This window comes from Devosia sp. P3_B2 (assembly GCF_056402875.1).
In genome coordinates this window covers 56,316-164,729 of sequence record NZ_JBFUGO010000007.1, presented here as the reverse complement: position 1 = coordinate 164,729, position 108,414 = coordinate 56,316, and the positions used below count along the sequence as shown (strand labels likewise).

The following is a 108,414-nucleotide window of genomic DNA, read 5'->3' as shown; positions in this document are numbered from 1 at the left end:
GAGACCGCCACGCCCGATTGCGACATGTCGATGATGAAGCACTCGAACCGCTTGCCACCGCCCAGCACCAGGCTGGCGCGGGTCTCCCGCGGCAGCACCCGCCTGTGGCCCCGGCGGTCGCTCACCGTCTTGAGCGTCCGACGCTTCAGCCAGTCGATCCGCGCCCCGAGCGTCACCTGTTCCTGCTCGGTACAATCGAAGGCCACCGCAAATCCGCCCTCGAGGATGCGACTGATCCGCCCATGGAGAATTCCGAGACCTTGCAAGGTCATGGTCAGTGCATCGCCGGGGGCACCGGCGACCGGAGCATTAAGGACGGCTTCGTGCGGCGAGATGCTGCGTGAACGGCAGGCGAACACCTTGACCGCTCCAGGCGTCTGCGCGCGGCTCGCGAGCACGTAGCTACCCATCACATCGCCGATGAAACGCACGTCCTTGCGGCTGGCCGGGCTGGGGCTGCGTAAGGTCCCGTCTTGCTTCGTCTGAGCCATAGCCGGACAATCCCGCGTGTCGTCGTACGCAAGTTTGCATATGCAGCTATGAACCAGACCTTACCTGCTGCGTGGACGCACAGTATTTCGGCGGGGCAACTAATGACATCGCACCGAAAAGTACAGCCAGCTCTCATCGGGTGGAGTTAAGCAGCCCCGCCGTAGGTGATTTGTACTACGACCAGGCGACTACCTTTCATCCACCTCCAGCATCATCGCCTCGAAGAACGCCTCCGGTCCCTCGACTTCCTTGAGTCGCTTGCCGTCGATCTGCAGGTATCTCGTCCCGACGTTCCTGACGAAGCTGCGATCGTGAGACACCAATACCGCGGTCGCTTCGTGCGCCAGGATCTCACCCTCGAGTGCCTCGCGACCAGGGATATCGACGTGGTTCGTCGGCTCGTCCATCAGGTAGAAGTTCGGCTCCGTCAGGCGCAGGGCCAGCAGCCCGAGCCGGGCGCGCTGCCCGAAGCTCAGCTGGCCGATCGGCCGCGTCTGCTTCTCGATGACGAAACCGGTCGCGGCGAGGAGGCTTCGCACGCGCGCGTCCGGCTGCTTGAAGGTGACCGAGATGAAGCTGTCCGGCGTCTCCTTCACCGGCAGTTGCGACATGTCCTGGTCGGTGTAGCCGAGCACCAGCGACGGCGTCACTCGGATGCCCGGCACGCCTTCCGGATCGGTCATAGCGCGGTGGATCAGCTTCACCAGCTGCGACTTGCCGGTGCCGTTTTTGCCCAGCAGCACGATGCGATCGCCCTGGAAGACGTGGAGCTTGTCGATCTTGAACAGCCCCTGCCCCGCGGGCGTCGTCACGGTAACGTTCTCGATCGCCACAAGGAGCTTGGCATGGGTGCCCCGGTTGGCGAGCTTGATCTCGCCCGAGCGCTCGCGATGCGCCGGACGCACCGCCTCCTCGATCTTCGCCGCCCGCTCCCTGAGCTGCTTGGTTTTCACCACCAGCAGGTCGCTGCCTGAGTTGATGCCGATATTGTTGAGCTTGGCCGCCTGCTTCCTGAGCTTGCCCGCCTCCTTCAGGTCACGCTCGTTCTGCGCCTCTTGCGACGCATCCTCGCGCTCGATCTCCCGGCGCGCCGCAGAGTAGGCGAGCGGCAGGTAGCGGGAGGTTCCGGGTCTCAGGAACAGCGTGCGGTTGGTCACCGCGTCGAGGAAATCCCGGTCGTGGCTCGCAACGATCAGCGGCAGGTTGCGCGCCTCGCGGTTCAGCCAGGTCTCGAGCCGGAACAGCTTTGACAGATCGAGATGGTTGGTGGGCTCGTCCATCAACAGCGCATCGGGATCAGTCACCCACACCCGTGCGATTAGCATCAGCCGCTGCCAGCCGCCGCTGAGCGCCGAGACCAACCGGTCACGCAACTCATACGGCGTCTCGAGCCCGTCGAGTGCCACATCGGCACGCCAGGCATCGGAATCGCGATCCGCTTCCGGCAAGGCGCCCAGCACGGCGTCGCGCATCGTCAGCGACATCAGCTCGGCCGGCACGTCCTGCTCAACATAGCCGATCCTCAGGCCACGCGAACGCACGACCTCGCCGGTCGTCGGCTCGGCCAGCCCGGTGATGACCCGCAGCAGCGAAGTCTTGCCCAAACCGTTGCCGGCGACGAGCCCGACGCGATCGCCATCGGCGACAACGAGGCTCAGGTCGTGGAACAGCGGATCGGTGGCGGTGATGGAGAGGTTCTTGAGGCTGATCGAGCCCATTTTCGTCTCTTCTGGATATCGGGGCGCGTATGCGCCGGTGCCGTCAATGGCTCACGCAGAAAGCGGAGCCGGCTTGGGCAGACCAGAATGGTGAGACGACGAAGACGTCCGGACCCCTTCGGCCAGCCCTGCAACTAAAGCTGCAGGGCCGAAACAGGGCCGCGACTGCGGTGCTGGTCATGACGATAGCCCACGCGACCCTCCTTGGTTGGCATTGCGGACGAGGCGTTTAGAGCATCAGGCAGGATTGAAGGTCAAGTGCCAGCTCCCGCTCACGCCAGATAGAACAGCGCGGCAATGGCGGTGAGCATCAGCGGGCGAGGCAACGCAAGATGGGCAAGCCGGTACGCAAAACTATTAAACCCGGCCTGCTGCCATCCGCTGTCGCGTGGCGCCCGAAAACCGGTCTCAAGGTACGCGAGACCGCTCTTGGCTTGGGCGCGCATACGGCTACTCCAGACACGAAAACCGTATGTGAAATTTATAGTCGTGAGCGCTTAAGAAAGTGCTTCGAAGAAACGAACGAAGTCTAAACGGAGTGCTCCAAAACAACGCGTCCGGCCCATTGTACGGTACCGGACGCTCTGGATTCACTGAGATTTCGATCAGCTGCGGCGGAGCCGCTCGCGATCGAGGATAGCACCCGTGCAGGTCGATACCCTGAGCAGATAGACCCAGCCGCCACGGGTCGCCCGTACCTGGATGCGGCGGTTATTGGCGACGTTGAGCGAGATGTTGCTGTAGCCCTGGTCGCGGACGGCGTTGCGGATCTGCCGGTCGGTTAGCTCCAGGCAGAGCAGCGGCCGGCGAAAGCCGAAACCGTCGGTGCCGAAGCCGAACTGGAACTGCATGCTCTGCGCCTGCACGGGGAGTGCCGAAGCGCTGAGCGCCAGACCGAGCACGGCGGCGCGGATAAGCGTGGTGGCTTTCATAACGTTCTCCTTTGCGGCTCCCGAAACAAAAAAATCCCGGCCTTGTGGGGCCGGGACCTGGCGGGAGCGCGAGGGAGGATCCGGCTCCCGCCGGTAGGTGGCTCAGTAGCCCATGCTTCCGCCGCCAAAGTTGAACTGCAGCCCGACGCCAGGGCGATCGTCGCGGTCGTAGCCTCGGTCACGGCGCACCCGATCGATGTCGATCACGCGGCCGGTGCAGCGGTTGATGGTCAGAATGAAGGCCCGGCGGCCGAACTCGGCATAGACCTTCACCCGCACGCCACGGCGATCGAGGAAGCGGATGTCTTCGAAGCCGTTGCGGCGCAGGCCGCGACGGATCTCATTGTTGGTCAGGCATTCACGCTTGAACTTCCGGCCATCGCGGAGTCCGAAGGCGAAGTCGGAGCCTCCACCATTGATGCCGAAGCTGAAGCTGAACGACTGAGCCTGGACCGGCAGCGCCGTGACCGTGGCGGCGCCCAGCGTCAGAGCCACGATCGCGGCACGTCCGGACTTCAGCACGGTGTTGAGCATCGTTGTCATTTTTAGTCTCCTTGCGAGTCGCTACAGGTGCCAGGTCCACTAGCGTGCCACGACCCTAAACGTTGCATTCTTAACCAATGCGGTATCGCCCGTTCATCCTCCGTTCATGTTGCAGGCAACACGGCGGCGGAATCCCGAGTGATATCAGGCGCAAACGTTGTGAGATTGCCGAACCCCCTGCCCGGACACTGCCTACCGGCCCCAGCAAGGCGCTCCGCAATCTCGAGCGGTGGATTAGCCTCCCGCCGTTGAACGCTCGCGGAACCGTGCATTCACTTGCCGTTCACGACCGGTTGACAGGGGCCGCGGGGCGCCCTACCTCCCGCTTAACCCACCCTAAGCGGCAAGTATGCTAGAGCTTGTGAGGCGCTTGATTCGCGCCTCGGACGGAGATTTCATGGCGGCGATCGAAGACCTTTTCGGCCCTGAGGACGAGCCCCCTGCTCCGCAGCGCGCGAGCACGCCCACGCCGCCAAAAGCGTCTGCCCCTGCCTCGCCGCCGCCCAGCGTCGCCCACGCCGCCTCCTACTCCGCCGCCGACATCGAAGTGCTCGAAGGGCTGGAGCCGGTACGCCGCCGCCCCGGCATGTATATCGGCGGCACCGACGCCAACGCGCTGCACCACCTGTTCGCCGAAGTCATCGACAACTCGATGGACGAGGCTATTGCCGGTCACGCCAACCGCATCGAGGTGCACTTCGGCGAAGACGGGTTCCTAACCGTCACCGACAACGGCCGCGGCATCCCGGTCGAGAACCACCCGAAATTTCCGGGCGTGTCGACCCTCGAGATCGTCATGACGCGGCTACATGCCGGCGGCAAGTTCGACGGCAAGGCCTACGAGACCTCGGGCGGCCTGCACGGCGTTGGCGTTTCGGTGGTGAATGCGCTGTCCGACAGCCTCGTCACCGAGGTGGCGCGCGACCAGATGCTCTACCGCATCGCGTTTTCGCGCGGCAAACCGCTCGGCGGCGTCGAGACCGTGGGCAAGGTGCAGAACCGGCGCGGCACCACGCAGCGCTTCCACCCCGATCCGGAGATCTTCGGCGAGCACAAGTTCTCCGCTGCCCGCCTGTTCAAGATGACGCGCTCGAAGGCCTACCTGTTTGGTGGCGTCGAGATCCGCTGGACCTGTGACGAGAGCCTCGCCACTTCGGATGTGCCGGCCAAGGCCACCTTCCACTTCCCGGGCGGCTTGCGCGATTTCCTCGGCAACCGCATCGAGGGCGAGCCGCGCATCGCCGAGGACATCTTTTCGGGCACCATCGGCAAGCCCGGCACGCACGGCGCGGTCGAGTGGGCGGTCGCCTGGTGCCTCGGCGACGGCTTCGTCAATTCCTACTGCAACACCGTGCCGACCGGCGATGGCGGCACGCATGAGCAGGGCCTGCGCGTCGCCCTGCTCCGGGGCTTGCGCAACTACGCCGAGCTCAGCGGCAACAAGCGCGCCGCGCAGCTGACCGCCGAGGACGTACTGGTGCAGTGCTCGGCCATGCTCTCGGTATTCGTTCGCGAACCCGAGTTCGTTGGCCAGACCAAGGACAAGCTGAGTTCGCCCGAGGCCACCCGCATCGTAGATACCGCCCTCCGCGACCCGTTCGACCACTGGCTCGCCGCCTCGCCCAACCAGGCGAGCAAGCTGCTCGATTGGGCCATCGAGCGTGCCGAGGAACGGCTGCGGCGGAAGAAGGAAAAGGAAGTCGACCGCCAGTCGGCAACCCGCAAGCTCCGCCTGCCCGGCAAGCTGGCCGACTGCACGCAGTCGGCCGCCCAGGGCGCCGAGATCTTCATTGTTGAGGGCGACTCGGCCGGTGGCAGCGCCAAGTCGGCGCGCGACCGCAAGAGCCAGGCGATCCTCCCGTTGCGCGGCAAGATCCTCAACGTCGCCGGCGCCACCCGCGACAAGATACAGGCCAGCCAGGCTATCGCCGACCTGATCCAGGCGCTCGGCTGCGGTACCCGCGAGCGCTATCGCGAGGACGAGCTGCGCTACGACAAGGTCATCCTGATGACCGACGCCGACGTCGATGGCGCCCACATCGCATCGCTGCTGATGACGTTCTTCTTCCAGGAGATGCCCAAGCTCATCGAGGGCGGGCACCTCTATCTGGCGATGCCGCCGCTGTTCCGCATCAGCTCCGGCCCGAAGGTCGCCTACGCGATGAACGACGCGCACCGCGACCAGCTGCTGGCCACCGAGTTCAAGGGCAAGAAGCCGGACATCACCCGCTTCAAGGGCCTCGGCGAGATGCCCTACGTGCACCTGCGCGAGACGACCATGGACAAGAACAGCCGCACGCTGTTGCAGGTCCGCATCCGCCAGGACCTCGAGGATACGCGCGCCGCCGTCGACCGCCTGATGGGCAATCGACCCGAAGCCCGCTTCGACTTCATCCAGGAGAACGCGGCGTTCGTGACGGACCTGGACATCTAGCCAGTTCGTTCCCATCTAGCCGTTACCGCGGCAACCCCCGCGACCTATTGGCGCCGCGATTAATCACGCGGGCGCAAATCCCGTTGACTCGCAAGGGGTTTCCACTATGTTCCGGGCGCGTCGCGCGCAGCCCCGGACAGGGCGGAGTCCGGATTGGTTGCTGCAAGGCGAAGCCTGATTATCCGGCTTGTTCTTTGCGACAGTTCGTCGACCCGCACCTTCTCAAGTAGCTGCCCGTCGATCTGCCTTTCCTACTTGAGCGGACCACTGATTTGGCAAATGACTTTACCGGGCTCGGCCTCAGCGCCAAGGTGATGGATGCGGTTGCCGCCTCCGGTTACACCAAGCCCACCGATATCCAGGCGCAGGCCATCCCGCATGTTCTTCAGAAGAAGGACATCATCGGCATCGCCCAGACCGGCACCGGCAAGACCGCATCATTCGTGCTGCCGATGCTGACGTTGCTGGAAAGCGGCCGTGCCCGTGCCCGCATGCCCCGTACGTTGATCCTTGAACCGACGCGCGAACTCGCGGCGCAGGTGCACGAGAACTTCGAAAAGTACGGCAAGAACCACAAGCTCAACGTTGCGTTGCTGATCGGCGGCGTCAGCTTCGAAGACCAGAACAAGGTGCTCGATCGTGGCGCCGACGTGCTGATCGCCACCCCCGGCCGTATGCTCGACCAGTTCGAGCGCGGCAGGATCCTGCTCACCGGCGTCGACATCCTCGTCATCGACGAAGCCGATCGCATGCTCGACATGGGCTTTATCCCGGACATCGAGCGCATCTGCGGCCTGCTGCCGCCACGCCGGCAGACGCTGTTCTTCTCGGCTACCATGCCGCCCGAAATCCAGCGGCTCACCAGCCGGTTCCTCCGCGACCCGATCAAGATCGAAGTGGCGCGGCAGAACTCGACCGCCGAGACCATCGAGCAGCGCCTAGTGCGCGTCTCCGGTAAGCCTGAGGAAAAGCGCGACGCGCTGCGCCGGCTGATCCGCGACGAAGAGAACCTCAAGAACGCGATCATCTTCTGCAATCGTAAGCGAGATGTGGCGACTCTCGCCCGTTCGCTTGAGCGCCACGGCTTCTCGGCCGGAGGCCTCCACGGCGACATGGACCAGAAGAGCCGCACGGAGACGCTCGACAGCTTCAAGACTGACAAGTTGAAGCTGCTGATCGCCAGCGACGTCGCGGCCCGCGGCCTCGATATCCCGGCGGTGAGCCACGTCTTCAACTTCGACGTGCCGACCCATGCCGAAGACTACGTGCACCGCATCGGCCGAACCGGTCGTGCTGGTCGCTCGGGTGTTGCAATCACGCTGGCGACTCCGTCGGACGGCAAGTACATCGACGCCATCACCAAGCTGATCGCCAAGGACATTCCCGAGGTGAAGCTGGGCGGAGCGCCGGTCGAGCGCGCCGCGCCTCCGGCCGCCGAGGAAGGCACCGAGCCGCGTGCTCCACGCAGTGGTCGTGGCCGCCGCGGGGGCCGTGCACGTGAGAACGAGGCAGTGCCGGCCGAAGCCGCGCCGCAGGAGAACCGCGAGCCGCGTGGCCAGCATACAGAGCGCTCGCGCCGCCCGGCACACAACGACGCGCCCCGCAGCGAGGCTCCGCGTGCCGAGCGCAACCGCGGCAACGGCGCCGAGAAACCGGGTCGCGCACCGCGCAACGATCACGTGGAGGGGATCGTTGCCGATTCGCCGTTCGGTTCGGATGGCCCGATTCCGGCGTTTCTGCTCCGGAAATAGGCTCGATCAACAGACTTCGTCTGCCGATCTGCGTAGAATACCTAGCGGCCGAAGTGTTTTTACGCGCCGTTAATCCTGAAAGACAGACAATGGCGCCCGAACTACCGGCGTCGACCGGTGCTTGGGGGAACGGTGTCAGAGCAGGAATTCAGACGCGCTCTCGGTTACGCGAATTCGGCGATCGACCTGCTGAAGCGCGCGACGATTCCACCGTACCCGCAGTTTTATGAGCTGCTCTATACTTATGCGACCGGCATCAACCCGGCGCTAAACGCCCGCATCAACGCCATTTTCCGCGATGGCCACGCCAACGCCGACATCGCGGAGCGACTCTACAACGAGTTCCTCAAGGCGCAGGACGCCGACGCTCGCATCTCCAGCGTCTCCGAGCGCATGTCGCACCGCATCGTCGCCATCCATGACGCGATCGATACCGCCATGACCACCGCCAACGCCTACTCTGCAACGCTGCAGGTAGCCGGCGGCGATTTGGGGGCGGACCAGCTCGACGGTGTCCGGCTGCGCGAACTGGCTAACACTCTGCTGGCGGAAACCCGCCGCATGCAGGACGCCAACAACCTGCTCGAGATGAACCTCGCCGCCTCGCGCGACGACATCGAGGCGCTGCAGCGCGACCTCGACGACGTGCGCCGCGAGGCCCTGCTCGACCCGCTGACCAAGGTCTATAACCGCAAGGCGTTCGACGACGGCCTGCTGCGTGCAATCGGCCGGGCACAGGAGAGCGGCGACCACCTGTGCCTGATGCTGATCGACATCGACCACTTCAAGCGCTTCAACGATACGTGGGGCCACCAGACCGGCGACCAGGTGCTGCGCCTCGTTGCCATGACGCTCAAATCGAACATCAAGGGCAAGGACATCGCCGCCCGTTACGGCGGCGAAGAGTTCGCCGCGGTGCTGCCGGATACCGATCTCGAAGGCGCGATGATCCTCGCCGACAACATCCGCAAGGCAATCCAGGCCAAGGAACTGCTGAAGCGCTCGACCAACGAGAAGCTCGGCCGGGTCACCGCGTCGTTCGGCGTCGCGCTGTACCGGCCCGAAGACACGCCCTCGAGCCTGATCGAGCGCGCCGACCGCTGCCTTTACGCTGCCAAGCACCGCGGCCGTAACCTGGTGGTGGGCGAGAACGACCTCAAGGACGATGATATCGTCGCGGCCTAGGCCGTCTCCACCCCGAGCGACCGCAGCGTGTCCCAATAGCCTGGGTAGGTCTTTCCCACGCAGTCCGGGTCGAGAATGGTGATCCCGCCGATCTTCAGTGCCGCCAGCGCGAAGCTCATCGCGATGCGGTGATCCTCATAGGTCTCGATGCTGGTGCGGGCGTTACGGTGCTTCAGCTCGATCAGCCGCGGGTCCGACGACACCACCAGGTCATCGCCCTCTTCATGCGCCAGCCCTGGCCGAATCCGGTTGAGCTCGGTGGAGAGCGCCGAGATGCGATCGCATTCCTTGACCCGGAGATTGGCGATGCCGATGAAGCGCACTGGCGTCTCGTTGAACGCCGCCAGTACCGCGAGGGTCGGCACGGCGTCCTGCATCTGCGAGCCATCGATCACCGCCGGCATGCGGGGGAACATGCGGATCAGCTTCGCAGCCTCGGCGTCGGGCTGGGTGAACGCGTCCATCGGCACGCCGAGGTCGATCTTGCCGCCCGTCAGCGCTTCGGCGGCCCAGAGGTAGGTTGCAGCCGAGGCATCGGGTTCGATGTGAAAGTCCGTTGCCTGGTAGCCGGTGGGCTGGACCTTCCACGTCATCTCATCAACCTGCTCGACGCTGGCGCCGAACGCCCGCATCGCCGCGAGCGTCAGGTTCACGTAGCCGCGCGCATCGAGATCCTTGCCGGTCAGTGCCACCTCGATCGGACCTTCGCCGAATGGCGCCGCCATCAACAGCGCCGAGACGTACTGGCTGGAGAGGCCGCCATCGATCTCGACACGGCCGCTGCCGAACGAACCGGTGCCGTTGATCAGCACCGGCGGGCAGCCGGTCTCACTGGTGGCGTCGATGCCGAGGGAGCGGAGCGCGACGAGCAGCGGCTCGATCGGGCGCTTGCGCATGGCGTCGTCGCCGTCCACCACCACCCTGCCCTCGACCAGCGATACTGCGGCCGTCAGAAAGCGCGTGGCGGTGCCGGCATTGCCTAGCACCAGCGGTTCGGTCGGCGCCTTCAGCGTGCCATCGCTGGTGACGACGAAGCTGGTCGCATCCGGCTCCTCGACGCTGACGCCCATCTGGATCAGCGCCTTGGCCATCAGCGCCGTATCCTTGCTCTTCAGCGCCCCGGTGAGCCGGCTTGTCCCCTTCGCGAGCGCCGCCAGCAGCAGCGCGCGATTGGTGATCGACTTCGACCCCGGCGGCGTGACGCGGCCGACGAGCGGATGGTCAGGCGGAATGATGGTCAAAGCCTCGGGCTTTGAGGAAGCGGCGGCGGTCAATGGTGGACTCCGTCAAACAGGCGGCCGTGGCCGCACTCACTCCGGCTGCGCCGGACACATCGATATCCTGGATGGCCCGGTCCTTTGCCGGGGTGAGGTTGAAGCAAGCGGGATGGATGTAGCGCAACGCTAGTGGCGTGCCAAGCCCGGTCGCTCCGGATCAGGCGTGCTGCCGAGCCTCGGCCAATGCCTTCAGATCCGCAGGCTTCAGCTGCACGCTCTCGCCGCAGCCGCATTCGCCGGTCTGGTTCGGGTTCTTGAAGGTGAAGCCGGACTTGAGGATGTCTTCCTCGAAGTCCATCACGGTACCGAGCAGGAACAGCGTCGCCTTGGGCTCGACGAAGACGTGGACGCCCTTGTCCTCGATATGGTCGTCGCCCTTCACCGGCTCCGAGACATAAGCAAGCGTGTAGGACTGCCCGGCGCAGCCGGCATCCTTGATGCCGACGCGCACGCCCATTACCGGCGTGGCGCTGTCCTCGATGATCTCGTTGATGCGCTCGACGGCAGCATCGGTGAGGCTCATGATCTTCAAAGGCATCGGCTGCAGACCTTCATCGTAACAAGACGATATATAGACCTAACGCGTGAACTTTACCACCAGTTCAGTGCGACCTGCGCTTCCTCGCTCATGCGCGAGGCGTCCCATGGCGGATCGTAGACCATGTTGACGGTGACGTCCTGGATGCCCTCGACCGAGCGCGCCGCGTTCTCGACCCAACCCGGCATTTCGCCGGCCACGGGACAGCCCGGCGCGGTTAACGTCATGTCGATGGTGAGGTTGCGGTCGTCGTCGAGGTCGACCTTGTAGATCAGGCCCAGTTCGTAGATGTCGACCGGGATTTCCGGGTCGTAGACCGTCTTCAGCACCCCGATGAGGTCCTTGGTGATCCGCTCCACGTCCTCAGCGGGCAGTGACGCCGCGATAGTCGGCGAGATTCGCAGCGGCTCCTCCGCTGCCACCTCGACGGTGGGAGCAACGGTATCGGGAGCCAGTTCGTTCGCTTCGTCAGACATATCCAACCCTTACGCGAAAAAGCTTCGCGCCTTTTCGATGCCCTCGACCAAAGCGTCGATATCATCCTTGCCGGTATATAGGCCGAAGGAGGCCCGGCAGGTAGAGGTGACCCCAAACCTTTGCAGCAGCGGCATGGCGCAGTGCGTGCCGGCGCGCACCGCGATGCCGTAACGGTCGAGAATCGTCGAGACGTCGTGCGCGTGGGCGCCTTTGACCTCGAACGAGAAGATACCGCCTTTGCCCGGCGCAGTGCCGATCAGGCGCAGCGAATTGATCCGCTGCAGACGTTCCATCGCGTAACCGGTAAGTTCCGCTTCGTGCTCCTGCGCCGCCTCACGGCCGATCCCCTCGACATAGTCGATGGCGGCGCCGAGCCCGATCGCTTGCACGATCGGCGGCGTGCCGGCCTCGAAGCGGTGCGGCGGCTCGTTGTAAGTGACGGTGTCGCGGGTCACCACGTCGATCATCTCGCCACCGCCCTGGTAGGGCTGCATGTCGGCGAGCAGGTCATAGCGCCCGTACAGCACGCCGATACCGGTCGGGCCGTAGAGCTTGTGGCCGGTGAACACATAGAAATCGGCGCCCAGGTCCTGCACGTCCACCTTGAGGTGCACCGCACCCTGGCTGCCGTCGATCAGCACCGGGATCTTCCGCGCATGGGCAATCTCGATGATCTGCTTGATCGGCGTCACCGTGCCCAGCACGTTCGACATATGCGTGATCGCCACCATCCGCGTCTTCGGCGACAGGGCCGCCTCGAACGCATCAAGATCGAAGCTGCCGTCGTCGCGCACGTCCACCCACTTCAGCACCGCGCCCTTGCGCTCGCGATGGAAATGCCACGGCACGACGTTGGAGTGGTGCTCCATGATCGAGAGCACGATCTCGTCGCCCTCGCCGATCCGCGGATCGAGGAAGGACGCCGCGACCAGGTTGATCGCCTCGGTGGCCGAGCGGGTGAAGATGATCTCTTCAGGCCGCTTGGCATTGAGGAACCGCCGCACCGCTTCGCGCCCGCCCTCGTAGGCCTCCGTGGCCCGGTTGGCGAGCGTGTGGAGGCCGCGGTGGACGTTGGCATAGGCGTGCCTATGTGCCCAATCCATCCGGTCGAGCACCTGGTTCGGCTTCTGCGCCGACGCGCCGCTGTCGAGATAGACCAGCCGGTTCCCGTGGATCTTCTCTTCGAGGATCGGGAAATCGGCGCGGATCTGGGCGAGATCGAAGCTCATGTGCAAACCACTAGCCTCTTGCCAGCCAGTCCTCGATCACGGCCGTCAGCGCCTCGTTCAACGCCTCGTCCTCGATCGGGTCGATCAGTTCGGCGAGGAAAGCCCGAACCAGCATGGTCTCGGCGTCGGCCTTCGCGATGCCGCGGCTCACCAGGTAGAACAGCGACTCGTCGTCGAGCCGGCCACAGGTCGAGCCGTGGCCGCAGACCACGTCGTCGGCATAGATCTCGAGCTCGGGCTTGGTGAGTATCTCGGCTTCGTCCGAGAGCATCAGCCCCTGGCTCATCAGCTTGGCATCGGTCTTCTGCGCGTCGCGCGCCACCACCAGCCGGCCCTGCACCACCGCCTTCGACCGCCCACGGGCGATCGACTTGAACAACGGCTTGGACGAGGTGTGCGGCACGGCGTGCAGTGCATCCATGGTGATGTCGCTGTGCTGCCCGTCGCTGACGAGGTTGAGCCCGGTGACATCGGCGTGCGCTCCGGCGCCTTCGTAGCGCGGGAACAGCTGGGTACGGCTCAGCGCGCCGCCGGCGTTGATGATCAGGGTGCGCAACTGCGCGCCCTCGGCGAGGTGATACTCGTTCGAGGCAAAGTGCGTCGCAGTCTTGGCCGCGAGGTTCACCGTGATGTGGGTGACCTTGGCGTTCTTGCCCAGCGCCAGGTAGGTGGCGTGGTTCCCGAGGTGGGCTTCATCGCTGCCCGAATAGGTCTCGAGGATCACTGCGCTGCCGCCATCGGCAACGAAGATCTTCGCGGCGCTGGTCGAGTGACCGGCCGCGCCTTCGGTGCGACGGTCGATCTGGATCACCGGATCGACGGACCCGTCGAGATCGAGCGTCAGGCACTCCTTGGTCAGCGCCATGTTGAGACGCGTAACCACATCGTCACGGGTGTCGAGTACGCCACCCGCCGCCTTGCCGACGATGACGCCGGCCGGGGCCGTGCCGGTCTCCTGCACCACACCATTGGCGATCATCAGCTGATAGGCACCGGCGACGCGCAGCGCCGGAGCACTCGCCTCGGTGGCAGCACCCGCCAGTTCGGGAACCGAGCGCAGCAACTGCTTCAGGTCGGTATAATGATAGGCCTCAACGCGGCGCGTTGGCAGACCGGCACCAGTCAGGCGCTCGGCCTCCGCGACCGCACCGGCGGCGGCGAGCTGGTCGATGAGCTTCAGTTCAGCCGGCCCGAGCCGGACGGGAACATGCATGGTCATTGGTCCTTACGCCGCCGCTTCGTCGAAGCCGGCATAGCCCTTGGCTTCGAGTTCCAGCGCCAGCTCCTTGCCGCCGCTCTCCACCACCTTGCCGTCCGAGAACACGTGCACGACATCCGGCACGATGTGGTTGAGCAGGCGCTGGTAGTGGGTGATCACCAGCATCGAGCGGTCCGGCGAGCGGAGCGCGTTGACGCCCTCGGACACTACCTTGAGCGCGTCGATGTCGAGGCCGGAATCGGTCTCGTCGAGAATGCACATCTTGGGCTTCAGCAGCGCCATCTGCAGGATCTCGGCGCGCTTCTTCTCGCCACCGGAGAACCCGACATTGAGGGCGCGCTTCAGCATGTCGCTGTCGATGTGCAGCGATGCGCCGGCTTCCTTCACCGCCCGCATGAAGTCGGGAGTGGAGAGCTCGCCTTCGCCATTGGCCTTGCGCTTGGCATTCAGCGCCGCCTTGAGGAACGTCATGGTCGCGACGCCCGGGATTTCGATCGGGTACTGGAAGGCAAGGAACAGTCCGGCCGTGGCACGGTCCGACGACTCCATCTCGAGGATGTTGACGCCGTCGAGCAGCACTTCGCCGCCGGTGACCTCATAGTCCTCCTTGCCCGCCAGCACATAGCTGAGCGTCGACTTGCCCGAGCCGTTGCGCCCCATGATCGCGTGCACTTCGCCCTTGGGAACGACGAGGTTCACGCCTTTGAGGATCTCGCGTTCCTCGATGCGGACGGTGAGGTCGCGGATTTCGAGCATGGGGGTGGTCATTTCTCTGTGCCTTCTGCGCCGGGTTCGCCGTCCCAATAGTCGAGGCCATTGCCCAGACGATCGAGGTGGCGGACGGTGGACTTGTCGTAGGGGTTGCGGGTGGAGCGGCTGAACACGCCGAACTTGCCCGAGTCAGGGTATTCGCAGACGTCTGCGATCGACATCGTCGAGATGCCGTAATAGCGGAGCGGGCCCGAGCCCGTATTGATGATCTGGTGCGCCGTCTCGTGCCCGCCGGCCGGGGCGCCGAGCACATCGCCAGCCTTGATCGGATAGCTATCCGGACCGAACCGATACGTGCCCTCGCCTTCGAGGATGATGAACATCTCATCCTCGACGTGATGGTTGTGGAACGGGCAGGCCGACTTGCCAGCCGGCACCTCGGTATAGCTGATCCCGAGGTCACGGACCCCGATCATCGGCCCGATCCGGGCGTCGGACGCCTCGTAGAGAGAACCCTTCACCTCGTGATTGAGGTCGAGATCGGCAATGTTCACGATCGGCCTGCTCACGACTGGCGCCCCATGTCTTGGCTGGGTCTCTGGCGCACCCTGCCCGACTTGTAGTCGTCCACGGTGTGGTTCTTGTCGCCCTTCTGATAGGCGAGCGTCAGGAACGCCGTCATGCCGATCGACGACAGCACGATCAGGATGATGAAGCCGATCATCGGCTGCCGGAACGCGAACGAGGCGACGACCAGCCCGATGGCGCCCAGCACCATTGAGCCCACGAACGACCAGACCACCAGCCAGCCCTCACGGCTGACCGGACCCATCCGATTGGCGTTGACCTCGGTGACCGGAAACCGGCGCGCGAACCAGTACTTGGCCATCAGCCGACGCTGCCCTCGAGCGAGATCGAGATCAGCTTCTGCGTCTCGACCATGAACTCCATCGGCAGGTGCTGCAGCACGTCGCGGACGAACCCGTTGACGATCAGCGCCACAGCTTCCTCTTCCGAGAGGCCGCGCTGCTGGCAGTAGAACATCTGATCGTCCGAGATCTTCGACGTCGTCGCTTCGTGCTCGAACACCGCCGTTGCGTTGCGGCTTTCGATGTACGGCACGGTGTGCGCGCCGCACTTGTCGCCGATCAGCAAGCTGTCGCACTGGGTGAAGTTGCGCGCGCCCTTGGCTTTGGCGTGAGCCGAAACCTGCCCGCGATACGTGTTGTCCGAAAAGCCCGCCGCGATGCCCTTGGAGATGATCCGGCTCGTGGTGTTCTTGCCCAAATGCAGCATCTTGGTGCCGCTATCGACCTGCTGATAGCCGTTGGAGATGGCGATCGAGTAGAACTCGCCCGACGAGTTGTCACCGCGCAGGATGCAGCTCGGGTACTTCCAGGTGATCGCCGAGCCGGTTTCGACCTGCGTCCAGCTGATCTTCGAGCGGTCGCCGCGGCAATCGCCGCGCTTGGTGACGAAGTTGTAGACGCCGCCCTTGCCGTTCTTGTCGCCAGGGAACCAGTTCTGCACCGTCGAGTACTTGATCTCGGCGTCGGCGAGCGCGACGAGCTCGACCACCGCCGCATGCAGCTGGTGTTCGTTGCGGGCCGGTGCCGTGCAGCCTTCGAGGTACGAAACGTAAGCGCCCTCGTCGGCGATCAGCAGGGTGCGCTCGAACTGGCCGGTCTTGGCTTCGTTGATGCGGAAATAGGTCGAGAGCTCCATCGGGCAGCGGACGCCCTTGGGGATGTAGCAGAACGAGCCGTCGGTGAAGACGGCGGAGTTCAGCGTCGCGTAGTAATTGTCGGACACCGGCACGACGGAGCCGAGGTACTGCTTCACCAGGTCCGGGTACTCGCGGATCGCCTCCGAGATCGAGCAGAAGATGATGCCCATCTTCTCGAGCTCGGCGCGGAACGTCGTGCCGACCGAAACGGAGTCGATCACGGCATCCACGGCAACCTTCGGCTGCTCGATGCCCGCGAGAAGCTCACGCTCCTTCAGCGGCACGCCGAGCTTCTCGTACATCTCGAGCAGCGCCGGATCGATCTCGTCGAGGCTCTTGGGCCGGTTCGAGCTCTTGGGCGCCGCGTAGTAGTACATGTCCTGGAAGTCGATCTTGGGGTAGTGCACCTTGGCCCAGGTCGGCTCGTCCATGGTCAGCCAGCGCTTGTAGGCGTCGAGCCGCCACTCCAGCATCCACTCCGGCTCGCCCTTCTTGGCGGAGATGAAGCGGATGGTGTCCTCGTTGAGGCCCTTGGGCGCCTTGTCGACTTCGATGTCGGTTTCGAACCCGTACTTGTACTTGTCGACATCGAGCGCGAGCACCTTCTCGACGGTGTCTCCCTCGATCTCTTCCTTCAAAGTCGGGATATCGTAACGGGCCATTGTCTTCTTCCTATGCTGCGACGCGGCGGGACTTGTGACGGCCAACCACTTCGCCAAAACCTCTGAGATAAGCCTCGACGTCCTCGATCGTGGAGGACCAGCCGAAACTCACCCGCATTGCGCACTCACTCAACTCGGCCGGCACGCCCATCGCAGCCAGCACATGGCTCGGGCCGACCTTCCCGGAGGAGCAGGCGGAACCCGACGAGACGGCAAGACCCAGGAGGTCGAGCCCCATCATCGCCACCGCATTCTTCAGCCCCGGCACCGCGAAATTCGTCACGTTGCCGATCCGGTCGGCGTTCTCACCGAAGACAACGAGGTCGGGCGCAATCAGTCGCATCCCATCCTCAGCGGTACGCACCAACTCGCTCACGTTCGCTGCATAGAAGCGTTCGGCGAACACTTCAGCCGCTGCGCCGAAACCTGCGATCGCCGCGCCCGACTCTGTGCCGCCCCGACGTCCGCTTTCCTGGCCGCCGCCCGGGATCAACCGGACCTGGTCGGCGTGACCCTTCATCAGCAACGCGCCGATCCCGGCCGAAGCGCCGATCTTGTGGCCGCTCACTGCCATCATATCGGGTGCGCGGGAACTGAATTCGAGCCCCACCTTGCCAAACCCCTGCACCGCATCGACAAAAAGATAATGTGGGCTCGGGCCCACCAGCACCTCGATACGATCGACCGGCTGGATCACGCCGGTCTCGTTGTTGACGAGGTGCACTGCGACCAGCACGCGCATCCCGACGAGGTCCGCCGCAGCCAAAGCCGCCGCGATCTCCTCGACCTTGATCACTCCATCGGCATCGAGGCCGATCTTCTTCACCGGCAGCCCAGTCGCCTCAGCTGCCTTCAGGACCGCCGCGTGCTCGCCTTCCGACACTACGAGGGCATCGACATTGAACGCCTTGGCGCCGCCGACGATCGCCTGGGTGATGGCCTCCGTGGCTGATCCGGTGAACACCACCTGGTCACGCTCGGCGCCCGCCAGCCGCGCCACCTGTGCGCGAGCCTTGTCGATGACGGCGCGGAGCGCCCTGCCCTGGGCATGCACGGATGAGGGGTTGCCGACGAGGTCCAGCGCACCAATATGGGCGGCACGCGCCTCCGGCAGAAGCGGCGCCGACGCATTGTGATCGAGATAGATCGACTGTCGCGTCATGAACCCAAGGCTCGCCTGATCTGTTCCGAATGCAGGCTGCGACGCCGAGGCGCTCGCAGGAGCCCGAAACAATTCTTGAAATCGGGCGCTCACTTTCTCTACAAGGAGCGCTCACTAGCAACCGGAACTGCCGCCTGCGAAAACCCAGTTTAGAATTATTCGAAACTGGACTTTTCGACCCATGTTTTAGGGAGCGGCGCACCATTCGTCAAGCCGAGAGACCGGCCCGGGCGCGAGCATCAGCTATGCGCCTTAGTGTCCGGCGGGGCCCAAGGAAACGACGTTATGCCAGAAGTCATCTTCAACGGACCTGAGGGCCGCCTCGAAGGCCGCTACCAGCAGGGCAAGGACCCCAACGCCCCGATCGCCATCGTTCTGCATCCGCATCCACAGTTCGGCGGCACGATGAACAATCAGATCGTCTACAACCTGTTCTACATGTTCGCGCAGCGCGGTTTCTCGGTGCTGCGTTTCAACTCACGCGGCGTCGGCCGCTCGCAGGGCCTGTTCGATCACGGCATCGGCGAACTCAGCGATGCCGCGGCGGCGCTCGATTGGCTGCAGAGCCTCAACCGTGAGTCGCGCGGCTGCTGGATCGCCGGTTTCTCGTTCGGCGCGTGGATCGGCATGCAGCTGCTGATGCGCCGCCCCGAGGTTGAAGGCTTCATCTCGGTGAGCCCGCCGGAAAACCTCTACGACTTCTCGTTCCTCGCCCCCTGCCCGTCCTCGGGCCTGATCATCCATGGCGACAAGGACCGCGTCGCGCCGCCGCAATCGGTGCAGAAGCTGGTCGACAAGCTGAAGACGCAGAAGGGCATCACCATCGAGCAGCAGCAGGTGGAGGGTGCCAATCACTTCTACGAAGGCAAGATCGACGAACTGACCGAACGCTGCGCCGACTATCTTGACCGGCGCCGCGCGGAAATCGCGGCGGGCAAGGGGCGCTAGCCATACGCCCCGGACCTCCTCCTTCGGAAGGCTCGGGATGAGGTCCTCATGGGGGTGGCGTGCCCCCATGACGAGCCGGTCGATCAGATAGGGCAAGCCAATGGCCGCCAAGTTCAAGTCCGACTTCCTGAATGTCCTCGATCAGCGGGGCTTCATCCACCAGATCTCCGATCCGGAAGGGCTCGATGCCCTTGCGGCCAAGGAACGCATCACCGGCTACGTCGGCTACGATGCGACGGCGACTAGCATCCACATCGGCAACCTGATCACGGTGACGATGCTCTACTGGCTGCAGGAGACCGGCCATCGCCCCATCAGCCTGATGGGCGGCGGCACGTCCATGGTCGGCGATCCCTCGTTCCGCGATGACCAGCGGAGCCTCCTCAGCGTCGAAAAGATCAAGACCAACATCGACAGCATCAAGAAGGTCTACTCGCGCATCCTCCGCTACGGCGACGGCCCGACCGACGCCATCATGGTGGACAACGCCGACTGGCTGCTGAAGCTCAACTACGTCGAGTTCCTGCGCGACGTGGGCCGCCATTTCTCGGTCAACCGCATGCTGAGCTTCGACTCGGTGAAGCTCCGACTGGATCGCGATCAGTCGCTGAGCTTCCTCGAGTTCAACTACATGATCATGCAGGGCTACGACTTCACCGAGCTCAACCGGCGTTACGGCACGGTGCTGCAGATGGGCGGCTCCGACCAATGGGGCAACATCATCAACGGCGTCGACTTGAGCCACCGCATGGGTGGCCCGCAGCTCTATGCGCTGACCACCCCGCTGCTTACCAAGGCCTCCGGCGAAAAGATGGGCAAGTCGGCCTCCGGCGCCGTCTGGCTCAACGGCGAGCTCTTCAGCCCGTACGACTTCTGGCAGTACTTCCGGAATACCGAGGACGCCGACGTTGGCAAATGGCTGAAAATCTTCACCCGCCTGCCGCTCGACGAGATCGAGAAGCTTGCGGCACTGGGCGGGTCTGAGTTGAACGAGGCAAAGAAGGTGCTGGCGACGGAAGTCACCGCGATCGTGCACGGCCGTGAGGCCGCGGAGCAATCGGCTTCGACCGCTTCGGCTACCTTCGAGGCAGGGTCGCTCGACCTGTCACTGCCGACAGCCGAGGTTACGAAGTCCGATCTCAACGCCGGCATCGGCCTGCTTGCCGCGCTCGTGACCGCCGGCCTTGCCGCGTCTAACGGCGAGGCGCGCCGACACATTCAGTCCGGCGCCGTGCGCGTCAACGACGAGCCGGCAACCGACGACCGTGCCACTCTGGGTACGGCCGCCTTGCTGCCTGAAGGCGTGATCAAGCTCTCCGTCGGCAAGAAGAAGCACGCCCTGCTGAAGCCGGTCTGACCGGCTTCAGCGCGTCACCAGCACCGGGATGGTGGTGTGCGCCAGCACGTTATTGGTCTGGCTGCCGAGCAGCAGCCGGCCAAGCCCGCGGCGGCCATGTGAGCCCATGACGATCAAGTCGGCACCAACCGAGTTGGCCGTATTGATGATGCCGTCAGCCGGGAAACTGTCGTTGACGTAGACCGTCTTCGCGACGACCCCCGCGGCGGAGGCCGCCGTCCCGGCCTTCGCCAGGAGATCCTTGGCGGCTGCCTCCTGAGCCTCGATCAGTTCAGGAATCGGATCGAACGCGGTACCAGCGACGGAAGCGTAGCCCCCGCCAAGTACCGCCGTCGGTTCGGTCACCGTGACGATCGTCACCGCCGAGCCGAGCGCCTTGGCGAGACCGAGCGCATGGTCGAGAGCCCGTGAAGCCAGCTCCGAACCATCCGTTGCAACGAGAATATGTGCATACATTTCATGTACCTCCGCATGATCATGTGGAGATCCTAGGCCGTTCCGCCAACCTATACTTTGATTGAAATCAACCTACCCCGCCGGTCACTCGACGCGCGGAATTTCCTTCGCGCGGTATTCGAACATCCGCCGGAACGCGCCCGGCACCAGCGCCGACATGGGGTTGATCTTGAAGTCCGGCTTGTCGAGCGGCCCGCGGATGGCGAACGTCACCCCGAACAATCCCTCGCCATCGCGGCCGGCCAGCGGCCCGAGCAGCTTGGAGAACGCGTTGTTGAGCCCGAACAGCGGCACATAGGTGCCCGTGAGGTCATACTGGCGCTTGTCGGTATAGATGAAGCCACGCGCCGTGCCCCCGACGGTAGCGCCGGCCAGCACAGCATCGCGAATTTCCACCCGGTCGCTGCGGCGCACGAACTCTGCCTCCGCGCTCTTGAACTCGAGCTTGTTGGAGCGCGCAATCATCTGCTTGGACTCGGTGTGGTTGCCGAGGATCTGCGCCACGTTCCCCTCGTTGACGAAGGCAAAGTTGCGCAGCGCGAACTGCCCCTGGTCGATCTTCTGATCCTTGATGGTCTCAACCACCAGGCTGCCAACGCCTCCCTCGATATTGGGGTAGACGTTCATCAGCCGCAGGAGCGTTCCGAGGTCGTTGAACGCCACTGACATGACCTTGCCGTCGGGCGTCGGGTTGGTGGTAACCGAGACGCTGCGATCGCCGCCGAGATTAGCCTGCAGGTTCACCCTTTGCAGGTCCGCCCCGCGCAGCACCAGGTCAAGATCGACGTTGAACGCCGTGGTCTTGTAGAACCCGAGCGCGCGTTTCAACTCCACATCGACCGCGATGGTCTGATTGACCGCCGTCGCCTGCGGGCCGCCCGTCGAGTCGCCAGTGAGGCTGAAGAAGCGTTGCAGCATTGGCTTCAGGTCGAGCTGGTCGCCGCGCAGGCGCACCTGGTAGCCGTTGCGGATCGGCGTCAGCGACACCTGCGCCTGGTCGCCCGGACTGAGCGCGAACGACGTGAACTCAGCCGATTGCAGCCCGTTCTTGAGGTCGAAGTCGAGGCTGCCCTCGAGCTTCACGTCGCCGAAGCCGAGGCCGAGGTCGTTGATGGTGACGGCGTCGCCCGCCATCTTGATCTGCGCCTGCGCCGCTCCCTTGACGCCGGCCTTCTTGCTGATGCCGAGGTCCTTGATGTTGAGGCTGGCGGCGCTGAGGTCCGCGGCCAACTGGATGGTTCCGTCGGTGAGCGGCTTCACCGACACGGTCAGCGGCCCGTCGACGAAGGCCGAAGCATCGACGCCGAACTTCTTGAACGCGTCGGAATCCACTTTTGCGGTCAGCACCACGTCCGGCTTCTTGGGATCGAGTGTTCCCATGGCCGAGACCTCGGCGGGGACCCCGTCGAGTTCGGTGGTGCCGCCCACGTTGAAGCCGGCTTGGGTCAAGCGGAACTGCAGCTGCCCCTTGCCGATCGTGTGCCCCTGGATCGGCGAAGACGTCTCGAGGTCCTGCAGCGTGCCGTTGATGACATAGTCCATCGTCCGCGGCTGGTTGGTCTTCTTGTCCGTGACGAAGGTTGCCACCAGCCCCAGCGAGACCTGGCCGTTCAGGATGTCGAGATCGAACGGCAGCGCCACCTTTTTCAGCGCATCCGGCTGGTTCTCCTTGGTCCAGGCGATAAGCGCCGGAATGCCGCCCGACAGGTCGCCCGAGATCTCGTAAACGGCTTCGGTGTCGCTGTTGGATCCGATGATGAAGCCGGCATTGGCAATCGAGATGTTACCGTTGGGTGTGGGGATCGTCGCTCCGTCGCCGGAAATCTGGATGTCGGTGTCCTTCAGGCTCAGCTTCATCTCGCCTTCGATGGTGATCGGATCCATCGTGTCGAGCGCCTTGATCTGCACACCGGTACCGACGATGTCGATCGACATCGCATTCTTCGGCATCGGCTTGTTCTCCCCGGGCTCGCCGAGCGAACCGATCGGAAAGTCGTAGCGCATCGTCGATTTCTTGATCCGGCCGCCGACCACGTTCTTGACGAACCAGTCGCGCGACTCGGTCGCAAGGAAGGCGGGCCACAGCCGCTTGAGGTCGTCTGCCGACAGCCCATCGCCGGCGATGTTCATCTCGAAACCGGTGCCGCGCCGCACCACGTCGATGCGGCCGGTGGAAACGAGCTGGCTGCCATCGGCCTTCTTGGCCTCGAACTGATCGATGCCGGTGGCGCCATAGAGCGGCGCCGACCAGCCCTGGAAGTTGACCTCGGTGAACGGCGCTTCTGGCGCGCCCAGCTCGTTCGAGATGGAGACATCGCGCGCGGCCACTTTCATGCCGACGATCGGACCGTAAAGCGGGTCGAGGCCCAGCTTGAACACCCCACTGACATAGCCGGTGCTGCCAGCCACGCTCACCTGCATCTCACCCATGGTGAACTGCCCGATGGCCGGGTCCCAGACGACTTCCGCGATCGAGGTCGCGATGGGGAAGAACTGGTTGTTCACTCGCACGTCCATGCCGGTCAGATCGACATGGAACAGCCCATCGGTGATCTTCTGCACGTCAGTAAAGCCGACATCGATGGAAACCGACGCCGTGCCCACCACGGAGATCGCCGTCTCCTGCTCGCCGACGAACGGGGCGAAGGCGCCCGGATCGAGGTTGGTGATCGAGGCCTTGAGCCGCGCTCCGCCGTCGCCCGTCTCCACCCACTCGAGGATGCCGTTCATCACCGAGCCGCCAATGCCGGCGGAGAAATTGCCGGAGGCCGATTTGCCGTCCGCGTTGGGCGCGATGTCGATGTTGATCTCGGTGAAGTGCCGCAGCACGCCATAGAGCGCATCGTTCATGTCGAGTGCGCCGTTGCGCACCACCAGCCGCGAGAAGTTGCCGAGCTTGGCCTGCTGCACGATGCCGGCGATGCCCTTGGCGGCGGCCTCGAGGTTGTAGACCAGCCAGTCATTATCCGAGCGGATGCCGAGGCTGGCCTCGGGAACCTGGCCCTTTACGTCGACGCCGCCGGTCGAGAGATTCACCTCGGGGAACTGGTCCTGCCCCTCGATGATCCGCACCGTGCGGCCACCATCCGGCTCGTCGACATATTCGAACTTCGCCAGCCGCGGCCCGAACAGATCCTGGTTCACCTGCAAATGCGGCCCAACGATCGTCACCGTCGCGCCGGGCTGCCCGACCAGGGCGCGTATCGGCGAGAAGCCCACCTCCAGCGCGTCCATGCTGACCGTGCCGCCCGTCTTCACGTCGGTAAAAGTCACTGGCTTGAACTGGATGACCGGCCAGACGAACCCCTCGAGCGCCAGCGCCATGTCGCCAAGTTCGAGCTGGCTGCCGGCCGGCATCGAGCCGATCACCAGGTTGCGGACTTGCGAACTGACGAAAGGAAGCGGAATCGGCGTGATGAGCAGCACGGCGTACATGGCGACGAGCAGGATTACAGGCGCAGCGACTGTCGCCGCCGCGATCCTACCCAGGATGCGCCATGCCGAGCGCTTTCGGAGCTGGAAGCCAGGGGCTGGAGTAGGTTTCACTGCTTTCCGACTTGAGGCCGCTCGCTTTGCCGCCCTATTCTAGAATCAAAGCGAGCAGCGGTTCACTGCCTGATGATACCGGCTGCAATATGGCACTAACACCCCTTGGATGCGCCGCTTTTCCGGCGCTCCACTGTCTATCGAACCGGATTACATGACCGTACCCAGCCCCGGCAGCCCTGCCCCCGACTTCGAGCTCGTCACCGACAGCTACGAGAAGTTCCGCCTGTCCGATCATCTCGGGCACCCCGTGGTGCTTTACTTCTATCCGCAGGACGACACCGAAGGTTGCACGCTCGAGAACATCGAGTTCACCGACCAGATGCCCGAATTCAAGCGTCTCGGTGCGATCGTCGTCGGCATTTCTCCCGACAGCGTCGAGAAACACTGCTCATTCCGAGACAAGTTTAATCTGGGCGTGGTCCTCGCCGCCGACCCCGAGCGCAAAGCGATCGAAGCCTATGGCATCTGGCAGCTCAAGAAGCTGTGGGGCGTCGAGTATATGGGGGTGAAGCGCATCACCGTGCTGGTTGGCCCCGATGGCAACGTCGCCGAAGTCTTCCACGCCACCCGCATCAAGGGCCATGCCGAAAAGGTGCTCGCCGCGACTCGGGCGCTGGTGGAGCGCACCGGAATACCTGCTCCCAAACCCCGGCGCGCCAAGGCGTAGCGCCGGCGCGTAAGCCGCCTTTTCGCGTTTGTTAACCCTAACAGTTCATGATCGGGACCAGTTGAGTGGCGTCCCGGAGTTGCGGCGGTGCGTGCGAAATCGAACGGCGTACAGCCGGTTACCAAGGTGTTTGGCGCACCGCCCCAGAAGGCACGGCGCGACCACGGGCCCGGTATCCGGCCAATCTACTTCTACGCCGGCTTCACCGCCCTCTTGGCGACCAACATTCTCACCCTCGTCGGCTTCCTGATGGCGCCGGATGTCTCTGCCCTCCTGACCGGCCAGAGCGACGTGGTCGTGTCCGCCTACGAGGATCGCATTGCCCAGTTGCGCGTAGAGGTCGACCGGCTGCATTCGCGCCAGTTTGCTCAGGCTGGCGATATCAACCTGCAGCTGCAGGAACTGACCCAGCAGCAGGAAGTGCTGCTCGAGCAGCATCAGCTGGTGAAGCAACTTGCCGAGAAGGCCGCCGAGCTCGGTATCGAGACCGCCGCGGCGACGCCCGTCGACGACGATGACTCACCGCCTGTTGCAGCCGCCCTCGTCCCCACCGCCACCCCTGCCGGAAATCTTGCCGAGGTCAGCGCCTCGATGACCACCATGATGGACGACAGCCGCATGGCGCTGGCGGCTCTCTCCGAATCCGCCACCGAATCGACCGACACCATTCTCGATGAACTCAGCGGCCTCGGCATCAAGCCGAGCATGCCCGAGGGGCTCGCCGACGCCGTCGGTGGCCCCTACCAGCCGCCAGTGGATGGCCCCGACGCCGCCGGCATCGTCGATGACGCCAACGATGTCTACCTGGCGCTGGCTCGCTTCAAGGCCGCCCGCAGCGCCATCGACCTCGCGCCGATCCATAAGCCGATGGGGTCGCTGAACCGCATCAGCTCGACCTTCGGCAACCGCAAGGACCCCTTCACCGGCGGCCGCGCCTTTCATGCCGGCCTGGATTTTCCAGCGCCCCGCGGCACCACGGTCCTCAGCGCCGGCTATGGCAAGGTGACCTTCGTCGGCGAGAAGTCCGGCTACGGCAACCTGGTCGAGATCACCCACACCACAGGGCTCGTCACCCGCTACGGCCACCTCAGTGCCTTCCTCGTCAAGGAGGGCCAGGTGGTCAACACCGGCACGCCGATCGCCAAGGTCGGGTCCACCGGCCGCTCCACCGGACCGCATCTGCACTTTGAAGTGCGCCGCAAGGATGTTGCAGTGGACCCCGGCAAGTATCTCGCCGTCGGTAAGCGGCTCGCGAGGTTCCTCGGCGCCTAGCCGATTGCAACTCCGCAACGACTTAAGCAAATCAGCCATGCATTCGCCCAAGACCAGCTAGTTGCTCTGGTTTTTCGCCGGGAGCGGGTCTAGGTTCCCGACACAATGCTGATGACCTCAGACATTCCAACGATGCTGCGGCTGCACCGGGCGATGTTTCTCGCCCGAGAGATCGACCGCGTGGAACAGGACCTGGTCAAGCAGGGTCTTGCGCATTTTCACGTCTCCGGCGCCGGGCACGAGTCGACCGCGCTGATCGCCGACTATCTCGGCCAGCAGGATTGGCTCCACCTCCACTATCGCGACAAGGCGCTACTTCTGGCGCGTGGCCTGCCGCTGGTCGAATTCTTCCGCAGCCTGTTGGCAACTGGCCCGTCCCACTCCGCCGGCCGCCAGATGAGCGCCCATTATTCGGCGCGTGAACTGAACGTCGCCTCGATGGTCGGCCCGGTCGGCAACAACGCGCTGCACGCCGTGGGCAACGCCCAGGCGGTGAAGTTCCATCCCGATTCGCCGGTCGTGATCTGCTGCGTCGGCGACGGCACGACCCAACAAGGCGAGTTCCTCGAGGCGGTTGGCGAAGCCGTGCGCAGCGCGGCGCCGGTGGTCTTCGTCATCCAGAACAACAACTGGGCCATCTCCACCAAGACTCCCGGCCAGACCTTCTTCGACCTGCCCAACGGTCCGGCGGAAAGCTTCTTCGGCCTGCCGATCCGCCGCGTCGACGGTGTCGATCTGGCGGCCACCCGCGCCGCGTTCGAGTCGGCCGTGACTCATACCCGCGCCACGCGCGGCCCGACGCTGCTGCTGATGGAACTGGAGCGGCTGTCGGACCACACCAATGCCGACGACCAGGCGCTCTATCGTGCCGCCGACGACCTGAAGTCCGGCAAGAGCCGCGATCCGCTCGAGGCCATCCGCCAGTCACTGCGCGAGTCGCAGATGGGCGACACCGCGCTGGTGCAGCTGGAGACCACGCTGATCGGTGAAGTCGCAGCGGCAGTCCTCGAGGCACGCGGCGAAGCGGTGCCGCAGACCGCTGGAGAGGCCAAGGCGCCCTACCCGGCAGATTTCGCGCACACCAAGGAGTATCGGGGCGACCCCAAGGCGCCGAACCTCACCATGCGCGAGGCACTGAACCGCGTGCTGCGCGATCAGCTCGCCGCCAACCGTGAAGTGCACCTGCTCGGCCAGGACATCGAGGATCCCAAGGGCGACGTATTCGGCGTCACGAAAGGCCTCTCGACCGCCTTTCCCGGCCGCGTTCGCAACGCGCCGCTGTCCGAATCGACCATCATCGGCACCTCGATCGGCCGCGCACTGACCGGCCAGCGGCCTGTTGCTTTCATCCAGTTCGCCGATTTCCTGCCGCTCGGCTTCAACCAGATCATCTCCGAGCTCGGCTCGATGTACTGGCGCACCGATGGGACCTGGCAGGCGCCGGTGATCCTGATGGTCAGCTGTGGTGGCTACAAGGCCGGCCTCGGCCCGTTCCATGCGCAGACGCTTGAATCGATCCTCGCCCATGTGCCCGGCATCGACGTCGTGATGCCGTCGAGCGCCGGCGATGCCGCGGGCCTGCTCAACGCCGCGTTCCAGAGCAAGCGGCCGACAGTGTTCCTCTACCCCAAGAGCGGGCTGAACCTCTCGGATCGGCGCACCTCCGACGACACCACCAAGCACTTCGTCGCTCCTGGCCGCGCCCGTGCGGTGCGGCAGGGGAACGACCTGACGCTGGTCACCTGGGGCAACCCGCTGACCCAGTCGCTGCTGGCTGCCGAGACCTTGTCTGGCGCAGGCGCAGAACTCGACATCATTGATCTGCGCTCGATCTCGCCCTGGGACCAGGACGCCGTGCTGCGTTCCGTCCGCCGCACCAAGCGCCTCCTCGTCGTTCACGAGGACAACCACACCGCCGGCTTCGGTGCCGAGGTGATGGCGACGGTGATGGAGCACGCCGGCGTGCCGGTGAGCGCCAAACGCGTCACACGCGACGACATCCATGTGCCGTTCCAGTTCGAGCGGCAGATCGACACCCTGCCCTCCTACCGGCGGATTATGGAAGCCGCGGCAGCGCTCCTTGAATTCGATCTCGAATGGGAAGCGCCCAAGGCGGATGCGGGCCCTGCTGCCATCGCCGCCATCGGCTCCGGACCGGCGGACGACGAGGTGGAGATCGTCGAGCTGCTGGTGAAGCCGGGCGACATGATCAAGACCGGCGATCTCGTCGCCGTAGTCGAGGCGACGAAGGCAGCAGTCGACGTGCAGGCCACGGTCACCGGTAAGGTCTTGTCGATCCCGGTCGAGCTCAAGCAGAAGGTCCCGGTCGGCGCGCCGCTGATGTTCGTCGAAGCCGACGCCTCCGTCGCGCGGCTGCAAACCACCGTCACCGCCGAACGCATCGACAAGGCGATCCTGAAGCGCCGATCCGCTGCGCAGCCTGCTCCGGCGATCGTCGGCCGCGCCGATATTCCGGTTGGCGTCGCCGGCATTGCCGGCATCACCGGCGCCCGAAAAGTGCAGAACTCGGACCTCAAGGGCAACTGGCAGACGCGCGACGCCGGCGACATCGTCAAGCTCACCGGCATCGAGAGCCGCCGCTGGGTGCAGCCCGGCGAGACAGTATTCTCGCTCGCCGTCTCGGCGACGCAGAAGCTGCTCGATGAACAGCAGCTCGAGATCGGCGACATCGACCTGGTGATCGCTGCCACCGGCACGCCGGATGTGATCACCCCGTCGCTCGCCTGCCGGGTCGCCGACGCCGTCAGCACCGCCGGCCGCGCCAGCTTGCCGGCTTACGACATCAACGCCGCCTGCTCGGGCTACCTCTACGCGCTCGCCAATGCCCGCGACTACGTGACCAACAACCCGGATGCACGGGTGCTCGTCGTCACGTCCGAGGTGTTGTCGCCGCTGCTCGACCAGAACGACTTCAACACCGCTGTGCTGTTCGCCGATGCCGCAACCGCTTCGCTGGTGCAGGGGCCGGGCCATGATCAGCCGACGCTCTTCACCTTCGCCCAGCCGACCATCGCCGGCGCCCCGGAATCGGGAGAACTGCTGAGCGTGCCGCGCGCCGGTGAGGGCTACATCAAGATGAACGGCCGCGAAGTATTCGCCGATGCCGTCCGCGCCATGACAGCGACGCTGACCTCTGCCTGCGCCGCCGAAGGCATCACCATGGACGATATCGATCTGATGGTGCCGCACCAGGCCAACCAGCGCATAATCGACGCCATTGCCCGCCGTTCGGGCCGTCCTGCGCACTCGATCATTCGCAATCTCGGCAACACCAGCTCGTCGACCATACCGCTCGCGCTGATGGATGCGCTGCCGACCACCAAGCCGGGCGACCGGCTCGGGCTCGTCGCCTTCGGCGGCGGCATCACTTACGCGGCGGCGATTGCGACGGTGGAGACACCGCACTAGGCGACGGTGGAGTCGCCTGGCCAGCGGTCGGCGACAGTCCCTGCAGCAGGCCGACGAGCTCGGCCTGCCGATGCATCCCGGTCTTGCCAAACACTGCCTGCACCTGATTGCGCACAGTTGCTGCGCTCGCGCCGGTGGTGGCGGCGATCTGGCCTATGGTCATCCCGCCCCCAAGCGCGCGAGCAATCCTCGCCTCGGCCGGCGTCAGATCGAACAACCCCTGGATCACCGCAAGATCGGGCAACTCCCTGAGCGTCACCGGGGTCATCAGCAGTACCGCGGCCGCCCCCGTGAACACCTCGCGCGCCGAAGCCCGTATCGGCAGTATATGCGCCACCATTGCCGCGCGGCCCTCGCTGGCCGGCACCGCGATCGACCTCGAAGGCCCGGTGTGCAATCCCAGCTCGGCCGCTTCCAGCGCGTCGATCAGCATCTGGTCAGCCCGCGGATTGGCGAGCCCTAACCGCGTCGGCCGCGATTGCACGACATCGGGGCTCAGGGCATCCAGGAGCTTGTTGGTGGCGATTGCTGCCCCTCGCGGCCCCAGCACTGCAGCGGGGACGCCCACCATCTCCAACGCCGACACCGCTCCCTGCGCGCGTTCGAACGCAATACGCGCCGACATCAGCGCCGCCCGCGCCAGATGCGGCCGCAGCAAGTCGAGCCGCGCCACGACGTCGCGCCCCACCGGCCCGTCCTCGAGACGCCGCTCGCCGTGAAAGATCAGCAGGTCGCCGGTCGGCACCTTGATGCCGGTTGCCACTCCCCAGCCGTAGCCGCGTGGCACAAAGAACTCCTGCCGGATCGGATCGGCCTCCCAATCCTCCCGCGTGAACACGTCGAGATCGGTGACGAAGCCGGAGTGGTCGTAGGCCAACAACCGGGCAGTACGATCGTCGCGGCCCGGATAACCGGCCTCGAAATAGCCCTTCGACATATCGTGTAGACTTGGCGAGGCGGTCCAATGCGCCGACTCGCCGCGCACGGCGAACAATAGCGTCCCGCTGACCTTGCCGACCTTACCCAATTCCTCGAGCACGCTTGGCCACAAGTCGGGGATGGCCCCGGCTTCGTAGATCCTGTCGACTAGGTCGTCCTCCACCGCGAACCTCCGAAATGAGCTGCAGGCTGCAGCCGCGCCACGGTTCGAAACGTAGAATATGCACACTAGTTCAAATACATCATGCGCGCGTTACACGTAACCGGTAACACACAACCCATGCGCCAAGGTGGCCCTGGGCGCTCATTTCGATATTCGGGTCCTGACGGTTGATTGGCCGGTGACGCAAGTCGCCGGCCAATCGCATTAGTCGACGTCGGCGACCTTGTCGGCGTAGCCGCTCACGCGGGCCGCCAGCGACGCTTCCATGAAGTCGTCGAGGTCTCCATCGAGCACCGCCGAAGTGTTCGAGGTCTCGTGGCCGGTCCTGAGGTCCTTGACCATCTGGTAGGGCTGCAGCACGTAGCTGCGGATCTGGTGACCCCAGCCCACATCGGTCTTGGCGGCCGATTCCGCGTTCGCCGCTTCCTCGCGCTTCTGCAGCTCTGCCTCATAGAGGCGTGCCTTCAGCATGGCCATGGCCGTCGCACGGTTCTTGTGCTGGCTGCGTTCCTGCTGGCAGGCAACGATGATGCCCGACGGGACGTGGGTGATGCGGATCGCCGAGTCGGTCGTGTTCACGTGCTGGCCGCCGGCACCGGACGAACGATAGGTGTCGACCTTGAGGTCACTTTCGTTGATCTCGATGTTGATGGTGTCGTCCACCACCGGATAGACCCACGCGCTCGAGAAACTGGTGTGCCGCCGCGCAGCGCTGTCATAGGGCGAGATGCGAACCAACCGATGCACCCCGCTTTCGGTCTTCAGCCAGCCATAGGCGTTATGGCCGGTGACCTTGATCGTCGCCGACTTGATCCCGGCTTCTTCGCCGTCGTGGATTTCCATCGTCTCGACCTTGAACTTCCGCCGCTCCGCCCAGCGCGTGTACATGCGCAACAGGATGTTGGCCCAGTCCTGGCTCTCGGTGCCGCCGGCACCGGAGTGGATTTCGAGGTAGCAGTCGTTCGAATCGGCTTCACCAGAGAGCAGCGTCTCGACCTGGGCCGAGCGCGCATCTTTCAGCGTCTCCTGCAGCGCCTCTTCAGCTTCCTTGATGATGCCGGCGTCGTTCTCCGCCTCACCCATCTCGATGAGTTCGGAATTGTCGCGGACCGAGGCCTCGAACGCCTTCACCGCCTTCACCTGCACATCGAGCTCATCACGCTGCTGCATGATCGGCCGCGCCTTGTCGGGGTCGGCCCAGAAGTCGGGATGCTCGGTGCGAGCCGTCAGATCGTCGAGACGTGCTTCAGCTGTGTCCCAGTCAAAGATGCCTCCTCAGCAGGCTTACGACCTGCTCGATTTCGGCGATGACCTTGGTGATTTCGGCGCGCATTTCTGTCCTCAAATTCCTTGCCGCTCATGTAGTTGAGACGAAGGGCCCAATCAACCCGTTCTTCCCCGCGTCACCTGTGCATGCTAGGCAGCGGGCTTGGTAGCGAGGGGCCGGCAGTGACTGAACGCATCGAAGGAGTAAGCTTCGTATCGAGCGGCACGCCGGAGGCCGACCGCGCCGCGGACCTGCTGCGCGAGCGCTACGGCGACTGCGGCTTCGACAAAGCCACCCATGTCGTGGCGCTCGGTGGCGACGGGCTGATGCTGCAGACGCTGCATCGCAAGATGGGCAAGAACGTGCCGGTTTACGGCATGAACTTCGGCTCCGTCGGCTTCCTGATGAACGAATTCTCGTCCAACGACCTGGCCGCCCGGCTGGCGGCGGCACGTCCAACGCACATCTACCCGCTCGAAATGAACGCTCGCCTCGCGGACGGGTCCGAGCACAAGGCCCTTGCCCTCAACGAGGTGTCGCTCTTCCGTATGACCTATCAGGCGGTGAAGGTCGAAATCCTCGTCGACGGCCAGCCACGGCTCGAGGAACTGATCTGTGACGGGGTGCTGCTTGCCACGCCGGCCGGCTCGACCGCTTATAACCTCTCGGCCCACGGTCCGATCCTGCCGATCGACTCGCCTTTGCTGGCCCTGACGCCGATCTCGCCGTTCCGTCCGCGCCGCTGGCGCGGCGCCATCCTCAACAACCGGGCCGTGGTGACGTTCCGCACGCGGGAGGCCGAAAAGCGGCCGGTGAGTGCAGTTGCCGACAATGTCGAATTCCAGCGCGTCATCGAGGTGACGGTGCGGGAGAACCGCAGCCAGAAGGTGACGCTGCTGTTCGATCCGGGCACCGGGCTCGACGAACGCGTGCTGAGCGAGCAGTTCCGCTACTAGGCCGCCGGCAGCGCCAGCCGCTCGTCCACCGAGACCTGCGGTAGCGCCATCTCAGCCTGGGTCATCCCGGCGAAGGCTGACATCACGCCACGCGCAGCTCGCCGGGCGAGCATGACGTTCTGCTCGCTGAGATAGGCGAAGGCCTCCTCGAGGTCCGGCGGGATCACGCCATCATGCTCGACGATCAGTTCCTCGGTCAGCGCTGTCACGACGAAGTGCCGCGCCGCCAAGTCGTCCGCGAGGTTCGCCGCGCGGGCGTGGAAGATCAGCCGCGCCAGCATGTTGCGTACGGCCTCGCTGAGACCGCAGCGCGAGAACAGCGCGTTCAGCGCCGCGCGGCTGCCATGCTCGAGCAGGGTGAACACCTTCTCGCGCGGCGTTTCCGCCAGTTGCGCGACGCAGTCGGCGAAGAACAGCACGTGGCCCTGGACGATGGCGTGCAGCATGACGCGCGTGGACACACTCTCCGATTCCACCAGTTCCGCCGCGTAAGGCGCCCTGCCCGCGGCCGCTTCCCGTTCGCCGATCGCCGTCAGTGCGGTGTCTGTCGCGTCCCGGAGCAACCGGTCGAGCCGATGTGGAGCAACCGCGCCACTGATGACCCGCGCGCCGCGAAGCGCGGCGGCAACCGCCTGCACCAGCACCAGCCGCGCATCGGCCGGCAGGTCGTCCCGCGCCAGCAGCAGGCCACGCAACTCCGCATCCTCGGCGCCATCGCGATCCGCCACCTGCCGCAGCATCACCGCCGAGAACGGCACATCCGGCCGGTCGAGCAGCTTGGTCAGCAGCAGCCTCCCACCCTTGGCAACGAGCGCCTCGGCAACGCGTTGGCTGATCCGCTCGCGCGTTGCAGTCGCCAGCAGCATGGCTTCGTCGGCGCCCCGGATCAGCGCCATCAGGTCGGCATCCACCAGTGCCGGCGAATACTGCACCACGGCACGGGCGATCACCGGACTATCCTGCAGCAGCGCCAGGAGAATCGGCCGCGGCGCCTCCACGGCATGCAGCAACCCATAGGCCAGCGCGCCGCGCACGCGCACCGACGGATCGTCGAGGAAGCCGATCAGCGCGGCATAGAGCGCCGCATGCTCATCAGCCGGGCCGAAATGGTTGAGATAGGCCATGGCCGCGAGGTGGGCCGCCTGCCCCCGCTCCTCACTGTCACGCGATTGGCTCAGCGTGACGAAATCCTGGTACGCGACCATCAAGCTCTCCGGTAGGCGCCGAGAAAGACGCTATCGAGGAAGGCTTAAGGAACGGTTCACCATAACTTCGGGGGCTTTGGCAGGGTACCGTCCTGGCCATACATCTGGGTGAACAGCGCACTGCCCTGGGCCTCGCTGACCGGGCTCATCAGCGTCCGGCCCTGTACTTCACCCTCGTTGGAGAACAGCGAGGTGAACGACATGTCATCGGTCGAGAAGCGCGACGGGATTGGGGCCGCGTCCCATTTCCCCGCTGCCGCCGGATCGACCGCCAGTTGCTGGGCCTGGAAGCGAGGGTCGGCCGCGCCGTCGTGCTTTGCCACCAGCGCCCGGTACACCTGTCGTATCGTCCGCGCCTCGCCGCCTTCGTAGAAGATCGACCGGTTGGCCTTGGCCTGCTTCGGAAACAGCTTGGCGGCAATCTGGTCCGGATCCTTGAGGCCGGCGTTGAACAGCTTCTCTGCGCCCTGCGCCCCGAGGAAATGCGCGATGTAGAGCTCGCCCGGGCTCGGCATGCGGCCGAACTTCTCGAACAGATATGCCCCATTGCTGCGGGTGAAGGCGGCGGCCATGTCCGAGGCGATCTGCGGGTCTTCGCGCAGCTTCAGAACTTCCTGCCGGAGCGCCTTGTCGGCAATGTAGTAATCCCCGTCCGAGTCGACCTTGATGGCGTCTGCGTACTGTCCGTAGCCGAGCCGCGGGCCTTCCTGCTTCATGACCTGCAGCCAAGTGCTGTCGAGAAACTGGAACAGCCCGGTAGCGCTCGATGTCGGCGCCTTGGCCTCGGGATCGAGGCTGCTTTCCCGGATGGCGGTGCGCAGCAGGTAATCGAAGTCGACATCGCTCTTCGCCCCTGCCGTGTCCATGGCATAGGCGAGCGGCTGCGGCACCGATATCGGCTTCACGCCCATCGACTCGAAGGGTCCGTTGCTAACGTTCGATTAACCAATCACCTCTGACTGGTTAACGAATGGTTAGCCCTGCCACTTGCTCACGACATCTTCGAGGTTCGGCCGATCGCGATCCTCGATCACCGCCGTCGGCGTGCCGATATGGACGAAGCCCACGAACCGCTCCCCGCCGCGGGCGCCGAGCATGGTCTGGGCTTCCGTGTCGAACCCGTACCAGCGGTTGGTCCAGCTCGCGGCAAAGCCCATGGCGAACGCCGCATGTGAGAGGTTGAAGCAGACATTGCCGGCCGACAGCAGCTGCTCCATCTCCGGCGCCTTCGGGTTGGGCTTGGGCGACAGTAGCACGCCGATGGTCAACGGGGCCGGGAGGAACTGCCGCCGCTCGAGATCGAGACCAGCCTCGTCGAGTTCCGGGCGCTTGCGCTTGGCGATCTCGGCCAGCCGCTCGCCGGCCCGCACGCGATCCTCGCCTTCGATGAGAATCAGCCGCCACGGCACGAACTTGCCATGGTCAGGCACGCGCGTCCCGATGGTCAGGATTTCCTGCAGTTCCTCTGCCGTTGGGCCGGGGTCTTTCAGGAAACCGATGCCGACCGAACGGCGGGTCTTTAGATAGTCGCGCACTGCGGCGTTGATGGGCATGGTGTGGTCCTTGCGAGCGTCTGGTCCTTATGACACAGCTTTTCCCCAATCCAAGCGTAGGCACGCGAGGCATTTTGAAGCGATGCGCCAGAGGCGCGCGACTGCGGGGTCGTTAGGGTGAAACTCAGGTATTGGATCGGCATTCTCGGGATCGCGGCGTTGCTCGCGCCCATGCTGGCCATCGCCGAGGACCCGCCGGTCCCGCTGCCCCGCCGCGCCGACCGCATGCCGCAGGCGGTCGAACAACTCGCCGATACGCCAGCTCCTGCTGATACGCCCAGTCCCGACGCCGCCGACGCGGCCGCGCCCGAAGCCAGCCCCGCAGCAGCAGCGACCGCTGCCGTCGCTGCCATCAACACCACGCCGCAGCCGGTCACGCTGATGGCCAAGATCACCGACGACGGCAGCACCCTGCCCGATGGCGTGACCTGGCGTGTCTTCGAAACTCGCACCGACGCGGCGGGCGACCTGGTGCTGGCGAAGAAATCCGACGACGCCACTGCGCATCTCGAATTGCCGCCGGGCAGCTACGTGGTGCACGTCGCTTATGGCCGAGCCCAGACCACCGACACGCTGACCGTGGCCGAGGGTCAGAACTCGAAGCAACTCGTGCTGGATGCCGGCGCGATGCGGCTCAACGCAGCGGTAACCGGCGACGTCGCCATCCCGATCAACCTGCTCCGCTTTGACATCTACACCACCGGCAGCAGCGAAGCAGACCGCACGTTGGTGGCGCAGAACCTCAGCCCAAACGACATCGTTACCCTCAATGCCGGCACCTACCACATCGTCTCCTACTTCGGCGACGTGAACGCGGTCGTGCGCGCCGACCTGCGGGTGGAGCCCGGCCAGTTGACCGACGCCACGCTCTACCACCGCGCCGCCCAGGTCTCGTTCAAGCTCGTCAGCGAAGCCGGCGGCGAGGCCATTGCCGATATCGACTGGACGGTGAAGACGGCCGACGGCCAGACGGTGTTCTCCAATATCGGCGCCTTCCCCTCCACGGTGCTCGGAGAGGGAGACTACCTGGTCTTCGCCAAGCGCGGCGAACAGGTCTACAATCGCGAGTTCCAGGTGCAGCCGGGGGCAGCCAAGGAAATCGAGGTTCTTACGACGGTCTATTGACCGTCTGCGGATCCGTCCCGAAGAGAATCTGAAGAATCGTATCGGGCTGTGTCGATTCCACGCCCCCTCGCTCGTTGTGTCATTGAGGCAGGAAGAGGTCGCGCCGCTGGCGCGGTGCCTGCAACGGAACAAGGAGATCGAAATGCGCTTCATGATCATCGTCAAAGGCAGCCCCGAATCCGAGGCCGGCGTCATGCCCGCACCGGAAGTCTTCGAGGCCATGGGCAAGTTCAACGAGGACCTGATCAACGCCGGCGTGCTGCTCGCAGCCGAGGGACTCCATCCATCGAGCAAAGGCGCACGCGTGACCTCCGAAGCCGGCAACCTGGTCGTCCGCGATGGCCCCTTCGGTGAAGCCAAGGAACTCGTCGCCGGCTTCTGGATCATCAGCGCCAAGTCGCAGGACGAAGCCCTCGAGTGGGTGAAGCGCATCCCCTTCGACGATGGCGAGACGATCGAACTCCGCCGGGTCTTCGAGGCGGCTGACTTTGCCGAGGTCGTGCCCGAGGAGGCGGTTGCCAAGGAACAGGCCTGGCGCGACGCCACCCAGCAACCCATCACGAACTAACCTGCCCAGAAGGATCGAGATATGCGCTTCATGGTCATCCGCAAGGCGGACGCCGAAACCGAGGCGGGCGTTATGCCCGGCGCCGACCTGATCGCCGACATGACGCAATTCCACGAGGACGCGGCCAAGGCCGGCATCGTGATCGCCGGTTCCGGCCTGATGCCGAGCTCTCGTGGTGCCAAGGTGAAGTTCAGCAACGGCAAGCCCACTGTCATCGACGGGCCGTTCGCCGAGGCCAAGGAATTGATCGCCGGCTACACCCTGATCGAGGTTCCCTCACGTGAGGCAGCCATCGAATGGGTCAAGACGTGGCCCAAGCTCGACGGTCACGGCAACGTCGAGATCGAGATCCGCCAGCTCTTCACCGAGGAGGACTTCGGCGAGGCCTATACCGAAGCCATGGCGAGCAACGACGCGGCGCGCCGCGCACTTGACGCAGGATGAGCACCTTGCCGCGGCGGACCGGATTTGGTCTGATCTGCCGCGATGACCGAGAGAGAGACAAACCGCGCCATCGAGGCGGTATTCCGCATCGAGCAGGCCAGGCTGATCGCCGGCCTGACGCGAATCGTGCGCGACGTCGGCCTGGCCGAGGAACTGGCGCAGGATTCGCTGATCGTCGCCCTCAACCACTGGCCCGAGAGCGGCGTCCCCCGCAATCCGGGCGCATGGCTCATGCAAACCGCTAAGCGCCGAGCCATCGATTATTTCCGCCGCAACAAGATGGCCGCCCGTAAACTCGACGAGCTCGGCTACGACCTCCGCGAGGAGGAGGAAACACCGCCCGATCTCGACACGCCGCTCGACGACGATGTGGGCGACGACCTGCTGAAGCTGATCTTCACCTCGTGCCACCCCGTGCTGTCGCCCGAGGCGCGCGTCGCCCTGACGCTGCGGCTGCTGGGTGGCCTCACTACCGACGAGATCGCCCGCGCCTTCCTTGCGGCGGAACCAACCATCGCCCAACGCATCGTCCGCGCCAAGAAAAGCCTCGCCGAAGCCGGCCTGCCCTTCGAGGTGCCACGCGGCAGCGACCGCGCCGAACGGGTCGCCTCGGTCCTCGAGGTGCTCTACCTGATCTTCAACGAAGGCTACTCCGCCACGGCCGGCGACGACTGGACCCGACCGCAGCTCTGTGAGGAGGCGATGCGCCTCGGCCGCATCCTTGCCGGCCTCACCCCCGACGAACCGGAAGTGCACGGCCTTGTAGCGCTGATGGAAATCCAGGCCTCGCGCCTGCGTGCCCGCAGCGGCCCGAACGGCGAGCCGGTGCTGCTGCTCGAACAGAACCGCGCGCTGTGGGACCAGATGCTGATCCGCCGCGGCCTCGTCGGCCTCGAACGGGCGGAGGCCCTCGGCGGCACCGGCCCCTACGTGCTGCAAGCCTCGATCGCCGCCTGCCATGCCCGTGCCCGGCGCGCTGACCAGACCGACTGGAGCCGCATCGCCTCGCTTTACGACACCCTGGCCGACGCGACGCCAAGTCCGGTGATCGAACTCAACCGCGCCGTGGCCCACACTATGGCCTTCGGTCCCGCCAACGGCCTCGCCATTCTCGATGCGATTGCCGACGATCCGACACTGCGGAACTACCATCTGCTTCCCAGCGTCCGCGGTGATTTCCTGGTGAAACTGGGGCGCCTTGCAGAGGCCCGCCGCGAGTTCGAGCGCGCCGCCAGCCTCACCCGCAATGAGCGTGAGCGCATCCTGCTGCTGGACCGGGCCGCGGCGTGCGAACCCGCCGCCTGAGGCGTCGGCAAGTCCGTTGCGGCCAATCTCCTCTCGAATTGTTCGCGAGTCCCGCGCGCGCCCGCTATCTCCGTTACATTTCACAGTGCTATAGAGCGGAGGCTTGCAGCAGAAGCACAGAGAATGGCTCAGCCCGACCGTCGATTAGTCCCGATCGTGTCGCTGGACGTAGTGGGGTATTCCCGCCTCGTCGAGCGCAATGAACGTCAGACCCTGCGCCTCGTGCAGCGGGTCTACGATCGGCTGATCTCGCGCACCATCGGGGCCGCCGGCGGCAAAGTCTTCAAGACCATGGGCGATGGCCTCCTGGCCGAGTTCAACAGCGTCGTCGCCGCCGTCCAATGGACCGCCGACCTGCAGCGCCAGATCCATGAGCGCAAGATCCACGCGCCGGGTGGCGAGATGTTCCAGGTGCGCGCCGGCATCGTCCTGGCCGACGTTCTGGTGGCCGGCAACGACCTCTATGGTTCGGGCATCAACCTGGCGGTGCGCGTGCAGAGCCACTCGCCGGCCGGTGGCATGTGCATCACCAAGTGGATGTACCAGTACCTGGACGGCACGATCGAATTGCCGTTCATCGACATGGGCCCCACCGAGCTCAAGAACATCACCAAGACCGTCCGCATCTACGCCTGGCATCCGGCTGGAGTGGCGCGCCCGCAGCAAATCGAATCCCCACCCCCTCCGCCGCCGAGCAACCGCCCCTCGGTGGTGGTGCTGCCGTTCGACAACCTCTCGGGCGAGGCCGACCAGAGCTATTTCGCGGACGCCGTGGTCGAGGAGATCACCGCAACGCTGAGCCGGGTGAAGGACTTCTTCGTCATCGCCCGCAATTCGGCCTTCACCTACAAGGGCCGCGCCGGCGTCGATATCCGCCAGATCGGCCGTGAGCTTGGGGTACGCTACGTCGTCGAAGGTTCAGTCCGCCGGGTCGGCGAACGTGTGCGGATCACCGCGCAGCTCGTCGAGTCCGATGCCGGCAGCCACATCTGGTCCAACAAGGTCGATGGCGCCGTCGCGGACCTTTTCGACCTGCAGGATCGCATGGCCGCCGAGGTAGCGAGCGCCATCCAGCCGTCCATCCGACGCGCCGAGGTCGAGCGGGCCCGCAAGAAGCGCCCTGACACCCTCGCGGCTTACGACCTGGTGATGCGCTCGCTGCCCCACCTCTGGTCGCATAGCCCGGAGGACAATCGCGAAGCCATTACCCTGCTGACCCGGGCGCTGGGGCTCGAACCCCACTACGGGCTGGCGGCAGCCCTGGCCGCCTGGGCGCATGGGCAGCAGGTGGCCTATAACTGGACCACCGATTTCGCCGCCGAGCGACGCATAGCCGCCGAGCTGGTCGAGACCGCATCGCAGCATGTCGCCGACGATCCCACCGCGCTAACCGCCCTCGCCTCTGCGATGATGATGCTGGGCGGCAACGTGGCGCAGGCCGCTACCTTCGCCGACCGCGCGCTCGAACTCGATCCCAACCACGCCTGGGCCTGGATGCGCCGCGGCTGGGGCCATGTCTATCTCGGCACGCCGGAGGAAGGCCTTGCAGCCTTCGAGCGCGCTGCTCGTCTATCCCCGATGGATCCGTTCGCCTTCAACGTGCACCTGGGAATGGGGCTCGCCAATTTCGCTGCCGGCCGCCCTCAGGAGGCGATCGCCTGGGCCCAGCGTGCCATGTCGGAGCGTCCCGGCATCACCTGGCCCTATCGGGATCTCGCCGTGTACCAGGCTCACCAGGGCGACCTCGCGGCTGCCCGCGATTCACTGGAGCAGTTCCAGCGCGCCCACCCGGACGTGACCATCGCCTCGATCGGCGACGGGCTGCGGTTCATGTATCCGTCGCTGCTGGCGCGCTACCTGCAAGGCCTGCGTCTCGCCGGATTGCAATAGGCAACTCGTCGCACAAGTTTATCCATTCCATAAGCATTTCCCCAACGTCGCATCAGGCATTGTCCGCACGGGTTTTGGGGGAATTGACCGTTGGATATCCGTCTCGAAAAGCGACTTTCGCCGCGTCGCAACACCGTTATCGAAGCAACTATCGTATTCGATGGCGGCCGCACCCGCATTCGTTGCATCATCCGGAACCTGTCCGAGACCGGCGCCAAGCTCGAAGTCGCCTCGGTAACCCGCATTCCGCGCACTTTCGATCTGGTGGTCGACAAGGTCCGGCCGCAGGCCTGCATCGTCGTCTGGCGGGCCGTCAAAGAGCTCGGCGTGCAGTTCCGCGACCCCACGATCCGCTGAACCACCGCTGAACGGCAAGTTCGGAATCGGTTCAAGCAACCCCTCCTATCAGACCGGCCAACGACGCGAACGGTTCGTTCGCTTCGTGCCCGCCCACCGGCGGGCTGCTCGTCTAACAGGAGAACATAATGCACAAGATCATTGCGCTCGCACTGCTCGCCACCTCGCTCGTTGCCTTCCCGGTCGCCACCCCGTCTTTCGCCGTCGACAAGGGCATCCAGGCCCTGTGCGGCCCTGACGCCCCGGAAGCCTACAAGCGCGAGGGCGGCTACTGCGACCAGGTCGGCTCGAACAAATCGCTCGTCGAGTCCGAGGATTGCGACTTCACCTACTACTATCCGACTTTCTTCGACCTGAAGGCGCCGGCCGAGAAGGTGATCGTCGCCGAGAATTGCTACAACTATCTGCCGCTGCTGCTCTAGGCGCTCGCAGAAAGAGCGGCCGCCGCGCCGCTCTTTTCTTCTCCACTATTCAAATGCCGTTCATCTGCCCTATCTTAGATACGGCAGCACGTTTCGGACACATGTCCCTTGGGGGGGACCAGTCATGTCGAGGCATGCATTCTTCATCGCAGGCGATCGTGTCGTTCACGTCGCCAATCCGTCCGGTGCCGGTTTCCAGTACCAGGCGCAGTCGCACACGCTGCCGCCGCAGGTGCAGATCGGGCCGCAGCAGCACGATCTTGCCGAGACCGTGCTCGTGGTGAAGACAGGCACTCTCGAGGTGATGATCAACGGCGCCGCCGGCTTCGTCGCCGCCGGATCGTTCGTCCGCATCCCCGCCAAGACCTGGTTCGCCTACCGCAATGCCGGCGACGAACCGGCACGCTTGCTCTGCCGAACGGCCCCGGCCATGCCTGCCGGCAACGGCCGCCGGATCAGCATTCACATCGCAGCTGCCTGACAACTGCGGCTGAACATCTGCGAAAAGGGCGGCTCCATAGCCGCCCTTTCTGTTTGCGCGCAAACATTGCCCTTGGTCTCGGGGCTGAACCGAACCTGAATGGCAGGTTCCACGACGGTTCACGCCATTTTCCATACAAAGCCGTTCATTCGACGGATCATCATAACGATATCCGCTCACAGATCGCCGGACAGCACCAAAGGACGCACAATGTACAAATTCATCACCGTGGCTCTCCTGGCCACCTCCCTCGCAGCCTTCCCCATCGCAACTCCGTCTTTCGCGGTAGACACCAGCATCAGCGCCAAGTGTGGCCCTGATGGACCGGAGGCCTACAAGCGCCCCGGCGGCTATTGCGAGCAGATTGGCGCCAACAGCTCGACCTCGGATAGCGGCGAGAGCTGCGGCCTGTACTGCGTCGTCGATGACGGTGATGGCCCCGAAGATCAGTGACCGTTAGCCGTGTCGCGGCCACGACCGACGTAGATGCAAAGGGCCCGTCCTGATGGACGGGCCCTCGTCTTTGGCCGCATCAGTCGGTCACGTCGGCCCGAATCATCATAAGTCGTATTATGACTATGAACGACCTTTGAACGGCGAGTTCGGGTTCAATTCAGCGCGTCCTGAGTAGCGTTGCTCCATACCCGGCGGACCAGATGCCCGTCTTTCTCGCCAGTTTTCTGGCGAAACAACTCAGGAGAGAACCTTGAAGAACATCCTTGCCATCACCCTGCTCATCGCTTCGGCGGCGGCGTTCCCGGTTGCAACGCCGGCCTTTGCTGGCTCGAGCACCAATGCCCTTTGCGGCCCCGACGCGCCCGAAGGCTACAAGCGTCCCGGCGGCTACTGCGAGCAGCTCGACAGCAACGGCTCGCTCGTCGAGCAGGACGACTGCGACTATTACCCGGTGAAGGAATCGCTCGCCGCGCTGAAGCTGGGCGAGGTCATTCTCGTCGCCGACAACTGCTATGTTCCCGACAAGAAGTAGGCTGGCCAAATGAAAGGGGCCGCATCGCTGCGGCCCCTCTCTGTCCAGTCGATCAGGCCGCGGCCTTCTGCTTCAGGTCGGGCGGCACGGCTTCCGCCATCAGCTCGACGATCGCGTCGGTTGCCGGCATCACCTTCTGGCCTTCAGTGCCGAGACGACGAACGGACACCGTCCCCTCCTCAGCCTCGCGCTTTCCAACCACGAACATCAGCGGCACCTTTTGCACCGAGTGCTCGCGCACCTTGTAGTTGATCTTCTCGTTGCGCACGTCGAGCTCTGCTCGGATGCCGCCGGCGTTGAGCTGGGCGACCAGCTTCTTCGCATAGTCATCGGCCTCCGAGACGATGGTCGCGACCACCACCTGCACCGGCGCCAGCCACATCGGCATCTTGCCGGCATAGTGCTCGATCATCATGCCGATGAAGCGCTCGAGCGATCCAAGGATCGCGCGATGCAGCATCACCGCGTACTTGCGCGAGCCGTCTTCGGCCACGTAGGTGGCGTTGAGCCGCTCGGGCAGCACATAGTCGAGCTGCAGCGTGCCCACCTGCCAGGAGCGCCCGATGGCGTCCTTCAGATGGAACTCGAGCTTGGGCGCGTAGAAGGCGCCCTCGCCCTCGGCGATGACGAAGTCGTAGCCGGTGGCCTTGAGCGCATCGCCCAGGGCCTTCTCAGCCGCGTCCCAGCGCTCGATGGTGCCGCCGAACTTGTCCGGCCGCGTCGCGAGCTTGATGACGACATTCTCGAAGCCCATGTGCTCATACACCGAGTACAGCAGGTGGACGAAACGCTCCGTCTCCTCCTGGATCTGCTCCTCGGTGCAGAAGATGTGCGCGTCGTCCTGGGTCATCTGGCGGACGCGCAGCAGACCGTGCAGCGCGCCGTGGGCCTCGTTGCGGTGGCAGCAGCCGAACTCGGCCATGCGGATCGGCAGGTCGCGGTAGCTCTTGATGCCCTGGTTGAAGATCTGGATGTGGGCCGGGCAGTTCATCGGCTTGAGCGCCATGAGCTCTGCCTTACCCGATAGAACCGGACCTTCTTCCTCGGTGCCAGGGACCTCGTCGGGCACCACGAACATGTTCTCGCGGTACTTGCCCCAGTGGCCCGAGGCCTCCCAGAACTTCGACGACATCAGCTGCGGGGTTTTCACCTCGTTGTAGCCGTTCGCGTTCACCCGGCGACGGATGTACTCTTCCATCTGGTTGTAGAGCACGAACCCCTTGGGGTGCCAGAACACCGAGCCCTGCGCCTCTTCCTGCAGGTGGAACAGGTCGAGGTCACGGCCGATCTTACGATGGTCGCGCTTCTCGGCCTCCTCCAGCATGTGGAGGTACTCGTCGAGTTCCTTCTGGTTGGCGAAGGCAGTGCCGTAGATGCGGCTCAGCACCGGATTGTTGCTGTCGCCACGCCAGTACGCGCCGGCCACCTTGGTCAGCTTGAACGCCGTACCGATGTCCTTGGTCGAGCGCATGTGCGGGCCGCGGCAGAGGTCGAACCACTGGCCCTGCTTGTAGATCTTGATCATCTGGTCGGCTGGAATGGCGTCGACCAGCTCGACCTTGAAGTTCTCACCCTTGCTGGCGAACACGCGCTTCGCCTCGTCGCGCGTCCACACTTCCTTGGTGAAGGCGGCGCCGCGGCCGATGATCTCCGCCATCTTCTTTTCGATGGCCGGGAAGTCGTCCTCGGAGAACGGCATGTCGCGCTTGAAGTCGTAGTAGAAGCCGTTCTCGATGACCGGGCCGATCGTCACCTGCGTCTCCGGCCACAGCTCCTGCACCGCTTCGGCGAGGACGTGCGCCGAGTCGTGGCGGATCAGCCCGAGCCCATCGGCGCTGTCGCGCATCACGAACTCGATCTTGCCGTCATCCTCGAGCGGATCGGAAAGGTCCGACAGGACCCCGTTCCACTTCATCGCGACCGTCTTCTTGGCGAGGCTGGGGGAGATGCCCTCGACCACGGTGGTCCCGGTGGTGCCACGCGCATAGTCGCGTACTGCACCGTCGGGGAACGTCACCTTGATCATTTTCATCTCCAGAATTGGGAATTGTGCCGGCGGCATGCCGGCAAGGCGGCGTGTCTAGCACGGCCAGAGCAAAGGCAACAAGTTCGGCGCGCGCTCAGCGGCTCGGTGGAGGGCTGGACGCTCCGATCCCGCAACACACTCGCCCCTGATCGTCCGTCATCAGGGCGCAATCAGTGCCTTGTTCGGAGCCAGGAGGATGCGGCCGCCCGGCAGTTGCTTCAGGCTGGCGCCACCCAGGTCGCAGGTGCCGCCGGCACCTATGGGGTCGGGCTTCCAGGTCCCCTCGGCGGCCGCGCAACAGGCCTTGCCTGTCCCGCCGGATTTCTTGCACCGCAAGTAAATCGCAGCCTGCTGGCTCTGTGTCAGCTTGGTCGCCGCCGAGGCTGGCTGGATGACCGGAAAGACGAAAACTTGCGCAGCCAGTACGCCCGCTAGCACTGTCGTCACGAAGAATTGGCGCATAGTCCCACCTCCGTGCCCTCGCAAGGAAGGCTACGCGCCCGCCCAACGCTCCGCAATCGGTGTGAACTGCTACTTCCAGCGCCCATAAGTCCACGGCACATACCAATGCGCCGTCTCCGGCACCGCTTCCGGCACCGGATCGTACCCGTGCGTGCCGCCCGGCCGGCAGCGCACGATCCGAGCTACGCCCATCCAGCCCCCAGGCCAGAACCCGTGCCGCCAGATGGCGTCGCGGGTGAATTCCGAGCAGGTGGGCGAGTGCCGGCAGTTGCGGCCCATGAACATCGACAGCGAGTAGCGATAGCCTTGGATCAGCACGTAGGAGACGAGCTTGAAGGGCCAGTCGACGATGGTCCAGAACACGTGCACGGCGCGCTGCATCAGCCGGTGGCCGCCACCCGCGGAGCTTCGAGCTTGTCGAGCGCCTCGCACACTGCGTCGAACACCAGCAGCGTCGAGGTGTGGCGCGGACGGTACTCGCGGACCGGTTCGAGGTACTTGAGATCAGCCCACTTCTCGCCAGACGGCGGCGGGCCGTCGGCCTTGAGCATCGCCGTCATCTCGTCACGAACGCGCCGAAACTCCGCTACCGGGGTTCCAACTACGTGGGTCGCGACCACTGCGGCGGAGGTCTGTCCCAGCGCGCAGGCCTGGATGTCATGGCCATAGCCGGTGATCACCCCGTCGGCGACATTGATGTCCACCTCGATGGTCGAGCCGCACACCCGGCTGACCTTGCGGGCGCTGGCGTCGGGATCGGCGAGGCGACCCGGTCGTGGTTGATTGCCGGCGAGTTCGAGGATCCGGTCCGAATAAAGATCGCTGAGTTCCATCTTTTTCGCGAAACTGTTCCTTGGCCGCGTTCGTCGGCAACCTATATAATCATCGAGATGCAACAAGTCAGCGGCGTCCATCGTCACTGACAACACCGGGAACCGTGGGGCGACGTATTGCGTCTGTCGCCTGCTATTGACCGAGGAACCACAAGATGGACGCCAGCGCCAAGCCGCAGCACGCCAAGCTCGTCTCTGAAATCACCCGCCCCAGCCGCGCGGAGGCCGAGGAGGCCGTTCGCACGCTGATCGCCTGGGCGGGCGATGACCCAAGCCGCGAGGGCCTGCTCGATACCCCCCACCGCGTCACCGACGCCTATGGCGAGTTCTTCGGTGGCTACCACCAGAGCGCGCGGGAAATCCTGCAGACCACCTTCAAGGACGTCGGCGGCTACGACGACGTCGTGCTGGTGCGCGACATCCCGTTCTCATCGCATTGCGAGCACCACATGGTGCCGTTCTTCGGCAAGGTGCACATCGCCTACCTGCCCCATGACGGCGTGGTGGGCCTATCGAAGCTGGCTCGTCTGGTCGAGGTCTACGCCCGCCGCCTGCAGGTGCAGGAGAACATGACGGCGCAGATCATCGACGCGGTGAACGAGCACCTCAACCCACGCGGCGCCGCCGTGATGATCGAGGCCGAGCACATGTGCATGTCGATGCGCGGCGTGCGCGCCCACGGCGCCCTGACCATCACCCAGCGCTTCACCGGGGTGTTCGCTGAGGATCGCAACGAGCAGGACCGCTTCTTCGCCATGATCGGCAAGCGCTGAGCCGGAAGCCGGCGCTGCTCAGTCGAGGGCGAAGTTCAGGCCGAGCCGGATTGCGTTCGACGTGGAATGCGACGTCGACGACCAGAGTGCACCCTCGAACCACGTGTGCTCGCCGAGGTCGGTGTAGAGATATTCGGCCTTGACGGTCATGCTGTCGCTCGTCGCGAGCTCCACGCCCGCCCCCGCAGTCCACCCGAACAGCGTCGCGTCATCGCTGAGGTTACCGTCGGTCGCCTCAACCTTGACGTGTGCGCCGGCGAGGCCGGCGGTCAGGAACGGCAGGAACTCACCACCGTCGAAGCCGAGACGACCGCGCAGCGCGCCGGAAAAGTCGGAGGTCGAGGTGATGGTGTTGCCCAGGTCGCCGCGATAGGTCGCAAAGTCGTCCGCGATCGTGTCAGTGATGTTGCCGTAGGACAGGTCGCCCTCGACGCCGACGACAAGACCGCTGCTCATTGCCGCGTTGCCGCCCAGGGTGACGCCGACAAAGGCGCCCGTGGGGTCGCTGTCGAGGTTGAACGTGCTGAACGGCGCGAGGATATCCGGGGCATCGTAGGCCGCGTCGGAGTGGCCGACGCTGTAACCGGCGCTCACGCCGGCGTAAAAGCCGTTCCAGTCGAATGCCAATGCCGGCGCCACCTGTATTGCCAGCGCAAGGCCGGCCAATGATGCAATTGTCCGTTTCATTTTAGCCCCCAATACTGGCCGATATAGAGGCACCTGCAGGCAAGGCCGGCAAGTTCTCTGCCGATCGCACATCCGCTGCTGCTGCGAAATTGACGGCGCGTGCTGTCGCTGCAACACCCGGCTAAGTACTTCCACCGATCGAAGGGACCTAAGCTCACTCGGGACCGCAACTGCGATCAAGTGTGGTATGACTGCCGGGCATAGGGTGAGCCCATGTCCGCCGTCGCCAAGACCCTCTGGATGATCGAGTCCCGCTTCGGCATGCCGCTGACGCTCGAAGAGCTGGCGGTGCATGCCGGGGTGTCGCGCTATCACCTGTCGCGCATCTTTCCCGAAGAAACCGGCTACTCCATCAAGCACTACCTGCGCGGTCGCAGGCTTACCGAGGCCGCCAAGGCCCTCGCCGGTGGGGCGCCGGACATCCTGGGCGTCGCGCTCGATGCCGGATACGGCTCGCACGAAGCCTTCACGCGCGCGTTTCGCGACCTCATGGGGCTGACGCCCGAGGACCTGCGGCGCCGGCGTTCGCTCGCCGAGCTACCGCTGCTACAGCCGATGCGCCTCGACCCCATAACCCAGGTTACGCTCAGCGCGCCGGTCATCGAGAGGCGTCCTGCCATGCGCCTCGCCGGCATCATGGGCCGTCACAAGTTGCCGCTCGGCCCTTCGATTCCCGCCCAGTGGCAGCGGTTCAGCCACTATGTCGGCAACGTGCACGGCGCGATCGGCGACTGCAGCACCTATGGCACCTGTGGGCGCTACTTCCCCGAGGACGGAACGACCGAGTACATTTGCGCCATGGAGGTGGGGGAAGGCGCGGAGTTGCCGCCCGAGTTCGACGAGGTCGTAGTGCCGGCGCAACGCTATGCCCGGCTCACCCATCGCGGCCACATTACCACGATCTTCTCGACGCTCGACGCCATCTTCAGCGAGTGGCTGCCGAGTTCCGGCTATCGCAAGAAGCAGGCGCCCCATAGCTACATCGAGCACTATGGCGACGCCTTTAATCCACGGACCGGACTTGGATCGCTCGATATCTGGATCGCGCTCGAAGATTAGGCGCATGGATTGAGCCGAGGCCGTGCGCGGGATAGAACCGGCCCATGAGCACAACCTTTGCCGACCCCAACACCCTCGATCACGAGCAGCGCGACGAGGGCACCATCTTTGCCCCCAAGTTCGATGCGCACGGCTTGATCACAGCTGTGGCCCAGGAGACCGGATCGAACCGGGTCCTGATGGTCGGCTTCATGAACGCTGAGGCGCTGGCACGCACCATCGAGACGGGCGAGGTCCACTACTACTCTCGCTCGCGCAAGGCCCTCTGGAAAAAGGGGGAGACGTCCGGCGAGATCCAGCGGGTGGTCGAACTCTCGGTCGACTGCGACCAGGACGCTATCCTCATGCTGGTCGAACAGACCGGCCGCGGCGCCGCCTGCCACACCGGCCGGAAGAGTTGCTTCTATCGCATCGTCGAGGATAGCACGACGCTCCGCCACACCGGCGAGCCCCGGCTGTTCGATCCGGCCGAGGTCTACAAGCCTCAGTAATGCGGCGGCGGAGGCTCAACGCCCGGCGCTAGCGCCGGGTGGGATTCGACGTCGCGGAGCTGCGCGCCGAGATTATGCAGGTCGCGCTTCAGCGCCTCGATTTCCCTGAAGTGCTCGGCAAGAGCCGCGTTCAGTTCCTCGATGGCCTGATCCTGAAAGGCGATCCTCGTCTCCAGCGTGACGATTCGCTCGGTGAGTTCTGGGCTGTCGCTCATTTCGTACTCTCCTGCGGGCGGCGCTCGAACAGCGGCGTGAGGAACAGGCCGACGAGGAAACCGCCCAGATGGGCCTGCCAGGCGATGCCGATCGATTGCCCGATCAATAGGGGCAGGAACGGCACGGCAGCGTTGAGAACCAGCCAGACCACAATGAAGAAGGCCGCACGCTGGTTGCGCATCAACTCGCCAAGGCTCGCCATGCGGCGGCCCAGCACTAACTCCTCGCCGGTCTCGGGATCGCGAGCCACAATCACCGGCTGGAAGATGAAGCGGCAGGCAACGCCCGTGAGCCCGGCGACGCCCCCCGAGGCACCGATCAACAGTTGCACATCCGGCAGGGTCGTCGCGGCAAACGCCGCGGCGCCCGCGGCAGCAGTGACGAGGAAGAGAATCACCGTGGCGGCGGGGCCGTAGCGGCGGGCGACCGGGGTGCCAAAAATGGCCAACCAGGCGCAATTGATTAAAAGGTGGTCCCATCCGGCATGCAGGAAGGCGTGCGTGAACGGTGTCCAGAGGAGCGGTATCCACCCCCCTTCAAACTGCCCTGCGGCAATCGCGCGAGCCGGGATGAAGGCGAGCCAGTAGATCAGCTGAAGGTCCCCGGACTCGTTAAGAACGAAGGCTCTCGCGAGATGTACGGCCAGCATCAGGCCCAGCAGCGCGGTGATCACCCCGGGCAGCAGGATCGCCGGCTGATGGGGCTCAGGCCCCTGTGTTCCCTGGGTTTTTTGCTCGTCGGACATGAAAGCTCCCGGTTTTCCGGGCTTTGTAGCCCAATCCCCCGAATTATCCACACGGGGTCCGCCACGTTAACCCTAACAATTGTTTAAGGGCGATTTCCGCCGCCGGGTTTGACACTCTATGGCTCTGCGGCGGTCGTCCCTTCCCGGGAGACGATCCGGGGGTTTGGGAACAAGGCAAAAAGACTATGCAAAAGGCCAGCACCAAGGCGCTGTTCGACTATTGGAATGCGCTTCGTGGTTCGCGCAGCGCTCCGGATCGGCGGGACATCGACCCCACCCGCATCCGCACCGCACTGGCTAACACGTTCATTCTGGAACTCAACGATTCCAGCGAATTCGACTTCCGGCTTGCCGGCTCGCATCTCTGTTCGGCCTATGCCCGCGAGCTCAAGGGCCGCTCCTTTACGCGTCTGTGGCACGAACGTGACCGCGACGCCATCGACACCCTGGTCCGCGCCGTCACCGAGGATCATGCGGTTGCCCTCGTCACGTTCCAGGGCACGACGGCGGTGCACACGCGCCTGTCGGTCGAGACGATCCTCCTGCCACTGCGTCACAACGGCTCCACCCAGACGCGCCTGCTCGGCGCCATGACCTCGATCGACGAGCCCTATTGGTTCGGCGTGCAGCCGATCATGGAGCAGCGCATCACGGGCCTGCGGCTGATCTGGCCGGACGACGTGTCGCTGGCGGACATGACCGCGGAAATGGCGACCGCGGTGCCGGCCGAAGACCTGGTCTTCGCCAGCGCCGGTGCGTCGGTCCCTACCCCGATGAGCGCCACGGTTTTTGGCCGCACCGCCCGCCGCTATGCCCACCTGGCGGTGATCGACGGCGGGCGGCGCTAAAAATCGGCACTTTGGAGCATTCCGCGCCGCAAGCCTTACCTTCGGTTAACCAAGAGTGGACTAGCCTAGGCCAATCAATCGCTTGGCCCCCGGCAGGTCGTTCATATGCTCACCGAAAATACCCGCTCGGCGCGACCTGCCCGCTCTTACGCGCAGCTGCCACGCTTTCAGCGCGTAAAGGTATCGCTGCTCGGCCGCTACATGCTCAGCGATCGTCGTGAATTCCCCTGCCAGGTGCTGGAGATGTCTCCCGGCGACGCCGTGGTCATTGCCCCCATTTCGGGCGGACCGGGCGAGAAGGTGATCGCCTATATCGACCACCTCGGTCGCATCGAGGGCGACGTGACTGATATCATCGACGGCGGCTTCAAGATGGATGTCGTCGCGACCCTCCGCAAGCGCGACAAGATGGCGGCCCAGCTCACCTGGCTCGCCAACAAGGACCTGCTCAACCTGCCGGAAGACCGCCGGCACGAGCGCGTGGTGCCCGACAACCGCCATTCGACCGTCGTGCTCGACGATGGCCGCCGCTACAACTGCAAGATCATCGACATCTCGCTCTCCGGCGCTGCCATCGAGCTCGCCGTGCGTCCCGCCATGGGCACGCCGGTCACGCTGGGCCGCATGCGCGCCCGCGTCGTCCGCCATTTCGCCGATGGCGTTGGCGTCGAGTTCGTCTCAGCCCAGGAAATGCTGACCGTCGTGCAGCAGAACCTGCGGGTCAACTAACCCCCGTTTCCCAACCGCTTCGCTATGCCTAACGAGTCCTCACCGGGACCGTTCTAATTCGCATAAAAACTAGCTTGCAGTTTTTCGTTCGGGGCAATTTGGCCCGGGCATCGTGGCTTCCGTCAGGGGGCAACCACGATGTCGAAGTTCAAAGGGTTCATCGCAGCGGCAGTCGCAATCGGGATGGCGGCATTCATTCTCGCCATGCCGGCACGCGCCGACCAGGTCGATTTCACCAACCCTGCCTTCGCCCCCGCAGGCGGCATCACCAGCATTCCGGTGGGCGCCTCTGAGTTCTGCAAGACGCATCGCGGCGAATGCAAAGCCAACCCGCACGCGGTCCAGGCGATGGGCCTCAGCGAAGCGCGCTGGAACGAGCTGGTGCAGATCAACAACGTAATCAACAGCGCCATCGTCGCCGTAACCGACGAGGACTACTACAAAGTCGCCGAGTACTGGGCCTATCCCGACGGCTACGGCGACTGCGAGGATTTCGCCCTCGCCAAGCGCAAGGCGCTGATCGAGGCCGGCTGGAACCCCTCGACCCTGCTGATGACCGTGGTCCGCGAGACCAAGGGCACCGGTCATGCCGTGCTGATGGTCCGCACCGACCGCGGCGACCTCGTGCTCGATAACCAGGACAGCCGCGTGCTGCTCTGGAACGAGACGCCCTACCAGTTCCTCAAGCGCCAGTCGCAGGCCGACGCCAGCCAGTGGGTCGATATCGTCGATCCCCGCGCCACCTTCGTCGCCTCGAAGTAAACGTCAGCGCGCCGCAAGCGCTTCGGTCTCGGTCCGCTTCACCCACTCGCCCTTGCAATCGCCATAGGCGTGCGAGCTATCCGGGTGGGCCGCGGCGCAGCGCCGCTTGATCGCCTCATACTCGGCAACCAGATCCGGACGCGCGCGTAGATAGTCGCGAAACGCCAGGTGCCGGGTGATCTCCGGACTGGCCTCGGCATAGCAGTGCAGTTGTACAAGCCGCCTGCCCTGCACCGCGTCGTCGAGCGTCAAATAACGGCGACCCGGCAATCCGTACTCGCCCCACCACGCATAGCCGAGAGCTTCCAGCTTGCCCTGCGCTGCACCAAGCGCTGCGAGCGAGCGTACCACCGGGATCAGATCGAGGATCGGCTTGGCCACGAGGCCGGGGATCGAGGTCGATCCAATATGATGGACATGCAGCAGCCTGTCGCCCAGGACCCCGCGCAGCCGCTCGGCTTCACGCTCGGCTGCGCCGGCCCATTGCGGGTCGTGCGATTTCAGGACCACGGGAAAGGCGGGCGGCATCCATCATCTCCTCAGCGATGCGGCGGGCGCTGCAGACTGATAAGCCGGAGCCGCGAAGCCGAACGCGCTTTACGGGATGATGGCGAAATAGCTGCCGACGAACATCAGGCCTGTAATGAAAGCCCAGCCGAAGGCGATGAATGCCGCAACCAGCGCCATGCTGACCGACAGCGTACCCTTGCGGTCGTTCTGCCAGCCCATCTGCAGCATGATCATCGGGCCGCACACGAAGCTCAGGCCCAGGTTGCCGAGGCTATGGGCAAGGGTCTTGCCGTCGTAGCGCAGCACCGCCTGCGACTTGCTTACCCACTGATAGAGGTAGGTCCCTACCCCGGCGATGGCCAGCCCAACGGCCATGATCAGTCCTGCCAGCAGCAATTCCCTGAGCATACGCGCAACCCCCGCACCAATATCTTAACTCTTTGTTAAGCATATCCGGCGCCCATTGGACTGTCACCTGACGCACACAAGACTGGTTAATTCACACAAATGGCCGGTGAGGCTCAGGCTCATAAGGCGCAACACAGCGCCATCGGCTTCAATCTGGCGGCCATCGCGGTGGTGCTCGGCCTGCTGGGGATTGGCGTCGCCTACCTGATCGATGCGGCGGGCCGCGGCGCCCGCATCCAGGCACATCGCCTCGACACCGAGACGACGCTGACCCGCACCCTGGGCGGCCACGATCTCGAGATTCCCCTGTCCTGGTTCCGCTACGAGGAGCAGCGCGTCGAAGGCTTCGCCAAGCAGATCGACTTGCGCCTGGAGCTGCCGCTCGGCGTCGAGGGCCATATCGAACCGGTGGACGTGACGCTGCTGCCACGCAGCCGGGCCCGTCCCAGCGCGGCCCTGCTCGATGGCGTGTACCTCCACCAGTTCCTGCCCGAGCAGCTCACCGGTCCGCCCGGACTGGTGGGCAAGCCGTTGCGGCCCGATGGTGGCTATGCCGATGAGACAGTCTGGTACGATGCGCTATCGGCCGACCCATTTGTCGCCAAATGCTCGAAGCCGATTCCACCCGCGACTGCGGGACAGTGCCTGAGAACGGTGTATCTGGGCCCCGGCGTTGCGGCGGTTTACGCCTTCCCCGAGACCGCGCTGGCGCACTGGCGCGACTTCGATGCTCAGCTGAGCGCGCGCCTGGGCGAGATCGGGGCGCTGTAGCGCCCCCGATGCTACCTTAGTGGATCTCGTCCAGGTCGACGTCCAGGATGGCCATCTGGAAGTTGTACGAGCGGTCGCCGTCCTCGTCGTCGACATAGATCAGGCCAAGGAATTCCTCGCCCAGATACACTTCGACGCTGTCGTTCTGCTTGTTGCGCGGACGGACGTCGATCTGCCGGTTGCCGAACTTCTGCTGCAGAAATTTCTGGAGCTTGATGATTTCGGGATGGTTCATGGCGGCTCCTTCAGGGGCATTCTTGGGTGTCGATTTGGGATCGCCACAATAGGCATTGCGACCCGGCGAGCAATCCCGCGGCGTGCTTTTTCCTGCAGCGAATGGCGCAAATACGGCGGAGCCGAACCTAGGCAGGCCGCAGACTCAGCCGGTAAGGTCCTGCACCACCGCCAGTTGGTCCATCACCGAGGCCGGATGCGGGGTGCCCGCCTCGCCGATGATGCGTGCCGGCACGCCGGCGACGGTCACCCGCGGCGGCACTTCCTTCACCACCACCGAGCCCGCGCCGATGCGCGCGCAGTCGCCGACCTTGATGTTGCCCAGGACGACCGAATGGGCGCCGATCAGCACGCCATTGCCGATCTTGGGATGGCGGTCCTCCTCGGACTTGCCGGTGCCGCCGAGCGTCACGCCCTGGAGGATCGAGACGTTATCGCCGATCGTGGCGGTCTCGCCGACCACGAACCCGGTGGCATGGTCGAGCATGATGCCTTTGCCGATCCGCGCCGCCGGATTGATGTCGACCTGGAACACCGCGCTCGACCGGCTCTGCAGATAAAGCGCAAAATCCTTGCGGCCGTTCAGCCACAGCGCATGCGCGAAGCGGTGCGTCTGGATGGCGTGGAAGCCCTTGAAATAGAGGAAGCAATCGACCGCCTTGTGCAGCGCCGGATCGCGCTCCAGCGTCGCCGCGAGGTCAGCGCGCGACTCGAGCCCGATCTCTGGGCGCGCCTCCAGCGCCTCGCTGAAAGCCTGGCGGATCAGGTCGGCGGAGACATCCGGATGGTCCAGCCGCTCGGCCAGCCGGTGCGCCAGCGCACCCTCGAAGCTGTCGTGGTTGAGCACGTTGGAGTACAGCAGGTTGGTGAGCGAGGGCTCGCTGGCAACCACATGCCGCGCGCCCGAAACCACTGCATCCCAGACCGGATCCATGGCCGTAACATTGGCCGTCTTCAAATTCGTGCTCATCCGCATCTCCATCGGCGAACGCCGATATAAGACAAATCGTGCTCCGATACCAACCATTACCGCACAGATTGGTTCGCCGCCGCTGAACTCGCGTTGAATGGTTACTCCGCGGGCTGCCGCGCGAGGAATTCCAGTGCTGCCGTCTTGAACTGCTTGTCGCCCGTCGCACGCATGTGATCGCGCCGCTCGATGGTGAACGCCTCGCCACGCGGCAGGAGTTCGGCGAGTGCCGCAGCGGAGCCGGCCATGTCGTCGTCGCTGCCCACGGCGACCAGCACGGGCTGCTCGATGCGACGCACGTCGGCCTCGCGCATCGGCTCGCGCGAATTGACCATGCAGGCCGCCAGCGCCGCGCGGTCGGCCTTGTTGTGGTCGGCGAAGATGCGGAACTGCCGCCCGGTACGGCCGGTGACCTCCGCGAGCGACTCGGCGGTCAGCGCCTCGATGATCTCCTCGCTATCCTCGAGCCCCGAGATGAGGTTGAGCCCCATGCCACCCCAGATGGCGGCGCTCACCGCTTGCGGCTCCTGCAGCATCAGGTACGCGGCGATCCGAGCGCCCATAGAGTACCCCATGATCGGGGCCCTGCTGATGCCGAGGTGGTCGAGCAGGCGCTTGGCGTCCTTGGCCATCTCGTGGGCGAAATAGAGCTGCGCGTCGTAGAGCTTGCGCGACGCGCCATGCCCGCGATTGTCGAACGTGATGGGCTGGTAGCCGGCGCCGATCAGAGTCTCCACCCAGCCGGTGTCGATCCAGTTGATCTTCCCCGACGAGCCGAAGCCGTGGATCAGGAGGATCGGCTTGCCCTCGCCATGGACTTCATAGGCGATGGAGATGCCGGCGGAGTTGAACTGGAGCACGGGAGCAGCCTTTTCGGTTGGGGGCTGGGTTTAGCAAGTCGGTGCGACCAGTCAAAGCCCTGTGGCTGTGCACCCCACCCCTATCCCCTCCCCCTGCTGGGGAGGGAGAACCCTTCACCACTATCGCGGTCAGCGTCTCCCTCCCCATTCTTAGGGGGAGGGGACAGGGGTGGGGTTCAACGCGCACAAGGCAAGCGTATCTCTTGGCTTCCACCGCTCTCGCCGCTATGTTCCGCCCGAATTCGAACCGAGGACCATCCGATGGCGCACGAGAGCACCCCGCACTTCCACAATACCCAGGGTTTGCCGCGCATCGAGGTCGGCTCCAAGGAGTTCATGTGCGTCGGCGCCCTGCCCCCGTTCGATCACCCGCACATATATATCGACATGGGCAAGGACAACGAGGTCGTCTGCTCCTATTGCTCGACCCTTTACGTGTTCAACCCGGAGCTGGCGCCGGGCACCTCCGAGCCGCTCTCGGCCGTGTATCACTCCGAAGCCGCCTGATTTCCCGATGTCCGGCAACGGACGCACCGTCTACATCGCCGGGGCAGGCATTGCCGGCATGACGTTGGCGCTGGCGCTGGCCAAGTTCGGCGCCACCGTTGTCGTGCTCGAGCGCAATGCCGAGGTGCAGGAAGTCGGCGCCGGCCTGCAGGTCAGCCCCAACGCCCGCAAGATCCTCAACCGCCTCGGGCTCGACAAGGCCCTCGCGGCCAAGGCGTTCGAGCCCGATGGTATCGACGTCTATCCCTACGGCGCACGCGACCCACTGGTGACGCTGGAGCTTGGCCGCATCATGGAGCAGCGCTTCGGCGTGCCCTACACGGTGATGCACCGCGCCGACCTCGCCGACGTGCTGTACCGGGCCTGCAAGCGCTTCGCCAATATCGACATGTTGTTCGGCGTCCGCGCCTATGACGTGGTGAGCCATGCGCGCGGCGTTTCCGTCACTGTCGACGAGGCCGACGGCAGATCGCGCTCGGCCCGCGCCTTCGCTTTCATCGGCGCCGACGGCGTGAACTCGCGCACTCGGATGGGCGTGCTGATGGGGCCGGAGGCCACCTATTCGGGAATGGTCGCCTGGCGGATCACGCTGGCGCAGCACGACCTCGACAAGGTGCTGCTGCCCGGACGCACCAGCCTGCTCTGGGGACCGGGCTATCATGCCGTAACCTACCCGTTACCGCATCGCCGCCAGATCAATGTCGCGTTGTTCGCCAAGGTGAAGTCCGAGCGCGCCTTCCACGGCGAGCCGCCGAAAGCGCCCGACTTGCCATGGGCTGCCATGAAGAGCCGTGCTTTCGATGCCATCCGCGAGGCCGCCGGCGAGGACTGGGGCTACTGGCCGATTTCGACGGTCGCCACCCCGACCTGGTCGGAGGGCGGCGTCGGGCTGATCGGCGACGCGGCACACGCCATGCTGCCGTTCCAGGCACAGGGGGCCGCCATGGCGATCGAGGACGCGGCGATCCTCGCGCCGCTGCTTATGACCGAGGCCGATGCCACCTCGGCGCTCCGCCGCTACGCCGCGTTGCGCCAGCCGCGCGTCGAGCGGGTGCGGAAGCTTTCGAACGCCAATGGCGCCGCCTTCCACCTCGAGTGGCCATTCACGATTGCACGTAACGCCGTGGTGAAACTGCAGGGTCCGCGCGGGCATCTGAAGCGCCTAGGATGGCTCTACGGCTATGACGCGGCGCCCGATCCCGAGGGCCTGCCACCCGCACCGCGGCTACCGCGACAGGACGTCCACTGAGCCGCATGGCGCTTGCCTTCGCTGGGGGTGATGTGTCAACTGCCGCTCCAAATTGGGAATAGCGCCCCGCATGCCCGTCTCTCCGCAATCCAATCTCACGCTCGCCTGCGTGCTCATCACGATCTTCCTGGATATGCTGGGCTACGGCATCATCCTGCCCGTGCTGCCCCAGCTGATCACACAGCTCTCGGGCGGCAGCGTCGCGCAGGCGGCTGTCATTGGCGGCTATCTCGTTTTCGCCTACTCCTTGATGCAGTTTCTGTTCGGACCGGCGCTCGGCAACCTCTCCGACCGGTTCGGCCGCCGACCGATCATCCTGATAGCGCTCGCGGGCCTGACGATTGATTATACGATCATGGGCCTCGCCAACTCGCTGGTGCTGATCTTCATCGGCCACACCATCGCAGGCATTTCCGGCGCCTCGGTCGCAACGGCCACGGCCTACATCGCGGACATCACCCCCCGGGAGAAGCGCGCCCACCGCTTCGGGCTCATCGGCGCGGCGTTCGGGCTCGGCTTCATCTTCGGCCCGGTCATTGGCGGCCTGCTCGGCGAACTCGGCCCGCGCTGGCCATTCTACGCCGCCGCGGTGCTGGCCGGCGCCAACCTGCTGTTCGGTTTCTTCGTGCTGCCCGAGAGCCTCGCCAAGGACAAGCGTCGTCCGTTCGACATCCGCCGCGCCAACCCGTTCGGCGTGCTGTGGAGCCTCAGCAAGAACCCGGTCGTGCTGTGGCTGATGGCGTCGCTGGGGCTGTTCGTTCTCGCCAGCCAGTCGTTCCCGTCGGTGTGGAACTTCTTCACCATCGAGGTGCTGAAGTTCTCGTCGGCGCAGATTGGTGTCGCGCTGGGCGCCTTCGGCATCGGCTTCGCCATCAGCCAGGCGCTGTTGATCGGCCCGGTGACCAAGCGGATCGGCGAATGGTCGACCGTGCTGCTGGGCATGCTGGCGGCGGCCATCGCCTTTACCGGCACCGCCTTCATCCACTCCGCATTGCCGCTCTACGGCTTCCTGGTGTTCGGCTCGCTCGCCGGCCTCGCTGGCCCTGCCATCAACTCGCTGATGTCGCGCCAAGTGTCCGACGACGCGCAGGGTGAGCTGCAGGGCGCGATCAACGCCACGAACTCGCTCGCCTCGATCCTCGGCCCGCTGCTCGCGACGCAGTTGTTCAGCCATTTCACCCAGGCCGAGCCAGGCCAGCCTGGCTACTTTCCGGGCGCACCGTTCCTCGGCGCCGGCATTCTAGTGGTCTGCGCCGCGGCGCTATTCGTCTACACGGTGCGGCGCTTCGACCTGACGCATCGCCCTTCGGTCTCGAAGAAGCCGCACATCCACGAAATGGGCCAGCCCGGCCAGCAGCAGACGCCACCGCACGACGAGAACGGCGATCCGATCGAGCGCCCGGCGGGCGAGTAGCAAAAACGAAAACCCCCGCTTCCGCGGGGATTTCTTAGGCGCCGTACCCAGGGTTTACTTCCCCAGCGTCGACGGCCACTTGCCGTGCTGCTCGCCTTCGCGGTCGATCAGGATGAAGCCGTGGGCGCCGAAGAAGTCACGCTGGCCCTGGGTCAGGTTGGCAGTGCCGAGCGCCTGGCGGTAGCTGTCGAAGTAAGCCAGCGAGGCCGACAGGCAGATCATCGGGAACTCGCCGATGGCGGCCTCGGCGACGATCTTGCGCAGCGACTTGTGGGCGTCCTTCATGATGGTCACGAAATCCGGCACCATAAGCAGGTTGGTGGCCTCGCCCTTGGCATAGGCCGCCGACATCTGGTCGAGGAAGCGCGAGCGGATGATGCAGCCGGCACGCCATATCTTGGCGATGGTGGCGAGCGGCAGGTTCCAGCCGTGCACTTCGGACGCCTTGGCCAGCACCGCAAAACCCTGCGCGTAGGAGACGATCTTGCCCGCCAGCAGGGCCTTCTCGAGCTCTTCGAGCGACACGTTGGCCTTGCCGGCCGAACGCTTGCCGTAGACGCCCTCTGCGGCGATGCGCTCTTCCTTGCGCGATGAGATCGAGCGCGCCGCGACGGCGCCTTCGATGGCCGTCGCCGGCACCGCCAGTTCCTGCGCCGCGATGGCGGTCCAGGTACCCGTGCCCTTCTGCCCGGCCTTGTCGAGGATCAGCTCGACCAGCGGCTTGCCGGTCTTCGGCTCCGTCGCTTCCAGCACATAGCCGGTGATCTCGATGAGGTACGAGTTGAGCGGCCCGTTGTTCCAGCCCTTGAACACATCCGAGGCGGCCTTCGGGTCCATCCCAAGGCCGTCGCGCATCACGCCATAGACCTCGGCGATCATCTGCATGTCGCCATATTCGATGCCGTTGTGGATCATCTTGACGAAGTGGCCAGCGCCGCCTTCACCCAGATAGGCGCAGCACGGCTCGCCGTTGAACTTGGCCGAGATCGCCTCGAGGATCGGCTGGGCGTTCTTCCACTGCTGCTCGGCGCCGCCGACCATGATCGAGGGACCATGGCGCGCGCCCTCTTCGCCGCCCGAGACGCCGATGCCGAGATAGCCGATGCCCTTGGGCGTAAGATAGTCGAAGCGGCGCTGCGTGTCGGTGAACAGCGAGTTGCCGCATTCGAGGATGGCGTCGCCGGCTTCGAGGTGCGGCAGCAGCTGCTCGATCATCTCATCGACCGGCTTGCCGGCCTTGACCATGATGATGATCGAACGGGGACGCTTCACCGACTGGATGAACTTCACGAGGTCGGCCTCGGGCACGACCTTCTGATCCAGCCCCTGCTCCTTGGCCGTCGCAACGAAATCATCGATTTTGGAAGCGGTGCGGTTGTGGACCGCGATGGTGTAGCCCTTCTCGGCGATGTTGAGCGCCAGATTGGACCCCATAACTGCGAGCCCGATCAGGCCGATATCGGCAGACGCCATCATTATCTCCATTGGGAGTTATCAGGATTTCATTGCGCGGCTTTTTGGCACGGGCAACGCCCGAACGCCACCCCTCGAAGCCCGGCGCACGCCTGCCCTGTGTACGTCCCTCAGCGAGGTGGTCGCTTGGTCTTATCAAGCCGCGCTTCATCCACTAGTCTCGCGCCGCCTGAGCCTGGGAGGGCCACTGACTTTGGACTCGATTTCTCTTTTCAACCTGAGCGGCAAGCGCGCCCTGGTGACCGGCTCGAGCCGTGGCATTGGCTTCGGCATTGCTGCAGCGCTCGCCGGCGCCGGCGCCGAAGTGATCCTCAACGGCCGCGATCCCGAAGCGCTCGGCAGCGCCGCGGCCCGGCTCGCAGATGATGGCGCCCTCGGCATCAAGGCGCTGGCCTTCGACGTCACCAGCGAGGACAGCGTCGATGACGCCATCGCTCACGCCGAGAACGAGATCGGCCAGATCGATATCCTCGTGAACAATGCCGGCATCCAGCACCGTGCGCCGCTCGAGGAGTGGCCGCTCGAAAAGTTCAAACAGGTCATCGACACCAACCTGACCTCCGCCTTCATCGTCGGCCGGGCGGTGGCCCGCGGCATGATCGCGCGCAAGTACGGCAAGATCATCAATATCTGCTCGGTGCTGAGCAACTTTGCCCGCCCCACGGTGGCGCCCTATGCGGCGAGCAAGGCGGCAATCGCCAACCTCACCCGCGGCATGGCCGTCGATTGGGCCAAGCATGGCCTCAACGTCAACGGCATCGCGCCGGGCTACATCAGCACCGAGATGAACACCGCCCTGATCGAGAACCAGGAATTCAACGCCTGGATTGAAAAGCGCACGCCGATGGGGCGCTGGGGCGCACCCGCCGAACTGGGCGGCGCCGCGGTCTTCCTCGCCTCCGAAGCCTCTTCCTTCGTCAACGGACACATCCTTTATGTCGACGGCGCCTTCACTGCCACCGTTTGAGAATGCCCGCATCATCATCGCGATGGGCGTGTCGTCGTCGGGCAAATCCGCCACCGGCGCGGCGATAGCCCGGCGGCTGCATGCCCCGTTCCTCGATGGCGACGGCTACCACCCGCCCGCCAACAAGGAGAAGATGCGCAATGGCATCCCGCTCACCGACGAGGACCGCTGGCCCTGGCTGGAGACGCTGGCCGGCGCCCTGCACGAGGCCGCCGAGCAGAAGGGTGTCGCCGTCGGCGCGTGCTCCTCGCTGAAGCGCGCCTACCGCGACTTCCTCACCGAGAAGGCCGGCGAGCCGATCCTCTTCGTCTTCCTCGATGGCGACATCGACATGATCAGGAAGCGCATCGAGGCCCGCCAGCACGAGTTCATGAGCCCAAAACTGCTCGACAGCCAGTTCGCAACACTGGAGCGGCCAGGCCCGGACGAGAATGTGCTGGCAGTATCGATCGAGGATCCGGTGGAAGCGATCGCCACGAAGGTGGTGAAGCAGCTGGGGCATCTGAAGGTGTTCAAGCGGGGGCAGTAGTTCACTGCCCTCACCAGGCCAAGCCCCTAGAACCCGAACGAGAACTGTCCCGTCGGCGATGCGGCCTTCTCGAGCGCCAGCATCTCCATCTTCGCCCTGACGCCGCCCGGCGACGAGAATCCCCCGGTCCGGCCGTCCGCGGCCAGCACCCGGTGGCACGGGACGATCAGCGGGATCGGGTTGGCGCCCATAGCGCCGCCTACAGCACGCGACAGCGCCACATCGCCAAGCCAGCGGGCGATGGCCCCGTAAGTCGTGGTCTCGCCCCAGGCAAGCTCGCGGATATGCTCGTAGATGCGCCGGTTCACAGCCGGAATGCCCGCAAAGTCCAGCTCGACATCGGCGAAGTTGTCATTTGCACCCTCGGCATAGGCGAGGATACGTGCCGCAACCTCCGGCTGCCCGCCTGCATCCTCTACGCCGCCCGCCTTCTCCAGCCGCGCCCGCATCTCCTCCGGCGTATCGCCCGGCAGCAGCACGCGCGAAATCCCGGCATCGGTCCAGCCGATCGCCATGGGTCCGAGAGCGGTATCGAGCATCCGGTAGCGCATGACCTCAATGTAGTGCGACGGCGGCCTTCACCCAAGCCGGTTTTGACCCTACAGTCCCATTGCCGTGAGCCATTCGCGCAACTCCCGGCGCAGGAAGCTGCGCAGCGTGCCCTCGCGCGAAAAGCCCCACCACAGCACCGCGCCCTGCCACTGGCTGGCCATCAGCCGACCGAGCACCAGTTGCCGTGCTGGGTCGTCACTCAGCCGGCGCCCCAGTGCCTCGGTGAGCACCTTGTTCCAGGCCACGCCTCGCGTCCGCAGCACCGGATCGCGAAAATCCTCGCGCAGCAGCAACAGCCCCTGCCCGGCCTCATCGCCGACGCCGTAGCCCGCTGACATGCGAACCAGCATGGCGATGGCGCCCTCCGGATCGACCGAGTGGGCTGCGTCCGCACCGGCGGTGGTGAGATCGAGCTGGTCCCACATCCACAATAGCGCCGCGCGCAGCAGCGCCTCGCGATTGCCATAGCGCTGCACCAAGGTCGCAGGAGACAAGCCGGTTACCGCTGAGGCCGAGGCGAACGTGAGCCCAGCCGGCCCTTCGCGCGAGACCATCGCGGCCACCGCTTCGACGACATCCTCGTCCGAAATCTTCCTGGGTCTTGCCATGGCTTCCAATGTAAACGAATATTCGTTTATAAACGGCTACTGCACTCACGAACAAGGAGAATCGAAATGGCCCGCATCCTCGGCTACATCGCCAGCAGCCTCGACGGCTTTATCGCCGCTCCGGACGAGTCGCTCGCCTGGCTGACGCAGCGCACCGACATGCAGCTTGGCGAGTTCGACTACAACCTGTTCATCAAGCGCATCCGCACCGTGGTGATGGGGCGCGGTACCTATGACTGGCTGGTCAAGGAGAATATCCCCTGGCCCTATGGCGAGCAGCGCACCATCGTCGTCACTTCCCGCCCCCTGCCCGACCCGATCGGCGCGCTCGAGACCCGCACCGATATCGATGCGCTGGTCGCCGAACTGCGCGCCCTCGACGACGGCGACGTCTGGATGCTGGGCGGCGGCAAGCTGCAGATGGCGTTCATGGAGCGCGGCGCGCTCGACGAGATCGAGATCTACGTGATCTCGCAACTGCTGGGCGGCGGCTACCCGCTGTTCCCGCCGACCGGGTTCAACAAGAGCATCAAGCTGCTGTCGTCGAGTACGCTCGGCACGGGATGTGTGCGGCTACATTACAGCTTCGAGTGAGCGCGATGGTTCCTCACACGCGATGTCATTCCGGCGAACCTAGATCGGCTCGCTCTGCACGACGATTTCCCATTTGTCGCCAAGCGCGATCTGCAGTTCCGATACGAGGAAGGGCAGCAGCGCGTTGAACTCGTTGCGGTCGCGCTCCGACATGCGCCAGGTGGGGTCGCCCGGATCGTCCCAGTTGACCTGGCGATCGTAGAGCTCGTTGAGCCGTGTCAGCCGCCGGATGATGTCGCTGGAAAAGCCCCAGAAGCCGATCTCGGTGGCGTGGCCGTCGACGAACAGCGGGGCGAGCCCATGGCTCACCATGCCGAAGTCGACCAAGAAAACCACCTGCTTCACCGTGGGTCGCGCCTCAGTTTGATGGCGCGACCACGCACCGTCCCGCGTCGCGTCCGCCCAAGCCGCGGACAACTCTTTCCGCGAGTTCATTGAAGCGGCGCGATGCGCCAGAAATACGGCTGCTGCATTGCCGGTTACCCCTCAGATCACGCCCGCCGGATGGAACGTTACCCAAGTTACAGATGATGGGCAATTTCTGCCCTTAAGTAGTTGCCCTCCTGTGCATAAGCTCAGGCGAGCCACACAGCTATCAGCGCCACCACGGCGGGAATCGTCTGTACAAACAGGATCTTGCGGCTCGCGGTCACCGCCCCGAACAGACCTGCCACCGCAACGCACAAGAGGAAGAACACCTTGACCGGGTCGCCCGCCTCGCCCAGCCAGATGCCCCAGATCAGCCCTGCAGCAAGGAAGCCGTTGTAGAGCCCCTGGTTGGCCGCCAGCGTCTTGGTCTCGGCGGCAAAAGCCGACGCGGTGCCGAACGCCTTCATCCCCTGCGGCTTGTCCCACAGGAACATCTCGAGAATCAGGATGTAGACGTGAATGAGGGCGACCACCCCCGTGAGAATGCTGCCGATCATGCGCGCGACTCCGTGTTGCCTCGGGCGAGCCTAATGCAAGAAGGCCGCCACGAGGGCGGCCTTTTCGTCAGCAATGGGCAAGCGAACAGGTCAGTGCTTGAGCGCGTCGCGTGCCGCTTCCTTGACCTTGCCGGCGGCCTTCTGGATCTTGCCTTCGACCTTGTCCGCAGCGCCATCGGCCTGCAGCTTGCGGTCGCCGGTCGCCTTGCCGACCGCGTCCTTCACGTTGCCGCGGGCTTCCTTGGCGGCGCCTTTGATCTCGTCTTTGTGCATTTTTCCGGTCTCCCCAGAAGGTTGGCATTCGGGGCAGATAATGCGCTGCCGGAAACAAACGTTCCGGCCCTACGGCGAATTAACTCCTCGCCACGATCACGTGGCGAGGCGCCGCGCGTAGACCTTCATCGAACCCGACAGGTAGTCGGCGAACCCAGGCTCGATCGCCTCGTAGCGGGCAATGAAGTCGGGGTGCGATAGGTAGAGGTCCGCCAGTCCGGCATAGGCCTCCGGTGGGCACTGCTTGTCCCACATCCGGGACACCCACGCCCGATGCCGCCCGAGCAGCGGATCGAGACTGGGGGAGCCCATCGGCACGCCGCGACGCAAGCCTTCGGCCAGCCCTTGCTCCATATCGTGCAGTTCCTGGTTGAGCTGCTGCTTCTCGGCTTCCGACAAGCTCTCATACTCGCGCTTGCTGAGCGCGATGCGCTCCGGCATGTCGCCGCCAAACTGCTCCACCAGCCAGGCCTCATATTCGGCCTGGTTGTCGGGCGAGACGCCCTTGTACAAATCCGCGTTTCTCATCGCGCGATCTCCTTCAAGACTGGCGATCGTGCGGTCGATCGTCCTGACGAGTTGGGCATAGCGCTTCGCCTCCTCGCTCAGCCGTTGGCGCTGCTGGCGCAACGCCTCCAGCCGGTCGAAGCCCGGCGCATCGAGGATGGCGCCGATCTCTCCCAGCGGAATGCCGAGTTCGCGGTGCAGGAGAATCTGCTGCAGCCGCAGCAATTCCTCCTGCCCATAGTAGCGATAGCGGTTCTGCCCGGTGAAAGCGGGCCTCAGGAGGCCGATCTGGTCGTAGTGGTGCAGCGTCCGGACCGATACCCCGGATACCTTAGCTGCCTGCCTGACCGTCAAAACCTTCATCGCGCGCGTTCTCCGCGGGACGGTGGATAGTCCCTGACGCTACGTGAGGGTCAATATCGATTTGCGCAGAAGCTGTGACGGCTGGCTTCACACCGCGTCAACCAGCCCTCAGGCTATCGCGGCGAAATGTGGAAACTCGGTATTTCATCGGCCGTTCCTCACGCACTAAGAGAGTGCCTGCGAGGTGAAATGCCGCAACGTATCGAAATTCAGGACCTGCTCATCTGGGCCTTTCGCGTCCAGGCGGTGGAGAGCGCCAAGGCGGCCGATCCGGATGCGCTGACGGTCTATTGGGCCGTCCTCGCCCTGCCTGTCCCGCACGCCACGGTGATCCGCCGCTTCGCCCGCGAAGCCCGCCGTCCCGATTGGCATGCGGCCCATACCCGCTGCGTTTCGCTCGATGGCGTGCGCCGCTCGCGCCGCCTCTACACCGAATGGGTCCGGGCCCTCGTCGTCCTGCAGCGCACGCTCGAAGGCTCGCTCGGCCGCTATTCCGTCACCGGGCCGCATCTCGACGATCAGCCCTGGCTACGCGAACGCCTGCGCGCCTAGCGGCACTGTGCAACCAGTTTCCCCAGTGCCGCCGACGACCCAACCAGACTGAAGGTGTGCACGGGATAGCGCCCGTCGGCATCGACGATGCTCAGCCCCTCACCCGACTTCATCAGCGCCATCAGCGGTCCATTCGCGGGCACGTCCCCAGCATGCCGGCCATCCATTTCCTCGTAACTCATGGCGAGGCGCTGCGTGGAAACGCCAAAGGTGAAATCGACATCGGTCTGTTCCCCGAGATCCGGCAACCGCTCGGCACCCGCCGCTAGGTCGTAGCGCAGGTACACCTGCCCACTCGAACAGGTGAGCGACAGGTAGGCGTCCGGCCGATCGGTGGCACAGGCCGACGCGGTGTACACCGGGCCGCCCTCGTCCTCCTGCATTCCCGCCGTCCAGTTCGTGCAGGTCTCCTGCGCCATCGCCGGCGCCACCGACAACATCAGCATCAACGCCGCCACCCGGATCATGGTGCGTCCCCGAGGTAGCTCACCTCGATGCGCTGGAACAGCGGACCTTCCTTCATCGTGCCGAGCCACTTGCGGAACTCCGCCACATCCCTGAACCCTGCCCGCTTCGCGTCCGCCTCGGTCACCGCATCGGGCGACATGTCGACGATGCGCCCGATCTGCAGCAGCCCCACCTTGGTTTTCAACGTGCCGCCCGGCTTCACCGTCGGTCGGGTCCAGCGCCGGAACTGCAGCGAAATCTCGCCGCGCTTGATCGCCTCCAGCACGTCCAGCTTCAACAGCATCCGGCACTCCTCCAGCTCATGGTGCGGGCGGTGGGACTCGAACCCACACGGGTGTACACCCTCGGGATTTTAAGTCCCGTATGTCTACCATTCCATCACGCCCGCGCCGCTGAGCACTGCCACATCGGCTCCGACGCTGACAACCGGACAATTAACCGACATAAGTCGGTCGCCAACTACAGGAGAAAGCAAATTGCCGAGGCCGCGACCCAATGTGGTGGGAGTTTTCGTTTTCGGTGGGCTGGGAAACCAGATGTTTCAGTACGCTGCCGGCCTCACCATTGCCGAACGGCTCGGTGCTGAGTTGCTGTGCGATATCCGCCACTATGAGCGCAAGGACCGCGGCGACCGGCGCCTCGGTCTTCGGGATTTTGGTATCGAATTGCACTCCGCGCGCGTGCCCCCGTTCAAGCTAGGCCGGCGAGTCGGGACCGCCTTGGGCTTGATGCCCGACCCTTTTCGCGGTGGGACGCGCCTCAAGAGTATCGAGGGATTCGATCCGCGATCGCGCGAGGTCGCTGGCCCGGTCGCGCTATCGGGGCATTTTCAGTCCTGGCACTATTTCGAGGGGCACGAGGCATCAGTGCGGCGTGCATTCGACACCAGCAGGCTAGCGACCGCCCGAACCGCCAGTCTCGCGGCTGAGATTGCCGCCGCCAAGAACCCAGTGGCGGTCCATGTCCGTCGCGGCGATTACACCACGACGCCGGAGGCCATCGCCTTTTACGGATTGCTGCCGGCCGAGTACTACTTCGCCTCCAAGTCCGCATTGGAAGAGCGGGTCGAGGACCCGACCTACTTCCTGTTCACCGACGATCTGGCGCCGGCTCAGGAATTGCTCGCCGACTGGCCGGGGCTGCGACCCGTCATCGGCTTCTCCGGTCCCGAAGACATGTACCTGATGTCGCGATGCAAACACTTCATCATCGCCAACTCGACGTTCAGCTGGTGGGCCGCCTGGCTGGGTGGTGCACCTGACAAACAGGTGGTCGGACCTTACGCCTGGTTCGGGCCGTCCTATCCCCACACCATCGACCTCGACGACCGCCTCCCACCCGGCTGGATCAGGGTCTGAATGCCGCGTCGGCGAACGATGTCCCTGAAACCCTGACATCGCCCGTCAGGCACGTGCGCTATTGCTGCCGCCTCAACCGGACCAGCGAGGCCAGCATGCAGTACATCGACCGCTACCCCATCGTCGTCACCGACGCCTTCGCCGCCTGTCGCGATTTCTGGACCCGGCATCTTGGCTTTGCGGTCGTGTTTGAGAACGAGTGGTTCGCCTACCTGCAGGCCGACGGCGCCAGCATGGCGTTCATGTCGCCGAGCCACCCGTCCTACCCGCCCGGCCCGGAGGCTTACGCCGCCGGCATCAGCATGGAGCTCGAGGTGAAGGACGCGGCGGCGGCGCACGCCGAAGTGGTCGCCACTGGGATCGAGCCGGACTACCCGCTGACCGACGAACCCTTCGGCCAGCGCCGCTTCAGCCTGAAGGACCCATCGGGGCTGTGGATCAACGTGGTGCAGCAGCTCGGCTGACCTCAGTCCGTCGCGCCCGAGATCGGCGGCACATACGCGACGTCGAGGTCCCACGGGAAAAAGATCCAGGTGTCCTGGCTGACTTCAGTAATGAAGGTGTCGACCATCTCGCGACCCTTGGGCTTGGCATAGACCGTGGCAAAGTGCGCGCCGGGGAGCATGTCGCGCACCACGCGCGCCGTGGCCCCGGTGTCCACCAGGTCGTCGACGATCAGGATCTTGCCGCCGTTGCGGGCCTTGTCCAGCAGCTCCGGCGCGATCGGCTTCAGCACCTTGATGCCGGCCTGGCTCTGATGGTCGTAGCTCTTCACCGCGACGCTCTCGACCACGCGGATGTTCAGCTCGCGCGCCACGATCGCCGCCGGCACCAGCCCGCCGCGGGTGATCGCCACGAGCGCATCGAACGGACCCAGCGCCTGCAGCCGCCAGGCCAACGCCCGGCTGTCGCGGTGGAACTGGTCCCAGGTGACGGGGAAGGATTTCTGCTGGGTCTGGTTCAATTCGTTCTCCTGGGCGGCCCGGCCGCCTCGATCTTCACGGGGGCCATCGGCCCGGAAACTCAGTAGGCTTCGACTTCCGCCGACAGCCCGGCCGCACGATGCGCCTCGGCGACCATCTCGCGCACCCGACCCGCCGCCTCGGCCAGCCGCGCCTCGTCGGACGAGCGCAGCACCAGTTCGGTCATGACGAACGTCTGCCCCATCTGCGGGTAGCTGCCCATCTTCACATCCGGGAACTCTTCCTGGATCCGGCCGAGCGGCCCACCGATCGTCCCCTCGCCGACGCCGCAGCGGATGGTGATCGACTTGATCTTCTTACCGCCCTTCAGCGTCGGGGCGATGGATTCGAGCATCGCCAGCATGATCTTGGGGACGCCTGCCATCACGTGGACGTTGCCGATGCGGAAGCCCGGCGCGGCGCTGACCGAGTTGACGATCAGAGACGCGCCTTCGGGGATCCGCGCCATGCGCAGCCGCGCCTCGTTCACCTCGGTACCGGTCTGCTTCCAGCGCGATTCCAGCATCGCCCGCGCCTCGGCATTGATCGGCAGCGCTACGCCGAACGCCTTGGCGATGGCGTCTGCGGTGATGTCGTCATGCGTCGGGCCGATGCCGCCGGTGGTGAAAACGTAGGTGTAACGGGATCTTACGGCGTTCACCGCAGCCACAATGTCGTCCTCGACGTCAGAGACGACGCGCACCTCGGTGAGCTCGATGCCGAGTTCCGTGCAGAAGTCGGCGGTCGCGCCGATATTCACATCCTTGGTCCGGCCGGACAGGATTTCGTCGCCGATGACGACGAGTGCGGCGGTAACGGCTTCAGGCGACGGCATGGATGCCCCGGAATTTCAGAGGCACAATGCATTGCCTCACGAGGGCCCGAATGGTCAAGCAATCCAGTGCACATGCCACAGCATTGCTGACCTTCGCAGTGCCCTTTCCTAAATGCCGATGAACGCCTATTTTCGTCAGCTGAACGGAGTAGCCGATGATCACCTACGTCGAAGCCGAAACCAAGAGCCGCCGCACCTCGGGCGTAATCCCGATCCACGGCGAAGCCGGCTTCAACGGCATGCGCAGGGCCGGCCGGCTGACGGCGGAAGCGCTCGACCTCCTGGTCGATGCAGTGAAGCCCGGCGTCACGACCGCGGCGCTCGACCGGCTGGCCTACGAGTTCGCCCGCGACCACGACGCCATCCCGGCGACCCTGTTCTACAAGGGCTACCGCCACTCCATCTGCACCTCGATCAACCACGTCGTCTGCCACGGCATCCCCGAGGAGCGGCCGCTTCGTGACGGCGACATCGTCAATATCGACCTGACCCTGATCGTCGACGGCTGGTACGGCGACAGCTCGCGCATGTACCCGGTGGGTGAAATCACCCGCAAGGCCGAGCGGCTGATCGACGTCACCTACCAGAGCCTCGCTGCCGGCATTGCTGCCGCCAAGCCCGGCAACACGACCGGCGACATTGGCGCCGCCATCCAGACCCTTGCCGAGGCAGAGCGTACCAGCGTGGTGCGCGACTTCGTCGGCCATGGCGTCGGGCAGCTGTTCCACGACGAGCCCAACATCATGCATTTCGGCGTGCCGGGCACCGGCGTGCCGCTGAAGCCGGGGATGATCTTCACCATCGAGCCGATGATCAATCTCGGCCGCCCGCACGTGAAGATCCTCGCCGACGGCTGGACGGCGGTGACCCGCGATCGTACCCTCTCGGCTCAGGCCGAGCATTCGATCGGCATCACCGAGACCGGCGCCGAGATCTTCACGCTGTCGCCGCGCGGCCTGTTCAACCCGCTCGATGCCCGCCGCTAAACGATGAGCGAGGGGGACAAGCCATCGCCGGACGGACTCGGCGAGGCGGCCCCTCCGCACTATCTCGGCCATCGCGAACGCGCCCGGCAGAAGTTCCTCGCCGTCGGCGCCGATGCGCTCGCCGACTACGAACTGCTCGAACTGGTGCTGCAGATCGTCCTTCCGCGGCGCGACACCAAAGCGCTGGCCAAGGAACTGATCCAGAAGTTCGGCTCGTTCTCGGGCGTCTTCGGCGCGGCCCCTGCCCGGCTCGCCGAGGTGAAGGGGCTGGGCGAAATCTCGGGCACCAGCCTCAAGATCATCCAGGCCGCCGCCCAGCGCTTCGCCAAGGACCGGATGACACCGGACATGCCGATACTGGGCTCATGGACGGCGCTGATCGACTACTGCCACGCGCAGATGGCGTTCAACAACGTCGAGCAGTTCCGCATCCTCTTCCTCGACAAGAAGAACCGCCTGATCGCCGACGAGGTGCAGCAGACGGGAACGGTAGACCACACCCCGGTTTATCCGCGCGAAGTGATCAAGCGGACACTGGAGCTGAGTGCCACCGCCCTGATCCTCGTCCACAACCACCCTTCGGGCGACCCGGCCCCCTCCTCGGCCGACGTGCAGATGACCCGTCAGATCAACGACGTGGCGCGCCCGCTGGGGATCACGGTGCACGACCACATCATCATCGGGAAGTCGGGTCACTCGTCGATGAAGGGGCTGAAGCTGATTTAGCCAGCGTCGCGACGACAAGCGCGGCCACGATCAACAGCGCCGCCACGCCGAAGGTGCTGCGCATGCCGGCCGCTACCGCCTCGCCTCCCGCGTCCGCGATGTCGGTGGTTCCCGAGCCGAGTGCGAAGATCGCCCCCATCAGCGATGCGCCAGTGATCAGTCCCAGGTTGCGCGACAGGTTGAGCACGCCGGAGATAACGCCGCGCTGCTGCGGATCGACATCGGCCATGACCGCGGTGTTGTTGGCCGCCTGGAACAGCTGGTAGCCGGGCGTAAGCAGCAACATGGCCGCGACATAGCCCGCAACGCCGAACAATCCCGGCAACACTGCGAGCGCGGCGGCGCCGGCCAGCATGGCCCCGAGACCAGCAACGACTGCAAAGGCGGCACCGAAGCGATCGACGAGACGGCCGGCCGGAACGCCGCTCAGCGCCGAGATCGCCGGCCCGACCGACATGACGAGGCCAACCGATGCCGCATCGAGCCCAAGCCCAAGCAACAGGTAGAACGGCCCCACCACCAGCGTCGCCATCATCACCGTCGACACCAGCAGATTGCTCGCGAGGCTGCCGCCCAACCGGCGCTCGCGCAGCAAAGCCGGCCGCAGCAAGGGGGCCGCCACACGCCCTTCGACGAAGGTGAAGAGGCCCAAGCCTGCCATCGCTATCAAAAGCAGTCCGAGATTGAGCAGCCCGAAGCTCCCGCGACCGCTGGTCATGGCCATCGCATAGGCGGCGAGTGTTGCGGCCAGCAGCAATGTCCCGGCCATATCGATGCGCACGCGCTCCCGCCGTTTTTGCGGGTCGGACGGCAGATGCCGCAACAGCAGCAGGGCCAGCCCGCCCAGCGGCAGGTTGACGAGGAAGATTGCCGGCCAACCGGCCACCGCGATCAGCAGCCCGCCCAGCGACGGGCCGAGCGCCGTGCCAATCGCCGACATCGTCCCGAGGAGCCCCATGGCGCCGCCGATCCGCTGCTTGGGCAGCATGTCGCCGACCAGCGCCATCGTGAGCGACATCATGATTGCCGCACCGGCGCCCTGCACTGCCCGCGCCGCGATCAACACCGGCAGGCCAGGCGCTGCAGCGCACGACACCGACGCCAGCATGAACGACCCGATACCGACAACCAGCAGCCGCCGGCGGCCGAACAGGTCGCCGAGCCGGCCGACGCTGACGATCAGCGTGGTGACGGCGAGCAGATAGGCGATAACCACCCACTGCGCATCCTGGAACGAGGCCCCGAACGCCTCGGCCAGCGTCGGCAGCGCGACGTTGCCGATGCTGGTGCCGAGCGACGCCAGCAGCATCGACAGCGAAAGGCCGAAAAGCGCGAGCCGCGTTGGCATGTGGACACTCCATTTTTGGACCGCCCACAGGCTAGCTCCGGCCATGACATGGCGGAATACGCAACGCTTGCACGTAATCAGTGCATGAAACGCCACATCAGGCTAAGATCGCCCGATGTCGACGCCCGATCTGAACCTGCTTGTCACACTCGATGTCCTACTCGCCGAAGGCAGCGTCGCCCGCGCCGCCCGTCGGCTGCGGCTCAGCCCCTCTGCCATGAGCCGCACCCTGGCGCGGCTGCGCGCGGCAACGGGCGATCCGCTGCTGGTGCGCGCCGGCCGCGGGCTGGTACCGACGCCGAGAGCTCTCGAATTGCGTGAACATGTCGGCGGGCTGGTCGAAGCAGCCGAGGCGGTGCTGCGACCGGCAGAGGCGCTGGATTTGCAGCACCTGGTGCGCACCTTCACGCTCCGATCCAGCGACGGCTTCGTCGAGAACTTCGGCGCCGCGCTCATTGCCCGCATCTCTGCCGATGCGCCCGATGTGCGTTTGCACTTCGCACAGAAGCCGGACCGTGAGGACACCGCGCTGCGCGATGGTTCAATCGATCTTGAAACTGGAGTGGTGAGCGCAACACTTGGTCCCGAACTACGCACTCAAGCGCTGTTCCGCGATCGCTTCATCGGGGCCGTCCGTCCCGGCCACCCGCTGGCCGGGCACGCGTTAACGCCGGAGCTCTACGCAGCCGGCCGGCATGTCCACGTCTCGCGGCGCGGCCTGGAGCGTGGACTGATCGACGATGCGCTGGCGGCGAGAGGGCTGGAGCGCCAGATCGTCACCATCGTTGGCGGTTTTGCCGCGGCGCTCGCCCTCGCACGGGCCACCGACCTGATCGCCAGCGTGCCCGAGCGGCACACGGGCAATCTGCGCGACGGCCTGCACAGCTTCGCACTCCCGGTCCCGGTGCCGGAGATCACCGTGTCGCTGATCTGGCACCCGCGGCTCGACGCCGACCCTGCGCACCGCTGGCTGCGGGCTTGCCTGCGCGAGGTATGCGGCAGCGCCTAGTCGTCCGAAGCGACCGCCTTTGCCTGCATCATCCGCCCGCGAACCGCCTTCACCACACCCATCACGGCCTTATTCGCCTTGAGCTTCTGCCGCAGCAGCTGCCAGCCGACGTGGCCCTTGGCGGCGGCCGTGCCGAGCGTCGTCAGCGGCACGTAGTGCTGGCGCAGTGGCTGCTTGATGTTGCACCAGTGGCGCTTCTCGTCGGTGAAGCCGGCACCCATGTCGAAGATGCGGTAGCCGGCGTCGAACACCGTCTGCATCACCCGCAGCAGGCATTGCTTGCCCGGCGAGCCGGTCTGGACCGTCGCGTCGTCGCTCATCGAGCTGATCAGGCAGAACAGCCTGTCGCCCTGCGCGATGTTGTAGCGCACCGCGACGATCTCGCCGTTGAGCCGCAGCACGTGCAGGCGCACGTCGACGCCCGAGTCGGCCGCAACCGTCGCATCGTAGAACGCGCGCACCCCCGGCTCGACGAAGGGATCGGCGACGCCCATGGTGACGAAGCGCGCCGCACGCTGGCGGAACATCACCTCGAGCACCGTCAGGGCATCCGCCCCGTTACGCACTTCCTCGAACCCCACCTGCCCCAGCGCCTCGAGCCGCTCGCCCTGTTGGCGATCGTGCTTGCGCCGCGACTTCGAGCGCTGGGTGGTGTTAGCCTCGTCCCAACTGGCGAACTGACTGCGATAGAGCGTCTCTGCCTCGATCGACTCGCCGAGTTCGGCGAAGATGTCGACGCCGTCGACAAACAGCTGCGGCACCGACTTGAGATAGACCAAGTCAGCCCCCTCCAGCGTCCCCAGCATCGACGACCACAGCGCCGCCCGCTCCACCGAGCCGAGCGTCGCGAGCCGCGCCGCATCGGCCAGCGGCGCATTGCAACCGACATGCGCACCGGGAAACCACGACAGCAAGCGCACGCCCTTCACCCGCCGCCGCCACAGTGGCAACAGCGCCACGGCCTCGCCGTCGAGCTCGGCGGTCAGATAGAACTGATCGGCCTCGGCAATACCGCGCGCCGTGACCCAGTTGCGGATGAAAGCTGAACTCTGTCCCGGTGACTCGATCGTGCCCGCTTCGAGCACAGCCCAAACCGCGCTCACATCGTCGATTTGGTGCGCAAGCCGCACCGTCACGACCGGTACGACGGTCAGTCGGCTGCGTGGCGGTGTCGGCGGTGTGTCTTCGGCAAAGGCTTCGAGAGCCATCAACGCATCCTCGTCCAAGGTTGCGGCGACTATCGCGGCCGGCGGTGAATCGGCTGTTGACGAGCGCGTGAACGATGAAGCGACGGTCGGATTTCGACCGCGACGGTTAAGCCCCGCTTACCCGAACTGCTGCAGAACCGGGAAGGTTTCGAGGAACCAGTAGGAGATGCGGGTGAACTGGCCGGTGAGGAACAGCAGCCCCGTGATCACCAGGAACCCGCCCATCACCTTCTCGACGGTGCCCAGGTGCTTCTTGAAGCCCGAGAAGAACGTCAGGAACGGCCCGATGGCGATGCCGGCGAGCAGGAACGGCACGCCGAGCCCGAGCGAATAGAGCCCGAGCAGCGCGGCCCCATCGAGCGCCGTCTCCTTGGTCGAGGCCACCGCGAGGATCGCCGCCAGCACTGGCCCGATACATGGCGTCCAGCCGACCGCAAAGGCCAGCCCGAGCAGGAACCCACCCACAGGTCCGCTGGCGACGCCCGGCCCATTGTGCCGCAGCTGCCGGTCGAGGAAACCGATGCGGAACACGCCGAGGAAATGCAGGCCCATCGCGATGATGAACAGCCCGGCAATCGGCGTGATGATCGGCAGCGCCTGTCGGAACGCCTGCCCGAATGCGGTGGCCGTGGCGCCGAAGAGGGTGAAGACGATCGAGAAGCCCGCGATGAAGAACAGCGAGGTGAACACGCTCTTCCGCCAGATCACCCCTGCGGTGGCGCCATCGTCGCGCAACTGGTCGAAGCTCGCGCCGCTCATATAGGTGAGGTAGGGCGGCACCAGCGGCAGCACGCACGGGCTGAGGAAACTCAGCACCCCTGCCCCGAACACCAGCCAGAACGAAAACCCGTCCATCATGCCTCCGACAAATCGCGCGAAGTCATAGCCGGTTCGGGGCCGAAGGCAATGCGGCGGGCCGCCGCTCGCTCCGTTGTGAAGCATGGGCCGCAGGTTGGGTCCCTGCTTTCGCAGGGATGACATCGAGGTTGGGGCGGGGTAAGCAGCCACTGAACCATTTAATGGCCAGGCTGTTCATGACCCGCCCGATCCGCATCGCGCCTTCCATCCTCTCGGCCGACTTCACCCGGCTCGGCGACGAGATTCGCGCCATCGACGCGGGCGGCGCCGACTACATCCATGTCGACGTGATGGATGGCCACTTCGTCCCCAACATCACCATCGGCCCGATGATCGTCTCGGCCATCCGCCCGCTCACCAAAAAGATCATCGACGTCCACCTGATGATCGCCCCGGCCGATCCGTATCTGAGCGCCTTCGCCAAGGCCGGCGCCGACTCGATCACCGTCCACGTCGAAGCCGGCCCGCACCTTCACCGCTCGCTGCAGGCGATCCGTGCCGAGGGCAAGCGTGCCGGCGTCGCCATCAACCCGGCGACCCCAGTTTCGGCCATCGAGCACGTCATCGGCGATGTCGATCTGGTGCTGATAATGAGCGTCAATCCAGGCTTCGGCGGGCAGAAGTTCATAGCCGAAAGCTATACCAAGCTGCGCCAGGCCCGGACTTTGATCGGCAATCGGCCCATCGATCTGCAGGTCGATGGCGGCGTGTCCGCGGACAACGCCAAGGCCCTCGCCGACGCCGGCGCCGACCTCTATGTCGCTGGCACCTCAGTGTTTTCCGGCAACGATCCCGCCACCTACGCCTCCCGCATCGCGGCCATCCGCAACGCCGCCACCAAGATCAACGCGTAATCGATCCGTTACGCGAACAAAGAGCCATAAGCCCATGATTCCGCGCTATTCCCGCCCCGAAATGGTCGCCATCTGGTCACCCGAGACCCGCTTCAAGATCTGGTTCGAGATCGAAGCGCACGCGACCACCAAACTGGCCGAACTCGGCGTCGTCCCCAAGGAAGCGGCCGAGACGATCTGGGCCAAGGGCGGCGAGGCGACCTTCGATGTCGACCGCATCGACGAGATCGAGCGGACCACCAAGCACGACGTCATCGCGTTCCTTACCCACGTCTCGGAGATCGTTGGCCCCGAGGCGCGCTTCCTGCACCAGGGCATGACCTCGTCCGACGTGCTCGACACTTGCCTTGCCGTGCAGCTTTCGCGGGCCTCGGACATTCTGCTGCACGATATCGAGCGGCTGCTGGCGGCCGTCAAGCGTCGCGCCAAGGAGCACAAGTACTCGATCACCATCGGCCGCAGCCACGGCATCCATGCCGAGCCGACCACCTTCGGCATCAAGCTGGCGCAGGCCTATGCCGAGTTCGACCGCAATCGTGCCCGGCTGCTGAACGCCAAGGCGGAGATCGCCACTGCCGCCATCTCCGGCGCCATCGGCACCTTCGCCAATATCGACCCGCACGTCGAAGCCTATGTGGCCGAGCAGATGGGCCTCACCGTCGAGCCGATCTCCACCCAGGTGATCCCGCGCGACCGACACGCCATGTTCTTCGCGACGCTCGGCGTCATCGCGTCCTCGATCGAGCGGCTGGCCACCGAGATCCGCCACCTGCAGCGCACCGAAGTGCTGGAAGCTGAGGAGTTCTTCTCTCCCGGCCAGAAGGGCTCGTCGGCCATGCCGCACAAGCGCAACCCGGTGCTGAGCGAAAACCTCACCGGCCTCGCCCGGCTGGTGCGGGGCATGGTCACCCCTGCCCTCGAGAACGTGGCGCTCTGGCACGAGCGCGACATCTCGCACTCCTCGGTCGAGCGGATGATCGGCCCCGACGCCACGGTGACGCTGGATTTTGCCCTCAACCGCCTGACCGGGCTGATCGAGAACCTCCTCGTCTACCCCGACAACATGAAGCGCAACCTCGACCTGCTGGGCGGGCTGCACAACTCGCAGCGCGTGCTGCTGGCGCTGACCCAGGCCGGCATGAGCCGCGAGGACTCCTATGCCGCCGTGCAGCGCAACGCCATGCAGGTCTGGCAGGCCCGCGGCGACCGCGCCGGGCTGTTCGCCCAGTTGCTGAAGTCCGATCCCGAGGTTTCAGCCAAGCTGAGCGCCTCGGACATCGACGCCATGTTCGACGATTTCTACCATCTGAAGCATGTCGACGCGCTGTTCGAGCGCGTCTTCGGGCCGGAGGTGTGATGGCTGTCGTCTACGCACGCGAAGCCGCCCTGCCGATCGACGACTATATCGATGTCGTCGGCAACAGCGCGCTCGGACCGAGCCGGCCCATCAAGGATCGCGAGCGGATCGCCGCGATGATCGCCGGGGCCGACCTGGTGGTCAGCGCCCGGCTCGACGGGCGGTGCGTCGGCATCGCGCGCTGCCTGACCGATTTCGCCTGGGTCGCCTATTGTGGCGACCTGGCGGTGCACAAAGACTGTCAGGGCCGCGGCATCGGCCAGGGCCTGCTCCGCGCCTGCAAGCAGATCCTCGGCGACGGCGTGGGCATGGCTTTGCTGTCGGTGCCGGATGCGACCGGCTTTTACGACAAGAACGGCCCGGCGGTGGACCTCCACCGCTACAGCTACGCCTATTTCATGAACCGGACGCGTGGCGCATGAGAATCGCAGACGCAGACATCCTGATCCTGCCCGGCCTCGGCAATTCCGGCGCCGGCCATTGGCAGCGCCGCTGGGCCGAGCGCTTCTCCACCGGGCAGATCGTCGAACAGGACGAATGGGACGACCCCGATATCCGCGACTGGACCGCGGCCATCGTCGAGGCCGTCGAGGCGGCAGAGCGTCCGGTCGTCCTAATCGCCCATTCGCTCGCGGTCTCGGCGCTGGTGCACGCCGCCCCGCGCTTTCCGGCCGGCAAGGTGAAGGGTGCGTTCCTCGTCTCGCCGCCGGATCACGAAGGCCCGGGGTTTCCGCGCGAAGGCCGCAGCTTCGACAACGTCCCGACCGACCCGTTGCCATTCCCGTCGCTGCTGGTCGTCTCGACCAACGACACCTACGTGACTCCCAATCGCGCCGCCGACATGGCCACCGCCTGGGGTTCGGAACTGCATTTCGCCGGCGAAGCCGGCCACATCAACCTCGCCTCCGGCCACGGGCCGTGGCCCGAGGGCCTCTTGATGTTCACCCGGCTGATGCAGCGGATCTGACGGCTACATCGCCGAGAACTGCACCACGACCTTGCCGGTCTCGTCGCTGAGGAAGAGCTTCTTCTGCTCGACATCGATCCTGAAGGTGCGCGTGGCGCCCAGCGCGGCGTGGAACTTCATCTCCTGGTCCATTGCCGCCTCTTCGCAGGCCATCATGGTCGAACCCAGGTCGCCGAACTTGATGGTGTCGCCCTCGATCGCCGCATTGCCGGTGAACCGGTTGCAGCCGCCGGATCCGGAGACGGCTCCGTCCTCGGCGATCTCGAGCGTCGTCGGCAGGTCGTCGATAACGCCGGCACCGTCTATGCTTTCGGCAAGCCACGCCCCGGCCAATGGAAGGGCATTGCCCGTGGCGGTGGTGCCGTCCGCGAGCGCCGTGCCCGCCCCGGAAACGAGCATTACGCCGGCAATCAGCGCCAGGGCGCTGCGCCGTCCGATGAGCAGTTTGCGTGCCATCATCGATCTCCGTCCACTGAGAGGCGCAGACGGTGACGCCTCGCGCCCATCAGGCGCAAAGGCAAATCCGGATGATGGTTTCGGTTGGCTTACCGCGAGGGCATCAGCCCTCGTTGAGAACCTGCTCGCGCGCCACGGTGACCAGCTCGGCCATCTTCTGGCGAATCATGTCGTCCGACACCGAGGCACCCTTGGCCTTCAGGTCGCCCGAAATCTTGCGGAACACGTCCTCGTCGCCGGCTTCCTCGAAGTCGGAGGCAACCACCTCGGCGGCGTACTGCTTGGCGTGCTCTTCGCTGAGGCCCATGTGCTCGGCGGCCCACAGCCCGAGCAGCCTGTTGCGGCGCGCCTCAGCCTTGAAGCGCAGCTCCGAGTCGTGCGCGAATTTCGCTTCCTGGCCCTTTTCGCGATCGCTGAATCCCGACATCTACGCTCTCCGCATTTCTGCCCGGCAGTCGGGCGCCCTCGATTGGCTTGGACATAAGCTGGACGGCTGCCCAAATCAACGGGTGCCGGTCGCGGCATTTGGTCAATCTCATCAACGATCGTGCGGCCATTTAGATGCTCGCGGAGCCATGGCTCCCGGCCGATAGTGGCTCCGGCGGGCCATCGGATCGGCAGCGCCGGGCACCCCCGCGGCCGGTGAAAGAGCTTGCATTAGGCTGGCATTTCGGCGCATGAACGCCGCAATTCCCCACATTGTCCGAGAGGCAGGGCTCATATGAACCGTCGCCGCAAAATTTATGACGGCAAGGCCAAGACGCTCTACGAGGGCCCGGAGCCCGGGACGCTGATCCAGTACTTCAAGGACGACGCCACCGCCGGCAACGGCGCCAAGCACGAGATCATCGACGGCAAGGGCGTCCTCAACAACCGCATCTCCGAATACATCTTTTCGAAGCTGAACGGCCTCGGCATTCCGACCCACTTCATCCGCCGGCTCAACATGCGCGAGCAGCTGATCAAGGAAGTCGAGATCATCCCGCTCGAAGTGGTGGTGCGGAACGTCGCCGCCGGCTCTCTGACCAAGCGCCTCGGCCTCGAGCCCGGCACGCAGCTCCCCCGCTCGATCATCGAGTTCTACTACAAGGACGACGCGCTCAACGACCCGATGGTCAGCGAAGAGCACATCACCGCGTTCGGCTGGGCGACGCCGCAGGAACTCGACGACATCATGGCGCTCGCCATCCGCGTCAACGACTTCCTCACCGGCCTGTTCATGGGCGTCGGTATCCAGCTCGTCGACTTCAAGATCGAGTGCGGCCGCCTCTATGACGGCGACCTGATGCGCATTGTCCTCGCCGACGAGATCAGCCCGGACAATTGCCGCCTGTGGGACATCAAGACCCGCAACAAGCTCGACAAGGATCGCTTCCGCGAGAACCTCGGCGGGCTCGTTGATGCCTACCGCGAAGTGGCCCAGCGGCTCGGTATTCTTGTGGAAACCGACAACGCGTTGACCACCGGCCCGCGACTCGTGCAATAGCGCCGCACAGCGTGCTCAGGAGAAGCGGTGACGCTTTCCGGCTAGAGCGCGCGACCACTAAAACGGCGAGGCCATGAGCCTCGCCTCTTTCGGGAATTTTCGATGAAAGCCCGCGTCACCGTCACGCTCAAATCCGGCGTCCTCGACCCCCAGGGTCAGGCCATCCAGGGTTCGCTGAAAAGCCTCGGCTTCGCCGGGGTTGGTGCCGTTCGGCAGGGAAAAGTGTTCGACCTCGAGCTGGGTGAATCCGATTTGTCACAGGCCGAGGCTAATGTCCGGGCGATGTGCGACAAGCTCTTGGCGAACACCGTCATCGAAAACTACACGATAGAAATCACGCCTTAAGATTCACCGCGTATGGTTCTGCCGCTCGCGTAACCCTGAGCCAGTACCAGTAAAGACCATCCCGATGCTCAAGACATTTTCCCTGTCGATCGCCTTCTTCCTCGCGCTCGGGCTGCTGTTCGCAGCATACGCGTCGGTCCCCGTCTGAGGCGCTAGCCTCCGCACCTCGCTGCCATCGTTCGCGGGCTTAGCCACCGGCCATCGCGCCGTTCGGGCGTGCATTGTCGCAGCATCCGGCAACGGTGACCGAACCTCGACTTTCGTCGTGTGATGCGAACGCCACAGCGCGGTCGTCGCCACTATTCCGCCGCCGCTCACTCACCGAATAGTCGCACGGCTGCATCACACAGCTGAATTAACCGTGCCGGTTCAGACTCCATTCAGCCGTTGAGGCGCATTGGAGCCATGCACGGACCGAGACTATTCCGGCCCCGCGAACCGACCTAAGACCCGCTGCAACCCAAGCGCGCGACGCGCTGCCGACCGATATTGAAGATGATCAAGACCTTTTCCATTTCCGCCCTGTTTTTCATGACCGTCGGCGTCCTGCTCGCCACCCACACCGCGCTGCCGTTCTAAGACGCGCAGTTGGCGCGGCGACCCGCCGCGCCTCGGCTTCGGCCACTCCAATTCGATAAATCCTTATCCATTAAGCACTTGGCTTAAGCCTAAGTGCAGCCTTTTCGCCCTAGATGCGATCCGAGGCGCTAGAACGCGCTGACGTGCCTAGGAGCCTCACGATGTCTACCGCCGCCAACCGCCTCGATTGGGTCGATGCTGCCAAGGGCCTCTCCATCATCCTCGTGGTGATGATGCATTCGGCCTACGGCGTCGGCGAGGACCTCAACGGCACCGGCATCCTCCACTACATCATCGGCTGGGCGACGCCCTTCCGCATGCCCGAGTTTTTCCTGATCTCCGGCCTGTTCCTCGGCGCCGTGATCGCGCGGCCGTGGGCCGCCTATGCCGACCGCCGCATCGTCCACTATCTCTACTTCTACGCGCTCTGGGCCGTGCTGCAGATCGTCTTCAAGGTCGGACTGGGCACCGGTGATTTCGCCAGCGTCGGCAGCCAGATTCTCTGGGCCATTGTCGAGCCCTACGGCGTGCTGTGGTTCATCTACATGCTGGCGGTGTACTCGCTGGTCACCAAGCTGCTCTTCACCTTCAAGGTCCCGCACTGGGTGGCGCTTGTCGCCGCCGCGGCGCTGCAGATCTTCCCGGTCAGCACCGGCATCGGCCTCGTCGACCACTTCGCCGCCTACTACGTCTATTTCTACGCTGGCTATGCCTTCGCGCCGCTGATGTTCCGCATCGTCGCCTCGGCGCAGGCCAACCTGCTCTGGGCCGCGCTGACGCTCGTCGCCTATGTCCTCATCGAGGGCTACCTGGTATTCGCCGGTGGCTCCGAACTCCACCCGCGCGGCATCACCATGGGCTATGCCGCCCTGCCCCTCGTCCATCTCGCGCTGGGCTTTATCGGCTCGCTCGCCATCTGCCTCACCGCGGCGCTGCTGATCAAGCTGCCGCGGATGGGCTGGCTGCGCTGGCTCGGCGAGCACTCGATCGTCGTCTATCTGAGCTTCTCGATCCCCATGGCCGCGAGCCGCACCCTGCTGCTGAAGACCGGCCTAATCACCGATGTCAGCACCGTCAGCGTCATCGTCATGACCGTCGCGCTGCTCTCGCCGCTGGTGCTCTACTGGATCATCGCGAAGACAGGCTGGGGCAAGTTCCTGTTCGAGCGTCCGGCCTGGGCACATATCCCAGGCACGCCCGGCAGCCGCAGCTATGTGAAGCCGGCTTCCATACAGCCGGCCGAGTAAGCCACAAGCGTTGGGGCTGTACCGCGGTTCCGCCCTTGCTTTTGCCACCAAGACTCATCAAAGGATCGGCATCCCGCATCAGGAGCTGCCGATGAAAGCCGCTGTCGTCGTGTTTCCCGGTCTCAACCGTGACCGCGACATGATCGCTGCCCTCACCAAGATCGGCGGCGAGGCACCGGCCGTGGTCTGGCACAAGGATGCCGAGATCCCCAAGGTGGACCTGATCGTCATCCCCGGCGGCTTCTCCTACGGCGATTACCTGCGCGTCGGGGCAATCGCCGCGCGCTCCCCGGCCATGGACACGATCCGCGAGCGGGCGGCGCAGGGCGTCAAGGTGATGGGCGTCTGCAACGGCTTCCAGATCCTGAGTGAAGCCGGCCTCGTTCCGGGTGTGCTGATGCGGAACGCCTCGCTGAAGTTCGTCTGCCGCGAGGTCAAGCTGTCGGTCGAGAACGCCTCGACGGCGTTCACCCGCGGCTACACGCAGGGCCAGGTCATCCGCTGCCCCGTCGCACATCACGACGGCAACTATTTCGCCGATGCCGAGACGATTGCTGCAGTCGAGGGCAACGGCCAGGTCGCTTTCCGCTACGCCGAGGGCACCAACCCGAATGGCTCGATCAACAACATCGCCGGCGTGTTCAACGCCAACAAGAACGTGCTCGGTCTTATGCCGCACCCGGAAAACCTGATCGAGAGCGCCCATGGCGGCACCGACGGGCGAAACCTGTTCTCCGCGCTTCTCGAGGCGGCATAAGCACTAGCGCTCAGGTCACCTGTCCTGCCTTGATTGCAGGTCTCTGCGGTGCGACCATCCTGGGAATTGCGGCGTAGCACTAGCCCGGGAGGGGGCGATGGCTTCGTACGCACACACAGCGCAGCGGGATACGGCAGCGACTTTTCTTCTAGCGATGAATCTCGTGACGGGCGGCCTGGCCGCCCTTTTCCTTGTCGCCGTCACGCCGGCCTCGGCCCAAGGTCCCTATTACGAGCTCGTCGAGATCGTTCCGGACCCCAACAACGACCCGACCTGGACCGTTGCCGATGGACACATCACGCTCAAGTCGGCCAGCGGCAACTACAGCGCCGACTACAGCTGGTCGCCGCCACCACGCACCAGCGACAGCGCCGGTTTCGACGTGAACATGAACATCGAGGGCAAGGCCAACCCATCGCGCATCTACGCGGGTATCGGCATCAGCAGCCCCAGCGGCGGCTTCACCTTCGACAAGGATCCGGCGAGCGCCGACATCTCGGTACCCGATGCCGCGCCGGGCGGCTCCGAGAGCCGCTCGAACTCCATCTCCGTACACGTCGCGCCGTCCCCTTCGTACGGCGACGGCTCGATCATCGAGCTCAGAGTCGGCGCGTTCTATGCCTACGGCGTCACCTATCGATACCGCGTCTCGGCAACGCCGGTGATCGACGACCAGCAGCCGCAGGAAGGGCCGCTGATGGTGACAGTCGATTGCCCGACCGAGATCGTCATCGGGCAGTTGCCCAGCCTCAACTGCCACCTGCTGATCAGCGGCTATCGGCGCAACACCGCCGATCCGGTTGAGGTGCTGGTGCCCGACATGCTCGACCAGTTCGGCAACCACGCCAACGGCATCCAGGTGGTCGATCTCGATGGCGCCGAGGACGTGTTCAACTGGGAAGCCACCCACAGCTGGGGCTTCTTCGTCTTCGCCTGCACCGGGCCGAACATCGGCGCCAACTGCTACGACAACATGGCCACGCCCGGCCCCGCCACCATCCGCGTCACCGTGCAGCAGAAGGGGTTGCGACCGGTCAACCTGCTGCTCAACTTCAACGTCGTCGGCAAGGGCGGCCAGCTTGGTGGTCTGGGGCAGCAAGTCCTGATCGGCAGCCGCTGGATCGCCAGCACGTTCCTCAACAACGAAACCGGCCAGCCGGCGAGCACCACGATCCTCCTCGATTGGCTGAGCGCCCGCTGGACGCTCGATCCGGTCGAGGGCGGCTATGTCCGCATCCACAGCGTGTACAGGCCCGACCAATACCTGCACGTCGAGAATGGCTATCTCGAAGTCGGGCCGATCCAGCCTGAATGGCAGTCGGCCATGTGGCAGATGGAACCGAGCGGCGGCGGCTACTACGTGCGCTTCCGCAACGTCTGGCAGGCCGACACCTACCTGAACGTGGAAACCGGCGAACTGGCCAACACGCCGATCGGACAGGATTGGCTGAGCGCCGACTGGTGGCTGCTGCAGTAGCGCAAAAAACAGCGAGCGCGCTTGGCGGCAGCACCGGGCGCGCTCTATGGTCTCAGCTGTTTTGAAATACTGCCCCGAGTCATAATGTTGCGAACTTTGCTCGCCCTGGCCGGCCTTTCAGTCGGCGTCCTCGGTCTCGGCATCGATGGCTGGGAGATCTTCCCGTCGGTGATGGTGGAGTCGGCGACCAATCCGGTCGCCCGCAGCCTGCCCGACGCCTTCATCTACTTCTGGACCTACTTCACGCACCTGACCAACCTGTGGCTGGTGCTGACCTATGTCTCGGTGCTCACCGGCTGGACTTGGCTGGGGTGGTTCCGCCGGCAGATCATCATGGCCTCCGCCGCGGCCTTCATCACGCTGGTGATGCTCTACTATCACTTTATGCTGGCGCCGACGCTGAACATGCAGGGCGCGCTGGCGGTGGCGACCTGGCTGCTGCACTACGTTGCGCCTATCCTCTATCTCATCTGGTGGGCGCTGTTCGCGCCGCACGGAGTGCTGCGCTTCAAGCATGTCGGGCTGATGCTGCTGCCCGGCATCGGCTACGTAGCCTGGGTGCTGCTGCGCGGGGTCGTGGTCGCCGAGTATCCCTACGACATCCTCGACGCCGGCAAGTTCGGCTACCCGACGGTCGCCATCGGCGTCGGCGTCCTGCTGATCGCAGTCACGATCTTCTCCGTGATACTGGTGTCTGCAGATAGATGGCTGGCGCACCGCAGCGCCGTGGGGAGAACGGCTTGAGCCTGAAGCGCCTGGCCACCCTGGTTGGCCTTGTTGTCGGGGCAGCGGCGCTGCTGCTGCAATTCTACCTGTCGATGGGGCTGCGTCTCGGCAAGGGCGACAGCGTCCTCGGCGCACTGTGGTTCTTCTTCACCTTCTTCACCATCCTCACCAACGGCATGCTGGTGCTGATCTATCTCTCTGAAGTGAGCGCGGCCCGCTGGCTCGGCTGGTGGCGCTCGCCGGTGACGCGAGCCATGATGGCGGGCATCATGGCGATGGTGACAGTGTTCTACCACGTGATGCTGGCCGGCCTCTGGCAGCCAACCGGCCTGCAGCTCTTCGCCGACATCGTCCTGCACTATGTCGCGCCGCTGTTCTTCATCGCCTGGTGGCTGCTCTTCCAGCCACATGGCGACCTCGACTGGCGCGATATCCCGGCGATGACGGTGTTCCCGCTGCTCTATCTGGCCTGGGCAATGGTCCGCGGCGCCGTTGTCGGCGAGTACCCCTACCCCATCCTCGAGGCCAACACGCTTGGTTATGGCCAGGTGGCGATCAACGTCATCGTCATGCTCGTGGCCTTCCTCGCGCTGTTCGCCGTCGCGGTCGGCATCGACAAATTGCTCGGCCGGCGCTCTGTCCGGCCGGTTTGACTTGTTTGTGACACTCTTGCGAACGTAGGCTCGCCTTGCGGCGACGGGTGTAGCGGGAGCGCAGATGAGTTTTCAGTGGTCCCGGGGCGACCGCTCGATGGGTGACGGCTTCCTGCGGATAGCGCGCGAGCAGATCGGCAAAGCCATTGCCGGCGCGGAGAATTCGTCCGAGTCGCCGGAACGCCGAGTGCACGAGGCGCGGCGGCGCTGCAAGAAACTGCGCGCTCTGTTCCGGCTGGTGCGCCCCGATTTCAGCGCCTACGACATCGAGAACGCCTTCGTCCGCGATGCATCGCGCGGCCTCGCCGCATCGCGCGACCTGCGCGTGACGCGGGCCACCTTCGCTGAGTTGATGACCTGGGCCGGCAGGCCGATCGACGTGGCTGATGACGGCCGGAACGCAGCGGCCGAGGGCGAAACCGGCGCATTGCAGAGCTTCGCCGGCCAGATGCGCGAACTCGAGCAGCGCAGCGCCACCTGGCGGCTCGACCGGATCGACCTCGATACCCTGGCCACCGGCCTCAAGCACACCTACCGCAGCGGGCGGCAGACCGGTCGCACCGCCGAGCGGCAGCGCACCGACGAGGCTTTCCACGAGTGGCGCAAGTTCGCCAAATATCACTGGAACCAGTTGGGCCTGCTCGAGAGCTGCGCCGAGGACATCCTGCCCTCCGCCCACAAATGCGCCGGCGAGCTGGCAGAGCAGTTGGGCACCCACCACGACCTCGCCGTGCTGAGCCAATTGTTGAAGACGACGCCCGATGACCTCGGGCCCGACATCGATGCCGCATTCGCGCTAGCAGCCGTCGATCGCCGTCAGGCCGAAATCGAAGAGAACATCCGAAAGCTCGGGATGCAGGTCTTTGCCGAAAAGCCCAGGGCGCTGAAGGCCCGCTTTTCCGCTTATCTCGACGGCTGGATGACCCGCGAGGCGGCCGAGTAGATGGGCATCGAGATCGAGCGCAAGTTCCTCGTCGCAGCCGACGGCTGGAAGGACCTCGTCAAGGTGACGCAGGCACTGCGTCAGGGCTACCTGACCACAGGTGGCGGTGGCGTCACCGTGCGGGTGCGCTCGATCGACGATCGGGTCGGCTACATCACGATCAAGAGCGGCGGCTCGGCGCTGGCCCGTGCCGAGTTCGAGTACGAAATCCCGATCGCCGATGCGCGGCAGCTGCTGGCGCTCAGCCGCGGCGCGCAGATCGAAAAGACTCGCCACAACCTCGACCTCCCCGACGGCGACTGGGTCGTCGACGAGTTCCACGGCCGCCACGAGGGCCTGGTGATGGCAGAAGTCGAGCTCGACAGTCCCACCGCCACCCTCCAACTGCCCAACTGGCTCGGCGACGAGGTCACCGGCGACCCGCAATACTACAATTCCAGCCTCGCCATGCTGGTGGGCGGGGAAATCTGACCCATTTCCTGTGTCCCCCGGGAGTCGTATCCGCTATAGCGAACGCCAGCGGATCAGGGCCGGAATCGGATGACCTTCAACAACCACATCGCCATTACGCCAGAGCTTGTTGCCGATCATGGGCTTAAGCTGGACGAGTACCAGAAGATCCTGCAACTGATCGGCCGCGCGCCGACCTACACCGAGCTCGGCATCTTCTCGGCGATGTGGAACGAGCACTGCTCGTACAAGAGCTCGAAGAAATGGCTGCGCACCCTGCCGACATCAGGCCAGCTGGTGATCCAGGGCCCCGGCGAGAATGCCGGCGTCGTCGATATCGGTGATGGCCAGGCCATCGTCTTCAAGATGGAATCGCACAACCACCCCAGCTACATCGAGCCCTACCAGGGCGCGGCGACCGGCGTGGGTGGCATCCTCCGCGACGTTTTCACCATGGGCGCCCGCCCGGTGGCAGCGATGAACGCGCTGCGCTTCGGTGACCCCAAGCACGAAAAGACGAAGCACCTTGTTTCCGGCGTCGTCGCCGGCGTCGGTGGCTACGGCAACTCCTTCGGCGTCCCCACCGTGGGCGGCGAAGTCGAGTTCGACGAGCGCTATAACGGCAACATCCTGGTCAACGCCTTTGCGGCCGGCCTCGCCGACACCGACAAGATATTCTACTCGAAAGCCGAAGGCGTCGGCCTGCCCGTCGTCTATCTCGGAGCCAAGACCGGCCGCGACGGCGTCGGCGGCGCCACGATGGCCTCGGCCGAGTTCGGCGACGACATCGAGGAGAAGCGCCCGACCGTACAGGTCGGCGACCCCTTCACCGAGAAGCGCCTGCTCGAGGCCTGCCTCGAACTGATGGCCACCGGCGCGGTGATCGCCATCCAGGACATGGGTGCTGCCGGCCTCACTTGCTCGGCCGTCGAAATGGGCGCCAAGGGCGACCTCGGCGTCGAGCTCAACCTCGACATGGTGCCGGTCCGCGAAGACGCGATGACCCCCTACGAGATGATGCTCTCGGAAAGCCAGGAGCGCATGCTCATGGTGCTGCATCCCGAAAAGGAAGCCGAGGCCCGCGCCGTTTTCGAGAAATGGGAGCTGGATTTCGCCACCGTCGGCCACACCACCGACGATCTCCGCTTCCGGGTGATGTGGAAGGGCGAGGAAGTCGCCAACCTGCCGATCAAGCAACTGGGCGACGAAGCTCCGGAATACGATCGCCCATGGACCGCCCCTGTGGTGCCCAAGGCGCTCGCCGCCGACGACATCCCGCAGATGGACATCGCCGACGCACTGCTGAAGCTGCTCGGTTCGCCCGCGCTCTCCTCACGCCGTTGGGTCTACGAGCAGTACGACACGCTGATCCAGGGCAACTCGTTGCAGCGCCCGGGCGGCGATGCCGGCGTCATCCGCGTCGACGGCCACCCCACCAAGGCGCTCGCCTTCACCTCCGACGTCACTCCGCGCTATTGCGAGGCCGACGCCTATGAAGGCGGGAAGCAGGCCGTGGCCGAGTGCTGGCGTAACCTCACGGCTACCGGTGCCGACCCGCTCGCTGCCACCGACAACCTCAATTTCGGCAATCCCGAGCGCCCGGAAATCATGGGCCAGCTGGTCCATGCGGTGAAGGGTATCGGCGATGCCTGCCGCGCGCTGGGCTTCCCGATCGTTTCGGGCAACGTGTCGCTCTACAATGAGACCAACGGCCGCGGCATCCTGCCGACCCCGACCATCGGCGGCGTCGGCCTGATCCCCGATTGGTCGAAAATGGCCCGCGCCGCCTTCGCCGCCGAGGGCGAAGCGATCCTTCTGTTCGGCGCCCCCGACTGGTGGGGCACCCATCTCGGCCAGTCGATCTACCTGCGCGAGCTGTTCAACCGCAAGGACGGCACCCCGCCGCCGGTCGATCTCGGCCACGAAAAGAAGGTCGGCGACCTTGTCCGCATCCTGATCCGCGACGGCATCGCCACCGCGGTGCACGACCTCTCGGATGGCGGCCTCGCCATCGGCCTCGCCGAAATGGCGCTGGCCTCGGGCATCGGCGCGACGGTCAACCAGCTCGATGGCGGCGACCCGCTGCCGCTGTTCTTCGGCGAAGACCAGGGCCGCTACCTCGTCACCATGACCCGGGCCAACCTCGATAAGTTCTACGAAGAGGTCTACCCCTACGCCGGCGTCTTCGCCCCCTGGATCGGCAACACCGGCGGCACGTCGCTGACGCTGGGCGAAGCCCGCCCGGTTGCCATCGCCGAGATGCGGGCGGCGCACGAGGGTTGGTTCCCGGAGTTCATGGCGGGCGAGATCGCCGAGGTTTAGCGGACAACCTCTGCGAAGCTAACCTCGATGGACCGGCACCTGATCCGGCCCTCCAGACCGACAGACGAGGTCACGACGATCTCGAGGTCGGTATCGGCGGGAGTCAGACCGTAGATCGGTCCGTCGAGGTGCGTCGCGGGTCGTAGGTGGAGATCGCCGATCACATTCTGGAAGTAGAAGTGCTTCAGGGATATCTCAACTATGTCTGCCAAGGCAAAGGTCACCACGCACGCTCTGGGCGTTGCGTCGTCTCCATAGAGAGATGAACGGATCACCAGCCTGCTTGCACCCTTGTCCAACAGATCCAGCCGTTCGATTTCGTCGTCGTGGAACCACGGCACAAACCCGAACCACGCGATAAGCTCCGGGCCACCAGGAAGCGACCTTAGAGTCGCCTCTTGCGTAGCATGGTCATAGCCAACGCCCGTCTCCGCGACATCGTATTCCTCACCCATCCGCTGTCCCCGATGCCATTTCCGTGAGCCGGTGTAACAATCCAGCTCCCGGATACGTATATATGGCGCATCCCAAATAACGGAGACCAAGCATGACGACCAACACTGAGCGGGCGGTACTGGCTGGCGGGTGCTTCTGGGGCGTGCAGGAGCTGCTGCGCCACAAGGACGGGGTTATCTCCACCCGCGTCGGCTATTCCGGCGGCGACGTCGAGAATGCTACCTATCGCAACCACGGCACCCACGCCGAGGCGGTAGAGATCATCTTCGACCCCTCGCGCTACAGCTATCGCGACCTGCTCGAGTTCTTCTTCCAGATCCACGATCCCTCGACCAGGAACCGTCAGGGCAACGACATCGGCTCGAGCTACCGCTCGGCGATCTACTACACCAATGACGAGCAGAAGCGCGTCGCCGAGGACACCATCAAGGACGTCGACGCCTCCGGCATCTGGCCCGGCAAGGTGGTGACCGAGATCCAGCCGGTGGGCCCGTTCTGGGAGGCCGAGCGGGAGCATCAGGATTACCTGCAGCGCATCCCGAACGGCTACACCTGCCACTTCCCGCGGCCCAACTGGAAGCTGCCCAAGCGCCAGACTGCAGCCGCCTGACGATCTGACGGGCGCCGGGAAAACCGGCGTCCGCTTCCGTTGAAGCGCCCCTTCGCGCATGCCATATCTCTGTCAGTGACTCTATCGACCGGGAGACCCGAAATGGGCATGGCCGCCAGCGAAATCGAAAAACGCATCCTCAAGGCGCTCCCCGACGCCACGGTCGAAATCCGCGACCTCGCCGGCGACGGCGACCACTACGCCGCAACCGTCACCTCCGAAGCTTTCCGCGGCAAAACCCGGGTGCAGCAGCACCAGATGGTGAATGCGGCGTTCGGCGCGGACATGGGCACCGTGCTGCATTCGCTGGCGCTGCAGACGAAGGCGCCCGACTGACGCGCACCTAACAGCAGGAATGAAGCGATGGGTCCCGACGTCGAATCGGGCTGCCGGTTCTGCCGCGACAACGGCTTGCTCGATGACGAGCCCCTGTTCAGCAACGGCAGCTGCTACTTTCTCGCAAGCACAGACCCTGTCCTACAGCAGGGTGGAATGATCATCCCGCATCGGCACGCGACGGCCCCGTTCGAACTGACCGAAGCGGAGTGGAGCGACACGTTCGCCCTCCTCATGGAGGCCAAAGCCCATCTCGATGCCACTATGCCTGATGGCTACACAGTGGGCTGGAACGTCGGACGGGTTGGCGGCCAGACCGTGGATCATGCCCACCTCCACATCATCGCGCGCTTCGCCGACGAGCCACTCGCCGGTCAGGGGCTGCGGCATCATCTCAAACAGCCCATCAATCGCAGACCGAGACTCTGACATGTCGAAACGCACCGTCCTGTTCGACGTCGATGGCGTGCTCGTGCACGGCTACCACGGCCGGCCAGAAAAGCACGTGCGCTGGAACGAGAACCTGCTCGCCGACCTCGGCGTCGATCCCGACCGCTTCAACCGCGAGTTCATCTACGACATCTTCGTCAAGAAGGTGCTCGTCGGGCAAATCTCGCTGCTCGAGGCGCTGGATCGCACGCTGCCGAGCCTGGGCTATCGCGGACCCAGCATGGCCTTCGCCGGCTACTGGCTGAGCCATGACAGCAACGTCAACCAGCCGCTGCTCGACGTCGTGGCGCGGCTGAAGGCGGCCGGCACGCCGCTCTATCTCGCCACCAACCAGGAGCATATGCGGGCCCAGTGGCTGTGGCAGCAGCTCAGGTTCGGCGAGCTGTTCGAGGACATGTTCCATTCGGCGAGGATCGGCCACGCCAAGCCGAACAAGCCCTACTTCGACTGGGTGTCGAACCGCCTCGGCCCGCAATCCGAACCGCCGCTGTTCTTCGACGACCGCGAGGACATCGTGAAAGCCGCCCGCGCGCATGGCTGGGAAGCCGTGCAATACGCCGAACTCGAAGACGTCACTGCACACCCGTGGATCGCCGAGAGACTCGCATGAACTGGACGATCCGGCCGATGCGTCCCGGCGACGGCGAGGCGATGCAGCGACTGCACCACCGCGCCATCATGGCCGCGTCTGAAGCGCACTACTCGGTTGCTGAGCGCGAGAGCTGGGCTACCGGGCTACGACCCGACCAGTATGTCACGCCGGAAAACGGCCATTTCGACGTCGTCGAAGCGGACGGCGTCGTCGTGGCGTTCTGCGACCACGGTCCGGATGAGGTGATTGGGCTCTATGTCGATCCCACCTTCCAGGGACATGGCATCGGCAGCGCTCTACTCAACCAGGCCGAAGGCCGGATGCGGGACGCCGGCACCACTCTCGCCAAAATCCACGCGGCGACCTCGTCGCAGGCCTTCTACGAACGGCACGGCTACCGTGAGGTCGAACGTACGACGCACAAGAGCCGCGGTGGCTTGATCCTGCCCAGCGTTCGGCTGCAAAAGTCCATCCGCTGATCGCCTGGCCGAAGGAACCACCAACGTGTCGACCACTGAGTATGTGCTGATCCCTCGCACCCCCACCGTCTCCGAGCATCGTGACCTTCGCCGCCTCTCCGGTCTCAGCGAGAAGACCGAGGAAGCGTCGGTTCGCGGCCTCAGGGGAACGCTGTTTGCCGTCGTGATCGAGCACGAAGGGCAGGCCATCGGCATGGGGCGCGTCATCGGCGACGGCGGCACGGCGTACCAGATCGTCGACATCGCCGTCCTTCCTGCGCACCAGAAGCTGGGCCTGGGCAAGCGCATCGTCGCCGCCCTGGTCGATTGGCTCCACGCCAATGCCCCGAAATCCGCCTATGTGAGCCTTATCGCCGATGGCCCGGCCAAGGATCTCTACGCGCAGTACGGCTTCGAACCCACCGCGCCAGCGTCCATCGGCATGGCTCTGCGGATCAAGTGAGCGTGACCGCCAACGGTTTCCATCGTCGAATGACGATGCCATACCTCGACAGCGCCGCATTGCAGGACTATCTAACAGTCAACGGAGCCGGACTCCTCCCCGGACGACAGAAGGCATTCACATGAGCGACATCAACGCGTTCATCGACGACAAGGTGAAGAACAACGACGTGTTCCTGTTCATGAAGGGCACGCCGGATTTCCCGATGTGCGGCTTCTCGGGCCGCGTCGTCCAGATCCTCGGCTATCTCGGCGTCGATTACGACAGCGCCAATGTGCTCGAGAACCAGGAGCTGCGCGAGGGCATCAAGGCCTATGCCAACTGGCCGACGATCCCGCAGCTCTACATCAAGGGCGAGTTCATCGGCGGCGCCGACATCGTCACCGAGATGTTCCAGGCCGGCGAACTGCAATCGCACCTCGCCGACAAGGGCATCGCGGTCAAGCAGACCGCCTGACGCCAGCATCGATGGCTTGAGAACAGGCCGCGCGCCCATCAGGGCCGCGGCCTTTCGCTTGTGCCGCTCAGTACGCCAGCCCGAACTGAATCTCGATCCGGTGGTACTTGCCCCCCTGCCCGGCCCACCGGTGGTAGATCTCACGGCTTTCACCCGAGAACGCGTGGCGAGAGAGCTCGATCTCCTGCACGAGCGGCGCATAGCCTTGGGTGAAGATCGTGCGCATCGGCCCCTGATGCAGCGCACTCGCCACCATGATCGGCTCGAGCTGCTGGACTTCGAACGCGCCATCGTAGCCGTCGGCCCTTACCACCGGACGGCAGAAGCGGACGTCGAACTCGGTCTTGCTGTCCCTCGGCAGATTCCGGCCGATGAATACCCAGGCCCCCGCGACCTCCAGCCCGCAGCGTTCGATATCCGCCTCGATCGCCGCAGTGATCTCCGCGCCCGCCAGTTTGACCTGCGGGATGGTGAGCCTCCGGCTGGCGCTCAGCACCAGCATCGACTCCGTTTCCTTGATTTCCACCGTGTTCGCCCTCGTTGAGCAGGTGAAATTCGGCCACGCTCGGTTAGGAAGCAACCCGAACGCTAGAAATTTCATCCGCTTCGAGGACAATCTTCGGGTAACGGAGGAACAATATGCTCTGCCTCAGGCGGAGCGGCGCACCAGCGCCACGGCCGCCTCGCTGGCGGGAACGTCGGCGGCGAACCGCAGTTCGCGCAGCGGCCGCACCCGGCGCGTTGCCTCGGCATAGGTCGGATGCGCCTTGTAGGCCGCCAGCGCCGCCGCATCGGCGAACTCGGCGTAGACCACCACATCCACATCGTTGCCGATCTGGTCGACCTTGCTGTTGCGGGTCACTTCAAAATGCGTCGAATGCGGAATCGTGCCGAGCAATTCGAGCCCCTCGACGATGGCGTCGAGTTGGTCTGGGTCCTTGGCGGTGAAGAACACGATGTGGCGTATCACGGGCGACTCCGTTGCTGCCCTGTAGATAATCCCCTGCGCCGCGCGATCAACTGCGGCATGGCGTCCGCCATCACTTTGGGTGATCGCACGCATCAGAGAAATGCGTTTCTGTGATCCGTTCGGGGGGTGTAAGTACACGGGGCTCCTCCAATCCTCCGAGTCCCCCGCTCATGTCCTCGATCACCGCCTCCCGTTCCGTGGCGACGCCGCTCGTCGCCCTGATCATCTGTGGCTGCATCATCGCGGCGGTGACCAACGGCATCCGCACCAGCTTCGGCCTGCTGACCCTCCCGATGACCGCCGATCTCGGCCTGACGCGCGAGGCGTGGGGCATGGCCATGGCGATCCAGAACCTCGCCTGGGGCATCGCACAGCCCTTCGCCGGTGGCCTCGCCGACCGCTACGGCACCGCCAAGGTGATCATCGGCGGCCTCTTGGTCTATGCGCTCGGCCTCGCCCTCATGGTGATCTCGCCCAGCGGCTCGGTGCTGAACCTCACGGCCGGTGTTATTGTCGGCGTCGGCATCGCCACCTCGTCCTTCTCCATCGTGATGATCGCGTTCGGCCGCAGCGTGCCGCAGGAAAAGCGCAGCCTCGTGTTCGGCGTCGCTACAGCAGCATCGTCGTTCGGCCAGTTCGCCTTCGCGCCGATCGGCCAGTCCTTCATTACCAATTTCGGCTGGCAGACCACTCTGCTCTACGCCGCCACCATCCTTGCGCTGGTGATCCCGCTGACCTACGCCCTGCGCGGCCGCACCGAGCGGGCCGCCGGCCAGGCCGACCTCAAGTTCATGCAGGCGCTGAGCCGTGCCTGGGGCCATGGGTCCTATCGGCTATTGGTCATCGGCTTCTTCGTCTGCGGCTTCCACCTCGCCTTCGTCAACGTCCACATGCCGGCCTATCTGGTGCAGTGCGGCCTCGCCCCCGAAGTCGGTAGCTGGGCTATCGCCGTCATCGGGCTGTTCAACATCGTGGGTTCGCTGCTCGCCGGCTACCTCGGCGGCCGGCTGCCCAAGCAATTGCTGCTCGCCAGCATCTATTTCAGCCGCGCCGTCGCCATCGGGCTGTTCGTGCTGTTCCCCGTCACCGAGGTCAGCGCCTACATGTTCGCCGCGGCGATGGGCCTGCTCTGGCTCTCCACCGTGCCGCTGACCGCCGGGCTCGTCTCGCTGTTCTTCGGCGCCCGCTACATGGGCATGCTCTACGGCGTCGCCTTTTTCAGCCATCAGCTCGGCTCGTTCACCGGCGTATGGCTGGGCGGCTTCGTCTACGATCACACCGGCTCCTACAGCCTCGTTTGGTACCTGGGCATCCTGCTCGGCCTCGGCTCAGCAGCCCTCCACCTGCCGATCCGCGAACTCAGTGCCAAGTCGTTCCAGCTGAAGCCGGCTCAATAGCCTCAGCCTTTCGTCAGTATTGATCAACGCCGGGTTGCCAAAGGCCGGAGATGCGCGCATCTTCCCGGCCTTTCCGGCCCCCTCCCGGCCATTCTGAGCCCAAACATGTCCAGTACAACTGTTGCAACGCGGGACCTGTCCCGCGTCGAGTTCATTGCCCTTATGGCCGCCCTGATGGCGCTCAACGCTCTCGCGATCGACGTGATGCTACCGGCGCTGCCCTACATGGGCGAGGCCCTCGGCATTAGCCACGAGAACGAGCGGCAGTTCGTGGTCGGCGTCTACATGCTCGGCTTCGGCTTCGCGCAGCTGATCTTCGGCCCACTCACCGATCGCTTCGGCCGGCGCGGGCCGCTGCTCGTCGGGCTGGTGATCTACGTGGTCTGTGCTTTCGCGGCCGTGTTCGCCCCGACCTTCGCCATCCTGCTCGCTATCCGCTTCACCCAAGGGCTCGGTGCCGCCGCGACGCGGGTCATCGCCACCTCGGTGGTGCGCGACAAGTTCTCCGGCCGCGCCATGGCCGAGGTGATGTCGCTCACCTTCATGGTGTTCATGGTCATCCCCATCGTCGCCCCCGGCATCGGCCAGGTGATCCTGCTGTCCGGCCCGTGGCAGTACATCTTCCTGTTCATGGGCGGCCTCGCGACGGTGATCAGCCTGTGGGCGTTCTTCCGCCTGCCGGAGACGCTCCATCCGGAATATCGCCGGCCGCTGCGGCTGAGCGTCATCGCCGAGGGTTTCCGGCTGGTGTTCACTAACCGCTCGGCGCTGTTCTACGGCCTTGCGGGCATGTTCCTGTTCGGCGCCATGTTCGGCTTCATCTCGACCAGCCAGCAGATCTTCGTCGAGATCTTCGGGCTCGGGGCGCTCTTCCCCGTCGCCTTTGCGCTGATGGCCGGCACCATGTCGATCGGTGCCTTCACCAACTCGAAGATCGTGCGCCGCTTCGGCATGCGCCGGCTGAGCCACTTCGCCATCCTCGTCTATGTCGGCGCAGCCTCGATCCTCCTCGCCTTCAGCCTTGGCGGGTTCATGCCGCTCTGGCTGTTCTTCGGCGTGGTGCTGGTAGTGCAGTGGATGTTCGGCTGGGCTGCCTCGAACATGAACTCGCTGTCCATGGAGCCGCTCGGTGCCGTCGCCGGCACCGCTGCCTCGGTGTTCGGCTTCACCCAGACGGTGGGCGGCGCGCTGCTCGGCACCGTCATCGGCCAACAGTTCAATGGCACGGTGACGCCGGTCGTCGCCGGCTACGTGACCATGGGGCTGTTGGCGCTCGGCAGCGTGCTGATCGCCGAAAAGGGCAAGCTGTTCGGCGTGAGCCCGCAATACGCGCACCCCGGAGCCGACGCGGGCCACTAGGCCCCGCCCTAGTCCTTCTTGCGACCTACGAAGATGGTCCAGCCGAGCAGCGGCCGGATCGTCTTCTGGTAGTACATCCAGTCGCTGCGGCTCTTCTCCAGCACCGCGGCATGGTCCGCGTGCTTTGGGTTCTCGCGCGCCCAGGTCAGCGTTGCGTGCCGATGGTGGCTGGTGTAGCGCTCGAAATCCGCCTCCGAGGCACTGATCGTCGCCGACACCTCGGCGCCGTGGCGCTCGACTACCCCCATCATGTCCACGGTATTGGGTGGCAGGATATCACCCTTCGGCACCGCTGGCGGGTGCTTCAGCACCAGGTCGCCCAGCACCACCGACCCGCCGGGCTTGGTCGCCGCCGCCATCCATTCCAGCGCCTGCGGCACCTCCCCGATGGCGAACGAGGCGCCGAGGCAGAGCACGATGTCGTACGAAGCCGGCTCGACCTTGAAGGTCTTTGCCGATGCATTGTGAAAGGTCAGGCGCCCTCGTGCCGGTGGCTTGCGCCGGGCGACCTCGAGAAACCGCGGGTTGATGTCGATGCCGACGCCCTCGATGGCGTGCTTCTCTGCCCATTGCCGCATCAGCCAGGCCTTGCCGCAGCCGATATCGAGCACGCTGAGCCCATCGCGCACGTCGCAATAATCGTCCAGCAACCGGAGCTTGCGGTCGGTGATCGGGTTCTGGATCTCGATATCGCGCTCGGCGATCGCCCAGTAGTTCAGGTTGTCCAAACCGCGTCTCCCCTCGCCGATTTAGACCGCCACTATAGCGTAAACACCTCTGCGCGCAGTAAATTCCAGGTATCGCGATTGCTGGCAATTAGTAGCCCGCCCTCGCGGTGGCTGGGGAGGTAAGCTGATCCGTCGAAGCGCGCCACATAGCCCCCGGCCTCCTGCGAGATGAGGCACCCACCGAGGTGGTCCCACGGCATCAGCTTGTTGAACGCCACAAAGTGCGAAAACCCGGTCGCGAACGTCCGGTAGTCGTGTCCGGCGACCCGATAGTTCGCGGCCACCCGGATCTTGGCGAGGTTGGCCAACACCGTGGGCTTGCTCTCCGCCGGCAGGAAGGTGATCGAGACGTGCCCCACGAGGTCGCCCAACCCCGGCGCCGTCGCCACCTCCAGCCGCCACTGCGTGCCATCCGGCCGCCGCTGCCACGCGCCGCCACCCTTCTCGGCCAGCACCCAATCGTCGCCCATCGGGTCATAGATGATGCCGGCAATGGTCTCGCCGTTCCGCACCACCGCCGCCATGGTGGCGAACAGCGGCAGCCCGGCCGCAAAGTTAGCCGTCCCGTCCACCGGGTCGACCACGATGGCGAACTCGGCGCGGTCCAGCTCATCGAGCAGGGCCGGATTGGCCGCCACCGACTCCTCGCCGACAAACAGCGCCTCCGGCCAGGCCTCGTCCACCGCTGCCTTGATCCGCCGTTCCGCTTGCTCGTCCGCCTCGGTCACGAGATCGATGGCATCCGTCTTCTGCCGCACCATCCCGGCGTCGAGATGCCGGAAGCGCGGCAGGATTTCTGCCTTGGCGGCATCGCGGAGGATGACGGCCAGGCGGTCGATATCGAAGGAGGACATGGTCAACTCTTGGTCGGTGTGGTCGGGTCAGTCGCCGGTGGCGGTCGAAGCGTTCTGCAGCCCGAGGAAGTCGAACAGCTTTGGATCGAGCAGGTGGCTCGGCCGCACATTGCCCAGCGCCCGGATCATGATGTCCTTGCGCCCCGGCATCCGCTTTTCGATGTCGTTGAGCATCGCCTTCATGGCATTGCGCTCGAGCCCCTCCTGCGAGCCGCAGAGGTCGCAGGGAATGATCGGGAAGGCCATGTGCTCGGCAAACTTCTCGAGGTCAGGCTCGGCGCAATAGATCATCGGCCGCAGCACCTCGACGTCGCCGTCGTCGTTCATCAGCCGCGGCGGCATCGCCGCGAGCTTGCCGCCATGGAACAGGTTCATGAAGAACGTCTCGAGGCTGTCCTCGCGATGATGCCCCAGCACCAGCGCCGAGCAGCCCTCCTCCCGCGCGATGCGGTAGAGGTTGCCGCGCCTGAGCCGCGAGCAGAGCGAGCAATAGGTCGCCCCCTGCGGCAGCGTGCTGGTCACCACCGAGTAGGTGTCCCGGTACTCGATCCGGTGCGCGATGCCGTGCTTGGTCAGCCACTCCGGCAGGATGTGCTTGGGAAAGTTCGGCTGCCCCTGGTCGAGGTTGCAGGCGATCAGTTCCACCGGCAGCAGCCCCCGCCACTTCAAATCGAGCAGCAGCGCCAGCATCCCATAGCTGTCCTTGCCACCCGAAATGGCCACCAGCCACTTCTCCCCGGCCCGCGCCATGCCGAACTTCTCGATCGCCTCGCGCATGCTGCGGACGAGGCGTTTCCTGAGCTTGTTGAACTCGACGCTGCGCGGCGCCGCCGCAAACAGCGGATGCGCGCCGGAGAGGTCTTCGGCCAAGGGGTCGGCTTGGGCTTCGAGCACGGCTGGGCTGACGATCTGGTTCATGGGCCGACCTGATACCAAACCCCGCGCCTTACCGGAAGCTTTCGGGGATTTTAACTCGCGGCAAGGTTGGCCTGATTTCTTGCCGGTCGCGGATTTAGTCAGTTAGATGACACGACCTTCCGGAACCCCAAGGAGTCTCCCTTGTTCCGCTCATTCTTCCCCAACCCGAAGATATTCTTTCCGGCGGTAGTCCTGTGGACCGCGCTCTGCATGCTGGCCTGGTTCACCATCGGACCTACTTTGCAGAGTTTCCTCAGCCTCGGCCCCTGGCTTGGCATCGCCCCAACAGAGGCGCAGCCGAACCCCTTCTTCAGCTCCGACAAGGTCTGGCTGTACCAATACATCGTCGCTGCGGGCTATCTGTTCTGCATCCCCTGGTACTGGATTGGAGGAAATCGCCGCTGGTACCGGTGGAGCGTCGTGGGGTCGGTCACGATCGTCGAGGTCGTGTTCTTCAACGTTCAGATCAACGCCTGGCTCAACGACTGGTATGGCTCGTTCTACGACCTTATCCAGCGGGCGCTCGCCACGCCGAACAGCATCACCTTCGACGACTACATGCTGCAGATCCTCACTGTGGCCATCGTGCTCAGTGTCAGCATCACCGTCGTGGTGCTCAATTCCTTCCTTAACTCGCATTATCTGTTCCGCTGGCGCCGGGCGATGTCGTTCTTCTACCAGGCCAACTGGAAGTACATTCGCACCACCGAGGGCGCCGCCCAGCGCATCCAGGAGGATACCGAGAGCTTCTCTTCCATCGTCGAAAACCTCGGCCTGTCGGTCATCGACTCGATCATGACCCTGCTGGTCTTCCTGCCGCTGCTCTGGGGCCTGTCCGAGCACATCACCGAACTGCCGTTCATCGGCCCGGTTCCGGGCAGCCTCGTCTGGGTCGCCCTGATCTCGGCGATCTTCGGCACCGTGCTGCTCGCCACCGTCGGCATCAAGCTGCCCGGGCTGCAGTTCCAGAACCAGCGGGTGGAAGCCGCCTATCGTAAGGAGCTCGTCTACGGCGAGGATCACGCCGAGCGCGCCGAGCCGATCGCCGTCCGCGAACTGTTCATGAACGTCCAGCGCAACTACTTCCGGCTGTACTTTCACTACCTGTATTTCAACGTCGCCCGGTACGCCTACCTGCAGGGCTCGGTGTTCTTCCCCTATATCGCCATGGGCCCATCGGTGGTCGCGGGTGCGCTGACATTCGGGTTGTTCCAGCAGGTCCTGAACGCCTTCGGTCAGGTCTCGGACTCGTTCCGTTTCCTCGTCAGTTCCTGGACCACGATCATCCGGCTGATCTCGGTCTTCAAGCGCCTCAAAGGCCTGGAAGCTGCTATGCCCACTCCCCCGGTCTTCGCGAACGACTACGACGACCCCCGCTATCTCAACTCGCGGGACTCCGAACCGATGCCCGCGGACGCCCCGGCCCCACCGGCTGCGTGACGTCAACAAACCGCAAACAAAAGGGCCGCCCCATCGGGGCGGCCCTTTCCAATTCCGGTGATGCTCCCGCGCGATTAGCGCGAGTAGAATTCCACCACGAGGTTCGGTTCCATCTGGACCGGATACGGCACGTCGGCAAGGGCCGGGACGCGCACGTAGACGGCGGTCTGCTTGCCGTGATCGACTTCCACGTACTCAGGAATGTCGCGCTCGCCGAGCTGGTTGGCTTCGAGCACGATGCCGAGCTGCTTGGAACGCTCCTTGATCTCGACCTTGTCGCCAACCTTCACCTGGTAGGAGGGAATGTTGACGCGCTTGCCGTTGACCAGGATGTGGCCGTGCGACACGAACTGGCGGGCCGCAAACACGGTCGGCACGAACTTGGCGCGGTAGACGATGGCATCGAGACGGCTCTCGAGCAGGCCGATCAGGCGCTCGCCGGTATCACCCTTCACGCGGGCAGCTTCGGTGTAGAGCTTCTTGAAGGCCTTCTCGGTGATCGAACCGTAGTAGCCCTTGAGCTTCTGCTTGGCGCGCAGCTGCAGACCGTAGTCGGAGGTCTTGCCCTTGCGGCGCTGGCCGTGCTGGCCGGGGCCATAGGCACGGTTGTTGAGCGGGGACTTCGGACGGCCCCACAGGTTTTCGCCCAAACGGCGGTCGATCTTGTGCTTAACTGAATCGCGCTTCGACATCGGAATCCTTTCATAGATCGTCGAAAGTGATTGCGCCCTCCTCTGCCCGTCCTTGCGGAACGGACCGACAGATTCCTGAATTTCAGGGAATCCCGGGTGCGCTCGAGGAGCCCGAGGGCTCGACAAGTGGGCGCGTGATAGAGGCGGAACCCGCCGGAGTCAAGCGTCAGGCGGGCAATTCAGCCCGTGTAGCCCTCGATCACCACGATGTCGCTGTATCCCTTGTAGGCCTCGGGGTCTTCGATATCGACCGACGCGATCCAGTAGCCTCTTGGCATGGGCTGCCTCCCTCGGGACGCCGCCCTGCCCCTAGACCATCTTCCTGTCGAGCGTCCGCTGCGTGCGCAGCCCCGGGAACAACCGGCTCCAGATCACCGCTATGGCGATCGAGCCAATGCCGCCGATCACCACGGCCGGGACCGGGCCGATCAAGTGCGCCACCGTGCCGGCACGAAACTCGCCCAACTCGTTCGAGGCGCCGATGAAGACACTGTTCACGGCGTTGACGCGACCGCGCACCTCTTCCGGGGTCCAGAGCTGCATGATGGTTTCGCGGATAGTGACGCTCACCATGTCCGACGCGCCGACCAGCGCCAGAGCGGGGATCGATATCCACGCAGTCGTCGAAAGCCCGAACAGTACCGTGAAGGCGCCGAACAGCCCTACGAACAGGAACAGGAGCCTGCCCGCATGGTCACGGATCGGGAAGCGCGTCAGCACGAGCGCCATGACGATTGCACCGACACCCGGCGCAGCGCGGAGGAACCCGAGCTCCTGCGGTCCGGCGTGGAGGATATCCTTGGCATAGATCGGCAGCAGCGCCACCGCTCCGCCCATCAGCACCGCGAACATGTCGAGCGAAATGGCGCCCAGCACCACCTTGTTCGAAAAGATATAGCGGAAGCCGGCCAACATGGTCTCGAGGCTGGTCGCCTGGTGCGACTCCCGCACCTGCGGCTTCGAGATCATCAGCACCGAGGCCATGGCGATGACCAGCAGCACCGCGCCGGTGCCGAACGCCACCGACGGCGCGATGCCATAAAGCAGCCCGCCCACGGCAGGTCCGGCGATCGAGGCGAACTGCCAGGCCGACATATTGGTCGTAATGGCGTTGGCCAGCACCTCCGGAGGCACCAGGTTGGGCGCCAGCGATTGCGCCGCCGGGCTCCAGAATGCCCGCGCCGTACCGAGCACAACCAGGATGGCGAAGATCGGCCACACCTCATGCGCCTGAGCATTGACGAAAGCCAGGAACCCCAACGCGCACAGCAGTTCGACCCCGAGGCAGATCGCCATGATCAGCCGACGGTTGAAGCGATCGGCGGTGAGGCCGGTGACGAGGATCAGCACCAGCGCCGGCAGGAACAACGAGAGCCCAACCAGCCCGAGCAGGAACGCCTCGCCGGTCACGTCGTAGATCTGCCAGGCGATCGACACCGACATGATCTGCACCGCGAAGCTGACCAGCAGCGTCGTGAGCCAGAAGAAGCGGAAGTTGCGGTAGCTGAAGGCGAGCTTGGATGGCTCGGCGGTGGCGGCTGAGGTCATGGTGCCCGCTGATGCCACGCCGCACAACGGCGCGTCAAAGCATACTTGGCACCGGAGGGCTCAACTTTCGTCAGCGCTCTTCCTCTTGCGCCCCTGTCGCAGGTGCGAGCGATCGATCGACGAAATCACCCCGCGCAGCGTGCGGATCTCCTGCGTCGACAGCTGCGCCCGGCTGAACGCGGCGCGGAGGTTATCGACCATCGTCGGCCGCTTGTCCGCGGTCTTGAAGAACCCGGTCCGGTCCAGCGTCTCCTCGAGGTGCAGGAATAGCCCGATCAGTTCCTCGCGCGGCGCGATCGGATCGAGCCCGCCGGTGAACGGCAGCACCTCGCCCTTGTCCGCCTGCTGGCGCCACTCGTACGCCATCAGCAGCACCGCCTGCGCGATGTTCAGCGATGCGAACGCCGCCTCCACCGGGAAAGTAACGATCGCATCGGCCAGCGCCACTTCCTCGTTATAGAGCCCCCAGCGTTCCCGCCCGAACAGCAACCCGGCCTTGGCCCCGCCGGCAATGTGCGAGATCATCCGCTGTGCCCCTTCCTCGGGACCATAGACCGGCTTCTGCATGTCGCGGCGGCGGGCAGTCGTCGCGAACACGAGCGACAGGTCGGCGATCGCTTCCTCCACCGTCGCGAACACCCGGACCTTTTCGATCACATGGTCAGCTCGCGACGCCGCCGCGATGGCGCGTTCGTTCGGCCACGGGTCGCGCGGGTTGACGATCCGCAGGTCCCACAGCCCGAAATTGGCCATCGCCCGCGCGGTCGTGCCGATATTCTCGCCCAGCTGCGGCTCGCAGAGGATGATGGCAGGGCTCGGCCGATAGCTGAACTCCTGCGACTTGTCGGTTCCGGCCATGCGGCAACTGCTCCCGTTCGGCCGGGAGATAGGGCCTAAGCGGCACCAAGATCAAGCGCGCTGCGTCACGCCACCATGTGGCGGTTGAGTTCCTTCACCTTGGTGCCCCGCAGCCATTCGCGATCGAGGATCGCGAAATGCAGTTCCTCGTCCCATTCGCCCTGGAACAACGCGTGCTCCCGATAATGCGCCTCGAGCCGCATGCCGAGGTCCTTCAGCAGCTTCGCCGAAGGCTGGTTTCCCCCTGAGGTGCGCGCAAAAATCCGATGCAGCCCGAGATCGTTGAAACCGATGTCCAGCGCCGCTCGCACGGCTTCGCGCGCATAGCCTTGCCGGCGCTGTGCCGGGCTGAGAATGAATCGCAGTTCGGCCTGCCCCGCCGTGGCGTCGGTCCAGCGCAGCGACACCTGCCCCACCAGCAGATCGTCGGATTTGCGCACCACGGCGAGCGTGATGATGTCGCCCGGCCGGTGCAGTCGCTGCTGCGCACACATCGCGTCCAGCGCCGCCTTCACCTCCACCCGATCGCGCGCCTTCCAGTCGAGATAGCGCTGCACTTCCGGCAGGGCATGATAGGCCATGACGGCGTCGAGATCGGATTTCTGGAAGTTCCGAAGGACCAGCCTTTCGGTTTCGATAGGAAAATCAGGCATCGACATCTCCGCTCCTCCCACACGATTCAGGTTTACGGCGACAACGCGACTGTCTGATGGCGGTTCCTGCTTAGGCGTTGAAATTTATTGCTAAATCCCCTTGGTCTAGGGGAGAATCGTTTGGCGGCAATGGGACTTAGCGGCCGGCCCCGCTGCGCCACTCGCCTTCCAGCAGCGCATAGACGAACTCCTCGTCCCAGGCGCCCTTGACGAAGCTGTGCTCGCGGAAATGCGCCTCCCGCCGCATGCCCAGCCGCTCCATCACCTTCCACGACGCATCGTTCGCGGCGGCGCAGCGCGCGTAGATCCGGTGCATCCCGGCCCCCTCGAATCCCATCTGCAGCAACACCCGCGCCGCTTCGGTGGCGTAGCCGTGGCCATGAAATTCCGGATGGAAGATGTAGCCGATCTCACCCTGTCGCGACGGCGCGTCGCGCAGGATCAGCGAGAGTTCGCCGATGACGTGCTGCGGCGCCAGCAACTCCGCGGCAAGGAAGACCTTGTCGCCCTCGGCCGCCAGTTCGTGCTGTCCGACCCGCTGCTGTACCACCTCGGTGACGCTCTCGTGGCTCATGGGCCCATCGAACAGATATTTCGCCACGTCCTCGCGTTGCCGATAGGCGAATACCGCGTCGACATCGCCACGGGTGAACGGGCGCAGCCGAAGTCGCTCGGTTTCGATCGGATAGTGAGGCGAATAGAGCATGGGCAAATCGTCTAGAGGCAGCGCCCGCCCCGATCAAGCAGACGGCTTGCGGATGGCAAACACCTGATGTCAGCATGCGCCATGGCCACCGCCGACAAACCCGAGATCGACCTCTCCGCCCGCTGCGCCTGCGGCCGCGTCACGCTGTCGGTGAATGGCCGCATCCGCTCGATGTTCATGTGCTCCTGCGAGGACTGCCAGCGCGCCACCGGCACCGGCCACTCCACCGTGGCGCTCGCCCGCCCTGCCGATGTCACTGTGACCGGCGACACCAGGAGCTTCGCCCGCCCCGCCCATTCCGGCGCCACCCTCACCCGCTGGTTCTGCCCGCATTGCGGCACCCCGCTCTACGCGCAATCGAGCCGCGCTCCCGACCTGCTCATGCTGCCGGTCGGCCTGTTCGGCGCCGCCACGAACTGGTTCGTTCCCAACCAGCTGATCTTCGCTCGCAGCCATCGCGACTGGGATGCTCTCCCCGATGGCCTGCCGCAGCACGACACCTACCGCAAACAGGACCCCATCGCATGAGTGCAGCATCCGACGCGCTGGGCGACCGCCTGCGGCCGCTCCTCGCACCCGGCCTCGTCGAAAAGAAGATGTTCGGCGGCATCGGCTTCATGCTCAATGGCAACATGGCGATCGGCACCACCGCCAAGGGCGACCTCCTGGTCCGCATCGATCCCGAGAAACAGGCCGCGGCCCTCGAGCGCCCGGGCGCTTACCAGATGCACATGGGCACCCGCCCAATGACCGGCTTCATCGCCGTCGACGAAACCGGCATTCCGGACGACGCCGCG

At 64.9% G+C, this 108,414-nt stretch carries 125 protein-coding genes and 1 tRNA gene (2 of these 126 running past the window's edge); 64 read left to right on the top strand and 62 right to left on the bottom strand.

Going from position 1 to position 108,414, the window contains the following annotated elements; all coding sequences use genetic code 11:
* From AC1DV8_RS12485 to AC1DV8_RS12465, 5 genes are all read right to left on the bottom strand, one after another.
* Positions 1–491: the 5' portion of a PilZ domain-containing protein gene (locus tag AC1DV8_RS12485; protein WP_477157675.1), read on the bottom strand. 196 nt of this gene lie to the left of the window's left edge; 491 of the gene's 687 nt are visible here — the first part of the coding sequence; the start codon lies at positions 489–491; the stop codon falls past the left edge of the window.
* 189 nt (positions 492–680) lie between these two features.
* Positions 681–2,210 (bottom strand): ABC-F family ATP-binding cassette domain-containing protein, encoded by a 1,530-nt coding sequence (locus tag AC1DV8_RS12480; protein ID WP_477157674.1) that lies wholly within the window; start codon positions 2,208–2,210, stop codon positions 681–683.
* Between the two features lie 272 nt (positions 2,211–2,482).
* Positions 2,483–2,656 (bottom strand): hypothetical protein, encoded by a 174-nt coding sequence (locus AC1DV8_RS12475; RefSeq protein ID WP_477149470.1) that lies wholly within the window; start codon positions 2,654–2,656, stop codon positions 2,483–2,485.
* 159 nt (positions 2,657–2,815) lie between these two features.
* Positions 2,816–3,142 carry a hypothetical protein gene (locus AC1DV8_RS12470; protein WP_477149471.1) on the bottom strand — a complete coding sequence of 109 codons (327 nt, stop codon included), beginning with the start codon at positions 3,140–3,142 and terminating at the stop codon, positions 2,816–2,818.
* Positions 3,143–3,244: 102 nt separating this feature from the next.
* Positions 3,245–3,685 carry a hypothetical protein gene (locus tag AC1DV8_RS12465; protein ID WP_477157673.1) on the bottom strand — a complete coding sequence of 147 codons (441 nt, stop codon included), beginning with the start codon at positions 3,683–3,685 and terminating at the stop codon, positions 3,245–3,247.
* 397 nt (positions 3,686–4,082) lie between these two features.
* Here AC1DV8_RS12465 and parE point away from each other — a divergent pair, with 397 nt between their 5' ends.
* The 3 genes from parE to AC1DV8_RS12450 all read left to right on the top strand — a co-directional run bounded on the left by parE (position 4,083) and on the right by AC1DV8_RS12450 (position 9,055).
* Entirely contained in the window at positions 4,083–6,119 is a 2,037-nt protein-coding gene (gene parE / locus AC1DV8_RS12460) for a DNA topoisomerase IV subunit B (RefSeq protein WP_477157672.1), read from the top strand.
* Between the two features lie 314 nt (positions 6,120–6,433).
* Entirely contained in the window at positions 6,434–7,870 is a 1,437-nt protein-coding gene (locus AC1DV8_RS12455) for a DEAD/DEAH box helicase (RefSeq protein WP_477149741.1), read from the top strand.
* 132 nt (positions 7,871–8,002) lie between these two features.
* Entirely contained in the window at positions 8,003–9,055 is a 1,053-nt protein-coding gene (locus AC1DV8_RS12450) for a GGDEF domain-containing protein (protein WP_477149474.1), read from the top strand.
* Here the strand turns inward: AC1DV8_RS12450 and AC1DV8_RS12445 are convergent.
* From AC1DV8_RS12445 to AC1DV8_RS12400, 10 genes are all read right to left on the bottom strand, one after another.
* Complete coding sequence (locus tag AC1DV8_RS12445; RefSeq protein WP_477157671.1) at positions 9,052–10,329, bottom strand: 3-phosphoshikimate 1-carboxyvinyltransferase; 1,278 nt, start codon at positions 10,327–10,329, stop codon at positions 9,052–9,054. The two genes, AC1DV8_RS12450 and AC1DV8_RS12445, sit on opposite strands and share 4 nt — an antisense overlap.
* 160 nt (positions 10,330–10,489) lie before the next feature.
* Positions 10,490–10,870, bottom strand: a complete 381-nt coding sequence (locus AC1DV8_RS12440; protein WP_477149476.1) for a HesB/IscA family protein — start codon at positions 10,868–10,870, stop codon at positions 10,490–10,492.
* A 53-nt stretch (positions 10,871–10,923) separates the two neighbouring features.
* Complete coding sequence (locus AC1DV8_RS12435; RefSeq protein ID WP_477157670.1) at positions 10,924–11,346, bottom strand: SUF system Fe-S cluster assembly protein; 423 nt, start codon at positions 11,344–11,346, stop codon at positions 10,924–10,926.
* Between the two features lie 9 nt (positions 11,347–11,355).
* On the bottom strand, positions 11,356–12,576 hold the full coding sequence (locus tag AC1DV8_RS12430; protein ID WP_477157669.1) for a cysteine desulfurase: 1,221 nt from the start codon (positions 12,574–12,576) through the stop codon (positions 11,356–11,358).
* Between the two features lie 10 nt (positions 12,577–12,586).
* The gene (sufD, locus tag AC1DV8_RS12425; protein ID WP_477157668.1) at positions 12,587–13,789 is read right to left on the bottom strand and encodes a Fe-S cluster assembly protein SufD; all 1,203 of its coding nucleotides are present in this window, start codon (positions 13,787–13,789) and stop codon (positions 12,587–12,589) included.
* A 12-nt stretch (positions 13,790–13,801) separates the two neighbouring features.
* Positions 13,802–14,551, bottom strand: coding sequence for a Fe-S cluster assembly ATPase SufC (sufC, locus tag AC1DV8_RS12420; RefSeq protein ID WP_477157699.1), 750 nt, complete (start codon positions 14,549–14,551; stop codon positions 13,802–13,804).
* A gap of 8 nt (positions 14,552–14,559) precedes the next feature.
* The gene (locus AC1DV8_RS12415) at positions 14,560–15,075 is read right to left on the bottom strand and encodes a cupin domain-containing protein (protein ID WP_477149480.1); all 516 of its coding nucleotides are present in this window, start codon (positions 15,073–15,075) and stop codon (positions 14,560–14,562) included.
* The gene (locus AC1DV8_RS12410) at positions 15,072–15,395 is read right to left on the bottom strand and encodes a hypothetical protein (RefSeq protein ID WP_477149481.1); all 324 of its coding nucleotides are present in this window, start codon (positions 15,393–15,395) and stop codon (positions 15,072–15,074) included. The genes AC1DV8_RS12415 and AC1DV8_RS12410 overlap by 4 nt, the downstream gene beginning before the upstream one ends.
* Positions 15,395–16,894, bottom strand: a complete 1,500-nt coding sequence (sufB, locus tag AC1DV8_RS12405) for a Fe-S cluster assembly protein SufB (protein WP_477149482.1) — start codon at positions 16,892–16,894, stop codon at positions 15,395–15,397. The genes AC1DV8_RS12410 and sufB overlap by 1 nt, the downstream gene beginning before the upstream one ends.
* 10 nt (positions 16,895–16,904) lie before the next feature.
* Complete coding sequence (locus AC1DV8_RS12400; protein ID WP_477157667.1) at positions 16,905–18,056, bottom strand: cysteine desulfurase family protein; 1,152 nt, start codon at positions 18,054–18,056, stop codon at positions 16,905–16,907.
* A 285-nt stretch (positions 18,057–18,341) separates the two neighbouring features.
* Here AC1DV8_RS12400 and AC1DV8_RS12395 point away from each other — a divergent pair, with 285 nt between their 5' ends.
* Positions 18,342–19,004, top strand: coding sequence for an alpha/beta hydrolase (locus tag AC1DV8_RS12395; protein WP_055049272.1), 663 nt, complete (start codon positions 18,342–18,344; stop codon positions 19,002–19,004).
* 100 nt (positions 19,005–19,104) lie between these two features.
* Positions 19,105–20,361, top strand: a complete 1,257-nt coding sequence (tyrS, locus tag AC1DV8_RS12390) for a tyrosine--tRNA ligase (RefSeq protein ID WP_477157666.1) — start codon at positions 19,105–19,107, stop codon at positions 20,359–20,361.
* A gap of 6 nt (positions 20,362–20,367) precedes the next feature.
* Here the strand turns inward: tyrS and AC1DV8_RS12385 are convergent, their stop codons facing one another.
* Together AC1DV8_RS12385 and AC1DV8_RS12380 are read right to left on the bottom strand one after the other, a co-directional pair.
* Positions 20,368–20,817, bottom strand: a complete 450-nt coding sequence (locus AC1DV8_RS12385; protein WP_477157665.1) for a universal stress protein — start codon at positions 20,815–20,817, stop codon at positions 20,368–20,370.
* Between the two features lie 84 nt (positions 20,818–20,901).
* Entirely contained in the window at positions 20,902–24,363 is a 3,462-nt protein-coding gene (locus AC1DV8_RS12380; RefSeq protein WP_477157664.1) for a hypothetical protein, read from the bottom strand.
* Between the two features lie 154 nt (positions 24,364–24,517).
* Here AC1DV8_RS12380 and AC1DV8_RS12375 point away from each other — a divergent pair, with 154 nt between their 5' ends.
* From AC1DV8_RS12375 to AC1DV8_RS12365, 3 genes are all read left to right on the top strand, one after another.
* Positions 24,518–25,033, top strand: coding sequence for a peroxiredoxin (locus tag AC1DV8_RS12375; protein ID WP_477157663.1), 516 nt, complete (start codon positions 24,518–24,520; stop codon positions 25,031–25,033).
* 87 nt (positions 25,034–25,120) lie between these two features.
* Positions 25,121–26,305, top strand: coding sequence for a M23 family metallopeptidase (locus AC1DV8_RS12370; protein ID WP_477157662.1), 1,185 nt, complete (start codon positions 25,121–25,123; stop codon positions 26,303–26,305).
* Positions 26,306–26,416: 111 nt separating this feature from the next.
* Complete coding sequence (locus AC1DV8_RS12365; protein WP_477157661.1) at positions 26,417–29,734, top strand: beta-ketoacyl-ACP synthase 3; 3,318 nt, start codon at positions 26,417–26,419, stop codon at positions 29,732–29,734.
* On the opposite strand, the gene AC1DV8_RS12360 is transcribed toward AC1DV8_RS12365, so the two are convergent.
* A complete protein-coding gene (locus AC1DV8_RS12360; protein WP_477157660.1) occupies positions 29,691–30,836 on the bottom strand; it encodes a helix-turn-helix transcriptional regulator in 1,146 nt (381 codons plus the stop codon). The two genes, AC1DV8_RS12365 and AC1DV8_RS12360, sit on opposite strands and share 44 nt — an antisense overlap.
* 204 nt (positions 30,837–31,040) lie before the next feature.
* A protein-coding gene (prfB, locus tag AC1DV8_RS12355; protein WP_477149491.1) for a peptide chain release factor 2 occupies positions 31,041–32,169 on the bottom strand; the annotation gives its coding sequence in 2 pieces (ribosomal slippage) (positions 31,041–32,099 and positions 32,101–32,169; 1,128 coding nt in all).
* Between the two features lie 80 nt (positions 32,170–32,249).
* Here prfB and AC1DV8_RS12350 point away from each other — a divergent pair.
* Complete coding sequence (locus tag AC1DV8_RS12350) at positions 32,250–33,059, top strand: NAD kinase (protein WP_477149492.1); 810 nt, start codon at positions 32,250–32,252, stop codon at positions 33,057–33,059.
* On the opposite strand, the gene AC1DV8_RS12345 is transcribed toward AC1DV8_RS12350, so the two are convergent.
* The 3 genes from AC1DV8_RS12345 to AC1DV8_RS12335 all read right to left on the bottom strand — a co-directional run bounded on the left by AC1DV8_RS12345 (position 33,056) and on the right by AC1DV8_RS12335 (position 35,817).
* On the bottom strand, positions 33,056–34,264 hold the full coding sequence (locus tag AC1DV8_RS12345) for a DUF2336 domain-containing protein (RefSeq protein ID WP_477157659.1): 1,209 nt from the start codon (positions 34,262–34,264) through the stop codon (positions 33,056–33,058). The two genes, AC1DV8_RS12350 and AC1DV8_RS12345, sit on opposite strands and share 4 nt — an antisense overlap.
* 56 nt (positions 34,265–34,320) lie before the next feature.
* Complete coding sequence (locus AC1DV8_RS12340; protein WP_477157658.1) at positions 34,321–35,169, bottom strand: lytic transglycosylase domain-containing protein; 849 nt, start codon at positions 35,167–35,169, stop codon at positions 34,321–34,323.
* 69 nt (positions 35,170–35,238) lie between these two features.
* Complete coding sequence (locus tag AC1DV8_RS12335; RefSeq protein ID WP_477157657.1) at positions 35,239–35,817, bottom strand: nitroreductase family protein; 579 nt, start codon at positions 35,815–35,817, stop codon at positions 35,239–35,241.
* A gap of 117 nt (positions 35,818–35,934) precedes the next feature.
* On the opposite strand from AC1DV8_RS12335, the gene AC1DV8_RS12330 reads away from it, so the two are divergent.
* The 10 genes from AC1DV8_RS12330 (at position 35,935) to AC1DV8_RS12285 (ending at position 43,397) form a co-directional block, all read left to right on the top strand.
* Positions 35,935–36,942: a hypothetical protein gene (locus tag AC1DV8_RS12330; protein WP_477157656.1), complete on the top strand. Its 1,008-nt coding sequence runs from the start codon at positions 35,935–35,937 to the stop codon at positions 36,940–36,942.
* 142 nt (positions 36,943–37,084) lie between these two features.
* Complete coding sequence (locus AC1DV8_RS12325) at positions 37,085–37,510, top strand: YciI family protein (protein WP_477157655.1); 426 nt, start codon at positions 37,085–37,087, stop codon at positions 37,508–37,510.
* Positions 37,511–37,531: 21 nt separating this feature from the next.
* Entirely contained in the window at positions 37,532–37,954 is a 423-nt protein-coding gene (locus tag AC1DV8_RS12320; RefSeq protein WP_477157654.1) for a YciI family protein, read from the top strand.
* Between the two features lie 42 nt (positions 37,955–37,996).
* Positions 37,997–39,259: an RNA polymerase sigma factor gene (locus tag AC1DV8_RS12315; protein ID WP_477157653.1), complete on the top strand. Its 1,263-nt coding sequence runs from the start codon at positions 37,997–37,999 to the stop codon at positions 39,257–39,259.
* Positions 39,260–39,382: 123 nt separating this feature from the next.
* The gene (locus AC1DV8_RS12310) at positions 39,383–41,149 is read left to right on the top strand and encodes an adenylate/guanylate cyclase domain-containing protein (RefSeq protein WP_477149500.1); all 1,767 of its coding nucleotides are present in this window, start codon (positions 39,383–39,385) and stop codon (positions 41,147–41,149) included.
* Between the two features lie 90 nt (positions 41,150–41,239).
* Positions 41,240–41,506, top strand: a complete 267-nt coding sequence (locus tag AC1DV8_RS12305; protein WP_477149501.1) for a PilZ domain-containing protein — start codon at positions 41,240–41,242, stop codon at positions 41,504–41,506.
* 128 nt (positions 41,507–41,634) lie between these two features.
* Complete coding sequence (locus AC1DV8_RS12300) at positions 41,635–41,928, top strand: hypothetical protein (RefSeq protein ID WP_477149502.1); 294 nt, start codon at positions 41,635–41,637, stop codon at positions 41,926–41,928.
* Positions 41,929–42,052: 124 nt separating this feature from the next.
* Positions 42,053–42,409, top strand: coding sequence for a cupin domain-containing protein (locus tag AC1DV8_RS12295; RefSeq protein WP_477149503.1), 357 nt, complete (start codon positions 42,053–42,055; stop codon positions 42,407–42,409).
* Between the two features lie 210 nt (positions 42,410–42,619).
* The gene (locus AC1DV8_RS12290; protein ID WP_477149504.1) at positions 42,620–42,862 is read left to right on the top strand and encodes a hypothetical protein; all 243 of its coding nucleotides are present in this window, start codon (positions 42,620–42,622) and stop codon (positions 42,860–42,862) included.
* A gap of 253 nt (positions 42,863–43,115) precedes the next feature.
* Positions 43,116–43,397 (top strand): hypothetical protein, encoded by a 282-nt coding sequence (locus AC1DV8_RS12285; protein WP_477149505.1) that lies wholly within the window; start codon positions 43,116–43,118, stop codon positions 43,395–43,397.
* A 52-nt stretch (positions 43,398–43,449) separates the two neighbouring features.
* On the opposite strand, the gene thrS is transcribed toward AC1DV8_RS12285, so the two are convergent.
* The 4 genes from thrS to AC1DV8_RS12265 form a co-directional block, all read right to left on the bottom strand.
* The gene (gene thrS / locus AC1DV8_RS12280) at positions 43,450–45,423 is read right to left on the bottom strand and encodes a threonine--tRNA ligase (RefSeq protein WP_477157652.1); all 1,974 of its coding nucleotides are present in this window, start codon (positions 45,421–45,423) and stop codon (positions 43,450–43,452) included.
* Between the two features lie 159 nt (positions 45,424–45,582).
* A complete protein-coding gene (locus AC1DV8_RS12275) occupies positions 45,583–45,885 on the bottom strand; it encodes a hypothetical protein (RefSeq protein ID WP_477157651.1) in 303 nt (100 codons plus the stop codon).
* A 69-nt stretch (positions 45,886–45,954) separates the two neighbouring features.
* Positions 45,955–46,266 carry a membrane protein insertion efficiency factor YidD gene (yidD, locus tag AC1DV8_RS12270; protein ID WP_477149508.1) on the bottom strand — a complete coding sequence of 104 codons (312 nt, stop codon included), beginning with the start codon at positions 46,264–46,266 and terminating at the stop codon, positions 45,955–45,957.
* Positions 46,266–46,718 carry an iron-sulfur cluster assembly scaffold protein gene (locus AC1DV8_RS12265; RefSeq protein ID WP_477157650.1) on the bottom strand — a complete coding sequence of 151 codons (453 nt, stop codon included), beginning with the start codon at positions 46,716–46,718 and terminating at the stop codon, positions 46,266–46,268. Before AC1DV8_RS12265 ends, yidD begins: the two co-directional genes overlap by 1 nt.
* Before the next feature lie 155 nt (positions 46,719–46,873).
* Between AC1DV8_RS12265 and folE the strand changes: the two genes are divergently transcribed.
* Positions 46,874–47,491, top strand: coding sequence for a GTP cyclohydrolase I FolE (folE, locus tag AC1DV8_RS12260; protein ID WP_477149510.1), 618 nt, complete (start codon positions 46,874–46,876; stop codon positions 47,489–47,491).
* Positions 47,492–47,509: 18 nt separating this feature from the next.
* Here the strand turns inward: folE and AC1DV8_RS12255 are convergent, their stop codons facing one another.
* Positions 47,510–48,178, bottom strand: coding sequence for an outer membrane protein (locus AC1DV8_RS12255; RefSeq protein ID WP_477157649.1), 669 nt, complete (start codon positions 48,176–48,178; stop codon positions 47,510–47,512).
* 213 nt (positions 48,179–48,391) lie between these two features.
* Here AC1DV8_RS12255 and AC1DV8_RS12250 point away from each other — a divergent pair, with 213 nt between their 5' ends.
* Together AC1DV8_RS12250 and hisI are read left to right on the top strand one after the other, a co-directional pair.
* Positions 48,392–49,237, top strand: coding sequence for an AraC family transcriptional regulator (locus AC1DV8_RS12250; RefSeq protein WP_477157648.1), 846 nt, complete (start codon positions 48,392–48,394; stop codon positions 49,235–49,237).
* Positions 49,238–49,281: 44 nt separating this feature from the next.
* Positions 49,282–49,728, top strand: coding sequence for a phosphoribosyl-AMP cyclohydrolase (hisI, locus tag AC1DV8_RS12245; RefSeq protein ID WP_477157647.1), 447 nt, complete (start codon positions 49,282–49,284; stop codon positions 49,726–49,728).
* Here the strand turns inward: hisI and AC1DV8_RS12240 are convergent.
* A complete protein-coding gene (locus tag AC1DV8_RS12240) occupies positions 49,722–49,943 on the bottom strand; it encodes a SlyX family protein (protein ID WP_477149514.1) in 222 nt (73 codons plus the stop codon). The two genes, hisI and AC1DV8_RS12240, sit on opposite strands and share 7 nt — an antisense overlap.
* Positions 49,940–50,689, bottom strand: a complete 750-nt coding sequence (locus AC1DV8_RS12235) for a rhomboid family intramembrane serine protease (protein ID WP_477157646.1) — start codon at positions 50,687–50,689, stop codon at positions 49,940–49,942. The genes AC1DV8_RS12240 and AC1DV8_RS12235 overlap by 4 nt, the downstream gene beginning before the upstream one ends.
* A gap of 185 nt (positions 50,690–50,874) precedes the next feature.
* On the opposite strand from AC1DV8_RS12235, the gene AC1DV8_RS12230 reads away from it, so the two are divergent.
* From AC1DV8_RS12230 to AC1DV8_RS12220, 3 genes are all read left to right on the top strand, one after another.
* Positions 50,875–51,537, top strand: coding sequence for a PAS domain-containing protein (locus AC1DV8_RS12230; RefSeq protein ID WP_477149516.1), 663 nt, complete (start codon positions 50,875–50,877; stop codon positions 51,535–51,537).
* 105 nt (positions 51,538–51,642) lie between these two features.
* The gene (locus AC1DV8_RS12225) at positions 51,643–52,266 is read left to right on the top strand and encodes a PilZ domain-containing protein (RefSeq protein ID WP_477149517.1); all 624 of its coding nucleotides are present in this window, start codon (positions 51,643–51,645) and stop codon (positions 52,264–52,266) included.
* A gap of 138 nt (positions 52,267–52,404) precedes the next feature.
* On the top strand, positions 52,405–53,028 hold the full coding sequence (locus tag AC1DV8_RS12220; protein ID WP_477157645.1) for a transglutaminase-like cysteine peptidase: 624 nt from the start codon (positions 52,405–52,407) through the stop codon (positions 53,026–53,028).
* 3 nt (positions 53,029–53,031) lie between these two features.
* On the opposite strand, the gene AC1DV8_RS12215 is transcribed toward AC1DV8_RS12220, so the two are convergent.
* Positions 53,032–53,556 (bottom strand): GrpB family protein, encoded by a 525-nt coding sequence (locus AC1DV8_RS12215; RefSeq protein ID WP_477149519.1) that lies wholly within the window; start codon positions 53,554–53,556, stop codon positions 53,032–53,034.
* A gap of 69 nt (positions 53,557–53,625) precedes the next feature.
* On the bottom strand, positions 53,626–53,946 hold the full coding sequence (locus AC1DV8_RS12210; protein WP_477149520.1) for a DUF6949 family protein: 321 nt from the start codon (positions 53,944–53,946) through the stop codon (positions 53,626–53,628).
* Between the two features lie 99 nt (positions 53,947–54,045).
* Here AC1DV8_RS12210 and AC1DV8_RS12205 point away from each other — a divergent pair, with 99 nt between their 5' ends.
* Positions 54,046–54,717, top strand: coding sequence for a hypothetical protein (locus tag AC1DV8_RS12205; protein ID WP_477149521.1), 672 nt, complete (start codon positions 54,046–54,048; stop codon positions 54,715–54,717).
* 16 nt (positions 54,718–54,733) lie between these two features.
* Here AC1DV8_RS12205 and AC1DV8_RS12200 read toward each other — a convergent pair whose 3' ends face one another.
* From AC1DV8_RS12200 to AC1DV8_RS12190, 3 genes are all read right to left on the bottom strand, one after another.
* Positions 54,734–54,952 (bottom strand): DUF3126 family protein, encoded by a 219-nt coding sequence (locus tag AC1DV8_RS12200; protein WP_477149522.1) that lies wholly within the window; start codon positions 54,950–54,952, stop codon positions 54,734–54,736.
* A gap of 144 nt (positions 54,953–55,096) precedes the next feature.
* Positions 55,097–55,921 (bottom strand): serine O-acetyltransferase, encoded by an 825-nt coding sequence (gene cysE, locus AC1DV8_RS12195; protein WP_477149523.1) that lies wholly within the window; start codon positions 55,919–55,921, stop codon positions 55,097–55,099.
* A gap of 101 nt (positions 55,922–56,022) precedes the next feature.
* On the bottom strand, positions 56,023–56,781 hold the full coding sequence (locus tag AC1DV8_RS12190; protein WP_477157644.1) for an alpha/beta fold hydrolase: 759 nt from the start codon (positions 56,779–56,781) through the stop codon (positions 56,023–56,025).
* Positions 56,782–57,042: 261 nt separating this feature from the next.
* Between AC1DV8_RS12190 and AC1DV8_RS12185 the strand changes: the two genes are divergently transcribed.
* From AC1DV8_RS12185 to AC1DV8_RS12175, 3 genes are all read left to right on the top strand, one after another.
* Positions 57,043–57,288, top strand: coding sequence for a zinc-finger domain-containing protein (locus tag AC1DV8_RS12185; RefSeq protein ID WP_477157643.1), 246 nt, complete (start codon positions 57,043–57,045; stop codon positions 57,286–57,288).
* A 7-nt stretch (positions 57,289–57,295) separates the two neighbouring features.
* On the top strand, positions 57,296–58,537 hold the full coding sequence (locus tag AC1DV8_RS12180; RefSeq protein WP_477157642.1) for an FAD-dependent monooxygenase: 1,242 nt from the start codon (positions 57,296–57,298) through the stop codon (positions 58,535–58,537).
* Positions 58,538–58,607: 70 nt separating this feature from the next.
* Positions 58,608–59,951: a TCR/Tet family MFS transporter gene (locus AC1DV8_RS12175; RefSeq protein ID WP_477157641.1), complete on the top strand. Its 1,344-nt coding sequence runs from the start codon at positions 58,608–58,610 to the stop codon at positions 59,949–59,951.
* A 54-nt stretch (positions 59,952–60,005) separates the two neighbouring features.
* On the opposite strand, the gene gndA is transcribed toward AC1DV8_RS12175, so the two are convergent.
* Complete coding sequence (gndA, locus tag AC1DV8_RS12170; RefSeq protein ID WP_477149528.1) at positions 60,006–61,424, bottom strand: NADP-dependent phosphogluconate dehydrogenase; 1,419 nt, start codon at positions 61,422–61,424, stop codon at positions 60,006–60,008.
* 187 nt (positions 61,425–61,611) lie between these two features.
* Here gndA and AC1DV8_RS12165 point away from each other — a divergent pair, with 187 nt between their 5' ends.
* Both AC1DV8_RS12165 and AC1DV8_RS12160 read left to right on the top strand, forming a co-directional pair.
* Complete coding sequence (locus AC1DV8_RS12165; protein WP_477149743.1) at positions 61,612–62,391, top strand: glucose 1-dehydrogenase; 780 nt, start codon at positions 61,612–61,614, stop codon at positions 62,389–62,391.
* On the top strand, positions 62,360–62,920 hold the full coding sequence (locus AC1DV8_RS12160; RefSeq protein ID WP_477157640.1) for a gluconokinase: 561 nt from the start codon (positions 62,360–62,362) through the stop codon (positions 62,918–62,920). The genes AC1DV8_RS12165 and AC1DV8_RS12160 overlap by 32 nt, the downstream gene beginning before the upstream one ends.
* 26 nt (positions 62,921–62,946) lie before the next feature.
* On the opposite strand, the gene AC1DV8_RS12155 is transcribed toward AC1DV8_RS12160, so the two are convergent.
* Both AC1DV8_RS12155 and AC1DV8_RS12150 read right to left on the bottom strand, forming a co-directional pair.
* The gene (locus AC1DV8_RS12155; RefSeq protein WP_477149530.1) at positions 62,947–63,459 is read right to left on the bottom strand and encodes a methylated-DNA--[protein]-cysteine S-methyltransferase; all 513 of its coding nucleotides are present in this window, start codon (positions 63,457–63,459) and stop codon (positions 62,947–62,949) included.
* A gap of 60 nt (positions 63,460–63,519) precedes the next feature.
* Positions 63,520–64,080, bottom strand: a complete 561-nt coding sequence (locus AC1DV8_RS12150; RefSeq protein WP_477157639.1) for a TetR/AcrR family transcriptional regulator — start codon at positions 64,078–64,080, stop codon at positions 63,520–63,522.
* Positions 64,081–64,146: 66 nt separating this feature from the next.
* Between AC1DV8_RS12150 and AC1DV8_RS12145 the strand changes: the two genes are divergently transcribed.
* Complete coding sequence (locus tag AC1DV8_RS12145; protein WP_477157638.1) at positions 64,147–64,674, top strand: dihydrofolate reductase family protein; 528 nt, start codon at positions 64,147–64,149, stop codon at positions 64,672–64,674.
* A 39-nt stretch (positions 64,675–64,713) separates the two neighbouring features.
* On the opposite strand, the gene AC1DV8_RS12140 is transcribed toward AC1DV8_RS12145, so the two are convergent.
* From AC1DV8_RS12140 to AC1DV8_RS12125, 4 genes are all read right to left on the bottom strand, one after another.
* The gene (locus tag AC1DV8_RS12140; RefSeq protein WP_477149533.1) at positions 64,714–65,019 is read right to left on the bottom strand and encodes a hypothetical protein; all 306 of its coding nucleotides are present in this window, start codon (positions 65,017–65,019) and stop codon (positions 64,714–64,716) included.
* Positions 65,020–65,249: 230 nt separating this feature from the next.
* Positions 65,250–65,600, bottom strand: a complete 351-nt coding sequence (locus AC1DV8_RS12135) for a DUF1304 domain-containing protein (protein ID WP_477157637.1) — start codon at positions 65,598–65,600, stop codon at positions 65,250–65,252.
* Positions 65,601–65,690: 90 nt separating this feature from the next.
* Positions 65,691–65,873 carry a CsbD family protein gene (locus AC1DV8_RS12130; protein ID WP_477157636.1) on the bottom strand — a complete coding sequence of 61 codons (183 nt, stop codon included), beginning with the start codon at positions 65,871–65,873 and terminating at the stop codon, positions 65,691–65,693.
* A 96-nt stretch (positions 65,874–65,969) separates the two neighbouring features.
* On the bottom strand, positions 65,970–66,743 hold the full coding sequence (locus AC1DV8_RS12125; protein ID WP_477157635.1) for a MerR family transcriptional regulator: 774 nt from the start codon (positions 66,741–66,743) through the stop codon (positions 65,970–65,972).
* Between the two features lie 189 nt (positions 66,744–66,932).
* Between AC1DV8_RS12125 and AC1DV8_RS12120 the strand changes: the two genes are divergently transcribed.
* Positions 66,933–67,295, top strand: coding sequence for a hypothetical protein (locus tag AC1DV8_RS12120; protein ID WP_477149537.1), 363 nt, complete (start codon positions 66,933–66,935; stop codon positions 67,293–67,295).
* Here AC1DV8_RS12120 and AC1DV8_RS12115 read toward each other — a convergent pair.
* From AC1DV8_RS12115 to AC1DV8_RS12105, 3 genes are all read right to left on the bottom strand, one after another.
* Positions 67,292–67,762: a hypothetical protein gene (locus AC1DV8_RS12115; RefSeq protein WP_477149538.1), complete on the bottom strand. Its 471-nt coding sequence runs from the start codon at positions 67,760–67,762 to the stop codon at positions 67,292–67,294. The two genes, AC1DV8_RS12120 and AC1DV8_RS12115, sit on opposite strands and share 4 nt — an antisense overlap.
* Positions 67,759–68,046 (bottom strand): ASCH domain-containing protein, encoded by a 288-nt coding sequence (locus AC1DV8_RS12110; RefSeq protein WP_477149539.1) that lies wholly within the window; start codon positions 68,044–68,046, stop codon positions 67,759–67,761. The genes AC1DV8_RS12115 and AC1DV8_RS12110 overlap by 4 nt, the downstream gene beginning before the upstream one ends.
* A 19-nt stretch (positions 68,047–68,065) precedes the next feature.
* Positions 68,066–68,151, bottom strand: a tRNA-Leu gene (locus AC1DV8_RS12105).
* Between the two features lie 148 nt (positions 68,152–68,299).
* On the opposite strand from AC1DV8_RS12105, the gene AC1DV8_RS12100 reads away from it, so the two are divergent.
* Both AC1DV8_RS12100 and AC1DV8_RS12095 read left to right on the top strand, forming a co-directional pair.
* Positions 68,300–69,121, top strand: a complete 822-nt coding sequence (locus AC1DV8_RS12100; protein ID WP_477157634.1) for an alpha-1,2-fucosyltransferase — start codon at positions 68,300–68,302, stop codon at positions 69,119–69,121.
* A gap of 95 nt (positions 69,122–69,216) precedes the next feature.
* A complete protein-coding gene (locus AC1DV8_RS12095) occupies positions 69,217–69,585 on the top strand; it encodes a VOC family protein (protein ID WP_477157633.1) in 369 nt (122 codons plus the stop codon).
* Positions 69,586–69,587: 2 nt separating this feature from the next.
* Here AC1DV8_RS12095 and gpt read toward each other — a convergent pair whose 3' ends face one another.
* The gene (gene gpt / locus AC1DV8_RS12090) at positions 69,588–70,085 is read right to left on the bottom strand and encodes a xanthine phosphoribosyltransferase (RefSeq protein WP_477149542.1); all 498 of its coding nucleotides are present in this window, start codon (positions 70,083–70,085) and stop codon (positions 69,588–69,590) included.
* Between the two features lie 59 nt (positions 70,086–70,144).
* Positions 70,145–70,918, bottom strand: coding sequence for a competence/damage-inducible protein A (locus tag AC1DV8_RS12085; RefSeq protein WP_477157632.1), 774 nt, complete (start codon positions 70,916–70,918; stop codon positions 70,145–70,147).
* A 155-nt stretch (positions 70,919–71,073) separates the two neighbouring features.
* Here AC1DV8_RS12085 and map point away from each other — a divergent pair, with 155 nt between their 5' ends.
* Both map and radC read left to right on the top strand, forming a co-directional pair.
* On the top strand, positions 71,074–71,904 hold the full coding sequence (map, locus tag AC1DV8_RS12080) for a type I methionyl aminopeptidase (protein ID WP_477157631.1): 831 nt from the start codon (positions 71,074–71,076) through the stop codon (positions 71,902–71,904).
* Between the two features lie 3 nt (positions 71,905–71,907).
* Positions 71,908–72,630, top strand: coding sequence for a RadC family protein (gene radC / locus AC1DV8_RS12075; RefSeq protein ID WP_477149545.1), 723 nt, complete (start codon positions 71,908–71,910; stop codon positions 72,628–72,630).
* Here the strand turns inward: radC and AC1DV8_RS12070 are convergent.
* Positions 72,581–73,978 carry an MFS transporter gene (locus AC1DV8_RS12070; RefSeq protein WP_477157630.1) on the bottom strand — a complete coding sequence of 466 codons (1,398 nt, stop codon included), beginning with the start codon at positions 73,976–73,978 and terminating at the stop codon, positions 72,581–72,583. The two genes, radC and AC1DV8_RS12070, sit on opposite strands and share 50 nt — an antisense overlap.
* A 115-nt stretch (positions 73,979–74,093) precedes the next feature.
* Here AC1DV8_RS12070 and AC1DV8_RS12065 point away from each other — a divergent pair, with 115 nt between their 5' ends.
* Positions 74,094–74,987: a LysR family transcriptional regulator gene (locus AC1DV8_RS12065; RefSeq protein WP_477149547.1), complete on the top strand. Its 894-nt coding sequence runs from the start codon at positions 74,094–74,096 to the stop codon at positions 74,985–74,987.
* Here the strand turns inward: AC1DV8_RS12065 and AC1DV8_RS12060 are convergent.
* Both AC1DV8_RS12060 and AC1DV8_RS12055 read right to left on the bottom strand, forming a co-directional pair.
* A complete protein-coding gene (locus tag AC1DV8_RS12060) occupies positions 74,984–76,195 on the bottom strand; it encodes a GNAT family N-acetyltransferase (protein ID WP_477149548.1) in 1,212 nt (403 codons plus the stop codon). The two genes, AC1DV8_RS12065 and AC1DV8_RS12060, sit on opposite strands and share 4 nt — an antisense overlap.
* A 117-nt stretch (positions 76,196–76,312) precedes the next feature.
* Positions 76,313–77,050 carry a cytochrome c biogenesis CcdA family protein gene (locus AC1DV8_RS12055; RefSeq protein WP_477157629.1) on the bottom strand — a complete coding sequence of 246 codons (738 nt, stop codon included), beginning with the start codon at positions 77,048–77,050 and terminating at the stop codon, positions 76,313–76,315.
* 164 nt (positions 77,051–77,214) lie between these two features.
* Here AC1DV8_RS12055 and rpe point away from each other — a divergent pair, with 164 nt between their 5' ends.
* From rpe to AC1DV8_RS12035, 4 genes are read left to right on the top strand one after another with little or no spacing between them, the layout of a single operon-like run.
* Positions 77,215–77,907 (top strand): ribulose-phosphate 3-epimerase, encoded by a 693-nt coding sequence (rpe, locus tag AC1DV8_RS12050; protein ID WP_477149550.1) that lies wholly within the window; start codon positions 77,215–77,217, stop codon positions 77,905–77,907.
* A 34-nt stretch (positions 77,908–77,941) separates the two neighbouring features.
* A complete protein-coding gene (gene purB, locus AC1DV8_RS12045; RefSeq protein WP_477157628.1) occupies positions 77,942–79,264 on the top strand; it encodes an adenylosuccinate lyase in 1,323 nt (440 codons plus the stop codon).
* A complete protein-coding gene (locus AC1DV8_RS12040; protein ID WP_477149552.1) occupies positions 79,264–79,686 on the top strand; it encodes a GNAT family N-acetyltransferase in 423 nt (140 codons plus the stop codon). Before purB ends, AC1DV8_RS12040 begins: the two co-directional genes overlap by 1 nt.
* Entirely contained in the window at positions 79,683–80,231 is a 549-nt protein-coding gene (locus tag AC1DV8_RS12035) for an RBBP9/YdeN family alpha/beta hydrolase (RefSeq protein ID WP_477157627.1), read from the top strand. Before AC1DV8_RS12040 ends, AC1DV8_RS12035 begins: the two co-directional genes overlap by 4 nt.
* A gap of 3 nt (positions 80,232–80,234) precedes the next feature.
* On the opposite strand, the gene AC1DV8_RS12030 is transcribed toward AC1DV8_RS12035, so the two are convergent.
* Positions 80,235–80,687: an META domain-containing protein gene (locus AC1DV8_RS12030; protein ID WP_477157626.1), complete on the bottom strand. Its 453-nt coding sequence runs from the start codon at positions 80,685–80,687 to the stop codon at positions 80,235–80,237.
* A gap of 103 nt (positions 80,688–80,790) precedes the next feature.
* Positions 80,791–81,114 (bottom strand): DUF1476 domain-containing protein, encoded by a 324-nt coding sequence (locus tag AC1DV8_RS12025; protein ID WP_477149556.1) that lies wholly within the window; start codon positions 81,112–81,114, stop codon positions 80,791–80,793.
* Between the two features lie 294 nt (positions 81,115–81,408).
* On the opposite strand from AC1DV8_RS12025, the gene purC reads away from it, so the two are divergent.
* From purC to purL, 10 genes are all read left to right on the top strand, one after another.
* Positions 81,409–82,173: a phosphoribosylaminoimidazolesuccinocarboxamide synthase gene (purC, locus tag AC1DV8_RS12020; RefSeq protein ID WP_423067628.1), complete on the top strand. Its 765-nt coding sequence runs from the start codon at positions 81,409–81,411 to the stop codon at positions 82,171–82,173.
* A gap of 102 nt (positions 82,174–82,275) precedes the next feature.
* Positions 82,276–82,518 carry a phosphoribosylformylglycinamidine synthase subunit PurS gene (gene purS / locus AC1DV8_RS12015; RefSeq protein ID WP_477149557.1) on the top strand — a complete coding sequence of 81 codons (243 nt, stop codon included), beginning with the start codon at positions 82,276–82,278 and terminating at the stop codon, positions 82,516–82,518.
* Positions 82,519–83,258: 740 nt separating this feature from the next.
* Entirely contained in the window at positions 83,259–84,344 is a 1,086-nt protein-coding gene (locus tag AC1DV8_RS12010) for an acyltransferase family protein (RefSeq protein WP_477157625.1), read from the top strand.
* Positions 84,345–84,435: 91 nt separating this feature from the next.
* A complete protein-coding gene (purQ, locus tag AC1DV8_RS12005; protein WP_477157624.1) occupies positions 84,436–85,101 on the top strand; it encodes a phosphoribosylformylglycinamidine synthase subunit PurQ in 666 nt (221 codons plus the stop codon).
* A gap of 97 nt (positions 85,102–85,198) precedes the next feature.
* Positions 85,199–86,578, top strand: coding sequence for an RICIN domain-containing protein (locus tag AC1DV8_RS12000; RefSeq protein ID WP_477157623.1), 1,380 nt, complete (start codon positions 85,199–85,201; stop codon positions 86,576–86,578).
* An 84-nt stretch (positions 86,579–86,662) separates the two neighbouring features.
* Positions 86,663–87,322 (top strand): Pr6Pr family membrane protein, encoded by a 660-nt coding sequence (locus AC1DV8_RS11995; RefSeq protein ID WP_477157622.1) that lies wholly within the window; start codon positions 86,663–86,665, stop codon positions 87,320–87,322.
* Positions 87,319–87,957 (top strand): Pr6Pr family membrane protein, encoded by a 639-nt coding sequence (locus tag AC1DV8_RS11990; RefSeq protein ID WP_477157621.1) that lies wholly within the window; start codon positions 87,319–87,321, stop codon positions 87,955–87,957. Before AC1DV8_RS11995 ends, AC1DV8_RS11990 begins: the two co-directional genes overlap by 4 nt.
* A gap of 64 nt (positions 87,958–88,021) precedes the next feature.
* The gene (locus tag AC1DV8_RS11985) at positions 88,022–88,900 is read left to right on the top strand and encodes a CHAD domain-containing protein (protein WP_477157620.1); all 879 of its coding nucleotides are present in this window, start codon (positions 88,022–88,024) and stop codon (positions 88,898–88,900) included.
* The gene (locus AC1DV8_RS11980; protein ID WP_477157619.1) at positions 88,901–89,371 is read left to right on the top strand and encodes a CYTH domain-containing protein; all 471 of its coding nucleotides are present in this window, start codon (positions 88,901–88,903) and stop codon (positions 89,369–89,371) included.
* 69 nt (positions 89,372–89,440) lie between these two features.
* A complete protein-coding gene (gene purL, locus AC1DV8_RS11975; protein WP_477157618.1) occupies positions 89,441–91,672 on the top strand; it encodes a phosphoribosylformylglycinamidine synthase subunit PurL in 2,232 nt (743 codons plus the stop codon).
* Here purL and AC1DV8_RS11970 read toward each other — a convergent pair.
* Entirely contained in the window at positions 91,669–92,127 is a 459-nt protein-coding gene (locus tag AC1DV8_RS11970; RefSeq protein WP_477157617.1) for an Imm50 family immunity protein, read from the bottom strand. The genes purL and AC1DV8_RS11970 overlap by 4 nt on opposite strands.
* 92 nt (positions 92,128–92,219) lie before the next feature.
* Here AC1DV8_RS11970 and msrA point away from each other — a divergent pair, with 92 nt between their 5' ends.
* From msrA to grxD, 7 genes are all read left to right on the top strand, one after another.
* Positions 92,220–92,738, top strand: coding sequence for a peptide-methionine (S)-S-oxide reductase MsrA (msrA, locus tag AC1DV8_RS11965; RefSeq protein ID WP_477149566.1), 519 nt, complete (start codon positions 92,220–92,222; stop codon positions 92,736–92,738).
* A 102-nt stretch (positions 92,739–92,840) separates the two neighbouring features.
* Positions 92,841–93,074: a BolA/IbaG family iron-sulfur metabolism protein gene (locus AC1DV8_RS11960; RefSeq protein WP_477149567.1), complete on the top strand. Its 234-nt coding sequence runs from the start codon at positions 92,841–92,843 to the stop codon at positions 93,072–93,074.
* Positions 93,075–93,101: 27 nt separating this feature from the next.
* Positions 93,102–93,503 carry an HIT family protein gene (locus tag AC1DV8_RS11955; protein ID WP_477157616.1) on the top strand — a complete coding sequence of 134 codons (402 nt, stop codon included), beginning with the start codon at positions 93,102–93,104 and terminating at the stop codon, positions 93,501–93,503.
* A 1-nt stretch (position 93,504) separates the two neighbouring features.
* Positions 93,505–94,134, top strand: coding sequence for an HAD family hydrolase (locus tag AC1DV8_RS11950; protein ID WP_477157615.1), 630 nt, complete (start codon positions 93,505–93,507; stop codon positions 94,132–94,134).
* On the top strand, positions 94,131–94,595 hold the full coding sequence (locus tag AC1DV8_RS11945; protein WP_477157614.1) for a GNAT family N-acetyltransferase: 465 nt from the start codon (positions 94,131–94,133) through the stop codon (positions 94,593–94,595). The genes AC1DV8_RS11950 and AC1DV8_RS11945 overlap by 4 nt, the downstream gene beginning before the upstream one ends.
* Positions 94,596–94,620: 25 nt before the next feature.
* Complete coding sequence (locus AC1DV8_RS11940; RefSeq protein WP_477157613.1) at positions 94,621–95,037, top strand: GNAT family N-acetyltransferase; 417 nt, start codon at positions 94,621–94,623, stop codon at positions 95,035–95,037.
* A gap of 121 nt (positions 95,038–95,158) precedes the next feature.
* A complete protein-coding gene (gene grxD, locus AC1DV8_RS11935) occupies positions 95,159–95,494 on the top strand; it encodes a Grx4 family monothiol glutaredoxin (protein ID WP_477149570.1) in 336 nt (111 codons plus the stop codon).
* A 67-nt stretch (positions 95,495–95,561) separates the two neighbouring features.
* On the opposite strand, the gene AC1DV8_RS11930 is transcribed toward grxD, so the two are convergent.
* Both AC1DV8_RS11930 and AC1DV8_RS11925 read right to left on the bottom strand, forming a co-directional pair.
* A complete protein-coding gene (locus AC1DV8_RS11930; RefSeq protein WP_477157612.1) occupies positions 95,562–96,020 on the bottom strand; it encodes a GyrI-like domain-containing protein in 459 nt (152 codons plus the stop codon).
* Positions 96,021–96,143: 123 nt separating this feature from the next.
* Entirely contained in the window at positions 96,144–96,464 is a 321-nt protein-coding gene (locus AC1DV8_RS11925) for a Dabb family protein (RefSeq protein WP_477149571.1), read from the bottom strand.
* A 170-nt stretch (positions 96,465–96,634) separates the two neighbouring features.
* On the opposite strand from AC1DV8_RS11925, the gene AC1DV8_RS11920 reads away from it, so the two are divergent.
* Together AC1DV8_RS11920 and AC1DV8_RS11915 are read left to right on the top strand one after the other, a co-directional pair.
* Positions 96,635–97,861: an MFS transporter gene (locus AC1DV8_RS11920; RefSeq protein WP_477149572.1), complete on the top strand. Its 1,227-nt coding sequence runs from the start codon at positions 96,635–96,637 to the stop codon at positions 97,859–97,861.
* Between the two features lie 105 nt (positions 97,862–97,966).
* Positions 97,967–99,220 (top strand): multidrug effflux MFS transporter, encoded by a 1,254-nt coding sequence (locus tag AC1DV8_RS11915; RefSeq protein ID WP_477157611.1) that lies wholly within the window; start codon positions 97,967–97,969, stop codon positions 99,218–99,220.
* 8 nt (positions 99,221–99,228) lie between these two features.
* On the opposite strand, the gene AC1DV8_RS11910 is transcribed toward AC1DV8_RS11915, so the two are convergent.
* The 3 genes from AC1DV8_RS11910 to ttcA are packed head-to-tail and all read right to left on the bottom strand — an operon-like array spanning position 99,229 to position 101,720.
* Entirely contained in the window at positions 99,229–99,948 is a 720-nt protein-coding gene (locus tag AC1DV8_RS11910; RefSeq protein ID WP_477149574.1) for an SAM-dependent methyltransferase, read from the bottom strand.
* A 32-nt stretch (positions 99,949–99,980) separates the two neighbouring features.
* Positions 99,981–100,802, bottom strand: coding sequence for an inositol monophosphatase family protein (locus tag AC1DV8_RS11905; RefSeq protein ID WP_477157610.1), 822 nt, complete (start codon positions 100,800–100,802; stop codon positions 99,981–99,983).
* 27 nt (positions 100,803–100,829) lie between these two features.
* A complete protein-coding gene (gene ttcA, locus AC1DV8_RS11900; RefSeq protein WP_477157609.1) occupies positions 100,830–101,720 on the bottom strand; it encodes a tRNA 2-thiocytidine(32) synthetase TtcA in 891 nt (296 codons plus the stop codon).
* Between the two features lie 141 nt (positions 101,721–101,861).
* Here ttcA and sbmA point away from each other — a divergent pair, with 141 nt between their 5' ends.
* Positions 101,862–103,160: a peptide antibiotic transporter SbmA gene (sbmA, locus tag AC1DV8_RS11895; RefSeq protein WP_477157608.1), complete on the top strand. Its 1,299-nt coding sequence runs from the start codon at positions 101,862–101,864 to the stop codon at positions 103,158–103,160.
* Between the two features lie 74 nt (positions 103,161–103,234).
* Here sbmA and rpsD read toward each other — a convergent pair whose 3' ends face one another.
* The 5 genes from rpsD to AC1DV8_RS11870 form a co-directional block, all read right to left on the bottom strand.
* On the bottom strand, positions 103,235–103,852 hold the full coding sequence (gene rpsD, locus AC1DV8_RS11890; RefSeq protein WP_477149578.1) for a 30S ribosomal protein S4: 618 nt from the start codon (positions 103,850–103,852) through the stop codon (positions 103,235–103,237).
* 309 nt (positions 103,853–104,161) lie between these two features.
* A complete protein-coding gene (locus tag AC1DV8_RS11885; protein WP_477157607.1) occupies positions 104,162–105,400 on the bottom strand; it encodes an MFS transporter in 1,239 nt (412 codons plus the stop codon).
* A gap of 60 nt (positions 105,401–105,460) precedes the next feature.
* Complete coding sequence (locus AC1DV8_RS11880; RefSeq protein WP_477157606.1) at positions 105,461–106,258, bottom strand: RNA methyltransferase; 798 nt, start codon at positions 106,256–106,258, stop codon at positions 105,461–105,463.
* A 65-nt stretch (positions 106,259–106,323) separates the two neighbouring features.
* On the bottom strand, positions 106,324–106,911 hold the full coding sequence (locus tag AC1DV8_RS11875; protein ID WP_477149581.1) for a GNAT family N-acetyltransferase: 588 nt from the start codon (positions 106,909–106,911) through the stop codon (positions 106,324–106,326).
* Positions 106,912–107,047: 136 nt separating this feature from the next.
* The gene (locus tag AC1DV8_RS11870; protein WP_477157605.1) at positions 107,048–107,617 is read right to left on the bottom strand and encodes a GNAT family N-acetyltransferase; all 570 of its coding nucleotides are present in this window, start codon (positions 107,615–107,617) and stop codon (positions 107,048–107,050) included.
* 81 nt (positions 107,618–107,698) lie between these two features.
* On the opposite strand from AC1DV8_RS11870, the gene AC1DV8_RS11865 reads away from it, so the two are divergent.
* Positions 107,699–108,145, top strand: coding sequence for a GFA family protein (locus AC1DV8_RS11865; protein ID WP_477157604.1), 447 nt, complete (start codon positions 107,699–107,701; stop codon positions 108,143–108,145).
* Positions 108,142–108,414: the 5' portion of a TfoX/Sxy family protein gene (locus AC1DV8_RS11860; protein WP_477149584.1), read on the top strand. 57 nt of this gene lie beyond the right edge of the window; only the first 273 of its 330 coding nucleotides appear in the window; its start codon is at positions 108,142–108,144; its stop codon lies off the right edge, out of view. The genes AC1DV8_RS11865 and AC1DV8_RS11860 overlap by 4 nt, the downstream gene beginning before the upstream one ends.

What these genes read in the sequence shown, in the direction of transcription:
- AC1DV8_RS12000 (WP_477157623.1), top strand. Translation starts at nt 85,199, where the DNA reads ATGGCTTCGTACGCACACACAGCGCAGCGGGATACGGCAGCGACTTTT.
- gndA (WP_477149528.1), bottom strand. Translation starts at nt 61,424, where the DNA reads ATGGCGTCTGCCGATATCGGCCTGATCGGGCTCGCAGTTATGGGGTCC.
- AC1DV8_RS12455 (WP_477149741.1), top strand. Translation starts at nt 6,434, where the DNA reads ATGGATGCGGTTGCCGCCTCCGGTTACACCAAGCCCACCGATATCCAG.
- AC1DV8_RS12055 (WP_477157629.1), bottom strand. Translation starts at nt 77,050, where the DNA reads ATGGACGGGTTTTCGTTCTGGCTGGTGTTCGGGGCAGGGGTGCTGAGT.
- purB (WP_477157628.1), top strand. Translation starts at nt 77,942, where the DNA reads ATGATTCCGCGCTATTCCCGCCCCGAAATGGTCGCCATCTGGTCACCC.
- AC1DV8_RS12230 (WP_477149516.1), top strand. Translation starts at nt 50,875, where the DNA reads ATGCAAAAGGCCAGCACCAAGGCGCTGTTCGACTATTGGAATGCGCTT.
- AC1DV8_RS12310 (WP_477149500.1), top strand. Translation starts at nt 39,383, where the DNA reads ATGGCTCAGCCCGACCGTCGATTAGTCCCGATCGTGTCGCTGGACGTA.
- cysE (WP_477149523.1), bottom strand. Translation starts at nt 55,921, where the DNA reads ATGAGCACGAATTTGAAGACGGCCAATGTTACGGCCATGGATCCGGTC.
- AC1DV8_RS12350 (WP_477149492.1), top strand. Translation starts at nt 32,250, where the DNA reads ATGCTAGGCAGCGGGCTTGGTAGCGAGGGGCCGGCAGTGACTGAACGC.
- AC1DV8_RS12235 (WP_477157646.1), bottom strand. Translation starts at nt 50,689, where the DNA reads ATGTCCGACGAGCAAAAAACCCAGGGAACACAGGGGCCTGAGCCCCAT.
- AC1DV8_RS12035 (WP_477157627.1), top strand. Translation starts at nt 79,683, where the DNA reads ATGAGAATCGCAGACGCAGACATCCTGATCCTGCCCGGCCTCGGCAAT.
- AC1DV8_RS11970 (WP_477157617.1), bottom strand. Translation starts at nt 92,127, where the DNA reads ATGGGTGAGGAATACGATGTCGCGGAGACGGGCGTTGGCTATGACCAT.
- purS (WP_477149557.1), top strand. Translation starts at nt 82,276, where the DNA reads ATGAAAGCCCGCGTCACCGTCACGCTCAAATCCGGCGTCCTCGACCCC.
- rpe (WP_477149550.1), top strand. Translation starts at nt 77,215, where the DNA reads ATGGCCAGGCTGTTCATGACCCGCCCGATCCGCATCGCGCCTTCCATC.
- AC1DV8_RS12160 (WP_477157640.1), top strand. Translation starts at nt 62,360, where the DNA reads ATGTCGACGGCGCCTTCACTGCCACCGTTTGAGAATGCCCGCATCATC.
- AC1DV8_RS11980 (WP_477157619.1), top strand. Translation starts at nt 88,901, where the DNA reads ATGGGCATCGAGATCGAGCGCAAGTTCCTCGTCGCAGCCGACGGCTGG.
- AC1DV8_RS12115 (WP_477149538.1), bottom strand. Translation starts at nt 67,762, where the DNA reads ATGATCCGGGTGGCGGCGTTGATGCTGATGTTGTCGGTGGCGCCGGCG.
- purQ (WP_477157624.1), top strand. Translation starts at nt 84,436, where the DNA reads ATGAAAGCCGCTGTCGTCGTGTTTCCCGGTCTCAACCGTGACCGCGAC.
- AC1DV8_RS12120 (WP_477149537.1), top strand. Translation starts at nt 66,933, where the DNA reads ATGCCGCAACGTATCGAAATTCAGGACCTGCTCATCTGGGCCTTTCGC.
- ttcA (WP_477157609.1), bottom strand. Translation starts at nt 101,720, where the DNA reads ATGAACCAGATCGTCAGCCCAGCCGTGCTCGAAGCCCAAGCCGACCCC.
- folE (WP_477149510.1), top strand. Translation starts at nt 46,874, where the DNA reads ATGGACGCCAGCGCCAAGCCGCAGCACGCCAAGCTCGTCTCTGAAATC.
- purL (WP_477157618.1), top strand. Translation starts at nt 89,441, where the DNA reads ATGACCTTCAACAACCACATCGCCATTACGCCAGAGCTTGTTGCCGAT.
- parE (WP_477157672.1), top strand. Translation starts at nt 4,083, where the DNA reads ATGGCGGCGATCGAAGACCTTTTCGGCCCTGAGGACGAGCCCCCTGCT.
- AC1DV8_RS12300 (WP_477149502.1), top strand. Translation starts at nt 41,635, where the DNA reads ATGCACAAGATCATTGCGCTCGCACTGCTCGCCACCTCGCTCGTTGCC.
- AC1DV8_RS12430 (WP_477157669.1), bottom strand. Translation starts at nt 12,576, where the DNA reads ATGAGCTTCGATCTCGCCCAGATCCGCGCCGATTTCCCGATCCTCGAA.
- map (WP_477157631.1), top strand. Translation starts at nt 71,074, where the DNA reads ATGATCACCTACGTCGAAGCCGAAACCAAGAGCCGCCGCACCTCGGGC.
- AC1DV8_RS11870 (WP_477157605.1), bottom strand. Translation starts at nt 107,617, where the DNA reads ATGCTCTATTCGCCTCACTATCCGATCGAAACCGAGCGACTTCGGCTG.
- AC1DV8_RS12215 (WP_477149519.1), bottom strand. Translation starts at nt 53,556, where the DNA reads ATGCCGCCCGCCTTTCCCGTGGTCCTGAAATCGCACGACCCGCAATGG.
- AC1DV8_RS12250 (WP_477157648.1), top strand. Translation starts at nt 48,392, where the DNA reads ATGTCCGCCGTCGCCAAGACCCTCTGGATGATCGAGTCCCGCTTCGGC.
- AC1DV8_RS12085 (WP_477157632.1), bottom strand. Translation starts at nt 70,918, where the DNA reads ATGCCGTCGCCTGAAGCCGTTACCGCCGCACTCGTCGTCATCGGCGAC.
- AC1DV8_RS12395 (WP_055049272.1), top strand. Translation starts at nt 18,342, where the DNA reads ATGCCAGAAGTCATCTTCAACGGACCTGAGGGCCGCCTCGAAGGCCGC.
- AC1DV8_RS12130 (WP_477157636.1), bottom strand. Translation starts at nt 65,873, where the DNA reads ATGCACAAAGACGAGATCAAAGGCGCCGCCAAGGAAGCCCGCGGCAAC.
- AC1DV8_RS12335 (WP_477157657.1), bottom strand. Translation starts at nt 35,817, where the DNA reads ATGCCCATCAACGCCGCAGTGCGCGACTATCTAAAGACCCGCCGTTCG.
- AC1DV8_RS12365 (WP_477157661.1), top strand. Translation starts at nt 26,417, where the DNA reads ATGACCTCAGACATTCCAACGATGCTGCGGCTGCACCGGGCGATGTTT.
- sufD (WP_477157668.1), bottom strand. Translation starts at nt 13,789, where the DNA reads ATGCATGTTCCCGTCCGGCTCGGGCCGGCTGAACTGAAGCTCATCGAC.
- AC1DV8_RS12345 (WP_477157659.1), bottom strand. Translation starts at nt 34,264, where the DNA reads ATGGTCGCGTACCAGGATTTCGTCACGCTGAGCCAATCGCGTGACAGT.
- AC1DV8_RS12440 (WP_477149476.1), bottom strand. Translation starts at nt 10,870, where the DNA reads ATGCCTTTGAAGATCATGAGCCTCACCGATGCTGCCGTCGAGCGCATC.
- grxD (WP_477149570.1), top strand. Translation starts at nt 95,159, where the DNA reads ATGAGCGACATCAACGCGTTCATCGACGACAAGGTGAAGAACAACGAC.
- AC1DV8_RS12220 (WP_477157645.1), top strand. Translation starts at nt 52,405, where the DNA reads ATGTCGAAGTTCAAAGGGTTCATCGCAGCGGCAGTCGCAATCGGGATG.
- AC1DV8_RS11920 (WP_477149572.1), top strand. Translation starts at nt 96,635, where the DNA reads ATGTCCTCGATCACCGCCTCCCGTTCCGTGGCGACGCCGCTCGTCGCC.
- AC1DV8_RS12025 (WP_477149556.1), bottom strand. Translation starts at nt 81,114, where the DNA reads ATGTCGGGATTCAGCGATCGCGAAAAGGGCCAGGAAGCGAAATTCGCG.
- AC1DV8_RS12400 (WP_477157667.1), bottom strand. Translation starts at nt 18,056, where the DNA reads ATGACGCGACAGTCGATCTATCTCGATCACAATGCGTCGGCGCCGCTT.
- AC1DV8_RS12145 (WP_477157638.1), top strand. Translation starts at nt 64,147, where the DNA reads ATGGCCCGCATCCTCGGCTACATCGCCAGCAGCCTCGACGGCTTTATC.
- purC (WP_423067628.1), top strand. Translation starts at nt 81,409, where the DNA reads ATGAACCGTCGCCGCAAAATTTATGACGGCAAGGCCAAGACGCTCTAC.
- AC1DV8_RS12255 (WP_477157649.1), bottom strand. Translation starts at nt 48,178, where the DNA reads ATGAAACGGACAATTGCATCATTGGCCGGCCTTGCGCTGGCAATACAG.
- AC1DV8_RS12030 (WP_477157626.1), bottom strand. Translation starts at nt 80,687, where the DNA reads ATGGCACGCAAACTGCTCATCGGACGGCGCAGCGCCCTGGCGCTGATT.
- hisI (WP_477157647.1), top strand. Translation starts at nt 49,282, where the DNA reads ATGAGCACAACCTTTGCCGACCCCAACACCCTCGATCACGAGCAGCGC.
- AC1DV8_RS12095 (WP_477157633.1), top strand. Translation starts at nt 69,217, where the DNA reads ATGCAGTACATCGACCGCTACCCCATCGTCGTCACCGACGCCTTCGCC.
- sufB (WP_477149482.1), bottom strand. Translation starts at nt 16,894, where the DNA reads ATGGCCCGTTACGATATCCCGACTTTGAAGGAAGAGATCGAGGGAGAC.
- AC1DV8_RS12200 (WP_477149522.1), bottom strand. Translation starts at nt 54,952, where the DNA reads ATGAACCATCCCGAAATCATCAAGCTCCAGAAATTTCTGCAGCAGAAG.
- sufC (WP_477157699.1), bottom strand. Translation starts at nt 14,551, where the DNA reads ATGCTCGAAATCCGCGACCTCACCGTCCGCATCGAGGAACGCGAGATC.
- AC1DV8_RS12295 (WP_477149503.1), top strand. Translation starts at nt 42,053, where the DNA reads ATGTCGAGGCATGCATTCTTCATCGCAGGCGATCGTGTCGTTCACGTC.
- AC1DV8_RS12315 (WP_477157653.1), top strand. Translation starts at nt 37,997, where the DNA reads ATGACCGAGAGAGAGACAAACCGCGCCATCGAGGCGGTATTCCGCATC.
- AC1DV8_RS12375 (WP_477157663.1), top strand. Translation starts at nt 24,518, where the DNA reads ATGACCGTACCCAGCCCCGGCAGCCCTGCCCCCGACTTCGAGCTCGTC.
- AC1DV8_RS12290 (WP_477149504.1), top strand. Translation starts at nt 42,620, where the DNA reads ATGTACAAATTCATCACCGTGGCTCTCCTGGCCACCTCCCTCGCAGCC.
- AC1DV8_RS11885 (WP_477157607.1), bottom strand. Translation starts at nt 105,400, where the DNA reads ATGACCTCAGCCGCCACCGCCGAGCCATCCAAGCTCGCCTTCAGCTAC.
- thrS (WP_477157652.1), bottom strand. Translation starts at nt 45,423, where the DNA reads ATGATCAAGGTGACGTTCCCCGACGGTGCAGTACGCGACTATGCGCGT.
- AC1DV8_RS12240 (WP_477149514.1), bottom strand. Translation starts at nt 49,943, where the DNA reads ATGAGCGACAGCCCAGAACTCACCGAGCGAATCGTCACGCTGGAGACG.
- AC1DV8_RS11960 (WP_477149567.1), top strand. Translation starts at nt 92,841, where the DNA reads ATGGGCATGGCCGCCAGCGAAATCGAAAAACGCATCCTCAAGGCGCTC.
- AC1DV8_RS12040 (WP_477149552.1), top strand. Translation starts at nt 79,264, where the DNA reads ATGGCTGTCGTCTACGCACGCGAAGCCGCCCTGCCGATCGACGACTAT.
- AC1DV8_RS12435 (WP_477157670.1), bottom strand. Translation starts at nt 11,346, where the DNA reads ATGTCTGACGAAGCGAACGAACTGGCTCCCGATACCGTTGCTCCCACC.
- AC1DV8_RS12065 (WP_477149547.1), top strand. Translation starts at nt 74,094, where the DNA reads ATGTCGACGCCCGATCTGAACCTGCTTGTCACACTCGATGTCCTACTC.
- AC1DV8_RS12465 (WP_477157673.1), bottom strand. Translation starts at nt 3,685, where the DNA reads ATGACAACGATGCTCAACACCGTGCTGAAGTCCGGACGTGCCGCGATC.
- msrA (WP_477149566.1), top strand. Translation starts at nt 92,220, where the DNA reads ATGACGACCAACACTGAGCGGGCGGTACTGGCTGGCGGGTGCTTCTGG.
- AC1DV8_RS12210 (WP_477149520.1), bottom strand. Translation starts at nt 53,946, where the DNA reads ATGCTCAGGGAATTGCTGCTGGCAGGACTGATCATGGCCGTTGGGCTG.
- AC1DV8_RS11950 (WP_477157615.1), top strand. Translation starts at nt 93,505, where the DNA reads ATGTCGAAACGCACCGTCCTGTTCGACGTCGATGGCGTGCTCGTGCAC.
- AC1DV8_RS11955 (WP_477157616.1), top strand. Translation starts at nt 93,102, where the DNA reads ATGGGTCCCGACGTCGAATCGGGCTGCCGGTTCTGCCGCGACAACGGC.
- AC1DV8_RS12150 (WP_477157639.1), bottom strand. Translation starts at nt 64,080, where the DNA reads ATGGCAAGACCCAGGAAGATTTCGGACGAGGATGTCGTCGAAGCGGTG.
- AC1DV8_RS12010 (WP_477157625.1), top strand. Translation starts at nt 83,259, where the DNA reads ATGTCTACCGCCGCCAACCGCCTCGATTGGGTCGATGCTGCCAAGGGC.
- AC1DV8_RS12475 (WP_477149470.1), bottom strand. Translation starts at nt 2,656, where the DNA reads ATGCGCGCCCAAGCCAAGAGCGGTCTCGCGTACCTTGAGACCGGTTTT.
- AC1DV8_RS12070 (WP_477157630.1), bottom strand. Translation starts at nt 73,978, where the DNA reads ATGCCAACGCGGCTCGCGCTTTTCGGCCTTTCGCTGTCGATGCTGCTG.
- AC1DV8_RS12265 (WP_477157650.1), bottom strand. Translation starts at nt 46,718, where the DNA reads ATGGAACTCAGCGATCTTTATTCGGACCGGATCCTCGAACTCGCCGGC.
- AC1DV8_RS11915 (WP_477157611.1), top strand. Translation starts at nt 97,967, where the DNA reads ATGTCCAGTACAACTGTTGCAACGCGGGACCTGTCCCGCGTCGAGTTC.
- AC1DV8_RS12205 (WP_477149521.1), top strand. Translation starts at nt 54,046, where the DNA reads ATGGCCGGTGAGGCTCAGGCTCATAAGGCGCAACACAGCGCCATCGGC.
- AC1DV8_RS12135 (WP_477157637.1), bottom strand. Translation starts at nt 65,600, where the DNA reads ATGATCGGCAGCATTCTCACGGGGGTGGTCGCCCTCATTCACGTCTAC.
- AC1DV8_RS12275 (WP_477157651.1), bottom strand. Translation starts at nt 45,885, where the DNA reads ATGCGCCAATTCTTCGTGACGACAGTGCTAGCGGGCGTACTGGCTGCG.
- radC (WP_477149545.1), top strand. Translation starts at nt 71,908, where the DNA reads ATGAGCGAGGGGGACAAGCCATCGCCGGACGGACTCGGCGAGGCGGCC.
- AC1DV8_RS12185 (WP_477157643.1), top strand. Translation starts at nt 57,043, where the DNA reads ATGGCGCACGAGAGCACCCCGCACTTCCACAATACCCAGGGTTTGCCG.
- AC1DV8_RS12320 (WP_477157654.1), top strand. Translation starts at nt 37,532, where the DNA reads ATGCGCTTCATGGTCATCCGCAAGGCGGACGCCGAAACCGAGGCGGGC.
- tyrS (WP_477157666.1), top strand. Translation starts at nt 19,105, where the DNA reads ATGGCCGCCAAGTTCAAGTCCGACTTCCTGAATGTCCTCGATCAGCGG.
- AC1DV8_RS11985 (WP_477157620.1), top strand. Translation starts at nt 88,022, where the DNA reads ATGAGTTTTCAGTGGTCCCGGGGCGACCGCTCGATGGGTGACGGCTTC.
- AC1DV8_RS11865 (WP_477157604.1), top strand. Translation starts at nt 107,699, where the DNA reads ATGGCCACCGCCGACAAACCCGAGATCGACCTCTCCGCCCGCTGCGCC.
- AC1DV8_RS12480 (WP_477157674.1), bottom strand. Translation starts at nt 2,210, where the DNA reads ATGGGCTCGATCAGCCTCAAGAACCTCTCCATCACCGCCACCGATCCG.
- AC1DV8_RS12385 (WP_477157665.1), bottom strand. Translation starts at nt 20,817, where the DNA reads ATGTATGCACATATTCTCGTTGCAACGGATGGTTCGGAGCTGGCTTCA.
- AC1DV8_RS12325 (WP_477157655.1), top strand. Translation starts at nt 37,085, where the DNA reads ATGCGCTTCATGATCATCGTCAAAGGCAGCCCCGAATCCGAGGCCGGC.
- AC1DV8_RS11880 (WP_477157606.1), bottom strand. Translation starts at nt 106,258, where the DNA reads ATGGCCGGAACCGACAAGTCGCAGGAGTTCAGCTATCGGCCGAGCCCT.
- AC1DV8_RS12410 (WP_477149481.1), bottom strand. Translation starts at nt 15,395, where the DNA reads ATGGCCAAGTACTGGTTCGCGCGCCGGTTTCCGGTCACCGAGGTCAAC.
- AC1DV8_RS11945 (WP_477157614.1), top strand. Translation starts at nt 94,131, where the DNA reads ATGAACTGGACGATCCGGCCGATGCGTCCCGGCGACGGCGAGGCGATG.
- AC1DV8_RS12110 (WP_477149539.1), bottom strand. Translation starts at nt 68,046, where the DNA reads ATGCTGTTGAAGCTGGACGTGCTGGAGGCGATCAAGCGCGGCGAGATT.
- AC1DV8_RS12225 (WP_477149517.1), top strand. Translation starts at nt 51,643, where the DNA reads ATGCTCACCGAAAATACCCGCTCGGCGCGACCTGCCCGCTCTTACGCG.
- AC1DV8_RS12100 (WP_477157634.1), top strand. Translation starts at nt 68,300, where the DNA reads ATGTTTCAGTACGCTGCCGGCCTCACCATTGCCGAACGGCTCGGTGCT.
- AC1DV8_RS11905 (WP_477157610.1), bottom strand. Translation starts at nt 100,802, where the DNA reads ATGTCCTCCTTCGATATCGACCGCCTGGCCGTCATCCTCCGCGATGCC.
- AC1DV8_RS11995 (WP_477157622.1), top strand. Translation starts at nt 86,663, where the DNA reads ATGTTGCGAACTTTGCTCGCCCTGGCCGGCCTTTCAGTCGGCGTCCTC.
- AC1DV8_RS12155 (WP_477149530.1), bottom strand. Translation starts at nt 63,459, where the DNA reads ATGCTCGATACCGCTCTCGGACCCATGGCGATCGGCTGGACCGATGCC.
- AC1DV8_RS11875 (WP_477149581.1), bottom strand. Translation starts at nt 106,911, where the DNA reads ATGCCTGATTTTCCTATCGAAACCGAAAGGCTGGTCCTTCGGAACTTC.
- AC1DV8_RS12180 (WP_477157642.1), top strand. Translation starts at nt 57,296, where the DNA reads ATGTCCGGCAACGGACGCACCGTCTACATCGCCGGGGCAGGCATTGCC.
- yidD (WP_477149508.1), bottom strand. Translation starts at nt 46,266, where the DNA reads ATGCAGCGCGCCGTGCACGTGTTCTGGACCATCGTCGACTGGCCCTTC.
- AC1DV8_RS12125 (WP_477157635.1), bottom strand. Translation starts at nt 66,743, where the DNA reads ATGAAGGTTTTGACGGTCAGGCAGGCAGCTAAGGTATCCGGGGTATCG.
- AC1DV8_RS12470 (WP_477149471.1), bottom strand. Translation starts at nt 3,142, where the DNA reads ATGAAAGCCACCACGCTTATCCGCGCCGCCGTGCTCGGTCTGGCGCTC.
- AC1DV8_RS12060 (WP_477149548.1), bottom strand. Translation starts at nt 76,195, where the DNA reads ATGGCTCTCGAAGCCTTTGCCGAAGACACACCGCCGACACCGCCACGC.
- AC1DV8_RS12175 (WP_477157641.1), top strand. Translation starts at nt 58,608, where the DNA reads ATGCCCGTCTCTCCGCAATCCAATCTCACGCTCGCCTGCGTGCTCATC.
- rpsD (WP_477149578.1), bottom strand. Translation starts at nt 103,852, where the DNA reads ATGTCGAAGCGCGATTCAGTTAAGCACAAGATCGACCGCCGTTTGGGC.